Below are 89,786 nucleotides of genomic sequence, written 5' to 3' on the forward strand. Positions count from 1 at the left end.
AAATACTGCAGCAGAGCACCGTCATCGCCTTGTCGAATGGCATCGGCGATCATCTGTACTGGATGAGGATTGACGAGAGCAAATGCTAGCATGCGAACCATAAACAGATAAATTTTTCTATTCGAAGGTGTGTTCTCCGGCATTTCATTGATGAGTTCAGCCATATAGCACTGCATGAACTCGTCCATTGCATCGCTAACCGCTTGCCAGATTTTCTCTTTGCTGCCGAAGTGGTGACGGATCAAACTATGTGAAACACCAGCCTTTTCACTGATATTGCGCAGCGAGACACGCTCGTAACCAAGTTCACAAAACATATCTGCTGCCACTTTAAGGATCAGACACTTAGTTTGTTCTGCTGCTTCAGCACTTCTACGCCCCTGCTTTCTTTCATTCATAGTTCGAATTTTCCCGAATATTAATCACGCGCTTACTTTTACCAGAAACCGAACGCTTTGACTAATTAATTTGCTATCCACCTGGAAAATATGTTGATCAATTTCAAATTCTGCTTATACTGCACGGCTGTGTAATATATAAAACCTACGGAGAAAGCGGGTGCGAAAACAATATTTAAAGCGCACTTTAGTTGGCGCAGTGGTGACATTAAGTCTTTCTGGGATGCTAACTGGGTGTAATAAAGCCATTTCTGAGCCGTCTGAACCTTTAATCAAACCTGTAAAATTACTGGCGGTGAAAGACCTAGAACTTGAAGACTCGCACGCCTTTTTAGCGCGTATTGATGCAACACATCGCGCGCAGCTTTCTTTTCAGGTTGGTGGAGAGGTTGATGAATTACGTGTACGCATGGGTCAAAAAGTCCAAAAAGGTGAAGTGCTCGCAACGTTAGACCCTAAAGATCTTCAGCTTGCGTTAGATGCCGCTCAAGCGCAGTACGCGTTAGCGAAAACACAATGGGACCGCGCGAAAAACCTTTACGGAAAAAAACTCATTAGTACTGATGAGTACGATCAGAAAGAAACTCAATATAAAGCGGCATTGGCGAACTACGAACAAGCTAAAACCGATTTGAGCTATACCAAAATTCACGCACCGTTTGATGGCATTGTGTCATATACCTATGTCAACCCGTTTCAAGTAGTAGCAGAGAAGCAGGAGATCTTGAATCTCATTGATAACACGACGTTGGATGTATCTTTCACCTTGCCAGTAAGTTATGCGGAATCTGTATCACTTGAGTCACTGCAAAACTCCGATATGTGGGTGACGATGGATAGCGAGCCAGGAAAACGTATCCCTGGGCAATTTAAAGAAATTTCGACGCAGCCAAACATCGATACCAATAGTTATGAGGCGATCGTGACCATCACTCGACCAGAAGATCGCAATTTGCTGACAGGTATGACTGGGCAGGTACACATTGCTAAACAACATGTATCGGACGCGATGACGTTACCTCAGTCTGCTTGGGTCAACAAAAATGGGACGCAAGGTGAAGTTTGGGTAATGGACAGAAGCACGCAGCAGGTCAATAAAGTCACTGTGTCACTTGACGCAGCAGGTGGTGTGAAAGCCGGGCTTGATAACAATGATTACGTTGTTATTGCTGGTGTTGAGAGACTGGTTGAAGGACAAGTGGTGAAAGCTTGGGTTCGTGAGGGAGGCATTTAATGAAACGTTCTCTACTTACGATCTCTGCGATTGCACTTGCAGTTTTAACAGGGTGCAAAAATGAAAACCAAGCTATCGTCAAGCAGCCACTTTTTGTGTCGACTATCTCGGTGGATGCACCAGTACAAAGTCAACATCGCGCGTTCAAAGGCATAGTAGTGCCTGCAGAGCAAACGCCAATGGCATTTCGCCGCGCTGGGGAAGTTCAGCACGTATTGGTTAAAGCGGGTGACGTTGTGAAGCAGGGGCAAATGATCGCAAAGCTAGATGATAGCAAAGAGAAGCAAGCCGTGAATGACGCAGAAGCACAATACACACTCGCAATTCGTCAGCTTAAACGCGGTGAAGACTTGCATGCACGTCAAATGATTTCAAAAGCGGAACTTGATGAGCTAACCGCCAATAAAGAGCTAGCTGAGGCTACTTTCTATAACGCGACCAATCAATTGAATTACACCCGTTTATTCGCCCCGTTCGCCGGTAAAGTATCCGATGTTTTCAAAGAACGTTTTGAGCGTGTGGCAATTGGTGAACCCGTGTTAAACCTATACCAAAACGATTTGGTTTACGTGCGTATTGAGCTTTCCGACAATGTTTTAGCGATGGTAGACCCAAACTCAGACAGCATGAGCTACAAGCCTAGAGCAACCTTCTCCGGCATCGATGGCAGATTTACTTTGGACTATTTAGAGCACACAAGTGAACCCAACGCTGAAACTCAAACCTACGAAATGTACTTGACGATGCCACAGCCAAAAACAGAGATATTGCCGGGAACCAGCGTAAGCGTTTTGGTCGATATGGTGAAGGCGGGCATTACCTCTATTGATGGTTACAGTGTTCCTGTTACGGCGCTTCAAGCAGGCAGTGAAGGGAATGAGTTCTTTGTGTGGAAAAAAGAAGGTGACATTGTCACACGAGTGCCTGTCATGATTTCTCAAGTGAATGGCAATGGAGCCATTGTGTCGTCAGGTGTTAGCCAGGGCGATATTCTGATTAATTCAAATCTGCGTAAATTACGCGAAGGTAAACATGTGGATGTTGTGGAGAATAACCAATAATGAACATTGCTGAGTATTCAATAAAAAACAAAGTCATCAGCTGGTTGTTCATTATTATCCTTGCTGTTGGTGGTTTAACGTCATTTTTGGAGCTTGGACGATTAGAAGACCCGGCATTTACGATCAAAGATGCCATGATCATCTCAACATACCCTGGCGCGACGTCAAAAGAAGTTGAAGAAGAGCTGACGTATCCTCTAGAAAAAGAGATTCGAAAACTCCCTTATATCGACAAAATTACCTCTACGTCTTCTAATGGTATGTCTCAAATAACGGTGAGCATGGAAATGGACTATGGTCCTGATGAACTGCCGCAAATTTGGGATGAAATGCGCCGTAAAATTAATGATTTACGACCATCATTGCCTCAAGGTGTTCAGTCTTTACAGATCATTGATGATTTCGGTGACGTTTATGGCGTGATGTTAATGCTCACTGGTGACGATTACGACTATGTAGAGCTGAAACGTTATGCGGATTACCTGACCCGTGAAATCGAGCTTGTTGATGGTGTTGGTAAGGTAGACATCACGGGCGATCAGCAAGAAATGCTATTCGTTGAGATCTCACTTGATCGCCTTGCTGCACTGAACTTAGACATGAATGTGGTTTCGAGCTTGTTGAACCAGCAAAACAATGTGGTTTCAGCAGGTGAAGTGATGGTCAATGGCGAAAGCCTTGTTATTCGCCCAAGCGGCACCTTAAACACTGTAGAAGCACTAGAAAATCTGATCATTCATGGCCGTGACACAGGAAATCTAATTCGTCTAAAAGACGTAGCAACGATTTCTCGCGGTATTCAAGAGAAGCCAAGCAACGTCGTACTCTTTAACGGTCAAAAAGCGATTAATATCGGTATCTCGTTTGCATCGGGTGTGAACGTGGTTGAGGTTGGTGAACGTTTGGATGCGGAGCTCGCGAGCCTTGAGTCTATCAAGCCTGCTGGCATCGATATGAACTACTTTTACAACCAAGCCAATGAGGTGGATGAATCTGTTAAAGCGTTTGTAATTAGTCTAGCGGAGGCAGTGGCGATCGTAATCATTGTGTTGCTGTTTACTATGGGTTTACGCAGTGGTGTCATCATTGGAGTTGTGTTGTTATTGACGGTATTTGGTACCTTCATTTTGATGAATTACAACAACATCGAACTGCATCGTATTTCTCTTGGCGCGTTAATTATTGCCTTAGGTATGCTGGTTGATAACGCGATTGTTGTCGTGGAAGGCATATTGGTTGGCCTAAAGAAAGGGCGTACCAAAGTTCAAGCGGCTGTCGATATTGTAAAGCAAACACAATGGCCTTTGCTGGGCGCAACTGTTATTGCAATTACGGCTTTTGCACCTATCGGTTTGTCGCAAGATGCGACAGGTGAGTTCATGGGCTCTCTATTCTGGGTGCTGTGTTTCTCACTATTTTTAAGCTGGATTACCGCTATTACACTGACGCCTTTCCTTGCCGATCTTTTGTTGAAAGAGGAAAACAAAGAGCAGGGTACTAGTGAAGATGATCCTTATAAAGGCTGGTTGTTTGTCGTATTTGGGGCATCACTGAAATTTGCATTGCGATTCCGCTGGCTTACCGTTGCTGGCATGGTGGCGCTATTAGTGGGTGCTGTCGTGGCATTTGGTAATGTAAAACAGCAGTTCTTCCCACCATCGAATACGCCGATGTTCTACGTGGATATGTGGATGCCAGAGGGTACTGACATCCGTGAAACGATTAAAAAAGCTGAAGAGGTCGAAAGCTACATTCGTCAGCAAGATGATATTGACTTTGTTTCTGCTTCGATTGGGCAGGGCCTACAGCGTTTTGCTTTAACCTATCAACCAGAAAAAAGTTACGAAGCGTACGCGCAGTTCCAAGTTCGCGCGACTGATCGTGAGAAAATGTTTGGTTTACTACATAAGTTAGATGCGAATCTGGCGAAAACATTTGATGCGCCTACGTTCCAGTTTAAATTGATGGAATTTGGTCCATCACCAGCGTCTAAGATCGAAGCGCGTATTACTGGCCCTGAACCACAAGTTTTACGTGACTTGGCGGTGCAAGTTGAAGACATCCTTCATACCGACCCTGGTGCTCGAAACATTCGTCACGATTGGCGAGAGCGCACCAAGGAACTTGTACCCGCTTTCAATGAGTCTAAAGCTCGTCGCTTAGGTATTTCGAAAGAAGATCTTTCAAGCACACTGCAAATGGCGTTTGGTGGTAGCACCTTAGGTTACTTGCGTGATGGTACACATACGTTGCCAATTATGACACGCCTTCCTGAAGAAGAACGCGTAGATTTTGAATCACTACAAAACGTGACCATTTGGAGTCCTTCGTTGCAAACGTATATTCCGGTTGATCAAGTGATTGATGGCGTTCAACTGGATTGGAGTGAGCCGCTAATTCAGCGTCGTGACCGTAAGCGTACGTTAACCGTTCTCGCGGACCATGATGTGTTGAGTGACGACACGGCAGCAAGCTTATTTGCTCGTGTACAGCCTAAAGTGATGGCATTGCATGTTCCAGAAGGATACGAAATCACATGGGGTGGTGAGTACGAATCATCCAAAGATGCACAAGAAGGCCTATTCGGTTCATTGCCGATGGGTTACTTGTTGATGTTCATCATTACTATTTTACTGTTTAACTCAATCAAAAAGCCGTTGGTCATTTGGTTCACCGTTCCGTTAGCGATCATTGGCGTTGCTTTTGGTTTGCTTACCACGAACATGCCGTTCAGTTTTACAGCATTCCTTGGTTTGTTAAGCCTAAGTGGCATGATTTTGAAAAACGGTATTGTGTTGCTTGACCAAATTAACCTTGAGTTGGAGTCAGGTAAAGATCCTTACCTCGCGATTGTCGATAGTGCGATAAGCCGCGTTCGTCCGGTAAGTATGGCTGCCCTAACAACTATCTTGGGGATGATTCCACTGGTCTTCGACGCCTTCTTTGGCTCGATGGCAATAACGATTATGGCAGGTCTTGGTTTTGCTACTGTACTGACACTGATAGTGGTGCCAGTGATGTTTGCAATTCTGTTTAGGGTAAAACCGACCACTGCATAGGGACTCCTGGCTATTTGCCAGCTTCCTGCCTAGCCCTGAAGGTTTTCTTCGGGGCTTTTTTGATCTTACTAATATATACCAAACCATTCATTTGCTTGATTTTAATGATTTTCTTACGATTACAATGCAAATCATGCGTATACTGATGTAACGACACATCAAAGATTGAGATTACATGAATAAGCGCATATTAAACGGACTCTTCTTCGTTGGTTCTTTCACCTTGGTTGGCTGCACCGCGACGGATAGCATGCCGACAGAAACCAAACAACCTGCCCCTAAAGTCAACAGTGTTAGTGCTGAAGTCATTTCCAGTTGGATTGATAGTAAGGTTTTAGCCCCTGAAGGGCTGTCGCTCGAGCAAGACAATCTACGTTATCTATCGGGTAGCGCCGACCTAAACAGCGACGGAAAGGCAGAACACATAGTGTTGCTTCAAGATCGCTATTTCTGTGGTAGTGGTGGCTGCTCTGCATATATGTTTGATAATGAGGGAAACGTTATTAATCGAATGTCGGTAACTCGCACGCCTATTGTACTAGCCGACAGTTACAGTAATGGTTGGCAGGACTTTATCGTTTGGAGTAATGGCTCATATCGACTCATGAGTTACAACGGTGAGTCTTATCCAAGTAACCCGTCACTAGAGCCAAAGGTGGATCGAGACGCTAACCAGCAGGCGGCAATCGCAAATGTAATGGCGACAGAGCTTTATCAGCAAGACGGCTATGACATTCTGCCCGCAGAATCAAAAACCTTGTGGACGCCAGCTAACGTTTACCACTTTACCTTCAAGCACTACGGTGACCCGCATAGCGCTTATCAAGCAACGGTGGATATGAGCAGTGGGGAAGTAGACATTGTAGCCGTTCCGGCTGCGGAATAAAAAGCACCTCCCTTAACCGGAATTAAAGGGAGGTGCTAAATGCCAAATTCGAGGGTGGCATTGTTAACCGGAGTCGCTCTAATTAAGCTGCGACTTCTTGTTTCGCTTCTGCTTTGCTTTTTAAGAATGCGTAAGTAAAGCCAGTTACCGCTGTACCTGCTGCAATAGCCACTAAATACATTAATACTGGTGAAATTGCGTTAGGAATTAGCAGCACGAATAGACCGCCGTGTGGTGCCATTAATTTCGCACCGAATAGCATCGATAGGGCACCAGTAAGCGCGCCACCTGCCATACAAGATGGAATCACGCGCATTGGATCTTTCGCAGCAAATGGAATTGCGCCTTCAGAGATGAAACAAAGGCCCAAGACAAATGATGCTTTACCTGCCTCACGTTCATTTTGTTCAAATTTGTTCTTCGCAATGAAGGTCGCTAAACCCATACCTAGCGCAGGAACCATACCTGCGGCCATGATTGCCGCCATTGGCGCGTAAGTTTGTGAAGCCAAAAGGCCAACACCAAATGCGTAAGCGGCTTTGTTTACCGGGCCTCCTAGGTCGAAACACATCATTGCGCCAAGGATAATACCCAGTAGTACTGCACTGTCAGATCCCATGTTGTTTAGGAAGTCAGTCAGGCCGTTCATGATGCCTGAAACTGGGCCGCCTACGATGTAGATCATGACAAGTCCGGTGAACAATGTTGCCACAAATGGAATAATCAGAATCGGTTTAAGCGCCTCCATCGATTGTGGCAGTTTCACCTTATCTGCGAGGAGTTTCGCTGCGTAACCAGCAATGAAACCAGCCGCGATACCGCCAAGGAAACCTGCGCCAGTAGAACTTGCTAGCATACCACCAACAAGACCAGGAGCCAGACCAGGACGGTCAGCGATTGAAAACGCAATATAGCCAGCAAGTACAGGAATCATCAATGCGAATGCAGAGCCACCACCAATGTTCATCAAGGCTGCTGCTAGTGTGCCTTCTTCTTTAAATGCTTCAATACCGAACACGAAAGATAGTGCGATGATCAAACCACCTGCAACGACAACAGGAAGCATGTGCGAAACACCCGTCATTAGGTGTTTGTAAGCGCCTTTTTTCTCTTCGGTGGTAGATGAAGAGTTAGCTGAACCAGAATGCTGATACACAGTGGCTTGCTCGAATGCTTTGTCCATCTCTTCGGCTGTTTTTTTCAGAGCTGGGCCTGTTTTCGTGCGGTACATCTTTTTGCCGTTAAAGCGATCAAGTGGCACTTCAATATCGGCAGCAATGATCACCAGATCGGCGTCTGCAATTTCTTGCTCAGTCAGTTGGTTTTTAGCGCCAACTGAACCACGAGTTTCCACCTTGATTTGATGGCCACGACGCTTGCCTTCTTCTTCTAAAGCTTCTGCCGCCATAAAGGTATGCGCAACGCCAGTAGGGCAAGCGGTGATTGCAACAATTTTCTTCGCTGCTGATGTTGTATCTGCAGTGATAGGGGCTGCAAGTGTGGTTGCTTTTTCAAGTAAAGTGGCGTTTTCAACCGCTTGCTGGAGAAACGCAGTTGCGTCTTTTGCTATTTCGTTAATTTCCGCTTGGTAAACCTTTTTTCCTACAAAACGAGAAGTGTCGACGCTAGTATTTGCCGCAATGACAATGACTTCTGCTTGTTCAACGTCAGCTTCCGTCAATAGTGTTGGTTCAACCACACTTGATTGACATTCTATTTTGGCATTCCAGTTTAATTTTGCGGCGGCTTGTTCTAGTAATCCTGCCGCAAGGATGCTATTTGCTACACCGCTTGGACAGGCAGTAATAATGGCAATATTCATACAATAACCTTCTGTTCCTTAGTTTTGTTCTAAGTTTGTAATAGGGTAAAGCGCGCTAACTTCAGTTTGTCGCTTGATATTTTCCAGTTCTTCCTGACTGGTTAGCCCTACGCCAACTTGACTAACTGCCAAAGCAGAAAGTGCCGTAGCGAAGCGCAATAAATCGTTTTTAGGCATCAGTTGCATGTGGCCCCAACACAAGCCAGCGACCAGCGTATCGCCTGCGCCAACGGTGCTCACTACATTCATTCGAGGCGGTTTTGCACTAAGCCATTCGCCTTGGTTGAGCCACATAACACCGTCAGGTCCCATAGAAACCACGATGTTTTCTATGCCTTTGTCGCTCAGTGTTTGCGCTGCAGCTTGGCATTGTTCAGGTGTTGCTAGATGTTCGCCAACAAAATCACCAAGTTCTTCATCGTTAGGCTTAATCAACCATGGGTGAGCCTCAATACCTGACTTCAATGCGGCTTTGCTACTGTCGAACAACACCTTTTTGCCTTGTTGATGCAGTGCTTCTATCCATGCAGCGCATTGTTCGGCGGTTACGCCTCCAGGTAAGCTACCTGCAAGTACAAAGTAATCATGCGTCTCCGCTAGACGAAATAGTGTCTCCTCAAAGCGAGTAATTTCGTCGGCCGCTACTTGAACGCCAGGGAAGTTGATATCACTGACGTTGCCATTGGCCTCAACCAGCTTAACGTTGATACGAGTGGCACCCTTTACTTCCACAAATTCATTCTTAACGTTGATGTCATTGAAAAGCTGATGAAATAGCTCAGGGTTATCTTTACCGAGAAAGCCGGTAACCGTGACGTCTGCGCCTAAATCGCTCAATACTTTTGCTACGTTGACACCTTTACCAGCAGCGTGGAGATTGCTTTGCTGTACTAAGCTCACGGAACCAACGTTTAGTTCATTTACTGAACCTGTTAAATCCAATGCTGGGTTGAGCGTAATAGTGACAACCTTATTTGTTTTTTTTGTCATATCGGATCCTTAACCTTCACCAAGGCCAGAAGCGATTGCATTTCCGATAGACTCCAAGGCTTGCGGCGCATCAGGGCCTTCTGCTGTAAATTGAAGTTGGTGACCGTGCTTAACGCCCAGCGCGATGACTTTCATTAGGCTCTTCGCGTTTACTGCTTTTCCATCTCCGTCTAGGTTGGCAACACGTATAGTGGATTCAAACTTTTTCGCTTCTGCGACTAACATTGCCCCCGGACGAGCATGTAGGCCGTGGGAGTTTTTGATTTTAAATACAGCGGTATTGCCTTCTTCTGAAGATGCAGCTGTGACTTCTTCACCTTTGAACAAAGCAAGAATCTGTTCTACTGATGCATCTAAAAGCTTGCCGTGTTCATTGTTAAACACAATATTAGAAAGCGTTTTTAGGATAGATTGGTGAGCATTGTTACATGCTGCGAACGCGACAAGTGCACGCACTTTTTGACCTTCATATTCGCAGTCGTTTGCCGTCGAGACAAATGACACGCCTGTGCGAGTGACATGTTTGTCACTGCCAATTAACCACAGGCCATTACCTAGGTGAGTTGGTTGTTTGGTAACGAGATCAGCAACGAATTCGTTATCAGCACATCCCGTATTTTTTAACAGACCACCAGCAACAGCACTCATCTGTAGCATGTCGCTCGCAGGGAACATGAGTTGAATTAAAGAAGCGTCAAAGTCTGCTTCAAGCTGAACATCACCGTGCAGTAGGGCGATGATCTCGTCTTCGTTTTTTGCATTACGCAGACGCTCTTCTACGCCATCTGCGCCTAACACTTTGGTGAGCTGTTTAAGAATGCCAAGGTGCTCATCAGATTTAGCTGCGATACCGATAGCGACGAACACAGTATTGCCATCACCCCAGTCGACACCTTGTGGGAAGTGGTGCACAGCAACACCCGTTGTTTTCACCATTGAGCGAGTGTCAGTCGTGCCATGTGGGATAGCAATACCGTTCCCCAAAAACGTAGAGTTTTGGTTTTCACGGTTTAGCATGCCTTCAACGTAACCGTGTTCAACTAGGCCTTTATCAGTCAGGCTATGAGCAATACTCTTTATTGCTTCAAACTTATCTGTCGCTGATTGCGAGAGGGTAATGTCGTTCTTATTTAGCTTAAGCATGGTGCTTCTCCAGCCTTAAGGTATCAATTTAAAAATGTATTCTGTGTGAGAATTTGAACGCCGCTTCTTCTGAGCGCTTACTCAATCCTCAAACCTTTTATCTTTCAAGCTAAATCGATTCAGCTTGTTGGTAAATTTTTTAAAAGACTCAGAAAAACTGTTTTAAAAACTGACGTTAACAAACGAGCCTTTGCCGCTGTCCTATAGCCTAGCTCACAAATTGGTTTGTTGCGTGTTCGGGTGATTTACGTCAATTTTTAAGTTTTGCTGAATCCTTTCAGCTTTTATACTGAATCGGTTCAGCTTATAATTCAACTTATCGAAAGATCGTTGATGTATTAATATGATCGCGCGCACAGAATAAGGTTTAGAATATGACACTGGATGAAATAGCCAAATTAGCGGGTGTTTCTAAGACAACTGCAAGCTATGTGATTAACGGAAAAGCGCAGAAATACCGCATCAGCGAGAAGACTCAGAAAAAGGTGATGGCCGTTGTAGAAGAGTACAATTATAAGCCAGATCATGCGGCGTCTTCCTTGCGGGCAGGTAATTCACGCTCATTTGGGCTTATCATCCCAGACTTAGAGAACACCAGTTATGCGCGTCTTGCAAAGCTGATAGAGCAAAACTCTCGGAAAGCGGGGTACCAAATTTTGATTGGCTGCTCTGATGATGATCCTGATACAGAGCAAAAGGTGGCGGAAGCATTAGTCAGTCGTCGTATTGATGCGTTGTTTGTGGCAAGTGGTATGCCCACTGCAAACGAGTATTATCTTAAGTTGCAAAATTCTGGTACGCCAGTTATCGCGCTAGACCGTCCAATGGATGATGAGCACTTTTGTTGTGTCATCAGCGAAGATTTTGATGCCGCACTTGAACTCACTCAGTCAGTACTGTCCGAGGATATAAAGTCCATTGGCTTAATCGGTGCATTGCAAGATCTTCAAGTCTCAAAAGAGCGTGAGCTCGGTTTTCTATCTGCTTCTCAACAAGGTTGTAAAACGGCAACAGTGGGTTATGGACAACACTTCTCCCGGGAAGAAGGCAAGAAAGTCTTAGAGAGGTGGTTAACAGAGAACGCATTGCCAGATGCCATTGTTACAACGTCATATACACTGTTAGAAGGTGTGTTGGATGTAATGCTAGAAAAACCAGAACTGATGGGAAAGGTGCGTTTAGCAACATTTGGTGATAATCGACTGCTGGACTTCTTGCCTGTGAAAATCAACTCTTTGCCTCAACAGTTTGAGTTGATCGCGGACAGCGCAATGGAGTTAGCACTCAACGCTTCCGCCAAGCGTTACAAGCCTGGTGTAGAACTTATCCCGCGTAAAATTGTGAAACGTCACTAAGTAACTAAATAGGTTGCTCAAAGCTTTACTTCAGCAGTCAGCGCCACAAATGCGTGGTCGCTGGCGTTTTTATCTCTGTCATAAATCGGGTTGATCAGATGTTGGTTAGACACCTGATAGTCAACAACCTCGGCAACCGATATATCTGATAAGGTATCAAACTCTTGTGAGAGCAAGATATAGTCGAGTACATTCCCAGTGGAAAAATGATAGTGCGTGGCTGGGCGTTCATCCTTCAGGGTGTCACTTTGCAATAACCAACCATCTTTGAGTTGTAATTCAGTGACGCTGTCACCAGTATTGGATACCAATGCGCTGTTAACGCTGATAGGAGTAATAGGTTGATTCATATCGCCCATTAACACTGTCGGCATTGGTTCTTTTCGATACCTCTTTTGCATCGCGTCTCTTAACATCGCTGCTTCCCAGCCTCTTTGCTGGGTGGATAACCAGCGCCCAATAATCGTGCTAGACGTTTCTGGTTGTTCTGAGTCGGCCGGGCGTTGAGATTTCAGGTGCGTTACGTAAACGGCGATATGACCAAGTACAGGATGTATTACTTGGGCATAGATAGGTTTGCGACTGAACTCTGGAGCAACACTTACTCCAAAAGGCTCAAGCGTTGCTAAGTCAAACTCTACCGCTTGTACTTTTTCTATTGGAAACCGAGAGGCGATTGCCACAACAGGGCTTGAGTAAATGTACTCATCCTCAACATGTGGGGTGTCAACGGTCGCAAAGTAGGGGTAGCCGATGGTTGAAAAGAATGCCTGGGTCTTCTCGATACTGAATACTTCTTGTAAGCCAATCACGTCGCCTTCCAGTTTTTCAACTTGACGTTGCGTCCACGAAAGTTTGTCTCGCCATTGCTCTAACGAGTATATGTTCTCGAAATCATAGTAGGCGTTAGGCGGTGCGACAAAATTAAACAAGTTCGCAGTGACAAAGGTAATTCTACTTGGTTGAGACAAAGTATTCGCTCTTTTCAACAATAACTTAGAGAGTATATACCTTCAGGTTGCGTAATTGCAGCTTCGTTTGAGCTACGCATCGGTATACAAGCTAACAAGCGACAAGTTAAATGGGTTAAGAGGTGCTCAAATGCCAAGGCGAATCGGTGATTGAACATCGGCAGAGGTTTCTATTTTTAAGCATTGCGTTTAAACTTCAGGGCATCAAATAGTAAGAGTAAGTAACATGACCCAAGATTACGACCACGAAGAGTATTTAGAAGGCGAAGAGATTGAGATCGAAGCGATTGGCATCGATGTTGATGCGCATCCAATCGAACTGTACAAGCTTTTTAAAATCGCAAACTTGGTCAGCGGTGGCGGCGAAGCAAAACATATCATCGAGGAAGGCTACGTCGCGGTGAATGGTGAACTAGAAACACGTAAGCGCCGCAAGATGTATGATGGTGACTTTTTTGAGTTTAACCAGGAATATTATGTTGTGGTTTGCGATGCGCCAGTAACCGAACCTGAAACGGCAGAGCAAAAAGCAGAAAAGAAAGCGAAAAAAGAAGCGCAGTCTTCTCGTAAAGATAAGTCTCGTCAAAGTAAGTCACCTAAAGCCTCTGGGCCTAAATCAACAGGCCGTAAAGCGGCACATAAAGAGCGTAAAGCGCAGAAAGAAGCGTTGTCTCAGTCTGCTAAGAAAGGCAAAAAAGAAGACAAACCGCAAGCCACTCGTGATCCGAAGAGTGGACGTAATTCTATTGATTTTTTCTAGGGAAATGAACGCTTAACTAAATAAGTGACATCTGAGTAAAACTAAAAAGCGCCGAGCATATTATATCGGCGCTTTTTTGGTTTCACTGTGCTGTAAGTGGGTAGTGTTAATGCACTGTCGTCTCGATGTTTAGGCTATCTGTCCAGTGATGAATGGCGCAAGGCTTTCCTAAGTAAAAGCCTTGGTAATAATCCAAATTAAGTTGATACATAGCTTGTAGCTGCACGTCTTCTTCAACCCCTTCTATAATGACTTTTGCTCCCATATGATCCGCTAGATCAACGGCGCTATGTATGGAAAAGGTTTCTCCGGCGCAGTAGTCTAGTAAATAGGAACGATCGATTTTGATGATGTCAGGGCAGAGCTGCTGAACACGTGCGATATCAGAATGTTGGGCGCCAAAATCATCGATAGCAAAGATAAAACCATTTGCTTTCATTAACTGTACGGCTTTGATTAATAAATCCGTATCTCCGCATGACTCTTCGACTACTTCAAAAACTACGTCTGATGGGCTCATACCAAGTTCGGAAAGGCGTTTGTAAAGCAGGCCGTTATCTTTAAAGCCCATGTCTTTGGTTAGTGTGAGTAGCGTTTGAGGCATGACGTTAAGAAACAGTTTGATCGGCGTCCCTGCGAAATAGCGTGCGAAATTTCGAATGTGCATTGCTCTGGATAAAAACTCTACACATAAGCGAAAGTAGGGATCAAGACCATTATTGGCCAGAAACACGTCAGGACGAATTAGGGAACCATCAATGCCACGAATACGCAGTAAGGCTTCCATACCAATAATACGTTGGCGTCTATCAAAAATTGGCTGATAAACACTGTGAAAAGTGAATTGATTGAGAACTACGTAATATTCACCAAGATTATCTTGTTTTATGTATCGCTCGTAGTCGGATTGATTCTTTAACTCCATGAAAAACGCCGAAAATTTAGCATCTTGCCAATGTAACAGGGTGCAATTCTGATTTGAAGAATCAAATGTGCCTAATTACATATGCGGTTGAGTTAATTTGAAATGGCTTCCGATTTTGCTTCAATATGGCGGAAAATAAGTGACAGACCAAAACAGATTAAGAAGTAAGCAAGGCCGACAATCAACCAAATTTCAAATATATACCCTGATGAATTTGCCATCTCTGTCCCAACAAACGTTATTTCTTGTATCGAAATCAGTGAAACAATAGAGGTGTCTTTCACCAAAGAGATTGTTTGACCGGCAAGTGCAGGTGTTATTGATTTAAGCACCTGTGGCGCGATAACAAATCGGTATTTCACCCATCGAGACAAGCCCAATGAGTCAGCCGCTTCCCACTGACCTTGGTCGATACTTTGTAAACCACCGCGCACAACTTCTGCAATGTAGGCAGAAGAGAGTAAGCCGACGCATAACACGCCAGAGGCAAGGTTTTCCCAAAGGTTTGAAGGCCCAAACAGAAAGCGCTGTAGTGCATTTGGTTCGCCGTTGTAGTTTCGTAGAAGATCTTCCAAACCGAGTAACGGGATCAATTGGTTAGAAATGAAAAAGTAGAAAATAAAAACAAACACCAACGGAGGGATGTTTCTCACTAACTGGATAAACGCATTGGCAGGTGTGCGCAACCAAACGGAACGAGAGAAGCGTGCTAAGCCTAACAAAGTGCCAAACACTAATGCGAAGCTGATGCCCCAAATACTGAGCCTTAACGTCGAAATCAAACCTTGGAAGAAGTAGGGCAAACCACCACCTGCTCTAGGCGTGAAAAGTAATTCAAGCGCCTCTTTCCACTGCCACAAATAATGCACACCAACAGCGGACCGATGGTACAGCCAAACACCACCGATACCGCACATAACAAGTAGTACCCAGTCTAGTGTGTTTAATTGCGGTAAAAGGTAGCCTGTGCTGGATTTCGCGGGTGCTGTGCGAGTGGTAGTGTGTTCGCCCAAAAATTTGACTCCGATAAGTTATGGAAAAGTAAAATGGATGATTGGAGAGTATAGGCTCGCGGCGTCCACGAGCCATTTAGATTACTGGCCTTGCGCGACTTGATCTTGCCAATCTAATGTCGAGAACCAGTATTCATAACGTTGTTTTAACCATCCATCTTGGGTTCTTGCTTCAATCCATTTATTGAAAAAGGCCTTTTTATCTTCTTCCCCCAAGCGAACTGCAAAGGCTTCGTTGCCTTGTGATAGTCGCTCAGAGAATGGAAGGAATAGTTTGTCGCTGTGTTTCACTGTCTCATGTTCTGGTTTTGGGCTAGAAGCAATGACCGCGTGGGCGTTACCATTCAGTACCTCTTGGAACGCTTGCGCGTCGTCATCAAATTGCAGGATCTTCGCTTTCGGGAAGGTTTCTCTGGCGACTTGAACGGTGAATGCGCCACGACGGGCCGCTATTTTTATGCGTCGTGAGTCAAAGTCCGAAAATTCGCTAAAACCAGAGGCGAGTTCTTTGTTTGCTGCTACTTGAACGCCTGAGTGCGAGTAGGGCGCAGTAAACAAGACGCTTTTGGAACGTTCAGGCGTAACAGACATGCCACCAATGATCACGTCGAACTTTTTCGCCAGTAATGCGGGAATAATGCCATCCCACGCAGTTGGTACGAATTCCACTTTCAAACCTGAATCTTGTGCTAAGCGTTTGGCAACATCGATTTCAAAACCGATTAACTCACCTTGCTTGTTACGCATTGCCCAAGGTACAAATGTTGACATACCAACGCGCAAAGTGCCTCGTTCTTTGATTTGATCTACATTGGGTGTGGCGACATCTTCTTTCGCGATTGTAGGCATAGCGATGGCTAGCCCTAATAATGCAGTAATGGTCGCTTTGAATAACTTCATGTTATCTCCTTATAATTTGCGCCAACTGGCTCCGAGTTTGTGTTCTAGCCATGCAGACAAGCCAGAAAGTGACAGAGTGAGAGCAAGATAAATTGCTGCCACGGTAAACCAAATTTCGAACGGCATCGCCGTCTCTGAGACGATGTTGCGTGCCTGTGTTGTTAGATCAAAAATCGCCATCACGCTTACAATGGAAGAGTTTTTGATCAAAGAAACCACTTCATTGGTTAATGGCGGTAATGTGCGCTGTAAAACCTGAGGCAAAATTACGTCTTTGTAGGTGTAAAGCGTTGATATTCCGAGAGTTTGTGCTGCTTCGAATTGCCCTTTAGGAATACTGTTTAAACCTGCACGGAATATTTCCGCGGTGTAGGCACCTTGGAAAAGGGATAGTGCCAAAACGGCGGTACTGAATCGGTCCAAACCAATCACGGGGCCAAACACGAAGTAGAGTAAATAGATTTGCACCAACAACGGCGTGTTACGTATTACTTCGACATAAGTGGTACCAATAACATTGCCGACTTTCGAATCGCTAAGCCTTAGTAACGCGGTAACCAACCCTAATACTAAGGTAAAAAATAGACTAATAGCCGAGATGTTAAGCGTGACCAATAGCCCATCAATAAGTTCTGCCGGCCACCATTCGCCATCTTCATAAAAAGCGATGTAATCAGGTACGCGCTCCCATTGCCATTGATAGCCCATAGCGTCGGCACCAGAGTCCAACACCCACACAATCGCGATGAAGAGGAGCGTCATTTGCAGTAAAGCTTGAAGGACAGGTTTGATTACGCGAACTATCATCAGTAACTTAAAATTTGGTTCAAAAATGCTTGGGTTCGTGGATGCTGTGGTGTCTCAAATAAGGCGACTGGAGAGTTCATTTCCACGATTTGGCCTTCGTCCATAAATACCACGCGGTTCGCTACTTTTTTGGCAAATCCCATTTCATGTGTGACGCAAATCATCGTCATTCCGCTTTGAGCCAGCTCAACCATGACATCCAACACTTCGTTGATCATTTCCGGATCAAGCGCTGAAGTTGGCTCGTCAAACAGGAGTAAATCCGGTTCCATACACAAGGAGCGGGCAATCGCGACGCGTTGCTGCTGACCGCCAGAAAGCTGGATAGGATACTTACTCGCTTGCTCTTCAATATTGACTCGCTTTAGGTAATGTCTTGCGCGTTTTTCAGCTTCTTGTTTTGATAATTTGTGTGTGCGAATCGGCGCTAAGGTGAGGTTTTCCAGTACAGTCAAATGAGGAAAAAGGTGAAAGTGTTGGAACACCATGCCGATTTTACCGGGCTTGAGAGATTTTGCGTGAGAAGGCTGGTCGAACACATGAAGCTGGCCTTCTTGAATCGATTCAAGATGATTGATGCAACGAATGAGCGTTGATTTTCCGGAACCTGAAGGGCCACACACCACGACGATCTCGCCAGAATGCACGGAGAAGTTGATGTCTTTTAGAGCGTGGTAATCGCCATACCACTTATTTACGTCGCTAAACTCAACGACGGGAGTATTCTCTTTCAAAGGGGCACGCTATAACGGAAAAATATCCTTTTACAATAGCAAGTTGTGCGCGTAATTTCATTAAGAATAAGCTAATGTTTAGGCGATGATTTTAAGACTCTATTCAGATCGCTTACAAGATACATCCATGTTTCTTTAATGTTGGTGTAGTCTAGAGTATGACTAACTCAGTTCAACGAGATACGGATAACGAACAACAATCGCAACAACAGACATAACCATTAGTGTCTGTGCAGAATAGTAGGTCACCATGACAACTTGTCGTGAAAATATTGACCGTCCTCCAAAGCGTTCGAAAGCCAATACGATGCCAGAGATAATAAAGATAAAGCTTCCGAGCACTGCAAAAGAGGAGGATTGTGTTTTCCCACTCAAATAATACTCGATCGAAGCCCAGCACATAGTCATCAGTACCAATATATAACTAGTAACTGGCCGTTTTTCTTTACCGAGATCCGGTCGGAACAACCAGTAGACGCATATACCGAGTCCGAACAAGGCAATTGGGAGCCAAGGTGTAAAATGCCACGCTGACATGATGGCAAAACCATAACTATAGGAGAGATGGGCAGAGCAAAAGAGCACTAATCCTGTAATGAACTTGTCTCTAGGGAGCATTAATAACACGTCACCAAGCAACGAGAGCGATAAGCCAATCAAAATCCAATGCGCATATGGCATTGGGTAAGCCGGAGACTGAATTAAAATACCAAGCATACAGAGCACTGGTAATGGTTTAGAAACGTAAAAGAGCCATTTAGAGCCTTTACGGATACTGATGATATGTATGAATGCTAATACGACAACAACTAGCCACATAAAGTGTTTTCTCGAACAGACAAAATTATGTAGTACATCACTACAACAAATCAAAACTTAATTAACGAGTTAACTCGTTCTTTGATCTCAATTATTTTTATTTGTGCAAAGCTGGACAGTTGTCTCTTTACTAACCAACACGGCCGATTTTTTGTCTGGAGGGAATCGTTGTTTTTAGAAGCCTCCTCGTTTTGAACGTGATGCGGCTTACAAAATAGCATAAAAAAACGGTATTGTGACTGTTAAGTCACAATACCGTTAAACCCTAGGAAGGGCAGTGAAGAATTGTTGCAGTTATGAGACAGCTAACTCTAAGATTTCTCGGCTACGTTCAAGTGTGATCGCCTGGTTTTCACCTAAAACAGTCATGCCGTGTTTGTTTAGTTGATCAATGATGGCATCGATAGCTTGTTCACGGCTCTCACCATAGTTTTCGAGCTTAGTTGCGACATCAAGTTGATGATAAAACGCTTCGATAGATTCGATTGTGCGCTCTGCTAAATCCTCACCTGCTTCAAGACCAAATACGTTGCGACCCATTTGTTCTAACTTAGGGCGCTTAAACTGCATTTGGTTACGAAGTAACGACGGTTGGACAATTGCAAGAGAACGCGCATGATCAACGCCCCATAGAGCGGTTAATTCATGGCCGATCATATGTGTCGCCCAGTCTTGTGGAACGCCACTACCAATTAACCCATTCAATGCTTGGTTAGCAGACCACATTAAGTTTGCGCGCCACATATCGTCGTCTCGTTCCGCAAACTGTTCTCCGAGTGTTTTTAAGGTTTTCAGCAGTGTTTCTGCGTAACCATCTTGAACCATTGCACCGGTAGGAAGCGTCAAGTATTGCTCACATACATGCACCCATGCGTCAACAATGCCGTTGATAAGCTGGCGTTCTGGCAGTGTTTTCATTACATCTGGGTCTAACACGGCAAATTTTGGCTGCACTGCTGGAGACATGAACGGAAGTTTGTCTTGAGTTTCTTTTTTAGTGATAACTGCGCCCATGTTTGACTCTGAGCCTGTTGCTGGCAATGTCAAAATTGCAGCTAGAGGCGTCGCTTCAGTGACTTGGTGCTTACCAATCATGATATCCCAACCATCACCATCATACTTTGATGCCGCTGCTACGTATTTGGAGCCATCGATGACTGAACCACCACCTACCGCTAAAATAAAGTCAACGCCATGCTCTTTTACCATTGCGACTGCTTTATCGAGTGTTTCTTTGGTTGGGTTTGGTTCAACACCTGAAAACTCTAGCCATTCATGTGCCTCAAGAGCTTCTGCTACTTGGTCGTACACGCCATTTTTTTTGATGGAGCCACCACCGTATACCACTAAAACTTTTTGGTCGGATGGGATAGCTTCTTTGATTGCAGCGATTTGTTTTTGACCAAAGAAAATCTTGGTTGGGTTTACATAAGAAAAGTTCATTATTAGCCCTCTTGCTTCCTGTGAAGGAGATTGAATACATGCATATTAGTCCTGATTAACGATCGTTAACAGGTCGATTTCTGCAAATAATTTGCCTATTTCTACAAAATTAATGCTCTTGAGCTAGAAAGTTAAAGTCGAGAGGAAGTATAGTGCTCGAAACGATAATAGAGACCAAACTCGTTGGTCATTGATGGAGCACTCTAATGCACACTCTCGCAGATATCATGCAGCAATATGTTGAAAAGCAGGGGCTGCATGACCTAGAAGGTATGAAGAAAACAGCGATAGATGGCGTATGGTTTTATCGTAGTAGCAAAGGGAATCATCGCCAGCCGTTTGTCTATCAGTCCGGCATCATCGTATTGGGTCAAGGGCATAAGAACATTCATATTGGTGATACACCAGTGCAATATGGGCCCGAAGATTACCTTGTTGTCGGGGTTCCCATGCCATTAGAGTGCGAAGCGTTTGCGACAAACAATGAGCCTTTACTTGGCATTTCGATAGATATTTCGCCAACGCTTCTTCATAAACTCGTTAAAAAATTAGAGGCTGAGAAATTCAGTAATAAGTGTCTGGATGCAACCCGTTGCGGCCTTAAGTCGGTACGTATGAATGAAGGTATGTTGGATGCGTGCAAGCGGTTAATGAAAGCAATGTGTAACGAGCTTGATGTCATCATGCTTGGCGAGCTGCTTCTTGAGGAAATTGTGTATCGTACTTTGGTGAGCAAAGAGGGGTATGTTTTATTTGACCTAGCACATCAAGAAGGTTCTTACGCGAGGGTCGCTAAAGCACTAAATCGCGTGCATCAAGCGTATCATGAACAGTTGAACGTACAAGCATTGGCTGAAGAAGCCAACATGAGTGTGTCTGCTTTCCATCAAGCATTTCGCAATGTCACGCTTGAATCTCCGTTGCAATATATTAAGAAAGTTCGACTTAACAAAGCGCGCGAATTGATCCAGTTAGAGGGGAGACGTGTTAATGATGCAGCGAGAATGGTCGGTTACACGAGCCCATCACAGTTTAGTCGCGAGTACAAGCGGCATTTTAATGAAACGCCAAGGTCAACAAAGGCTTAGTGATCTTTATTTCAAAATGGCGACTTTTTTTACCTTTTTTATTAATTTGCGAGTGACATATTTATTTGAGTTATAAAATTAGTTACTGGTGCCAAATAATAGGTACGTTGTTGCAATCATTTAGTGGATTGTTGCGAGGCGGTGTGGAAAACTCGTAAATAGATAGTGTGAAATCATCAACTTGTACTTAAGTTATTTTACGTCGAAATAAAAGTATAGATGCGCTTCGTTTAGCGCATTTAGTATTGTTTTAACAATAACTTAAGGAAGAGCGATTATGCACCTTAAAAACGGCAACGCAGTGAAAAACGTGTTCACACTAAGCACACTCACCGCTTCTTGTCTTATGGCCTTCAATAGCTACGCAGCAGTTGACTGTGCCCCTCTAGAAACTTGGCAATCATCAAAAGTTTATAACGGTGGCGACCAAGTTCAGCATGAAGGTAATGCTTATAAAGCGCGTTACTGGACGCAAAACAACAATCCAGCGCAATCTGGTGAGTGGGGCGAGTGGGAAACACTTGGCGCTTGTGATGGCACTGGACCGGTTGATCCACCTCAGAATGAAGTCCCGACGGTTACTCTGACATCGCCTTCTGCGTCGGCTTCTGTGACTGCGGGTGATGTTGTTAACCTAGCTGCAGATGCGGCAGATACTGATGGGACTGTTAGCAAAGTAGAGTTCTTTGTTGATGGTGTATTAGTTGGTCAGGCAACGTCTGCGCCGTATGCTGCATCGTGGACAGCAACTGAAGGACAGCACGAGTTCTCTACCAAGGCCTATGACGATGCAGGTGCCGTTAGTACGGCAAGTGTTGTGACGTTAACTGTGGCATCAGCGCAACCTGGTAACGAAGCGCCGACAGTGGATGTCGCGCTTTCTGCGAGCTCTATTGACCTGGGTGGTTCCGTAACACTGACTGCAAATGCTACGGATGCGGATGGTACCGTTGCTAAAGTTGATTTTTATGTTGCAGGTGTGCTTGCTGGCACTGCTACAACAGCGCCATACACGCTGGATGTAACCCCTTCACAAGCTGGCTCATTAAGTGTTTATGCGAGAGCAACCGATGATGCTGGAGCAACAGCAGATTCTGCAATTGCGACGTTAACAGTAAACGGCGGCGCAGTGACATCTAATTGTCGTCCTGATGGTCTTTATCAAACAACGGGTGTAGATGTTCCTTACTGTTCTATTTATGACGAAGAAGGCCGTGAGAAAATGGGGGCTGATCACCCACGTCGTGTAATCGGTTACTTCACCAGTTGGCGATCAGGTGACGACCCACAATCGACTTACCTTGTTAAAGACATTCCTTGGGAACAACTTACTCACATTAACTACGCGTTTGTGAGCATTGGTTCTGACGGCAAAGTAAACGTTGGCGACGTAAATGATCCTAACAACCCTGCTACAGGTAAAACTTGGCCAGGCGTTGAGGTAGATCCTGCTCTTGGTTTTAAAGGTCATTTTGGTGCACTAGCAACTTACAAGCAAAAACATGATGTTAAAACGCTAATCTCGATTGGTGGTTGGGCTGAAACGGGCGGTCACTTCGATACGAACGGCGATCGTGTAGCTGATGGTGGCTTCTACACCATGACGACGAATGCGGACGGTTCTATTAATCATGCTGGTATTGAGAAGTTCGCAACTTCTGCCGTTGAAATGATGCGTCAGTACAAGTTCGATGGTCTGGATATCGACTATGAATACCCGACGTCAATGGCTGGTGCTGGTAACCCTTACGACAAAGACTTCATGGAACCACGTCGTCAGTATTTATGGGCGTCTTACCAAGAGCTGATGAAAGTATTGCGTGAGAAACTTGATGCGGCATCCGCGCAAGATGGTATTCATTATATGCTGACTATCGCAGCACCATCTTCAGGTTACTTGCTACGTGGGATGGAAACCTTCGATGTAACTAAGTACCTAGACTACGTAAACATCATGTCTTACGACTTGCATGGGGCTTGGAATGATCACGTTGGTCATAACGCGGCTTTATTCGATACAGGTAAAGACTCTGAGCTAGCGCAGTGGAACGTATACGGCACTGCTGCATACGGTGGTATCGGTTACTTGAACACAGACTGGGCTTACCATTACTTCCGTGGTTCTATGCCAGCAGGTCGTATTAACATTGGTGTTCCTTACTACACCCGTGGTTGGCAAGGTGTTACTGGTGGTGAAAATGGCCTTTGGGGCCGAGCAGCACTACCAAACCAAGCAGAGTGCCAACCGGGCACAGGTGAAGGTGAGAAGAACAACTGTGGTCACGGCGCTATTGGTATCGACAACATGTGGCATGATACCGACCCTAAAGGAAACGAAATGGGCGCTGGTTCTAACCCAATGTGGCATGCTAAGAACCTAGAAAACGGTATATGGGGCTCTTACGCAGCTGCTTACGGTCTTGACCCAGTTAATGATCCTTCAGATAAGTTTGTTGGTACTTATACTCGTCATTACGATAGCGTTGCTGTAGCACCTTGGTTGTGGAACGCGGAGAAGAGCGTATTCCTATCTACGGAAGATAAAGCTTCTATCGAGGTGAAAGCCGATTACGTTATCGATAAAGAGATCGGCGGTATCATGTTCTGGGAACTAGCCGGTGACTACAACTGTTACGTACTGGATGCAAATGGTAATCGTACGGAAGTAGATGCAACTGAACAAGCTTGTGCGGCGGGTAATGGTGAATACCACATGGGTAACACTATGACCAAAGCTATCTACGACAAGTTTAAGTCTGCGACGCCTTACGGTAACAAAGTAGCGACTGGTCCAACACCAACTGAAGCAGTAGACATTACTGTTAGTGTTGGCGGCTTCAAAGTTGGCGACCAAAACTACCCAATTAACCCAAAAATCACGTTTACAAATAACACTGGTCAAGCGATCCCTGGCGGTACTGAATTCCAATTCGATATCCCAGTATCTGCGCCGGACAACGCGAAAGACCAATCAGGTGGTGGTTTGAAAGTGATTGCTTCTGGACATACTCGAGCAAACAACATTGGTGGCTTAGATGGCGTAATGCACCGTGTGTCGTTCTCTCTACCAGCATGGAAAGACTTGCCGGCGGGCGGCACTTACGAGCTTGATATGGTTTACTACCTACCAATCTCTGGTCCGGCTAACTACTCAGTGATTTCTGGTGGTAAAGAGTTTGCGTTTAAGTTTGAACAGCCAGATCTACCAATTGGTGATCTCAATGCGGGCACGGGTGGTGGTACCACTGAACCAGGTACGTGTGATACGACAGGTTTAGTGACATACCCAGCTCTGCCACAAACGGATTGGGCAGGTAATCCAAGCCACGCTAACCAAGGTGATAAGATCATCCACAACGGTGTGGTTTACCAAGCGAACTGGTGGACAGCGGCTGAACCGGGTACAGATGGTAGCTGGTCAACGGTATGTAACATCTAATTATTATGGATTATTTGTTATAGCCTAATGTTTACGGGCACTTAAACAAAAGCGCATGATGATTATCGTGCGCTTTTTTGTTGTGATAGTTTGTCGTTTAATCAAATTGGTAACTTTCGGGTATGACGACAATACCTTTGTCTGAGATTTTAAATCGCTTCGCATCTTCAAGTTTGTTGATGCCAATTTGAGTATGTGGCGGAATACGAACATGTTTATCAACTATGCAGTTGACCAACTGACTTCCTTCACCGACTTCTACGTCATCAAAAATGATGGAATCGACTACCGTTGCACTATCTTGAATGCGTACATTAGAGGAAATAATGGAGTGCTGTACCGAGCCTCCGGAATTGATGACACCGGTAGCAATGATGGAGTTAATAAAAATGCCTTCATTACCCGTGGCCGACGATACAGTACGAGCTGGTGGAAACTGCGGCTCGTAAGTACGAATCGCCCAATTAGACTGATAAAGGTTCATTGGCGGCACAGGTTCTAGTAGATCCATATTCGCTTCATAGAAGGAATCAATGGTACCCACGTCGCGCCAATAGCAATCTTTATCGACGCGCCCTTTACTGCCACAGAATTGATAAGCGTAAACGGATTCGGTATCAATTAGCTTAGGTATGATGTCTTTTCCGAAGTCATGGCTTGATGAATCGAGTTTTGAGTCTTCTTCAAGCGCTTCTTTCAAAACATCCATATCAAAGATATATATTCCCATAGAAACAAGGCTTCTGGTCGCGCTTCCAGGAAGAGTAGGTGGGGTTTCAGGTTTCTCTATAAACGAAGTAACGAGCCCGTTTTCTGTAGTGCCCATTACACCGAATGCTGAAGCATCCTCTACGGGAACATCCATACAGGCAACGGTGAGCTTAGCACCTTTCTCTTTATGCTCTTCAAGCATTGCGGCGTAGTCCATTCGATAGATATGATCGCCGGATAACACAACCACATACTTTGCATCATTTCGCGATAGCAACCACATGTTGTGATAAATCGCATCGGCGGTTCCTTCATACCATGCACCACCTTTGCGCATTTGTGGTGGAACAGCAGTAATGTACTCGCCTAGCTCTGGATTGAATATCGACCAGCCGTCTCGTAAGTGTTTTTGAAGTGAATGAGATTTATATTGGGTTAAAACAAGGATCTTGCGTAAACCCGAATGTAAACAATTGGTTAGTGTGAAATCTATAATTCTATATTTTCCGCCAAAAGGTACGGCTGGCTTGGTTCTGTCATCGGTGAGTGGGCTGAGTCTAGACCCCATCCCTCCTGCTAAAATTACGGCGAGTGCGTCTTCCATAGTATTCCCTTTCCCTTTTCTGACATGCATCAAAACGGTGCTAACCTGAAGGAGGTGGTATGCAACGCAGAGGTTTTGAAAAGCATGTGCTAATGTGCTTATTAGTGAAAAGTCTACTACAAGAATCGAGCCATAGAATATCTCCTTAAAAATCAAGGAGGTTAAAATTTCACTGTAAGACAACTGCACCATATTAGTGAAGTGCTAAATAACCCGTGCATCAAATTGGCGCAAAATTGTAGAAAGGAGAAGTCAACAAGTATGGATTTACAATGTAAAGTGGCGACAAAACAAGAAGATAAATAGGGTTTTCTAGCTTAATAACTATGGCCAAACAAGGCTTAGGGTTAGCGTCTTAACTCTAAAGGTCTAAAACAGGCGCGTTGATGTAAGGCAGGAGAGCTTTGTATCAACGATTCAAGAGTAGAAGGCCTGAGACAACTCTTTTCACAGTTGTTGAGAGTGAGTGGATAGGTAAGTAGACCACTCACTCAATGAATATGCTCACTTCACTGATAGCGATACGTTATCACTGCACTAAGAGAGACCGACGATATTTCCTTCATCATCAAGATCTAAGTTCATAAATGCGGGTTTATCAGGTAAGCCTGGCATCGTCATCACGGTACCAGATAATGCATAAACGAATCCTGCACCCGCACACAAGCGCAGCTCGCGGATTGGGACGGTAAAACCAGTTGGTGCGCCTTTGACTGCGGAGTCTGTGGTTATCGATAGTGGTGTCTTCGCGATGCAAACCGCTAAGTTGTTAAAGCCTAATTGCTCAAAATGTTTGAGCTGTTCAGTCGCGATAGGAGTCATTTCTATATTGGTTGCTCCATAGCCCGCTTCACATACTGCCATGAGCTTTTCGAGTAATGATTGCTCTTTGTTGTATAACGGACAAAACTCTACAGGCGTGGTACACGCATCAATAACATGTTGAGCTAGTTCCGTTGCGCCTTGTCCGCCTTGCGAAAAAGCGGTGCTGATGGCTACTTTAACTTCGGGATTAAATTGGTGAATCAGATCTTCAAGAGCTTTAAGCTCTTTCACACAATCTTGTGGAAACTGGTTAATGGCAACGACAGCAGGTAAACCGTATTTATGAACGTTATTTATGTGCCATTTTAAATTTTCAAACCCAGCCTCCAATGCTGCTTGGTCCGGATTAAAAATGGAATCTGAAATAGCCATACCTGGTCGTAAATCATAGTGTCCGGAATTCGCTTTGAGGCCGCGTAATGTTGCTACGATCACTACACAGTCCGGGGCTTTGTTGGCGGCAGCAGCTTTAATGTTACACGCTTTCTCAAATCCCATATCCGAACCAAAACCGGCTTCAGTTACCGTGTAACCTGACAGTTTTAGCGCAATATCGTCCGCGATAATGGATGAATTTCCATGGGCGATGTTTGCAAATGGACCTGCATGGATCAACGTAGGAACACCTTCTAGAGTTTGCATCAGTGTTGGTGCAATCGCCTCTTTTAGTGTTACTGCCATTGCTCCTGCAACTTGTAGATCTTCCGTAGTGACGGGGTTTCCGTTCAAATCGTACGCTACGACAATTTTCCCAATACGTTGACGTAAATCTTTTAAATCTTTGGCTAGTGCAATGATAGCCATTAACTCAGAAGCGGCTGAAATATCGAACCCTTCGTCACGCTCGAAACCATTGATGGTTTTTCCTGCATCATTGAGGCCAATTTTGACTTTACGTAGTGCACGATCATTATGGTCCATCACTCGTTTCCAAGTAATACTTGCCGTGTCGATTTTAAGTGCTCTTAACCCGGTGCGTGATTCAAAGGCATCATAACCCTCGCGTTGCTCATGGAACAAGCGAGCGTCAAGAGCGGCTGAAGCAAGGTTGTGCGCCGCTGTCACTGCGTGAATGTCACCAGTAAGGTGTAAGTTTAACTCTTCCATTGGAGCTACTTGAGAATAACCGCCGCCCGCTGCGCCACCTTTAATACCGAAGACGGGTCCCATCGAAGGTTGCCTTATACATGCAATAACAGATTGATTAAGCTTTGCTAAACCTTGCGCCAGTCCTATCGTCGTAACGGTTTTTCCTTCGCCAAGAGGAGTCGGCGTGATCGCAGTGACGAGTACAAGTTTACCGTCATCATTTGCTTTGAGTCGTTCCAAACATTTTGGGTGGACTTTGGCTTTGTGCTTCCCGTGAGTGTCATACTCTTCGGGCAATAGTCCTACTTTTTCCGCGATAACATCAATAGAAGAAAGTGGTGTGTTTCGGCAAATTTCGATATCTGACTGCATGGAGAATCCCCAAAGTGGCACACAGGTAGCGTTGAAAAACTACCTGAGTTATAACGAGTATTATTGTGAGGCAAAGGTCTGCTTGGTGATGGTACTGTTTCGGTTAGGCTTGTAAAGAGTTTACTGCTTCGTATTGTGCGACATACTAACAAAATCTACTCGTTACAGTGCTAGATAAAAACAAAAAGGCCACCAAATGGTGACCTTGATATATTTTCAGCTTTAAAGCTGTCGTTTTAACGATCCCAATAAGTCTCTTCTAAGCTATCTTCTCGTTCAGGAAGCGCTCGCGATAGGCGAGGAGAGTGCTGCGTCAACACTTCATAGCTTACTCGGTTTGCGTATTTACAAATCTGAGAAAGAGAGGAGTAGGTTAAGCATCGTACTTCGTGCTTTTCTGAGTTAGGCACTTCTTTTTGGTGGAAAGAGTTTGCTGCCATGTCATGCAGTAAGGCTGAAAGGGCTGCATCACCTGCACCATTAGTGTTCTTAATCTCTAATGGTCCACCAAGGTAAGGGCCGATGTGAGAGTAGACCTTCATTGGGTTTTGACAGTCTTCTTTACGCATCGCACGACTAAACTCGTACTGGTTAAAGGCTTCGAGGGAGCTTTCAAGGATGTCGTGTGTGGTTTCTCGTTTTACTTTCTCGTCGGTGTAACCAGCCATGTACAGACCATTTGGTCCTGCCGTACAAAGTACGAGATCAACCCATTCAAGTGCTTTATCAGCAGCTGCTAGCGGCTCTGTTTCACCTGTTAGCGCCGCACCTTCTTCTTCATTCATAGCGACAACAGAAATGTTTTCGCGAATGTATTCTTGCCACCACTGTGCGTTACCTTCGATAACGTACTTCGTCCCTAACGTAAGTACAACAGGGACATCGTGCTTCTTAGCAAAGTCGATCGCTCTTTGTACCGCTTTAGGCATTGGATCTTCTTCTTTACCACGCATTAGGTAAGAAGAAACAACCAGGGCTGATGCTTTCTCAAAGATCTCTTCAGGAATGCTTTCCGGAAGTAGTTGATTCATATGACCTTCGTTGATAGCAAATGTACGCTCACCGTCTTGAGAAATTAGGGTGTAGCAGCGACCAATAGGGCCATCTACCGTTTGTAAATGGTTAAGGTTCATGCGTGAAGACGTACGGCAAAGGTAGCGGTAAGCAAAAGAACCGACTTGAATGTTCTTAGACATCACACCGAGCAAAACGGATTTGCTATCGGCTAAAACTGAGTAGTTGTGAAGAGTATTGCCAATCGTGTCACCTGGGTATTGGTGTGTGATCAGGCCTTGCTCAACCAGTTCTTCGTAAAGAGCATCTGCTTTGCTTTCTTCAAGAACGAGCGAATGTCCTTTACTCAGGTTGTATTTCTCTAAAAACGCGTCATCTACACGTGCTTCGATATCTACAATGGTTTGACCGACACCAACAATAGTTGGGCGATATAGCTTAGGTGCCTGTCGGATTTGGTTTACTAATGGATCTCGAGCGTGAGTTGGGAAGTAGTGTTTAGATTTACGCTGACCAGGAAACTTCATGCTTGTTCTTGAGTGAGAAAAAAAAGAGGCGGGATTGTATCACAAAAAAATGAAAATCGTGGCGATTTATTACAAAGAAGTCTGCTCGCTGAAAAAATCAGCGAGCTGAGTAAATAGCAACCAAAGCAGCTGCAATTTATGACGCTTGTCGTATTGCAATGGGTTGTTTTTTAAACTTGTTGCTCAGCAGCGCCCGGAAAGAGCCTGCTCCGCGCTAACTAAATTTACCCGCGTTACTTTTTCACTTCAGTTGGCTCAACGTAAGCCTTGGTACCCCAAAGTGGGACTGTCGAAAGGCTATGTTTAAAACTACCATCGGTCTCTTTTGTTGTATAAGACAAGTAGAGTAAGGTTTGGTTATCGGCATCATAAATACGGCGAACCTTCATTGTTTTGAAGAAAATGCTTTTTGACTTCTTAAATACAATTTCACCGGACTTACTCTTATCTATTTTTGCAATCATTTCCGGTGTGATTTCGCCAGTCTGACGACATGATATTGAGCTATCACTTGGATCTGCTAAGCTGAAATCCGCTTCGATAGAGGCGATGTGACATGTGACACCTGTTACCACCTCGTCTTTCAACTCACCGACTTTGATGTCTTTCAAAGTAAACCAACCGAGCCCCACGTCAGCAACATCGTTATCTGAACAACCAACTAGAGTAGTAGCAAGCAATGCACTTAACAGCATCTTTTTCATTATTTTTGTCCTTAACTAGGAAAGATATTGATGAAATCTATCAGAGGTTTGCACCTAAAACAAAATTTAGCCACGGAAAGGTCTATGTGCGCTAGGTTTGTTGCGGGCTTCATGCTAATGTACTGCTCTAAACGAAGGTATCAAGATGAATGAACAACAGTTAGCCAGTATCGAGCGTAAAAATACATGGCTGTATGATCTGGTCGAAGTTGAATTTCCGACACCAGAGAGTTTGAAAGGGCGCGATGTCTATTTCAAAACGCTAGAAAAAGCAACGTATCAAGTAGTCGACAAAGACACACTACTGGAAAGTGACTCTGAATTTAACCCCGACGACATTTTTCTGGTCGATTTTCATCGACTGACCATTATGTTCTCTATCTTGCAATCTCAGCGCTGGGAACAGCAGCATGATAAAGATATGATCATTGAATATCTGACACAGATTATCCTCACGCCAGATTTTGAATTATATGTTGGTTTTAAATCAGGAGTCCCAATTGGTGCTGCTATTGTTAGCCATCTCGAAGGAAATACACTCATCTCTGATGTTGCTGTTTCTGAATCAAAATACAAAAGCTCGTTTGTGGCTGATCTGGCTAAAAGACTAAGCACCGAGCAAAAACTGTTAGACTCAGTGGTTATCGAAGACTAACTTACACATCAATGTGCATAAAAAGTAAAGCAAGATGACGTTGGGTGATCTTGCTTAGAAAAACTGTAATTGCTCCCTTCTATTTCCATGAAATGCCAAGCTCGTCGTTTCAACAATCCCAAACTCAAATAAGATTAATCCAAACATTCTTAAAATCAGCTTGGGCTTGAGCCTTTAAGACGTCTGGAGATGGCTATGGCAATTACCAATATTAAGTGCGTGATATTTGACTGTGATGGTACGTTGGTCGACAGCGAAAGACTGTGTTGCCAAGCGCTCGTCAACGTATTTAACCAGCATGGGGCTGCGTTAACGATGGAAGAGTGCGTTTCTCACTTTAAAGGAGGAAAGCTCGCTGACATCCTTTTAGATACTAAAGAATTGAAAGATATCAAAGTCCCAATTGATGTTTTAGAGCCGCAATACCGAGAAGAAGTCCAGTCTCTTTTTGTGCGTCACTTACAGCCGATGGATGGCGCAAAACGATTAATTCAGTTTTTGGATTCGCATAATATCGAATATTGTGTGGCGTCTAATGGACCTAAAGATAAAATTGAATACGCTTTGGAGTTAACCGGTTTACTCGATGCTTTCCGAGGGAAAGTGTTCTCGGCATTCGATGCGAATAGTTGGAAGCCTGAGCCCGATTTAATCATGTACAGTGCTATGAGCATGGGCTTTTTACCAAGTGACTGTCTTTATATTGATGACACGCCTAAAGGAGTTGAGGCGGGACTAAACGCCGGTATCAAAACGGTGCAGTTATTTAATGGTGAAGCTATCAATCGTGTTGATGACGAGCGTGTAATTCGCATCCATCATTTAGATGAATTAAAAGAGCAGCTGTGTGGCTGCTCTGTTTGACCTATTAATGGCAAACCGGACTTAAGCTGTGGATGTGCTTAAGTTTAGACTGTAGGTAAGGCGTTTGATGTAGACATTGGATAGATGAGAAGTTTTTTGTATGAAATCCGCAAGCAGCGCATGTGAATTTCTCGCCATCCGATGAAATGAGATATTCATCTCCTTGGCAGAGTGGGCAATTCAGGTTCTCTATGTCTTTTGTGTGTTTGTAATTATTCATATTGTTTTCCAGCAGCAAATTGGAATTGGCAAGATCAAGCATAGCGGAACGCTTTGTTTAAGAACATTATTTCATCCGGTACAGCGAGAACTTGAGATTCACTTCAAATATCCACTTGGATGTCGTAGAAAATATCGAAGGTAATAGTTGAACACGGCTTAAAGAAAAGGGCTCCTTAAGGAGCCCTTGTTGATCATAAGTTCCACAACGTTATGCGGTGCGGTAGCGTTGTAATATCTCACCAAGAGAAACGGAGGCTTGCGTGAGATTAGCGACGCCAGCGGTAGATTGCTCCGCCACTTCTCTGATTGTGCTTGATTGACTACGAATTTCTGAAAGTTCCGATGCAATATCGTTAGCAACTGCGCTTTGTTCTTCAGCAGATGTGGAAATCTGAATGCTCATGTCCATTAATGAGCGTGCTGACTCGGCAATAGAGGTAACATCATGGCCGATTTCATCAATAAGCTGGCTGCTGGTTTGAGCTTGCTGAACGGTTCGGTTGGTGATTGAAGCAATGTTCTGGCTCTCAATTTGAAGCTTCTCAATCATGGCTTGGATCTCTACTGTTGCCTGTTGAGTTCTGCTTGCTAATGTACGTACTTCATCGGCAACCACTGCAAATCCACGACCTTGTTCACCAGCACGGGCTGCTTCGATTGCTGCGTTTAGCGCCAACAGATTAGTTTGTTCTGAAATGGCGTTAATCGTTGTGATCACGTCATTAATCTGCGTCGTATTCTCGTTTAAATTGGTTACTGACGTAGAGGCTTGTTCAATATAGCTAGATAACGTCTCTATCTCGCCAATCACGTTTTGTACACGGCTTCTGCTTAGTTCGATCTTCTGGGCATCTTGGTCTGACTGCGTCGTTGCTTGTTGAGAAATACTTGATACCTCCTTTGCAGAGGCTGTCATTTCTTCCATTGCCGTCGCGACTGAATCAAGCGTTTGATATTGATGAGATATCTGGGTTTCACTCAACTGCATATCTTTTTCGAATGCAGAAGATGTCTCACTCAACATCGTTGCATTATTTTTAACACTATTAACCATTTCACTTAAGGTATCCATAGACTTGTCTAGCGCACAGCCGATGGTACCGAATTCATCTCGACCAGGATGGAAACCAAGACGAGAGGTTAAGTCACCGTCACCAATTTTTTCGGTTGTTGTATATAAAACCCACAGAGCTCCTCCGATAAACGTTGCCACCCAGTAAGAGAATAGGGCAAAAGGAATAACCCATAAGAAGCTGAGTAATAGTGACGATAGAGCTGATGATTTTAACGATTCGTATTGTGTGGACACATTTTGAGTCAGCTTAATCACTTCTCCAGAATGCAACTTGGCATAAGCGGTGACAGACCCATCGACAAAAGAACTCTCGCTTACGCGGTTCGATTTCGATACGCCGTCAATTTCTGTAGCGCGGTTTGATTGAGCATCAACGATACCAGAAAGCTTCGCTTCGCTCGCCGAGATGGCTTGCTGCTCAAATTGTTGTATTTCATTGAAGTAGCGGCTTCCAGCCACTGAAGTGAGGGCTACTAAAAACAGTAGGAATATAACCCACATTTTGTCGTTGATAGACATCTTGATAAACAGCCTGTCTATCGTTCTAAACTCAACTTCTCTCATTTAAAGCTCCATTAGAGATAAAAGATATTGACCAAATCTATTGCTATATCGAAACAAAATATGCGAAGTTAATCAGCAAAATATGTAACGAAGACTAAATTTAGTTTAAGAAATGAGATCTAAGGACGCCTATAACAGTATGTTATATCTTTAAATTGACATGAATGTTGATAAAAGAGTCATTTCTCTAAAGTGTTAAGTGGATATGAAACCTAATTGCAATCGTTTACTTTTGATTATGCTCATAGGTTTTTAAATCTTTACTTCTCGCTGTCATGAATGTGTCATATAAAGACTATAAAAAGGAGTTGCTGATGTGGATATGGCAAGAGCCAGGCCGTCAGCAAGTAAAAGCAAGAGAGCTTAAAATAAAGGAGGTCACAATGAGCGACCAATACCAAAACGATGAGAGCCTAGAGCTGCTAGATGCGCTTGAAATTGGCATTATCTTGTCGGAATACGTTGGCTCAGACAACGAAGCCGAATAGCGGAACACTCTCATCTCGTCGTAATTGACGTTATACTAGGTTCATGTCACACCAAGCCCTAGAGGCCAAAACTGGCGTCGAATGAACTTTCTAGCCCACCTGCATATCGCAGAACACAGTAACAGCCATTTATTGGGAAACTTGCTTGGAGACTTCGTAAAAGGAGAACCAAGCAAGCTGTATGATCGCGATATCTCAAATGGCATCAGATTACATAGATTTGTTGACCGTATTACTGACCATCATCCAATCGTCAACGAATGTAAGCCTCATTTCACTGGTGTTGCGAGACGTTTTGCACCTATCGCTTTAGATATGTTTTGGGATCATTGCCTCGCAAAACACTGGAACGACTTTCACTCCGTGTCTCTCGAACACTTTGTAAAAACGGCATACGAGAGAGTAAACCGAGAGGTTCATGAACATTTGCCGCCACGTTTTTTGGTGCTCCACAGCAGAATGTGGCATGGCCGATGGCTTCAATCCTATCAAGATCTAGACAATATAGAATTTGCACTACATCGGATGTCGCAAAGAAGCCCTAGAATGGCAGACTTAACCACAACATTTAAAGTGATTGAAAGTGATTACACCGAATTAGAGGAGAAGTTCTCGTCACTTTATCGAGATGTTTTGCGCCAGTCGTATGATTTTCAGCAACAGCTTAATGACTCAACTCAATGAGATAGAAAAGTAGTATGGCTTTAGGGGCTCTGGTAAACTCTGCGCTCCAAAAATAATGAGGTTACACATGTCAGTTAATTTTGCTGATTTAGGCATCGAACAAAAGCTAATCGAGACGCTAGGCAATCTAAATATCGTGACGCCAACACCAGTGCAAGAAAAGTCAATTCCACACGTCCTTGCAGGAAAAAACTTACTTGCTGCTGCACAAACTGGTACGGGAAAAACGGCTGCGTTTGGTTTACCTATCATACAAACCGTTCAGCAAAAGAAACTTAACGGCACACCTCAAGCATTGATTTTGGTTCCAACACGCGAGCTTGCACAGCAGGTATTTGATAATTTGAATCAGTACTCGGCAGAAACAGAACTTCGCATTGTGTGTGTTTATGGTGGTACAAGCATTGGCGTACAAAAGAGAAAGTTAGAAGAGGGCGCTGATATTTTGATTGCCACGCCAGGCCGCCTTTTGGATCACCTGTTTAATGGTAACGTAAACATCTCTAAAACCGGTATGCTCGTGTTAGACGAAGCCGACCGTATGTTAGATATGGGATTTTGGCCTGACTTGCAGCGCATCTTCCGACGTTTACCTGCAGAGAAACAGATCCTATTGTTCTCTGCGACATTTGAGAAGCGAATCAAAACTATTGCGTATAAACTCATGGAATCGCCAGTTGAAGTCGAAGTTTCACCAGCAAATACGACTGCTGAAACGGTAACACAAATGGTTTATCCAGTGGATAAAAAACGGAAACGTGAATTGCTAGCGTACTTAATTGGCTCGCGGAATTGGCAGCAAGTGCTGGTATTTACAAAAACGAAGCAAGGCAGTGATGAGTTAGCGAAAGAGCTCAAGTTAGATGGCATCAAAGCGGTTTCTATCAACGGCGATAAATCACAAGGTGCCCGCCAAAGAGCTTTGGATGAATTTAAACAAGGTAAGGTACGTGCTTTGATTGCAACCGATGTGGCAGCACGAGGGTTAGATATTCAAGAGCTAGAACAAGTCGTGAACTTTGATATGCCATTCAAAGCAGAAGATTATGTCCATCGAATTGGCCGCACTGGAAGAGCAGGAAAGTCAGGTTTGGCGGTTTCTCTGATGAGTAGAGATGAGGAGTACTTGTTGCAAGCTATCGAGAATCTGCTTGATCAACGCTTACCCCAAGAATGGCTGGCAGGTTTCGAACCAAGTCTTGTAGAAGAAGTTGAGCCTGAACAAAATGGGGGTGGGCGTCGTCGTAGTCGTTCATCTGAGAAGCGTAAGCTAAAAGCAAAATTGGCGATTCATAAGAATCGTGGTAAATCACGTAGCTCTCGCTAAACCGCGCAAACTTTTGCTCTTACATAGTCAGGCTGTTTTTGCCTCTTCATAGGCGTCTAACGTTTGGGGGATAGCAAGTAGGTACCCTTGATACATATCGAAACCGAGCTTTTTCATTAAGCGAAGTTGATGCTCGGTTTCAATTCCTTCGATAACGGTTTTAGAGCATAACGCTTTTGCGAGTGATAATGCATCGTTAAGCGCTTTAAAATCACCGTTTTCATACCTTAGCAATAAAGAGCGATCCATCTTGATTATATCTGGGCAAACGCTTCTCACTCGCTCAGTTGTCGATGCATTGACGCCATAATCGTCAATCGCTAATTTAAATCCTTCAAGACTTAACTCCCGAGCAGCTTGAGACAAAGAGAGTTCATCCTCCACCTTCAATTCAAGTAACTCCATGACGATTTGTTCATTCATCAAATGCGATTCATAAATGGTTTGTTTTAGCAGTCGGTTATACGTGATGTCTTTGACTAGTATCTCTGCCGCTACCGGTAATACATTGAGAAACAATTGTTTTGTGTGAAAACGAGACTGAGAGAAATTTTTGATATGGATTAGACGACTTAAGCGTTCAACATTGAGCAAATCTTGAGTGGGAGTCGCTTTGGATTGGAAAAACTGATCTGGCCTAACCATGTTGCCATTGGCATTGCTAATTCTTACCAGTGCTTCAAGGCCAACGATGGAAATATCGTTCTTATATATGGGTTGAAAGACACTGCGGAGAGTGAAGTTCGCGTATTTCGCAATATACTGCCCGTCGGCTTGTTTCCGGATGCAACTAAGTAGTTGCGAGATGCTCATCATTGTTACCACAACCTAAATCAATGTCTCAACATCAGCGTTATCGCGCTAATTTTTCTATTTCATTGGCAATGAATCTAAGTGTGCTCATTAACTCAAGCAAGAACGATGGTAATGGATGGGTAGGTTTGTCGAGTGACATCAAACAAATTGATGAAATAATTGATAATCTCAGCACTTCAATTTGATGCTACCATTGCAGTACGGCATACAACTGCAAATATTTTCTGACTAACTGCTGTTTGTTCGAACGCCGTAAAGGATGCCCAAACTTAATGTAACAAGGGCTAATACCGAATCGAGTGTCCAACGATTGCGTGAGTTGCGACTCGCTGGTGTACAGTGTGATTCCTTGTTCTGTGTATTCGTTGATCTGATCGGGTAGTTCACCCATCCACCAATGAAGCAATTCTCGGCTCGTTTTGCTGCGACTTATCCAATGATCGCAAACCAAAAAGAGTAGGTCATTAGGCTGTAAGGCATAGCCATATTCACTCTGCCATTCCGTAATTGATGAGAGTAAGTTTTCCCGGCAAGATTTTCCGGCACTGACCATATGGTGACTCAGAACCCAGACAGTGCCAATGTCGGATGAAATTCGATAGTGATGGGGAAGGTCTGGAGAATCCAACACTTCGATTGGCTTTATCACGCAGTTGTATCCAAAGTGACGAAAAGTATGTTCCATCCTTCTTGAAAACGCGAGACCAAGATGATGCTCACTCATGCCTTGGTTATGCACCGCAGGGTAATGCTTTTCACACAGCTTAAGACAGTCGTCTTGAAAATCATTAACACTTTGAATAACTAGGTCGAGTAGCAAAGAATATCCCTTAATAATTACAAAACGAACTGCAAAAGGTTAGCATAGTCTTTTGAGAATAGACTAATTTACTTCGGCAACTTCTTGATCTAAACACCAAATTTCTCACAAATGACCGTGTCTAATCTTTAATAGAGCAACACGAAAGAAGCAGAAGTTGAACAAAAATTTGAAAGGGAAAAAATGATAAAGCTAGAACGCGCACAAAAAGAGGCGTTGGCCACCGCCATTCAAGATTACATGCAAGACGAGCTAGATGTTGAAATTGGCCAGTTCGATAGTGAGTTTCTAATTGATTTTATTACAGAAAAACTAGGACCAATTTATTATAACAAGGGTGTTGAAGATGCTAAGTTACTGGTTGAACGCAGAATGTTAGAAGTTTCCGAAGAGCTGTATGAGATAGAACAAGAAATTAAGCTGTAAGTTTCAGTTTTACAAACGATTTAAAGTTCCTTCAAAAAATTCGAACAACTTGATAGATACGGCACCATTGGCTGGATGTAAATGATGGTAAATAATCTGTTTCATATGACGTAAATAGGTTAATGTAGTGTTTCTTGCTCAGCATTAACTTAGGAATATATCTAGGAACTTGAGATGGATACACTGGTAAAGAATTACAACCTTACTGCACGCGTGATGCATTGGTTATCAGCGCTGTGCATTATTGGTCTATTTGCAGTGGGTTTGTGGATGGTCGATCTTAGCTATTACAGCGAATGGTATCGAACTGCGCCGCATTACCATCGCTCTGTCGGTATTTTACTCGCTATTTTAACTTTGGCACGCATCGTATGGAAACATGTGACGGCGTCACCAAAGGTAGAAGGCAAACGTTACGAAGTGCTTGCTGCTAAAGCAGCGCATGGTGTCATGTACCTACTATTGGTCACCATCTTTGTTTCAGGTTACCTCATTTCAACGTCTGATGGACGCGGCATCGAAGTGTTTAATTGGTTCACCGTGCCAGGAGCGGGAGAGTTATTCCCAGGCCAATCAGATATTGCAGGTGAGATTCACTTCTATGCAGCTTGGGCAGTCATCCTGATTGCAGGTTTACATGCTATTGCTGCACTAAAACACCACTTTATCGATAAAGACAACACATTAAGAAAAATGTTAGGAGCTTCAAAATGAAAAAGTCACTTTTCGCTACAGGATTAGCTATCGCTATGGCACTGCCATTTGGTGCGCAAGCTGCAGATTATGTCATCGATACCAAAGGTGCTCACGCTTCAATCAACTTTAAAGTTAGCCACTTGGGTTACAGTTTCATCAAAGGTCGTTTCAATACATTTTCTGGTGACTTTTCTTTTGATGAAAACAACATTGCTGACTCAAAAGTAAATGTTGTTGTTGATACAACCAGCCTAGATTCAAACCATGCTGAACGTGACAAACACATTCGTAGTGGTGACTTCATCGATGCTGGTAAATACAGTGAAGCAACCTTTACGAGCACAAAAGTGGTTGATAAAGGCAATGGCAAACTAGATGTAACTGGTGATCTAACGCTACACGGTGTTACTAAGCCTATTACTATTGAGGCTGAATTCGTTGGTGCTGGCAGTGACCCATGGGGCGGCGAGCGCGCTGGCTTTGTTGGCAACACTCGCCTAGAGCTTGCTGACTTTGACATCCCAGTAATGGGTGCTTCAAGCTACGTCGATATGGAACTTCATATCGAAGGTATTAAGAAGTAATTAGTTCCTTTTAGATACACTAAAAGCGCTCTTCACTTGAAGAGCGCTTTTTTATTATCTTAATCACATCACTAACATCGATAAACCCGTCAGTGATAGCGATTGAAAGCCAATAGACGTTGTAAATGTTTAGCGAATTACGCTGTTTCTAACTCGCTTTTTTCCACTAGGTTTAAACGCTCACCAAAAATCGGGCGTAGTGCTTTTAATACTTCAGTACGAGTAACCACCCCGACCATCTGCCCATTTTCAAGCACAGGAAGCACTTGTGGCTTACTTACTTTGATACTTTTAGCGCGTTCTTCGAGAGACAAAGACGTCAAGCGAGTGGCAATACCCATACTGCTCGCTGGGTACAACTGCTCTTTATCGATACATAGGAATTCCACAACATCAACGAGGCGATCACCAGCGTCAATTGCAACCACATCTCGGCTCATGATGTCTACGACTTTTTGGTCTTTCACCGGAATGTAGTCCTCACACCATAGTTCTACCATCACATCGTGAGCAGAGAAGAAGCCAACTAATCGATTTTGTACGTCTACAACAGGTGCGCTAGTTACGTTGTTATCAAGTAACACATCCAGCGCGGCTGCAATTGGCGTTTCTGCACGAATGGTGACTGGTTTTTGGTTCATAATGTCTTTAACAAAAGAAGCATTTTTCATGGTGAAATCCTTAACTGACGACAGTGTTGTAGTTGTAGTGATAGAAGAAATATTCGCTGCTTTTAGTTCTGGTCGGCGAAAAATACACCAGTTTGAAAGGCCAACTAATACCGCTCCGCCGACGATGTTGCCAAGCGTGACAGGAATTAAGTTAGCGGTAATAAAGTGGCTAATGTTTAGGTCTGTGTATTGTGACGCGGGCACACCGACAGATGCCCAAAAAGATTCAGGTGCAAAATTCGCGATAACAATACCAAGTGGAACCATAAACATGTTCGCAACACAGTGCTCAAAACCGCTGCTGACAAACATTGCCACAGGCAAAATTGTCATTGCTGCTTTTGTCATTGCATTTGCAGAACTAAATGTCAGCCAAATCGCTAGGCAGACCAACAGGTTACAGAGAATACCGAGTGCAAACGCTTGAATGAGAGTGTGGTGAAGTTTGTGTTGTGCGATGTTAAGCGCATTTAATCCCCATTGACCGCCATCCATCTGATAAAGACCAGCAGCAGTAACCAGCGCAAGTAGGAACATCGCACCAATAAAGTTACCAACGTAAACTTTGCCCCAGATCGAAAGCATCTTACCGAACGAGATTTGTTTATTGGCCCAAGAAATACTGGATAGGACGGAGCTGGTAAATAATTCACCACCGCAGATCACGATGAGGATCAATCCCATGCTAAATGAGAGTCCACCAGCTAGGCGGCTCAAGCCCCAACCAGCGCCCGTACTGCCGGTGGTCACCGTGATGTAAAACAAGAATGCTAACCCGATGAACGCGCCGGCCATAATCGCGAGGCTTAATGTCATACTGCTGGTTTTGTTTGCCTTACTTAACGCAAATTTTTCCGCTTCAACCATCATCTCTTTTGGAGAAAAATACTGGTGATTTTGAGAACTGGTCACCGCCATATTGACTCCTTAATTTGTAATCGCATAAAAAATCCTTGGTTATTAACTCAAAAATGAAATTGTTGTTTTTATTAAGAGCCTCAACGACTTCGGTTTCAAAACCATTGAGGCTTGCGGTGTTCCCGAACCGCGTAATCAGAATAGGGAGAACGGTTAGTAAGGTAAAATTGATAATATTTAGAAACCTCATCAAATTAATTGATAACTTTACGGGGCCAGGTAAAATGAACTCTATTGCTTATTGGGGCATGCTTTAACAATTGTGGGGATTGGGAAATACCCACTAATAATGGAGGACACTTTGCGCTACTCACTTAAGCAATTAGCGGTTTTCGACGCAGTTGCAGATACCGGCAGTGTAAGCCAAGCCGCAGAAAAATTGGCTTTGACACAATCAGCGACGAGTATGTCGCTTGCGCAATTAGAGAAGATGCTTGGCAGGCCGTTGTTTGAGAGGCAAGGCAAGCAAATGGCGTTAACCCATTGGGGGATGTGGTTACGACCAAAAGCAAAACGCTTGCTACAAGACGCATTGCAGATTGAAATGGGCTTCTATGAGCAACATTTATTGAGTGGTGAGATTCGTATGGGAGCGAGTCAAACACCAGCAGAGCACTTAGTTCCCGACCTTATTAGTATCATTGATAATGACTTTCCAGAAATGCGTATTTCCCTCGGTGTACAAAGTACAAAAGGGGTGATTGATGGGGTATTAGATTACAAGTATGACTTAGGGATTATTGAAGGGCGCTGTGATGATAACCGTTTACACCAAGAAGTATGGTGTCGTGATCATCTTACTGTTGTCGCAGCTTCTCATCATCCTTTTGCGCGTAATCAGTCTGTTAGCCTTGCGCAGTTAGAGCAAGCGAAGTGGGTACTAAGAGAGCATGGCTCTGGCACACGAAAAACATTTGATAGTTCTATTCACCACCTTATTGAAGATTTGGATGTGTGGCGCGAGTACGAACACGTTCCGGTGTTACGTAGTTTAGTTGCTAATGGTCAGTACCTTACTTGCTTACCGTATTTAGATGTAGAGCGATATATAGAAGCAGGTCACCTTGTGGCATTAAATGTACCTGAGTTAAAAATGGAAAGGACGCTTTCATTTATATGGCGTTCAGATATGGCAGAAAACCCATTAGTCGACTGCATTAAAAGAGAGGGGCTGCGAATGATGAAAGGGAAGCCTTCAGTTCTTTAAAGGTTGATTAAATATGCCTACGAGATGAGTTGGTTTATTCCCTAAATCTGTTGATTTATCGGTTGCGTCAAACTTTTAATGTAAATTGTGAAAATAATAATATCTTATTGTGATCAATATCACCGATAAGCTGAGCTGATGTATCTAACATGTGTCCTTGATTTCAATGTATGAAGGCAGTTATTGAACCATATAGGTACGATAATAGCCGAGTAGGTATGACTACCATGACGACACTTTTAGCTATTTCTATTACTACTGGAATTTTATCTGGCGTATGGGGTTGGATCGCCATCTCTTTAGGTTTGCTTTCTTGGGCTGGTTTTTTAGGTTGCACGAGCTACTTTGCAGCGCCAACGAGCGGATTGAAAGGACTAGGCATCAGCTTAATCACCAATATGACAGGCGTATTCTGGGCAATGGTAATTATTCACGGTTCCACTTACGTGGGGTTGGAAATTATTGGCTATGTGATTACCGCTATTGTGGCATTCTTCATGTGTATTCAAGCTAAACAGGCTTGGCTCGCGTACATCCCTGGTACTTTTATTGGTTCATGCGCAACATTTGCGGCTGACGGAAACTGGCAACTTGTCATTCCATCGTTGTTGCTAGGTGGTGTGTTTGGCTATCTAATGAAAGCGACAGGGCTATGGTTGCATACGAAATCAACCGCTACTTCTTCTTCGCTTGCTGAGCAAGCACAGTAGTGAACCCCCGATCTTATTGGTATCCACTGTGTATTGAGTTTTATCCCTCTCAATACCCTTAATCAAAATTAATGATGTTTGATACAAGCACACCAAATTGGTGTGCTTTTTTTGTATTACAAGACAATACGCTGAGTGTGAAATACGCCTAACTCATGTATTGCCGTTGGCCATGGTAACAACGCGTTTAAGTGTCCAGCGCAGAAGAACAGGAATACACTCCATGCCTTTCACTTCACAATGAGAAACAATAGCCAAAGCTAAGTCCGGTTTTGCATGTTTTTTCAAAACACGATTTACGACTTTTTTAGCAGGGATAGGGTGGTCATGAGGAACTTTGATGATGTCCTTAAAGAAAAGTTCAAAACCATTGTTGTACAGAAAGTGCTCGATGTCTCGGTCGGGTAACTCCGTAAGTCGATGCCTTTCCTGATCATGGTCGAGCTGTGCTCGCACTGCATGCGCGTACTTTTTCCCTGCTGGGTCGCCATCAGTAACGACATGCCAATCAATACCAAACTCTTTTGCTACTTTGATGAGTGATTTTAGACCTGATTGAGCAAACTCAACGATTTGAACCCCTTCGGCAGCCAAGTCATACCCGCATTGACGAGCCAGTTCATGAAAAAGCCAAACTTCGGTTTCGCCCTCAACAAGTAACCAGCACCGCGCAAATAATGCTCCTGAACGATGAAAACGAATATGGAAACCAATTCGGCGCAACTCATCTCGACCAAACTTTGTTGAGTTTAAACTCTTAGCGATGGTTCTGTCTGATAGCCGAATTAAACGTCGAATTGAATACAGTGGAACAGAACCGAGTAACGTGCCACTGTTGGTGGTTAATATCTTTTGCATTGGCAACAATTGCAATAAGGACCACGCTCTCGCTAGATGAGTTGGATGCAGTCGACCTTCTGGATCTTCAATGATCAGTATTGGTCTCGCACAGCGCCTTAAATCGGTGGGACCCTTAGCTTGAAGATAGGCATTGAGTAACCCCATTAAAAGCAAACGGCTTTGTTTGTCATTGGTTTCTTTCAAGAACTGACTCAAACCTTTATCAGAGGAAGGGCTTGTATAGAAAAGACCATCACGAGGTTTGCGTGGGTTACCTTTACTGACACTTCTGAACGCAAAATAGTGTTCAACAAGCGTTTGCATTGAGTCGAGGCTACTACGAATCTCACCTTTATTCACATGGCCAGGCATAGCCAATAAGCGTCGACAGGTGTTGTTGATTCGTTTTTCAATCCGAGCATTTTTACCATCGCCGTTGACATGGTTTAAATCTGGGAAGCGTCGGGAGTCACGTAGTCGGATTACAGGATGAAGTGTCATTAACTCAATAGCGAGTTTCTCTGAGTGGTGAAGTTTTTTGGGTTTGCCGTTATGATCCAAAAACGCGTACTCTGTATTAATGCCGTGCTCATCGCGAGACGCACTAATACGATAGTAAATGACTTGCTCACCATCTTCGTTGGTGCACCATGTAGGCTTTATGCGTCTGTAGCGTCCCGCTTTTACTTCGTTTTTATCCTGTGCTTTAAAACAAACAATGATCTGTAAGTGTTGTGTTTGTGGATGAGAAATTGAGTAGTCAACGTGAAAATCTTTCAGTTTGAATTGATACAATGAGCCATTGGCAGGTAATGCGATGGAAAGGGCATCGAGTAATGATGATTTGCCCCACGTGTTTTCACCGATAAGCGTGGTGAGTTCGTCAAAAGAGAGTGAAAGGCGTTTGATGCCTCTAAACCCGGAGATTTCGATGCGTTCTAGTCTCATCTCAATCCTCCTTGCAATTATTTGAATTATCGAGAGTTATTTTGCTACTCCTAAGCATATATGAATTCGGAATTTTTGAGTTAAGCTCAGTTCACAAAATTACGAGAGCCTCTTACTGAATAGAGACCGTTACAAGCGAGGCTTGCTTTCAAAGCCAGGGGACAGCATCGTGATCACTTAAACATGAAATCCTAAATCGCAGTTTCATAAAATTCATGATTCTGTCATGATTCACTTCTTATTATTATAAGGAATGAAAAAAGAGAAGATGAAGATGAATAACAATCATAAGCCAGTGAGAATCAAACTGGCACACATCAATGACACACATTCCTACTTTGAACCAACGTCATTACAGTTAAAGCTTAAGATAAACAATGAACTCACGCTAGAACCCTATGTCAGTGCTGGCGGCTTTTCTCGTATCGCAACCAGAGTCGAGCAGTTAAGAGATGATGCTCAGCGCCAAGGTCATGGGATGTTGTTCCTCCATGCCGGAGATTGCTTCCAAGGCACGCTGTATTTCTCACTATTTAAAGGCAAAGCCAATGCCGACTTATTGAACGCATTAAAGATTGATGCAATGGCGTTAGGTAACCATGAATTAGATATGGGGAATGAGCCAGTTGCATTGTTTTGCCAACGTACTCAGTTCCCATTGCTTGCTGGCAACTGGGATTTATCCAATGAATCACTTAAAAAACCTCACCGTATCAGTGATTGTAAGGATGTATATAGTTACCAACCGGATACACAGAGCGCTCAATACATTGTTAAAGAATTCCATGGTGAGCGGGTCGCGGTTTTCGGATTATCCATAGATAAAATGAGCGACATCGCAAACCCTGATGCAGACACGCCTTTTCACTCAGCAATTGAAACCGCCAAGGCGACCGTAAAACAAATCCATTCATCAGGTATAAAAAATATTATTCTTCTGAGCCACTTAGGTTATGAAGGTGATTTAGAGTTAGCTGAGCAAGTCGCAGGTATTGGTATAATTGTTGGTGGACACAGCCACCGGTTGCAAGGTGATTTTTCATCAATAGGGTTAGGACAAGACGATCCCTACGGTATCAAAATTAATGATACCTATGTGGTGCAAGCGGGTTTCCATGCTTTGACAATGGGGCACTGCGTCATTGAGTTTGATGAACACGGTAAAGCAACGATGTTGAGTGGACAAAATGAACTGTTGCTTGGCCGACGTATTTTTTGGGACTCGACGCTAAACCAACAGCTCGACCAAGGTGTATTCGAAACCGCGTGCGACTTCATCCATGGTCAACCGAATGTCGTGGTTTGTAAGAAACACCCGGAAACTCAAGCTATCCTGAGCGATAAATATATTCCTCAGGTTAGGCAGTTACAGTCACAAGTCATTGCTAGTGTTGACACCAAAAAGCGTCATGTGAGAATTCCCGATGAATTTGGTGAGAGTGAGTTGGCTTCCTCCGTTGCCCGATCATTTCTGCACTGTTTAAACAAACGTGGATATGACGTTCAATTTGCAATTCATAATGCGGGTGGCGTGCGAACCTCTTTGAACCCTGGCAACATCACAGTGGCAGACATTGCCGGACGACTGTTGCCTTTTGCCGTTCCTATCGGCTTTTACGATGTAAAAGGCAGCGCTATTCGCCGTGCACTTGAAGGCGCGATAAATAATGCACTCAACAATGGCGTAGAAGGCACTGGATCTGGCAGTTATCCGTACACTTACAATTTAAACTTCGAGTACCACGCAGATACCCCAAAAGGTGAAAGAGTTCAATCATTAGTGATTTTTGATGGCAAACAATGGGTAGGTGTTCAAGATGATGTTTGGTATCGAGGGACTTCTTCTGCCTATACGATGAAAGGGAAAGAGGGGTACGACGCATTGCAGGAGATGAAAGGAGAAGGGCGTGTGACCAGTTTGTCCATGGCTGATTGTTTTATTGAACTCCTGACCGATGAGCCAAACTGTTTGAATCAAAGTCACAAACTTTACACAAAGCGACGTCGATAATAGATACTGGTATTGATTTTGCTTCTCTCCACTTACTACATGGGTTGATGAGGATGGCAGTATGTGGAATAAAGATTGGGCAGATACGGCAGTCGTGGTTGCCTGGATCGCAATTTGGTCAACACTGGTCTACTTTGTGCCTCTAAGCGGCTTTTGAATTGCTAAGAATGTGGATGTTACAAAAGGGAGCAGTAATGCTCCTTTTTTGTATCTATCTTCCCCGTTAGGGCTCTAACCAATGAAGAGTTTGTCTTGAGCCATTTGCTGCTTTTTGTCTGTTTAATAAAGTTCAGGTGGTTGAATCCATTTCTTTCTTTTTATAGTGCTTCCTGATTTTTAATAAGAATTTTATTTCGATAAGACAAGGTTTTTTTGTTGGAAAGCCTGACGCTCGGCGTTATTATGTCGACGTTTGGGGAGTAGTTAGCGCAAGTTTACTTATCGTCATCTCGTTAAGCATCAGCTTATCCGGTAAGTAAAGGTGTTACGTGGTTTATTCACGTCAACACTTCAACGAGACCAACGCATTCATTGACTAGCAGCACATAATCGTTATGTGGCTGTTGGTTGTTATTGTATGCGGAAGGTCACCAAACGAAGTCCTTCCGCCATGGGAGGAAATATGTCTCTTATCGAAAATACCACCCAATTGAGCCAATCGGTGCCTCTTCAAGAATCATTAGCGATGTATGGTGCTTTTGGTTTATTTACCCTTGTTCTTGTTACGCTTGATATCTATCAAACACGTGGTGGCGTTATCACGATGAAAAAAGCCATCGTTTGGAGTGTTTTTTGGTTCTTGCTTGCCTTTGTTTTTGCAGGTTCTATTTATTTATTCTGGGACTTTTACGCGCCACATAGCGCTTATACGAACGACAAAGCAACGATTTCATTCTTAACTGGTTATTTACTAGAGAAGTCGCTAAGCGTGGATAACTTGTTTGTGTTTGCCATCATCTTTGCACAATACAGTGTGCCGGAGCATTTGCGTCCGAGAGCATTGCTTTGGGGGGTGATAGGTGCGCTAGTTTTACGCGCTGTCATGATTGCGGTTGGTGCTCAGTTACTTTCACAGTATCACTGGGTATTGTACTTATTTGCTGCTTTCCTTATTTGGACGGGTGTTAAGCTAGCTCGCGACAAAGGCGAAGCAGAAGAGGTTAATCCATATCCGGAGCAGTTGATTCGAAAGGTATTGCCAGTTACAGATGACTACCAAGGAAATCGCTTAATCTTAAAGCAAGCTGGTAAGTGGGTGGCAACACCGATGCTGATCGTTGTTGGTGTCATTGCAGTAATGGACGTTATGTTTGCGTTGGATTCTATACCAGCTATATTCGCGGTAACACGAGAGCCATTTTTAGTCTTAGCCGCGAACGTATTTGCATTACTGGGTTTGCGATCGCTGTACTTTGTTCTTCAAGCAATGTTAGACAAGTTTGTATACTTAAAACCAGCATTATCAGTAATCATGATGTTTATCGGGGTAAAAATGCTATTGGTTGGAACAGAATATGAGATTCCGACAGCATGGTCTCTCACATTTTTAGTTGTTGTGATGACATCGGCAGTGGTTGCATCACTCCTAAAAAATAAAGCGAAGCGTCAAACTAGCGTTAATATTACTAATCAAAAAATATAAAGTAAGCACTAAAATCAAAAGAAATAACGAAAAATATTGTTAAATATATGTTGTTGCTTAAGGGGCGATTATGCAGGTAATGTTCAGTTATTCAATGTAATTACAGCAATTGTGATTATTTATGCCGTTATTATTCATTTGTATTTTTGAGTTTTGTAATGAGTTTGTTTTATTAGAAATTCTAATTTGAATGGGTAAAATTTGTCATTTCTTAAACAATAAGAAACTGACTAATATACAACCAACTAAACAGACTACTGCTTTTAAAGAGAGGCAATCATGGCACAAGCAATGCAAATGACAAATGTAGCTTTACCAACCTCTATGGATAAGAAAACCTACGCGGTTAACTTCAAAGGACTGATTGCTCACTTACTGGACATTCTATTTGTAGATAACACTGCGCCACGCAGTTACTACGCAGAAGACTTGTCAGCACATATTCAAAAAGACATCGGTATGTACCGTTAATATTGAAATAGTGTAAGAAATACCGGCCTATGAGCCGGTATTTTTTTATTTGTAAAACATGCCTACTCAACCTACGCCCTAGAAAAGAAACACTCTAGAGGAGGTAGACATGAGAGTAGATTAAGTGTTGTATAGAAAAACGGGGCACCATTGGTGCCCCGTTTTGACATGACTGAAGTGCGATATTACTTCTTGCGGCAGTATTCTGCGATCACGTACATCGACTGACCACCATTTGCCTTACCCGAAACTAGCTTTGGATCATCGCCAAGGCTAATGCCACGAATCACTGTACCTTGTTTGATTACTTGGTTAGTGCCTTTTACTGGTAGGTCTTTAATTACTGTTACATCGTCACCTTTCTTAAGTTCAGTGCCGTTACAGTCAACAGTTTTATCGTCAGCAGACATCCCTTTCATTGCCCAGTTCATTTGCTCTTCTTCCATGTACATCATGTCAAGAGCATCTTGAGCCCAGCTTTCTGTGTTTAGGCGAGTGAGTTGGCGCCATGCAGTCACTTGTACAGCAGGAACCTGGCTCCACATACTTTCGTTTAGACAACGCCAGTGGTTAATGTCTTTTGGCTCATCGATCTCACCCAGACACTTATCACAAACCATAATGGCAGTATCAACCGTCACATTACCGTGAGGTAGGACAGCGTATGCAGTTAGTTGAGATTCAGAAGAACACAGTTCACATTTTGACTCGCAGCGCGCAAGCAGAGTAGCTTCAATAGACATAAGGACTCACCTTAGTAATGTTATTTTGTGGCGGTATTATCCACTTTATCCTGAGAAATAAAAGGGTGTTAGCGAATTAAAGACTAGATTTTACAATACTCCAACCTGATTAAGGTGAAGATGTAAAATATTCGCTAAATAAATAATACGGAAGTATAAAAGACACTATTAATTGTTTTGGCTTATGAATTGGTTGTGTCAATTTCTACAACGATTACAAGCCTAAAAGAGGTAAATGTAGAGAGAGGGTGGCTAGAACATAGCCCTCTAATTTACAGAGGGCCTGTCGTTAACGTTCGACAATCTGGACAATTTGCTCTTTTGAAATGCTCATTTCTTTACCATCCATGTCTTCATACTCGTACATACCCGTTTCCTCGTTCAGGTCTGGTTTACCGTAAGAGGTAATAATTTTCCCTTCATTTGTCGACATCAGATATTGGCTACTTCCGCATGCAGCAAGAAGTAATACAGTGGCAATAACAGTCAATACGCGCATAGAGTTTTCCTTTTAAACAAGTGAGTTAGGCAAAGACATCGATTTAACTATAGCAGAGGAAATATGAGTGGGTTTGAATACAATTGAAATGAAAAAGCCCAGTAGAAACTGGGCTTTGGTAGGAAGGGTGTTGCGATTACTTCAAAACAGAAGTGTTAGTGACACCTGTTAGTGCGTCATCCATTAAGAAGTCAGTGTTTTCCATCTGCATCTCTACATGATGATCAATATCAGACAAAGTGCCATTTGGCGAAGCAAAAGTACTGTGCGATGCAGTAGCATTAAACTGTACAAAGCTCGCAGTTGCATTCACAGTAGTGTCCGTACTGTTCACAGTCTTCAACCCTAGCTTATTAGCAAGCGGTTCAGTACCCGCGAATGGTGCATTTGGAACGCTGTTTGGTACTGTGCTATCGCCATCCACTTCTGTCATAAAGAATGGTGTCGTTAGCGAGCCAGATGCCACTAAATCTGAAGCGTTTGTGAACGGATCGACAGTGTCTAGTGTAGTCTGTGCTGCATAGATAAATTGTGAGAAACCTGCTTCTAGCGCTGCTACTTGAGCTTCCGTTGCCGCAGCCTCAAAAGCTTCGTAACATGTTTTATCTTCTAGATCCGCACATGATGCATCAGCGTAATTCGCATAGTCTTTTGATGCTGCATAAGCGAGGTTATGTTTGATCTGAGGGCCGTAATTGTCTGAACCCAGTAACAAATTACCAATTTGTCCACCAGAGTTCTGTACTGATGCAGAACTAAAGGTGTACAGCGCATCCGCAGAAGGGCTGCCCAATGTATTGTTTGCTGCTGCGACGGCAGATGTAGCTACAATACCGCCAAGTGAATGACCTAGCATTTTGACTTTTGAACCCGTCATTGGGTTGAAGCCTTGCAGAGGACCTCCAGCTAAAAGACCGCCTTGAGCAGATACTACCAAGCTAGCGCGCAAACCTAACACATCCAGAACACTTTGACGTAGGTTGTCACGCGCAACGGCTAAGTTGGAAAGATTTAGATAAGCCAGTACATTCGCATTTGCGGAACGTTGTTCATCTAAGCTGCGCGTACCATGAATAGGTAAGTCAATAGCGATAACTGCCACACCAGCTTTTACCATATTGAACGCGAACGCGTACGCATTCTCTTTCGCTGAGGTGATGCCGTGTTGATAAATCACAACGTCTGTCGCGACGCCAGATTTAGGTGTGAAGACCAGTACTTCGACATCTTCAACCGATTTCACTACGGGAACAGGCGAGTAGCGAGTAATAATACGCTCACTATCAAGCTGGGTACCATCGGTAAGAGTAAGCTTAGCTCCAACAAGTTTTAGCTGCTCTGTAGGATCTGTAGCAAGCTTTGTCACATCAACAGGATCATTTGCAAAAACGCCTGTTGATAGCTGCTGAACCATGTTTGCTTGCTCGTTCGGATCCGCTAATGCTGCGCTTAGCTTCGCTAGGCTTGGCATCGCAGATACCATTGGTTGCATGTTCCAGCTTGCGCCTTTTTCCAAGTAATGAGGCAGTCTTACCACACCTTGTGTCACGCTTACATCGGCACCTGATTGCATGTAAAGGCCTTTAATTGCCGTTTTAGCTGCGTCTAGATCGCTAATGTATTTACTAAAGTCATCGTCAGAGTCTAGCGCAGTGCTAAAGTCTTGGGTTTCACCGAGCGTTATTGTGTAGGCCGTTGATAAGTCTACTGAACCTTCGTTTGAGTCATTTTTGTAAACGGTATTTAGTGTGTTTGCGCCAGTAGAAAAACCAGTAGCGGTTACTCCTTTGACTGCCGCTAACGTATCACCTACAGACTGGGTACTGAACCATGAGGAGTAAACGATGTCGTTAGGATTAACTTGAGCTAGACCAAAAATGCCTTCAACCGCCTGAGTGACTGCTTGAACAGAAGCAAGGTCGCCAGTTTCATAAACGATTTCTTTCGATTTACCAGTCGCATAACTTGCTGATGTACCAATTGGCTCACCATTCACGTCAGTAACATCTTGTGTAACCGCAAAAATGTACTCGCTTGACTCATCAAGTGCAGCCAAGAACTGGATGTATAGAGAGCTACCTTTTGCTTGAACTACGTAGTCCTGATTCTGAACGAGTACCTCTTCGATTGGGTTAGATTTACCGTCCCACTCGGTTAAGCGTTGGTTAATCTTGATGACTTTAACACCAGACGACAGCATGCCCGTTGCAAAACCGTCGCCGTTGAAGTTAAGAACGATTGGCATAGACGTTGACCATCCATCCATCGTGTTCATTGAGGCTCTAGGGTTGGTTAAAGCATCATCGCCATCAGTTGGCAGACCAAGCGTACCATCGCTTGTGTCCATTAATAAGTAAGACGGTGCCGGTACATCTGCGTTCGCTCCTTGAAGCGTAAAACTGATGGATGTTTCGCGATCAAGCAATGCTTGGACTTCATCTTCAAATTGAGCTTTGTCGGAAGTACCAGAGCTGGAGGTATCATCACCACAACCAGCAAGAAGGATTGCAGAACAAAGCATTGATAATTTAAACGTGTGTTTCATTGGTTTACTCCGTAATCCCATTATTTGAAGGTGTAGTTCATCTGTACCGCGCTGATGTAAGCAGTACCTTCTGAGTCAAACTTAATCTCTTCACCCAGAGCATTTGTCTCAGTGAAAGAGCCTGATTTACTCTTAACAAGTGCAAAGCCTGCATCGAAAGTTAAATTCTCACTCATTGCGTAAGTTAGGCCCGCGCTGTACCAAAAACGGTCACTGTCAGGGATACTCAATGTCGCTTCACCTGCTTGTTCGTCGTACGCAAAGCCTGCACGGAATGTCCAGTCTGTATTAAGTATGTAAGTTGCACCAATGGAGTAGCGATTGTTGTCTTCATATTTCTCAGGTTTAAAGAAACATACTCCGTCATTACATTCGTTACTGGTCGCTTTTAGTTCTTTAAATGTGCTCCAGTCGGTTTGTTGCCAGCCGTAATGTACAGCCCATTGTTCATTCAGTTGATGGAAAGCCGATAATTCGATAATTGAAGGGAGAGAGATTTTTAAACGGCCATCAACTTTTGGTGATGAAGCTCGACCAGAGTCGTAACTACTAAACTCACCGTCATCAAAATCTAGATCAACCTTAGAGCGGTAGCCAAAGCCAAAACGGTTGTTTTCATTTAGCTCAAATAAAGCGCCGACATTCCAACCCCAAGCGAAAGTTTCGCCTTCCATGCCGACAAGGTTATCGGACTTATTACCACCTAAAATACCGGCGAGTGCGCCTTTGTGACGAGTCAGCTCTGCTTCAGCGTATACGAGGTTGATACCACCACCGACACTGAAAGACTCGTTGATACGGTAAGCGACATTAGGGTTGATGTTTACTGAAAGTAGGGAAGTGTCACCCGCCATATCACCTGCGGAAATATCATTTGGATAGTCGGTAGCAACACCGTATGTTGTGAACATACCGATACCCCAAGCCCAGTTATCATTGATAGGGCTGATGTAATAACCTGCTGGCACGATCTGTAAAGGAGCGACATCTTTCGCGTGTTCATTGTTTACAGTGTCGTACACATCGACTTCAGGGTCGATGATAGATAACGCGCCCGAAAATTGAGCTTCTTTGAAAAGTGTCATTGCTGCAGGGTTACGGGCAAGGACGCTGGCATTATCTGCGACAGCCCCTTCACCTGAAAATGCTCGACCAAGACCAGATGCCGAATGTTCAGCTACCTGGAAGCCCGCTGAGTGGGCATTACACGCAAACAATATTGAAATTGTAAGCAGAGAGCAGTGCTTCTTGTTCATCCTTGACCCTCCTAGGGTGTCATAATGCTGGACCGAAGTCCTTGTAATTGTTGTGTGGTACTTACACCAATTGTTAATACGCGAAATACAACGGTGATGTAAATGTAATGTTAATTGTATGTTTAATAACTTGTCAAAGTTTGAGCGTATTTTGCGTTTTAAATATGATGCATAGGTCAAACGATGGCTTGTAAGGGCATGTATTATCGTTATATTTTTGAAGAGAATGGTACGACCAGAATTGTTTTGCGAGCTTTATAGTTAAATAACGATCAAATCAAGAGATAGCTCGCTTTGCGGTTTCTTCACTTCACAGGCATAATTCGCGCTCGCTATGTAGTTATTCAATAGACGCAATAGGAACCGCATTGGAATTACTGAATGTTGAATTTTTAGGTCGTTCGCTAAGGCTCGAAGGATCGATGGCTGGGTGGCAGCAGTTATATTGGGATAATACGTTGGTGTCTCAAATCGATGCCAGTGACAATACCGCAGAGACTTGTCTACACCAGTTTAAGCTCTCTGCGGGTGAGGAAATCCTGAACTGTCATTTGGAGTGTTCTTTAACATGGCAACCGTTTGAATTGAGTTACAAGGTCACAATTAACGGTGAGCTCATCAATGAAGGTTGTCGAAATGAAAAAGACATCGAGCGCCAAGTGCCAGAAGTTACGCCACCATCCGAAAAGCGTTTAAGTGTAATAGGCCTCGTATCTCTTGGGATGAAAGCACTTAAAAGTGCGAAAGTTATTAAAGTGGCGTTAGCGTCTGCAAGTCTCGCTGCATATTCTTGGCTATTTTCCATCGAGTTCGCGCTAGCGTTGATCGCTTGTTTGGTTTTCCATGAATATGGTCACATTAGAGCGATGAAGTATTTTGGAATGAAGACCAAAGGAATCTATTTGATTCCATTCCTAGGTGGTTTGGCGCTAAGTGACGAAAAGATAAACACGCGCTGGCAGGATGTGGTTATCTCAATCATGGGACCATTTTTCGGTTTAGTACTTAGTATTGTTTTTACTTTGCTTTATTGGATGACTGGTGAGGTGATCTTCGCTGGGCTTGCTGTGTTTAACGCCTTGCTAAACCTATTTAATCTGCTGCCTATTTTACCATTAGATGGTGGCCATGTGCTCAAAAGTATTACCTTCTCAATGAATACTTGGGTCGGGTTAGTTGGCAGTATTGCGACCGCTTTATTAGGCATTTTTATCAGTTACTATTTCGGTCTGACGTTGCTAGGGTTTTTATTGTTAATGGGAATGTTGGAAGTGGTGATGGAATGGAGAGCTCGACATCAAAGCCATTTATTGCCATTAACCCGTTATGGGCAGCTATTCTCACTGACTTGGTACTTGGTCTCTGTCGGAGGTTTTGTTTCTATCATCTGGTATTTTGCCACTCTCGGAGATAGTTTGTTAAGTTTGCCGCTACAGATATTGGGCACTTGATTAGAATCATTAAAAGCTCCCTAGGGAGCTTTTTTATTTGGCAAGCTTAAGTATAGTAGACGATAGTAGCAATGAATTAGCCACATCTTGGTGCTTTCGCGTTATACGCAGGCAGCTTATTTATGGTTGCTTGTAAATCTTTAATGCGCGTACTGTGCGATGGGTGGGTTGAGAAGAATTCAGGTGGTTGAGAACCACCTGATGCAGCACTCATATTTTTCCATAAATCGACACTTTGACGTGGGTCGAAACCTGCTTTTGCCATGAATTCCAGCCCGACAATATCAGCCTCGGATTCCTGAGTACGACCGTATGGCAAGATAACACCGTATTGAACACCGACACCAAGTGCCGCCATCGTCATTTGTTGATACTGTTTGTACTCGGAAGCTCCAATGGCAACGTTTGCTAGAGACAACCCGGCATTTGCTAACTGACTTTGTGAGAGACGTTCATTACTGTGGTCAGCGAGGACGTGAGCGACTTCGTGACCAATGACTGTTGCCAACTGATCTTGGTTTTTCGCGACATCTAAAAGCCCGGTATACACGCCGATCTTCCCACCTGGTAGAGCAAACGCATTGACTTGTTCACTATCAAAAACAACGACTTCCCAGTCTTTAAATCCAGATTGAGCGGGAATGGTGTCAGTGATGTGTTTGGCAACGCATTGAACGTAGGCATTCGTTTTGCGATCTTTGCTGATTGGGATATCTTTCTTCATTTGTTCGAAAGATTTAGCGCCAAGCGATGACATTTCCTGATCTGAAAACATCAGGATCTGGTTGCGACCCGTCGGTGATGCGCTACACGCCGTTAAACCCGCGATAGTTAAAAGAGCAGAGGCTTTCATCCATACCTTCATAACAGGCTCCATTTAATTTTTTGTTTTGAAGCAATAGTATATACCCAAATAGTAACATGATGCATGGATCAAGTTATTCATCTGATTAATAAAGAAGGTGAGATGTTACGTCTTGAAGTTATGCCCAAGTAGCGTCTATGCTAGCTTCCTAGCACATCGTTACAACCTAACAAACCAGTTTGTGAAACTAAGAGTAAAACAATGAGTATATGGAAAAAGCCCGTAAGCATAGAGATTCTGAATGCCACGTCAAAAAATACCCTGATCGAGCACCTACAAATTAAATATACAGATTTCACTGACGACTCCCTTACAGCAACCATGCCCGTATGCAGCTTTACTCATCAACCTTTAGGAATGCTTCACGGTGGTGCATCAGTCGTGCTCGCAGAAACATTAGGCTCATTAGCTGCAAACTTCTCTGTCGATGAGGGCAGCTACTGCGTCGGTTTAGATATTAACGCGAACCATGTGCGAGCCATGCGAAGTGGTCATGTGATTGGTACGGCAAAACCGCTTCATCTGGGTATTTCAACGCAAGTGTGGCAAATCGATATCACTGATGAGCGAGGCCGTTTAGTGTGTACCAGTCGCTTGACCATCGCTGTGAAACAACACAAAACAAAGTCGGTATAAACTAAGATGGTGATTGAGTTTTCATTAGGAAAAATCATTGCAACCCAGCGTGAAATAGTGATTAAGCTCTCCGGCAGTGCAATGGTAACCTTGCAAGCGCAAACCGATGCAATTCAGTTGCTGGGTAGAGGAGCGAACGTTGTTTTATCTCATGGAGCAGAGTGTAAATGGTCTATCAAGCTAGACAACGAGGAACAACTGGCTGAACTTTCGCGAGAAATTGGTATCGATATTCAATAATTTATAGTGTGATGTTTGCACTTTTTGGTAAAAATGAGGAAACTTAGCTTATCGACAACAAGATAAGAATTTCCTCTTTATGAGTAGCCCTCGTTTACGTGTTCAGTTCGAAACACTGTTTGAAAAATTTTCCGGTCACGATACGGACGTTCAGCTCGAAGACATCACCGAAGCGTTGTTTTGTACACGTCGTAATGCTCGTATTGTTCTAAATAAACTTGAAGAAGAGGGCTGGATTGAGTGGCATCCGGCAGCGGGTCGAGGAAAACTTTCGAAACTCGTTTTTAAACGTAATCGAAGCGATGTCAGCGAAAACCTCGCCAGGCGTTATCTCGATGAAGGGAAAATCGGTCAGGCTCTAGATGCGCTTGATAACGATGCGGCACGATTGACGCAGGTTATCCAAGGTTATTTAGGGCTTCAACATCGGCAGGGCGAGCAGGTCGTGCGTTTGCCTTATTATCGACCATTGTCGATGTTAAACCCGCAGAAACCGATGCGGCGTTCTGAACAGCACATCGCCAGACAAATTTTTAGCGGACTCACTCGCCTTGATGAAAATGAACAACTTCAACCAGATTTAGCCCACACGTGGGAAGCAATTTCTGATACACATTGGCGTTTTTATCTTCGTCGTGGAGTACGCTTTCATAATGGTGAACCGTTAACAACCAGTTGTGTTCTTGAAAGTGTGCTTGCGTTAAATAGCTTGAACTTGTTTTCTCACATAAAGCGGGTGTCTTCGCCACAAGAGTGGACCGTTGATATTGAGCTCGTCCGTCCTGATCGCTACCTTCCTCTGGCTCTGAGTGAGTCGCAAGCAAAAATTTTGCTACCGAGTGCTTTGCGTTCTGAAAGCTTCGATAGACAACCGATAGGGACAGGGCCGTTCCAAGTTAAAATGAATGATGATAAGCGTCTTATTTTGACTGCTTTTGATGGCTACTTTGGTTTTCGCCCTTTACTTGACCAAGTGGAGGTGTGGGTAATCGATGAAGCCTATTCTTCAATGGTTTATCCAAGCCTGTCAAAGCCGAAGATGGATAAACAAGGTTCATCCGATGAAGTCGAGCTGGACCCTGGCTGTACATTCCTATTACTAAACAAAAACACTGGGATTGCAAAAGATCCACGTTGGGCAGAGTTCCTCTCGCAAACCCTCAACAGTCACCAGATTTACGCGCATGTTCCACAAGATAAAGTGATGGAACTGGGAGTATTGCAAGCCTTTGGCCTTAAGCCCGGTTGGATTGATCTCAGGCCAGCGGAAGCGGGCAGCGTACCACAGGCTAATAAGGTAATTTCCGTAGCGTATCAGAAAAAGCATCCGATGTTTCCAGTAGTTGCCAAGGCCATCAAGACACTCTTAAAACCGCACGGTATAGAGGTTGAGTTTATTCGTTATGATTCTCAACCGCCCGCACCGGAGGAAGTGGATATCTGGATGAAAGCTATGGGCATTGCAACGAACCGAAATGACGCGTTGGCGGGCTGGCTCCTGGATTACAGTGATATTGAGAAGTTCAGTTCAGGTTACGATTTTAGTGAATGGGCTAAACTTGTCGATCAATGGCGTGCCGGCATGCACACAGACTTTCCTGCGCGTGAGCTAGGACGACAATTAGTAAAAAGCTGTCAGGTGATTCCTATGTTTCACTGCTGGCTAGGCGTGAATAAAGACCACAGCGGTGCGTTACAAAATGCAAAGTGTAATGCCTTAGGTTGGTTTGATTTTAATAATGTATGGGTCAAACCGGATATAGAAAGTAACCATGGCGAAACCGAATAAAAAACAACCGACGAAAACCGTCGATATCTTTTGCTCTAAATGTAAAACTCAACTATTTAAGTACCGTAAAGGCGGGAAAGGCGCACTGGTTAAATGCTTCAAAGAGCGCATTGTTGACGATTTCACACAAACCCCATGTATTTGCCCCGCTTGCGGACAAGAGTTTGCAAGAGACACTTTAGTAAGAGGAACCCCCGCTTACAAAATGATTGGCGGCAAAGTGACGATGAAATAATAAAGGGCTAGAAAATGAGTATGAAACATGACTATTGCATGGTTTTAAGTACAACCAGTAATGAAAAAAATCGAGATCAGATCATTAAAGGTTTGCTAGATGCTCAATTAGCCGCGTGTATTCAAACGATGCCTATTGAAAGTCACTATGTGTGGAAAGGGGAGATTTGTACTGACAACGAATGGTTGCTGGTGATCAAAACTCGTCGAGAACTTTATGAATTGGTGGAAGAGAAAATAGAAAACCTGCACGAATACGAGGTAGCTCAAATCGTACAGGTTCCAATTGTTGATGGGTTTAACCCTTATTTAGAATGGTTGAGAGAATCGACGTTGAGCCGACATTAAGAATAACGACAACACTGCACCAACGGTATCGCACAACATATCTTTCTGGGCGTCCCATATGTCACCTTGCGAGCCCAGAAAGGCAATTCCCTCATCGCCACCAGCCAACTCCGCATACCACCATTCGATAATCTCATAGCCAGCAGCAAGTGACATGATAGCAAACAAAGCAAACCAGCAAGAGAACGCTTTGTTGAACCGTTTTTTGTTTATCAAGTATTCAGCGATCGGATATGCGTAAAGGCCAATTGAAAAGTGCGCAATGCGGTCAAAATTATTTCGCTCTGAACCAATCATGTCGTTAAACCAGTCAAACGGCACTTCGGAGAACGTATATTTCGCACCGATAGTGTGCAAACAGAGCCAGATGAACATTAAAAAGTAAGCCGTATTACTGAACTGATAGCGAATCGAAATCGCCCAAATAGCAACAAGAATACCAATCGCCGGGATAATCTCCGCAAACCAAACTGCACGTGAGTTAGGTTCCAACGCAGAAAATAAAAACACGATGGCATAAAAAATCGTTAATCCTAAGAGTGTCGAGGTGCTTTTCATAGAGTTATTTGATCCTTCAATTTATCTTACAGTGGGACTCCATAGATTGTGTTAATGATTGCACTTAATTGAACGGTGTGCAATTGATATTTTAATGGGTTTTTTGATCACTGAAAATGTTGATTTATTGGCAAACTGCTCAACATTAAAACGTTTGCGCGTGCACTTTTCATTAAAGTTTGATTTACAACATGCCCATCCATAGAATCCATGATTCAGTCTAATAAAAAAGAAGTAAAGCCATGAAACTGGAAACTGTCGATTATCTTGCTGACGATGCTGCTCAACAGTTCGTTACCTCTCTACGCGAAACGGGGTTCGGTGTGTTGAAAAACCACCCGATTCCACAAGAGCTTGTAGAGTCAATTTACAAAAACTGGCATGAGTTTTTCTGTTCAGAACAAAAGAATGATTTTCACTTTAACGTAGACACCCAAGATGGCTACTTCCCACCTTCTGTGTCTGAAGTGGCGAAAGGGCACAAAGTGAAAGACATCAAAGAGTACTTTCATGTTTACCCTTGGGGTCAGATCCCAGAGCAGCTTAAAGCTGAAATCTTAGAGTACTACGAGCGTGCCAATGCATTTGCTCAAGAGCTATTAGGTTGGGTTGAAGCGTACGCACCTAAGGACGTTCAAGAGAAGTTCTCTATCGCGTTGTCAGAAATGATCAATAACAGTGACAAAACATTACTACGCGTGCTTCACTATCCACCGATGACAGGCGAAGAAGAGCCAGGCGCTATTCGTGCTGCTGCGCATGAAGACATTAACCTGTTAACGGTTTTGCCTGCTGCTAATGAGCCTGGACTGCAAGTAAAGAGTAAAGAGGGTGATTGGATCGATGTACCATGTGACTTCGGAAACTTAATCATCAATATTGGTGATATGCTTCAAGAAGCGTCAGGTGGTTATTTCCCTTCAACGACTCACCGTGTAATCAACCCTACGGGTGGCCGTCAAGAAAAGTCACGTATTTCATTACCGTTGTTCCTGCATCCAAAGCCGGAAGTGGTGTTATCTGAACGCTACACTGCACATAGCTACCTTATGGAACGTTTACGTGAGCTAGGGGTTATTTAACCTTTACGTGATCTCCTTACAAAGGCCGATGGTGAATGACTATCGGCCTTTTTGCATTTATGCTACAAAGTGGAAATTATGTTTTTTGTGCCGTGAATGGGGCCCTAAACTCGTGTCAGAGAGGATGAATGGAAGGACAACGTACTGTCAATAGTATTGAGCCTCATGCAATAGAAAATCCGCTGCTTTGGCCAATGTTAGAAATTCTGAGAAAACAGCCCTCTAATTGGAAAGTGCACACCTTGGCAAGCTCGTTGGGTGAACAAGGTTATATTTCAAAGCTGGACGACTCTCCCGATAAGGATTTATTCAAAAGAAATTTCCTGATCATGAATGCATTATATCAACTGCAAGACACTCTGTATCCGGATAGCTGGCTTCAAGTCGAAGCCATGGATATTCAGCTCATGTCTTCGATGGAAGCTTTGAGGCATAAGATCGATATTCATGATCCTTTGCGTGAGTATTACTTAGATTGGCGCAATTACGAAGCGGACGAAGATGAAGTGCGTCGACTGTTGAATGAATTTTGGACAACTTATCAAAAGTTCATCGGTGGTTCGTCAGTAGCCAGCGTAGATAAGACAAAGGCACTGTCACTATTTGAACTTAACACTGACGCTACGCCTGCGGAAATTAGAAAACAATGGCGAAAACTCGCGCTTCGTTGGCATCCTGATCGAGAAAATGGCGATGCAGAAAGATTTAGAGTTCTTTGTGAAGCGTGGAATGTACTGAGAAACGAATGATTCGCTAAGAATAAAGATAAAGGAAGGCAGCTAACTATAGCTGCCTTTTGATTGAACTGTCTCTGTCAGCGTATCAAAACTAGCATGATGACTTAAACTGAGATTTTCGCATGCGGTTGAGGGCAGCCATAACGTCTAGTGTGCGTGGTTTGGCTAAGTCGCCTTGCTTAGGAAGAGCGGCATGCCACTCACCAGACAGCATTTCTTCAATCTCCTTCGCCGGATGATTACACCAACCTGGAAGTTGAGCAATTTGGAACCATAACCAGCCAATTGTGTTGACTTCATCGGCTGACTCTATCTGTTCCAAAGCGCTAAGATCAGTAAACTCTTTACCAAATCGAAGTGACTCTTTGCCTTTCGCATTCACACGGAACTTGCCGTCAGTAAGAATATTCATCAACGCAACGCGGTTCAGTGCTCGAGGTGGGAAGGTCTGTAAACGTTCTTCTGACTCGTTATGGCGTTGAGTAGGGTGCTGAGCGATAACTTCTTTCGCTTTTTCAGTCACATCAACGGCTTGGTAGTCGTGCATTTGAATGACGGTATCGGCAACGTCTAAGTAGTCGCCCGACCCACCCATAACGATAATGGTAGAGATATCAAGATCATCTCGTAATTGACCAATGCGGTCGACGAGAGGAGTAATTGGCTCATCACCTTTTGCCACCAATGCCTGCATACGCTCATCTCTAATCATGAAGTTGGTAGCAGAAGTATCTTCATCAATCAATAATGTGCTTGCACCCGCTTCAATAGACTCTTGAAGCCAAGCGGCTTGCGACGTTGAGCCTGATGCGTCTTGAGTAGAAAAGTCCGCCGTATCTTTACCCATCGGTAAATGGTTGATGTAGTTTGACAGGTTCAAGTGGTGTACGCATCGGCCATCTTCGGCACGAATCTTCATAGCCTTGTTATCGGCAACAATGTATTCGCGACCATCTCCTGGAATATGATCGTAAATTGAACGCTCTATTGCATTTAATAAGGTAGATTTACCGTGGAAGCCACCACCTACAATCAGTGTGATACCTTTTGGAATTCCTAATCCTGTGACATGGCCCTTGTTTGGCGCATGTAAAGTGACTTGTAGAGATTCAGGGGCTTTAAACTCAACGGCTTCTTTCATTGGAAGGTCGCAATTACCTGCAATTCGAGGAAGAATACTGCCGTTTGCGACAAACGCGACTAAGTTATTGGCCTCTAACTGTTCTCGTAGGGCATCTTGGTCTTCAACAACTTGGCAGTGCTTAATTAAAGCGGCTTTGTCGAGTTCACGCTCTAAAGTTGCTCGACGGATAAACTTAGGCAGGTGGAAAGTCAGTATGTTGTTGGCTTTTTTCCCCAATACTGAACGACCCTCGGCTGGTAAGTTAACTCGAAAACGCAGTTCAATACCTTCTTCAGTAAACAACACCGCGGTGCTATCCAGTACAGTTTGGCCTGTCAGTGAAATTGATACTGAGTTTTCTTGTTTAGCAAACTGTTCAAAACTACGCGCAATAAAATCACGTGCAGCTCTTTGAAATGCAGGAGACTCGTCTCTTAGCCACTCAAGACCAGTCAAAGACCATGCGCGAGTCGCACGAAAACGTGACGCCGATGCATAAGGGTCACCCTGTACATGATCGATAAACAAAGTGAAATCAGTGAAGTCGTATTGACCTTTGATTTGCTGATAAGCTCGGTAGTTCTGCTTTTCAATTTTCTTAAGCGTGGCAGTCAACTGATCCATGAAGATATTGGCCTTTTAATAGAAGCGGGCGGCGATTATAGAAACCACCGCCCTCATAGTAAAGAGAATGCTTAGGAAGAGTAGGCGTATTGCCCGCCAGAAAGGCGCTGATTAAACAAACTTTGCTCAAATTCATTACAAGGCATAGGTTTACCATAAAGAAAACCTTGTCCGATATCACAACCCTCACCAATAAGAAACTGCTCTTGTTGGTGGGATTCAATGCCCTCGATCACTACTTGGAGTTCCAGTTTTTTTGCAATGTGTATGATTGAACAAATGATCTCGCGATCATCATCTGACTTTTCCATTTGCTGGACGAAGCTTTTATCAATTTTGATGGCATCAAACGGATATTTCTTTAAATAGCTGAACGAGGCATATCCTGTACCAAAATCATCAAGTGACAATGTCACACCTAGTTTGTGCAACTTATTTAACGTTGTGCGTGCTACTATTTCATCGGCAATTAGAGCGCTCTCGGTTACTTCGAGTTCGAGAAAGTGTGCTGGCAAATGGAAAGTGTCGAGTAGGTGTTGCACTTGTTCTGCAAAATTTACGTTTTGTAATTGAATGGGAGAAACGTTGACGGCAATTTTGAAGTTATCGATTAACTCAGACCATTGTTTCGCTTTGTCTATCGCGGTACGCAGAACAAAAGAGCCAACTTCAAAGATAAGCCCGTTTTGTTCGGCCATATGTATCAATGCTTCGTTGGAAACGTCGCCAAGTATTGGATGTCTCCAGCGAAGCAAGGCTTCTGCGCCAATCCATTTACGTGTTTTGGAGTCTACTTGAGGTTGAAAGTACAACACTAAATCGTCGTTACGCACTGCTTGTAAAAGGTAACTTTCCAGTTCATTGTGACTATTGAGATCCGCCGAATGATTTTCTCTAAAATAACTAAAAGGTTCGCCGGATTCTTTACATAGAAGCATCGCGTAACATGCATGTTGAAGGATACGCTTAGCATTGCTGCAATCTTTGTAAGCTTGAACTATACCGATATACGTGTGCAAATGTATTTCTGTTTTGTTGAAGACAAATCCATCTACGCTAATTTTAGTGATATCATCTAATAGTTGATTTAACCGAGCTTCAATATCCTCTCCCCAAATCAATAAAACCATGTCATTCGAACTTGGTCTACCAGTGATAAATCCGCTAGCACCGTGTCTGGTTAATCTGGAGTGAAATTCTTTTAAAATGTTGTCAAAGACCTCGAACCCGTGCCTGGTCTGAATACTGCGAGCGTTACTAAAACCAATGTTGATGACCACAAGCGATTGCTGATCACTATCAAGGGACTGTAAGGTGTATTGGACAATGTTCTCAAGTGCAGAGCGATTTAGAAACCCAGTCCCCTGATCATGTGTTTTTTGGTAGCTCACTTGTTTTTCCGCGGCTTTACGGCGATCAATTTCTTGTGTTAAGGAGTAACTTAACTGGGCTAAATCCGTGGTACGATTTTCAATTCGACTCTTTAGCTCGGTGTTAAGTCGCTGAAGTTTATGTTGTTGGTACACAACTGAAAGCTGTGCTTCGATTGAATCTTTGAAAGTTTCAAGCAACTGACGGTAACTATCGTTGTACTCGTTTCTCTCAGAGTCAAGCATACAGATTGTTCCAAATGTCTCCCCATTTGGCCAGAATAGCGGTAAGCCGCAATAAGAAATCATGCCTAGTTTGATGTCTGGGTTATTTTGCCATTCTTCATCTTCAAGCGCATTGGGGATTACAAGCTCGCCTTTCTGTTCTATAACTTGCTCGCAATACAAACCGTTACCAAGCAGCTCTGCATCGCCAGTACGATAAGGATTACCTAGAGTTTCGCTAGATGTATTTACTTCTATGCGATCCGGATGGATACGCATAATTAATGTGGTGGGTACGTGTGTTATTTGAGCCAGTAAGTTGACGATTTCCTGCCAACTTCTTCGCATAGACTCAGGGATTTCGTAGTCTAATGTTTGCAATCTCCCCATATAGGTCATCCTTTACGTGGTTTCACTTCCTGTGAATTAAAAATGCAGACTGCTCTATTTTGTTCTCGCTTTTTAATTAAGTATAGGGTGGCTAGGGCTCGAAACAAAAAAAAGTCCTGAAAAGTGTTCAGGACTAGGAATAGTTGTCACATATCTCATCCTTGAAACAGGTAACAAGTATCAAGGCTTAAGCGACATTAACGATTCAATAGAAATGTCTTGCGAATAGTCGACATCTTCAAAGTTAAAGCCATTGAGCTTCATAAACTCATCTTTAAAACCTTGGTAATCACCAATCTCTTTAAAGTTTTCAGCATTCATCTGTTCTAAAAGAGCGTGGACTTCTTGTTGAACTTGCGGTTCAAGTTCCAAGTCATCTATTCGAATCAAGCGTTCGCCGTCAACTGGCACTTTCTCTTGATCGTATAACTTCGTAGTAAACAGCCGCTGCATTTGTTCAATACAGCGTTCGTGAGTACCTTTTTCCTTCATCACTCTATAAAGCGCTAACAGGTAGGGACTTAGCGCAGGGATGAATACACTGGCTTTCGTCACCAACGCCTTACACACGGTTGCGTAAGCACCGCCGTCAAAGTTGGCGAGTTTGAGGTTTAATGAATGACTGGTTTGGTGTAAATCGATTTTCGCTCGACCTAACGTACCATCGAGATAAATTGGGTGCGTAATGTCAGGGCCCATGTAAGAAAAGGCGATGGTTTTGCAGCCGTTTGCGATAGAGTCGTTATTGATGAGTGTGTCAATCCAGCTTTCCCAGTCTTCGCCTCCCATTACTTTAATGGTGGCATTGGCTTCCTCTTCTGTTGCAGGCGTTAAGGTGGTTTCTATCCACTTATCGTTCTCCAGCATGATAGAAGCGCCAGTGACAGGTTCACCAATAGGTTTAATGACACTGCGCCAAAACTCATCAGATTCAGGTTTAGGTCGAACACCGGTTGCCAAGCTATAGATGACTAAGTCAACTTCACCCTCAAAGTACGTTTCAATGGCTTCAATCACTTGATTGCGCACCGAACCAGAGAATGCATCGCCAACAATATTTATTGCGGTACGCCCGGCTTGATTTGCTTCTTGCTTAAAAAAGACGTTGTTATACCAACCCGCACTCCCAACCCCTTTCTCTGAAGGGCCACGCTCAAATGAGACGCCAATGGTATCGGCGTTAGCGCCACCGAACGTTAGGGCTATTCGTGCCGCTAGGCCGAAACCAGAGGAGGCACCAATAATCAAAACCCGTTTTGGGCCTTTTTTGATCTGTGGGGCGTGCTTTACGTATTCAATTTGCTCTTTAATAGATGCATGACACCCTTTGGGGTGCGCAGAGCGAGCAACAACACCTTGAATTAACGGTTCTATTCGCATGTTGTTATCTATCCTCGATGAGTGGAATTGAAAATAGATTAACGTAAAGTTACGTAAAACTTATTGAGCTAGACCATTAAAATTAGAGATGTTTAATTAATTCTTGAGCAACGAAATCAGCGATCCAAGGTTGTGCATCTGGTTTTGGGTGAAGGCCATCATCCATCATCCATTCTGGTTTGGTGACAACATGCTCTAAGAAGAATGGCATCAAGGCAACTTGTTGATGCTGTGCAAGCTTAGGGTAGATATCGTAAAACATATCGCTATAGCGCTTACCATAATTAGGTGGAACCCGAATTTGCATCATGACAACGTCCGCACCAGAATCTTTTATCATGGTAATCATTTTTGAAAGATTCGACGTAATAAGTTTAGGAGGGAAGCCTCTTAGGCCATCGTTGGCACCTAACTCAATAAGTACCATGTCAGGGCTATGCTGAGTTAGCAACTGAGGTAACCGTGCTAAGCCATTGCCGGTTGTATCGCCAGAAATGCTGGCATTAATAACTGTTACATCTTGACCATGTTCTGACAACGCATCAGGGAGTAAGCTAGGCCAACTCTCTTCGATCGGCATCTGATAGCCTGCACTCAAGCTATCACCCAAGACAAGTAGCTTTTCGCTCGCATGTGAAGTAGCGGAAAAACAAAAAAATAGAACTAAGGAAAGTATACGAATCATGCAAACACCTGTACTTAATGCACCTATTGTTCAAGCCAATTTGGTTTCTAAACAAGTCTCTACTAATCAAGAACAATTAACAATCCTCAAAGACGTAAATGTTGACATCCGAAAAGGAGAAAAAATCGCCATCGTCGGAACTTCCGGTGCAGGTAAGTCAACATTGATGACGTTGCTAGCTGGTCTTGATACGCCGACATCAGGCGAAATTACTTTATTAGGTCATGAATTATCAAAACTGGACGATGAAGCACGTGCGAAAATTCGGGCTGACTCTTTAGGTTTCGTTTTCCAAAGTTTCCTGTTAATCCCGAGTTTGAGTGCATTACGTAATGTCACGCTTCCTTGTCTTTTACGTGGTGAAGCCGAAGATGAAGCAAGAGCAGCGGAATTGTTAGCTGCTGTTGGGTTAGAAAAACGTGTCGACCATCTACCAAGCCAGTTATCTGGTGGTGAACAACAGCGAGTTGCGCTAGCGCGTGCATTTATGACACAGCCTGAGCTGTTGTTCGCAGACGAGCCTACCGGCAATCTTGACCATCAAACCGCAGACAAAGTGATTGAGCTGCTATTCGATCTTAATGAACAGCACGGGACAACTCTGATTTTAGTAACACACGATGGTCATCTAGCAAGCCGATGTGACCGTATCTATCGTATGGAGGCGGGTGAGCTTAAGGAGGAGATATAATGTCTGCAGTATCATCAAGTGAAGCAACATCCACAGAACAAAACAGTACAACACAGCACTCGCCGAATAAAAGTTTGATACGTTGGAGTTTCGGCGAAATAAGGCAGGGGAACCTTTGGCCTATTAGCGTTGCTCTTATTCTCGTGATTGCGAGTATCTTTGCGCTTTCTGCATTAGCAGAACGAATGGAGCAGGTGATCGTCAAGCAAGGGAAGGACGCATTAACGGCAGATGCGGTGTTTGTGTCTGCTAATCCCATTCCGGACACGTTGTTAGCCTCGACTGAAAGCCTTGAACGTTCGATGATGACGCGATTTGCCACTATGGCATTTAGCGATAATGGTATGCAGCTTATTTCGGTAAGGGCGGTGGATGATAATTACCCTTTAATGGGAGAGCTCGTTCTCGAAAATAATCCGGCCGGTCGCGTTAAAGAGAACCAACTCTGGCTTGATGAGCGGATTATGACTCAACTAAACGTAAAGCCAGGTGACAGTGTCACGATAGGCGATGCCGAGTTTACTGTATCAGGCGCAGTATTGATGGAACCTGGCTTGAGCTTTAATCCATTTCGGCAAATGCCTTCTGCATACATTCATCAAAGTGACGTAGATAAAACAGGAGCAATTCAAGTTGGGAGCCGAGTTCAATACCGTCTGTTTTTACAAGCCGATGATAAAATACTAAAGAGCTTACAAGATGATACGCAGCTTTCTCCGAGCGATCGCTGGCGCACGCAAGATACTGCCAGTCGTAGTAATGAGGTTTTTGAACGCACGACGCAGTATCTGTCTTTGACCGTAGCGATTGTCATCATTATGGCGGCGACAACATTGGTTCTTACTTGTCAAAATTACGTGAACAGCCGGACACAAACTATTGCGATGTTGAAAAGTCTTGGTGCGAGCCGCCGATGGATTGAAAAGTGGATATTTATTCAAGTCACAATCCTTCTCATTAGTGCCAGTGTCGTCGGTCTATTGTTAGGGAGCGGGCTGGAATATTTATTACGCATTCCACTCAAAGACTTATTACCCGATCCACTCCCTGGTTACGGTGTCACACCATTTTTGGTGGCATTTATCTCAGCAGTCTTGATTACGGTGCCTGCTCTCGGTATACCATTGTTAGGCTTGATTAAAACTCCCGCGTTAGAAGTGCTACAGCAGGGTAAAGCGCAACGTTCTTGGAAGCGAATGTTACTTGTTCTAGTTCCCGTTGTTCCACTGCTTTTACTGTATGCAGATAACACCTTAGTTTGGATCGTGCTCACTGGTATAGCGGTACTGTTTGTGGTACTCGCAGCAGTTAGCGTCATACTCACAAAGCTGTTTGCACGTGTTTCAACCCATCCTGCAATGAAGCTTGCGTTGAGTCGTATCAACCGGACGCCAGTAACCAGCGGTCTACAGTTTGGTGCTTTGGCATTATCTTTAATGTTGCTGTCTATCATTTGGCTTGTGCGCAGCGATATTCTCGCTGATTGGGAGAGAACCTTACCTGCAGATGCGCCAAATGTGTTCGCATTGAACATTGGTGATTATGAACTCGATAACTACCTAGAAACCCTAGATAAAAATGGAGTTACGCGGTCACAAGCTTATCCAATAATTCGTGGACGACTAACAGAGATCAACGGTCAAAACGTCAAGGAGATTGATTACGAAGGAGAAGGTTCTGACGCGATACGTCGAGAGCTAAACCTGACATGGGGAGATAGCCTACCAGAATATAATGATGTGCTTTCGGGTGAATGGACAAACAAAGGGAGTGTATCTGTAGAAGCGGATGTAGCAAATGACTTAGGCATCAAACTCGGTGATACGCTGCGCTTTGTAATAAACAGTCAGAATTACGATGCAGTAGTAGATACCATCCGTTATGTCGAATGGCGTGACATGAAGCCTAACTTTTATTTTATTTTCTCATCTGACGTGATGGCTAATTTACCTGGTTCTTACCTCATCAGTTATAGGATTGAAGAAGGAAATGAAGCGTTGTTGACGTCAATGTCACGTGCTCACCCAACGGTCTCTGTTTTAGATATCCGAACTATGGGCGAGAAAATTCAGGCTTTGATTCAGCAAATCGTATCAGCAATCACCATCCTTGCTCTTTTAGGCGTTGTTGCTGGTCTGCTGCTCATCTTTACGCTACTGAGGTTAAGCTTGTCCCAACGCCAACAAGAGATTCGTTTGTATCGCACATTAGGTTCAAGTAAGAAACGGATCAACACAACCCTGTGGGCCGAGTACGGAATTATGGCGTTGATTGCTAGTGGTGTTGCGGTATTCGCTGCGGAAGTTTGTGTGGCCGCAGTCATGACATATGGATTCGATCTCAATGCACAAATTCACCCCGAATTGTGGATAGCTTTACCGCTTGCAACATTTGTTACGTTGGCACTTGTAGTGATGAGTTTGTTGAAAAGATTGTTAACGCCAGTAAACACTTAATCGCAGCGAGTGTTATCAAGTTTGGAACACTCCATGACACTTTTATTTTAGTTATCCACAAAAACAGTGGATAACTTTTGGGATAACTAAATGGGGTAAAAAGTGGGGTGTTTCTGCAGGCTTTGCGCCATGGGTCTTACAGTGAAATTCTTATTCACATAGACACAAAAAAGTGTCTTCTTAACCATGTCGTCAAGTACTTTTTCGCAAATTTTTTCTACTTTAATGCACTTTACAGGCGCTGTTGGATATTTCGCAAACCCATGAACTTTTTGTGATTTTAATCAAGTCCAAACACGAGTAGAATCCACCGTTAGTAAAGAATTTTCCTTATAAAATTTTTAGTGAAGCAATGAAGTCTGAGTTTCCAAGTTATAAAGATAAGCATATCGCTGTTGTTGGTGGCGGTGTAGCAGGTGCAACAGCAGCAATTCATTTTGCGGAGCTGGGTTTTAAAGTTTCCGTAATAGAGAAGGGCGTATCACTAGTAAATGGTCCACCCATTTGTCATTTGCATGCTGGTGGTAATTTATATCGAGAGATTTCCGAGCAACAATGCTTAGACTTGTTAGCACAATCTATCGATACTGTTCGCCTGTATCCGCTTTCACTGAATATTCGTCCGACAATCATCGCGGTTCCTCATTCCGATGGTGGAGACCCATCCACACTAGTTCCGCGATTAGAGGTTGTGAAAAGTGCTTATCAGACGCTCGTTGATAAAGATGAGAGTAATAAAGTGCTCGGCGAGCCAAGCGAATACTACAAACTGTATTCAAAAGCGGAGCTAGAAGCTCTCGCGCAACGTACTCAACCAAGTCATCCTACAAACTTCGATGAGTGGTGCATTCCTTTTGCTCAACATGCTGATCTTGAAGCGCTAAAGTATCCTGTTGTCGCAGTTCAAGAATATGGTTGGAGTGTTTTTCGCCTCGCCGCAATTGCCAACTTAACACTAGATACGCTTCCTAATGCTTCGGTCTTCACACAAGCAACGTTTAAGCAAGCCGATTGGATGGGGGAACACTGGCAACTTGGCTATGAACGTGAAGGTATCGATTACCTGATGACATGCGACTACTTGGTTAACGCGTGTGGCTTTGAAACAGGCTCAATTGACAACACAGTTGGTGCCAAGCGTGACAGGTTGGTGGAGTTTAAAGCCGCTTACGTTACGAGGTGGGCAGACTGTCAACAACAATGGCCAGAAGTTATTTTTCATGGCCCGCGTGGAACCGATAAAGGAATGGCTCAATTGACGCCTTATGGCGATGGTTACTTTCAACTTCATGGTATGACAAAAGGAATCACGCTGTTTGAAGATGGTTTAGTGGAGAGCACGAACTCATCTGCTCAACCTGAACTGCCTATGCCTTTACTCTCGAAGATCCGTAACGGCTGGAGAGAAGAAGTGTTAGAAGAGCGAACGAACAATGCCATCAAACACATGGCGCAGTTTATTCCCGACTATCACTCTGCTGTAAAAGGAGGAAAAGCATTGTTTGGCGCTCAGCAAATTCCCGGAACAGACCCAGTACTCAGAGCGGCAGATGTGACTTTTGAAGATAACCACTATGCGAGAATAGAGGTGGTAAAAGCGTCATCGACACTACTCGCAGCGCAAAAAATGCTTCAATTCTGGTTTGACATCGATCCTAACCAAAATGTGGAAACACAGCATCCGGTCGCTGTAAAGTGGTCTGAACAAGAGGTCGAGCAGTACGCGATTAAACTCACTCAAGAGCGAGGCTATCCACAAGCTTTAGCAGTGCGTTATGGTATGCCTACATAATCGGCTGTGTTTGGGCTCAGTGGTTGTATTAGTACCCAAAAAACTGAGCCCATTGGCACCATACTTCTTGCAAGCCTAGCCTATCTCCTTTCACAAAATTGACTTTTTGTCCGGGCTTCGCCTGTGCCAGTCTAGGTAAGTCAATACGGGCTACGCAGCCAAATTTAGGATACCCGCCAATAGTCTGGTGATCGTTGAGCAGCACAATAGGGTTACCATCGCTAGGTACTTGAATTGAACCTAATGCAATTCCCTCTGATAGGACGCCTTCGTAAGGTGGACGAATGTTATTGCCCTCAAGACGGTAGCCCATGCGATTCGAATTGGGGGAGATGATGAATGCTTTGTTGTAAAATACTTGGCGAGCGTCTTCATCAAAGTCCTCGTTCTGATAGCCTTCAATCACTCTCAGCTTAATGGGTAAGTTGTAATCTGGCTTAAAGCGAAACGTCATTTGCCTTGGTTTACGTTTCGGTAAGTTATGAGGGACAAAGGGAAGAATATCGCCAGCTTTCAAAGCGCCACCATTTGAATCATAACCACCTAGAGATTCTCGCAAGACGGTCGATGCGCTTCCTAAGTGCTGAGCAACATTGAATCCACCTTTAACCGCTAGGTAGGAGCGAAGCCCATTCCTTGCGACTCCGAACTGAAGCTTCTGTCCTTTTTTCAACGTAAAGTCAGACCAATTTGAAATAGGTTCACCATCTATTTTTGCATTTAAATCACCGCCACATATAGCAAGGTGGCAGTTATGCAAGGCAATAAAACAAGCGTTACCCAAAGTAATTTCAATCGCAACGCAATTGACTACGTTACCAAGCAAATGGTTGGCCCAACTGTAAGCATAGTCGTCGACCGGGCCACCTTGAGTCACACCGACATGCGCCAAGCCAAAACGACCAAAGTCTTGAACTAAAGAGAGCGGTCCTGGCTTTTCCACCAGTAATCCACCGTAACTCATAGTACGCCTCCTAAATCGATAAACTCTTGTTTTGAAATAGCATTAAAGGTGACCTTGTCACCCACTTCAAACGGTATAAAAGGAGGAGAGTCGGAGAAGAGCGCAAGCGGGCTTTTACCAATAATGTTCCATCCGCCAGGACTATCTGATGGATAGACGGCCGTTTTAGAGTCTGCGATTCCGACACTTCCGGCCGGCACGTGAGTTCTTGGTGTGGCAAGCCTTGCCATGTGCAATTGAGTATCAACGTCAGAGAGAAATGCAAAGCCTGGAGCAAAGCCAATTGCAGAAACCGCGTACTCGGTTTTCGTATGCAGGGTAATAAGATCGTCTAATGACAGACCTCGCTTTTTAAAACGAGATAGATCTAACGCGGTTTCTTCAGAGTAATATACAGGGATAGTAATGTGATTCGGCTGGGAAAGCTTAAGTGATTGAGTATCAAACTGGCTCACGATTTGTTGCAGCTCATTGACTAAGTTCTTTTCGTTGATTCGAAAAGGTAAGTAATCAATGAGAATAGTTTGATAGGAGGGGACAACGTTCATAACAATTGAAGCGAAAGTTTCTCTTATGCTGCGAGCAAGCTCTCCGACTGCATTTTCAGAAATACTCTCATCAAACTTAATGAAAATACTGCACTCGGAGATCAAAGAGATATTAAATTTCTCTTTATGCATTAATTTCCTCCAGCGTATAGGCTTTGGCGGATCTTTTGGAGCAGCGCGATCGACTCTTCATTGTCACCATGAACACAAATTGTATCGGCTTCCAATAATATGTAACCGCCTGAAGCGGTTTTGACACGCCCAGAGTCAGCTAAGGTCCGGACTTGCTCAAGTATCGCGTGCTCGCTTTTTAACACGGCATTGGGCTGTGTTCTAGGAGTCAGTAAGCCGTCATCTTGGTATAAACGATCTGCAAATGCTTCAAATAGCAAGGGAACATCATAATCGTCTGCGATTTCTAAGTATTTTTCGTTTTCCTGTGAAGCTAGGATCATTAACGGTACTTTGAACAGTGCTGCCGCCTTTACTACCGCTCTAAATATCGCATCACTTTTCATCATGTCGTTGTATAGAGCACCATGAGGCTTTATGTAACTGATGTCTGTGTATTGCGCCCGGCATAATGCTTGTAAAGCACCAACCTGATATATAACCATGTTCGTAATTTCATCACCCGTCATGCTTATGCTTCGTCTGCCAAAGCCTTGTAGGTCGGCGTAACCTGGGTGTGCGCCAATATCAACATCGTTGTCATTCGCTAGGGTGATGGTGTCGTGCATGACATTAGGGTCGGAGGCATGAAAACCACACGCGATGTTCGCCATATCAACATGGGGCATCACGTCTTCATCTGCGCCCATACTCCAAGAGCCAAAGCTCTCGCCCATATCACAGTTCAATGTAAGTTGCTGTTTATTCAATGTCATACGTTTTATTTCTACACAAGCAATGGGTTTACGATGCAGGAAAATGCATCTAGGTTCAGTGACTCACTTCATTCTTCTATCATGAAAACGAAGCTTTTTGAGCAGATAGCTGACGAAAAAGATCACGTTAGTCCATAAAGATGTTGCCGTTATTTGAGTTGATCCGAATTTTAAGGTATTTCGTTTCTTTTCCATCCAATTTTTGAGAATTTAAGGTTATTTTGCATTAGCATCGTGTTAATCTTGTTGCCCTTCATGGGTGATAGATTGCATAATGGTTCTTCTGTCATTTTTGTGGTTGTCTGCGACAGGAATATATATGTCATTACGAGCGAAGCTTATTTGGCCTCTTCTGGTCTTTTTAACGGCTATCTTTGTTATCTCAAAAGGTTACACCTCGTATACTGTATACCAATCGTCTAAGCATGAACTGGTCGAGCAGACAAGAAAGTTGATTAACAACGTTTCTTTCTCAATTAAAGATGCGCTGACGACAAAGGACAAGCAAAAAGCTCAAACTATTCTCGCCAACTTTTTAAACCAGCCAAATGTAACGCGGGTCAAACTTTATGACCAAGATGACCAACCATTCGCTGTTATGGAGATAAGTGGGGCACTAGCACCCGTTCCCAGTCAAACCGAAAGAAGTAGGTTGCACGCTCTAGGCTATGCCTTATCAACCAAATTTCTTTATGTTCTAGAGCCGATTATCCATGATGGCTATGTCATTGGTAGCATTAGAGTCACGCTTTCTCATCGTCCAATCGTAGAAGCCATGCAATCTTTACTTCAAGATAGCGCTTTACTTCTTCTGTTTCTGATCGCTGGTGGCACTGTTTTTTACATAAGTATCGAGAGGCTTGTTCTCAAGCCCGTTATGGAGCTTAGCCGCGTAATAGAGAATGTGACACACGGACGAAGCACGGAAAATCAAGCACGCTATTACGCCAACGATGAAATTGGAGAGCTCGCGAGATCTTTCAATCAAATGATGAATAGGTTAACAGTACGTGAGAAGCAGCGGCAACATTCGCTAGACACACTAGAACAAAAGCGCGCATTTTCAGAAGAGGTTATCGAATCTGTTCAGCATGCATTAGTTATTACAGACAATTCCGGACGTGTTATTCATTGTAATACGGCGACCCAGCAAATATTTCAAAAAAAATTAGATGAACTTAAATACGCCAATATTCGTGATCTAATTAAAACCAAAATACCGAATGAGCTGAGTCAGATCCTGAGTCGAGGCCTAGAGTGCGATGATATTCACCTCAAAAATGCAGATAACGAACAGCAGTTGAGCCTAACCAGTCGTCGCCTCTCGACACATGAATACTTACTGTTTTCGATTCAAGATATCACCGAAATTGAAGAAGCCATAAACCGGCAACGTGTTGCGGGACGTGTTTTTGAAAGCAGCCAAGATGGTCTCATTGTTCTTAATCATCGCGGTGTCATTACGATGGCAAACCCTGCCGTCACTAAGTTAGTCGGCTTAGAGGTGGATCAGCTTATTGGGAAGTCATTCATCCAAACGCTAAAGTGGCGCAAGTTACAGGAAATGATGCCTAGTATCATCGAGTCGATAGAAAATTATGGCGTTTGGCAAGGTGAAGTTATCGAGAAGAACCATATTGGTCAGTTTGTACCGATGTTTGCTCGAGTCAATCGTATCGTTAAGTGTGAAGACTATGGTTTCTATGATCTGGTTATTGTTCTTACCGACCTTTCCGGCGCAAAAGAGATGGAACGATTAGAGCATTTAGCTCATCACGATGCTTTAACGGGGTTAGCCAATCGATCTAAGTTCCATTTAGAGTTGGAACAACTAGTACAACGCTCTGGATACTTGCGTGACGAATTTGCAGTTTTGTACCTCGATCTGGATGGATTTAAAGAAGTTAACGATACCTACGGTCATGATGCAGGTGATGAAGTTTTGAAAAAAGTTTCCGAGCGTCTAACATCTGCGACGAGACATAGTGATTTAATCGCAAGACTTTCTGGTGATGAATTTGTCATGTTGGTAAATCCCGCCAATCAAAAAGTGGTCACCCGAATAGCAGAACAGTTGCTCGAGAGCATATGTGCTCCAATTGAGTACAAAGGTCACTTACTCAAAGTTGGCGTTAGTATCGGCGTAAAATTAGTCGGCGTAAATGAGCGCGATGCTACTCGAGTTTTAAAAAGTGCGGATACGGCAATGTATCAAGCAAAGAAAGCCGGAAAAGGCCAAGCAATATTAATGGGATGCGAATTACAAGAGACAGTTTAAATCGTAACGTCAAAGCTTTAAACTAACCCAATTCGCGTCAGAAGGAATAATAAAATGAAAGTACTCGTTACGGGTGGTATGGGCTATATCGGTAGTCATACGTGTATTCAAATGATCGAAGCTGGCATGACGCCAGTGATTCTAGACAACCTGTACAACAGTAAATCTACGGTATTAGATCGAATTGAAAAGGTATGTGGTGTAAAGCCAACCTTCATTAAAGCCGATATCAGAGATAAATTGGCGATGGTAGAAGCACTAAAGTCGCACAATATTGAAGCTGTTATCCATTTTGCAGGTTTAAAGGCCGTCGGTGAGTCTGTAGCAAAACCTTTAGAGTATTACGACAACAACGTTAATGGCACTTTAGTATTGGTTGATGCAATGCGTGAAGCCGGAGTTAAATCGTTGGTATTTAGTTCATCAGCGACTGTATACGGTGATCCTGCATCTGTACCCATCACTGAGGACTTTCCAACTAGCGCAACTAACCCATATGGGCGCAGCAAATTAATGGTAGAAGAGTGTTTAACCGACTTCCAAAATGCGAACCCTGACTGGAGCATTACACTTCTTCGTTACTTTAACCCGGTAGGTTCACATCCAACAGGCGAGCTAGGTGAAGATCCTCAAGGTATTCCCAACAACTTAATGCCGTTTGTTTCTCAAGTTGCGGTAGGGCGCAGAGAGTTCCTTTCTGTGTTTGGTAGTGATTATCCGACCAAAGATGGCACAGGCGTACGTGATTATATTCATGTAATGGACTTATCCGATGGTCACGTTGCTGCATTAGAAAAAGTAGGTAGCAAAGCTGGCCTTCATATCTATAACCTCGGTACTGGTAACGGCTACAGTGTACTGGACATGGTGAAAGCATTTGAAGCCGCAAGTGGTAAAGATGTCCCATACCAACTTGTTGAGCGTCGTCCAGGTGATATTGCAGAGTGTTGGGCGGATCCATCAAAAGCGATGAATGAGTTAGGTTGGAAAGCAACTCGTACTCTAGAAGAAATGACTGGCGATACATGGCGCTGGCAGTCTACTAACCCTCAAGGTTATCCAGATGCCTAATCTTTAATTTACATAATAGTAACAAAAAGGCGCATAATTGCGTCTTTTTTGATCCAAATCGGAAAAAATCGTAAATTACTGGTTAAAAGGTAGCAAGTATATATAGAGCTGTTAAACTATGCCCGACTCTTAATTTGGGTTATAAATTTTCTCGTAGCTATTGGGGTAGTTCATGGAACTCGGTCTGATCATCACTTTCATCATTGCAGCAGCAGTAATGGTGAAAAAAGAGATGGCAAAACAGTAAACTTTCATTTTTCATACTTTTCTTTACATTTTTGAAATGAAAGCCATAAAAAAGCCAGCATTACGCTGGCTTTTGTGTTTTTAAAGTTTAGAACTCGTATTTAACACTAATGTTGTAATTACGCTCAGCTTGCGTTTTGTCTCGACTTAACTCAGTCTTACCGCGAACATCGTTCCAAAGATGGTATTCTTCATTCGTTAGATTCATAACACCAGCACGAATGGTTATATCTTTCATTGGTTTGTAGTACGCCGTTAAGTCAACGACTGTCGCAGACGGCAAAGCAACTTGGTCTTTGATTCCGCCTTTATCACCATCAGAGTTGATATCACTGTTCGATTTCTTAGCCGTGTAGTTTACTTTTAGGCTTGTCCCCCAAAGTGCATTTGGTGAATCGTAATTTACAGCAGCTACGGCATTCCATGGGTTTACACTGTTCAAAGGATTACCATCACCATCTTCACCTTCTGTGTATGCTGCAACAAAGCGAGTTGTCACGCCTGATGGAAGACCAGCAATGGCATGCCAATCAAGACGGTTAGAGAGCTCAACCCCTTTAATGTTTGCTTCACTAATATTGATATTTGTGAATTCAGTTAAACCACCATTGTTTGATGACGTTTGCTCAATAAAGTCACTGTAATCACTGTAGTAGAACGCTACTTCAGTTGCAGACGCTGCAGTGTTATGACGGTAACCAAGTTCATAAGACAAACTCTTTTCAGATCCCAAATTTGGGTTAGGGCGGTTGGTATAGCCATGAGCCGGATTATCGTAGGTGTAGTAAAGCTCGTCGAACGATGGCGCTCGGAACCCTTGGCTCACTTGCGCGAAGATCGTGCCAGGTTGCGATACAGAGTAAGTTGCTCCTAAACGACCAGTTAATGCAGAGTCGCTAAACTTCTCGAATGACTCTTCAGAAGTATTTGAAGGATTAGTAGAGAAGTAATCGTAACGCACACCTGGAGTCAGAATTAGCTTGTCATTAAGAAGCGAAATTTCATCTTGCAAGAATAAACCAAAGCTTTCTTCTTTTGCATCCGGTGTGTAAACGTAAACAGTATCTGGCGTGCCAGGATCGGAATTAAACTCGCGATTGGTATTACTGATGTCACTATGTTTGTACGATATTCCGTAAACAATATAGTGATTTTGAATCTCTTTATCTAACTGAGTTTCGAATTCAAATTTGTCTTCAGTATATTCGTAATCTTTTTTCTGTTGGTTGTCACCACTAGGCGGTACGTAAGGTGGGTAACCTGGGCTGGCTTCGATAAAGCGATTAGACACGCCGTTTTCTTCTTTACCAATCCATGTAAGCTTGGACGTGATCGTATCCGAGATAGCTGCATCTGCAAACCAAATGTGCTTGAGCCCAATGCGATTTTGCTTGGTTGTGTCTTCAGCGTTGAAGTTTTTGTAACTTTTATGTGCGATCTCTGAGTCAGTCTCGTTGTAAATAACTTCTCCCAAGAACTCCAAGCGATGAGCGTCATTCAATTGAGATTGAAGTTTTACCAATAGATCGTTTTTGTAATAATCTTGGTTGTCCACAGAATAGTTATCGTAAGGCGCCTTAGAGAAATTTTGTAGCTCTGCACCATCACGGCGTGTAAAGGCTATAAGTGCTTCTGTATTACCGAAACGCTTTGCTAAAGCTACATGCTCACTAAAAGAGTTATCTTCCGATGAATAAGAGAGTTTAGCTTGACCACCAAAGTCTTTACCATCTTTGAGGAAATCCTTCGGATCTTTTGTTTCGAATGCGACAACACCGCCAATTGCATCACTACCATGTAGGCTAGAAGCTGCTCCTTTAACAATTTCGACACTCTTTAGCATATCGGGGTCGACAGTAACGGCACTAGAATTGATAAACGAATATGGTCCACCGCTGAATACACCTGGTTGAGATGCACCGTCTACTAAGATTTTAACTCGTTTACCTTCCATCCCGCGAATGTTAATACTTTGGACGCCTTGGCGTTGAGTGCCATTAACAGTAACCCCTGGCGTATACTCGAATAGATCATTCAAGTCCTTTACCATGTTTTCTTCGATGTCTTTCTCTGATACAACAGCAACAGAAGCAGCAACAGTGTTTATGGTTTGGTTGGTACGGGTGGCCGACACAACGACTTCTTCAAACTTAGAAGCTTCTTCCGCATAAGCAGTATGGGAAAGGGCAACTAAAATGGAGGCTGACAAAATTGATTTTTTATACATTGGCTTCAATACCTTAGATCCATAATAGGTAACAACACGCGGATATTAATGGATCTAAATGGTAATTACTATCATTACCATTGTCATTTATTGATTTGTATTGAATCTTATTCTTAGGCTATGAGCATTCCTAGTCTTTATTTATCAATATGTTATATTATTTGTCGTTAGTTCTTGATAAGTTCATCCAAATACAACGAATGTGATGAATATCACATTAAGAGAGGCCATGTGCAGAGTCCAATTACGTTAGAAGCACTCCATATTCTAGATGCTATTGATCGAAGAGGGAGCTTTGCTTCTGCTGCGAATGAGTTAGACAGAGCCCCGTCATCGCTGAGCTATCAAGTCCAGAAACTCGAGCAAGACTTAGACATTATTATCTTCGATCGCTCTGGTCACAAAGCCCATTTTACTGAAGCAGGTAAGCTTATTCTTGAAAGAGGAAGAGCCATTTTACAAGCCAGTGAAAAGTTAGTGAACGATGCAACGTTATTGGCGAATGGCTGGGAACTGGATATTACCATTGCCTTCGATGGCATTATTCCTATATCCAACTTTTTCCCGATGGTTGATGCGCTGGCCGAGGTCAGCTCAACTCGAGTCAGGCTGCAAGAGGAGATTCTGGCTGGTAGCTGGGAGTCGTTGAATACGGGGAGAGCTGATTTACTGATTTGCCCATCACTGGATACGCTTCCTCAAGAAGTTAAGTCAGAAAAAATTGGTAAAATGAGTATGTATTGGGTAGCTTCCGCTGATCACTATGTTCACAAGCGTAGTGGTAAGTTTGATGAAGCAGCGCGAGAAAAGTATCGGATCATTGCTATTGCAGATACCGCACGTGAGCAACCCGCGCTCTCAATTAATATTATTCAAAAACAGCCTCGCTTGACCGTCACCAACTTTACGGCAAAAGTAGAAGCGCTCACTGCAGGTTTAGGTATTGGTACATTACCAAGCCAAATTGCACAACCTCTTATTTATAGTGGTGTATTGAAACGAATCGAAGGCACTGAAGAACAGCCGATGAATATTATTTTGGCATGGCGCCGGAACACTATGGGTGAGGCAAAATCCTGGTGTATTCAGTACTTAAAAAAGAATTGGAAACTAAAGTAACAACGTAACTTTTACTTCTTAGATTACCATTGATTACCGAATGTAAGAAGTAAAAGTCATCGCTAATGCTGCGCTTTTCAATTTAAAGGGAGCACCATATCTGCCGTACCGTCTGCAAACTGGATATCGATCTCAAACCCCAAGTTCTGAGCCAACATCAACATCCCTCTGTTTGTTGGCATGGTCATTCCAGACATTTGCTTTGTGCCTTTAACTTTGCAATAGCTGATTATTTTCTGCATCAGCACTTTGCCTAAACCTTTTCCTTTCAAATCTGAACGAACCAAAATAGCAAACTCAGCGTCACTATTGTCTGGTGTAATCAATGCGCGGGCTACCCCTATGATAGACGGTCCGTCAGTATTAAACGCTACCGCAACAAACGCCATTTCGCGGTCGTAGTCGATTTGAGTAAAGTTTGCCAAAGCCTCATGGTTGAACTCTCCAACTTCAGAAAAGAAACGTTTATAGAGATCTTCTTTCGATACGCTATTAATGAATTGAGCATGCAGCGGCTCATCCTCAGGCAAGATAGGGCGAAGCAGGATAGGTTGGCCATCTCGAAGCGTTACAGTTTCGACAAACTCTGCCGGGAAAGGGCGAATCGCTAGCCGTTTTTGGGCGTCTCCTTCGTATTTACACAGTGTGACATCTGCATCAAGGATAGTTAAATCGCTTCCGGACACTAGCACTGGATGGATATCCAGTTTTTGTATTTCTGGTAACTCAACTGCCATTTGGGAGATACGAACCAAGAACTTCGACAACTCAGTAATATCGAGCGCATCTTTGTGTTTCTGCAGGCGAATCTTTCCAGACTTTAGGGCAACAACGACAAGGTAGCGCGCAAGCGTCATGTTCAAAGGAGGAAGTGCAGCGACGGCATCTTGGGCGATATTCCACTCAGAGCCGCCTTGACCAAGCAAGATCACTGGTCCAAAGACTTTATCTACTGCAATACTAATCCGTAGCTCTTCAGCGCTGCCGAGCTTTGCCATCCCTTGTACCAACAGCCCATGTACATTGGCGGAAGGGTAACTGAGCTTTACGGTATCTAAAATGGATAGCGCTGCGTTGGAAACTTCTCGACTGTTTCTTAAATTTAGAGCAACACCGTGAACATCCGATTTATGAGGAATGTCTGGAGAACGCAATTTTACCGCAACAGGATATCCAATATTTTCTGCCATATGAACAGCTTCAATGTCGTCAGATGCAATCCACGTAGGCAAAACGTTAAACCCGAACAGCTTAAATAATGGGCTGGTTTGATGCGTATCTAAGGTGACTGTATTTTTATCCAGTAGTCGTTCATTTGCCCACTCTTTTGCTGAACTCACACTTCCAGAATGTAATGGCTCTGCCGTCGTTGGCGTTTCCATTAGTTGTTTCTGGTTTCGTCTGTATTCGACCAAGTGCATGTATGCTACAACTGCACTTTCAGGTGTTCTATAGGTTGGAATACCTGCTTGAGTAAATGCCAGTCGCGCTTCTCTCGACGTTTGTTCTCCTGACCAGTTGGTCAAGATATTAAAATGCTTATGCCGAGGGTGAGATTTGATTGCATTAATAACGGCTTGAGCAGTTTCAAGAGGATCAGAAACAGCAGAAGGACTATGCATAATCAATATCGCATCTGCACAGTCGTTATTCATCAGTGCGTTAATGGTATCAATATAGCGTTTTTGGGTTGCGTCACCAGACAGATCAATTGGATTTCGAGCACGCCAGTTGGATGGAAGTACTGCTTGTAATTGCTCAATGGAAGCGTCATCAAGCGTTGCGAGTTGGCCACCACGTTCAATCAAAGTATCAACGGACATAACAGCAGGGCCGCCGCCATTGGTGATGATCGCTAAACGCTCTCCACGAAGTGGCACAGAATGCGTGAGTGTTTCAACCGCGGCAAAAAGCTCATGCGTATTGCTGACTCGTAACATACCAGTTCTGCGAATAGCAGAATCGTAAATTACGTCAAGTGTATCTCCGTCTTGCTGCTTAAAAGTATTCATCTCTTTAGAGCGGCCCGCTTTTAGCACCAATATACGTCGGTTACGTGAAGCGGCTCGCGCAGCAGACATAAATCGGCGAGCGTCTTGGATATTATCAACATAAAGCAGAATAGCTTCTGTGTTTCCATCCATACTCAAATAGTCGAGCAAATCTGCAAAATCGATATCCTGTCCACGCCCAATTGAAATGAACGAAGAAAAACCAATGTTCTTATCATTTGCCCAGTCTAAAACCGTGGTACAAACCGCCGCGGATTGTGAGATGAAAGCAATTTTTCCGGGTTTAGCTGCGACAGGGGAAAACGTGCAGTTAAAATTGTGCCAAGGAAGAATGATACCTAAGCTGTTTGGGCCTAAAACTCGAATGTTCAATGATGAGATATCTAAAGGCTTAGGGTCATCAGAGATAACAATCGCAAACGGTGTGCCTCTCTCATCTAGCTCTTTAAGCAATTGCTCGTTACGTGAAACGTTCGTACACAAAATTGCAATATCTGGCGTATAGGGCAGGGAAGCTACATCAGGGTAAGCGATCACGCCAGATACGGCTTTATATCGCGGCGTTACTGGCATAATCGCGCCACCAAATCCACTTTGTAGAAGGTTGCGCATCACAACATGTCCTGCTCGCAATGCTTTTTGAGATGCCCCAATAACGGCCACAGAGTTGGGTTTAAAGAGTTTATTTAGTTTATTCATGCTGACTCCTAGCCGTTTGTAAGTCACGTTGGCTTCTCGGTTTCATATCAATCATAAACGAATAATTTACTGATAAAACATCTTCAGACCAGACATTGCAGAAAATGTGTACGATGCTTATGGAGTTTGTGTTATTCATCACATCAAAATCACAGATTATTGTATTTGATGCTTGATAAACGGCCCTGCTATCGGCATGATTTATCGTAATATTTATCCAGAGCATTTGTTACTTCATGAAAAAAATCGCAATCATCGGCTTGTCAGTTCTGCTTTCTGCTTGTGCATCTGAAACTTACATCACGGATGTGACCTCAGAAAGTTACCGAGAGGACTACAAATCAGATCGTATCTCTAAACCAATTATGGCGTCTGAAAACGCTGTAGTAGAAAAAGACGTACAACCAACTGTTGTGAAAATGACGGCAAAGCCTGAAGAAAAGAAAGTAGTCAAGCTAACGCCAAAAGAGCAGGCGAAGCCAGTTAAGATCGTACCACCAAGTAAAAAGCAAGCTGGCATTCAACGATTCGGCTATACCATTCAAGTCGCAGCTGTGGGTAGCCAAGCTAAAGTCGATCAGTTTGCAAATAAGCTGCCACAGAACGGTCAGCCAATTTGGGAAAACTACAAAGTTGTAAACGGTACTAAGTGGTTCTCAGTTTTATACGGAGACTACGCAACAAGCGCAGAAGCCAAGCAAGCGATTTCGACTTTGCCAGCTCAATTTCAGCAGTTAAGGCCATTTGTTAAAAGCATTGATGCAATCAAAAACTCAGCTTACCCAACGCTTAACAAATTAAATTAACACATAAAATAAGGGAGCGAATAGCTCCCTTATTTATTTGCTCAAATCCTATTCGAACAACATTCCTCACATTAAAATTACTGTACGTCACACTTCAAAGGTTTATCATAATAAATAGTATCTTTTGTAGGTCACGGAAAGATGGATTCATGATTAAAAATATTCTTTTACTATGCGGCGGTGGCTCTTCTGAGCACGAGATTTCATTATTGTCTGCAAACTTTGTCGAACAACAACTAAATCTTATTGAAGACGTTCACGTTACACGCGTAGAAATTAAAAACGAAGGTTGGATGACCAACCAAGGTGAGTTGGTTTACTTGGATCTCAATACCAAGCAGTTGTGCTCAAGTGAATCTAATCAAACCATTGATTTCATCGTGCCTTGTATACATGGTTTTCCTGGCGAAACAGGCGACATTCAATCTCTGTTTGAAATCGCAGGTATTCCTTATCTTGGCTGCGGGCCAGAAGCGAGTAGCAATAGTTTCAATAAAATCACATCTAAGCTTTGGTACGACGCTATTGGCATACCCAATACGCCATACTTATTCTTAACGCGAAACGATGAAGAAGCTCACGTTCAAGCTCATAAAGCCTTTGAAAAGTGGGGAAAAGTTTTTGTTAAAGCCGCTCGCCAAGGTTCTTCCGTTGGCTGTTACAGTGTCACAGAAAAAGACAAGCTTTCTAATGCAGTAAATGATGCTTTTGGGTTTTCTGACCAAGTGTTGGTTGAGAAAGCAGTAAAACCTCGAGAACTTGAAGTTGCTGCATATGAGATGAATGGCCAACTACATATCACTAAGCCAGGCGAGGTCATCGCGCCTGATGGTGCTTTTTACTCGTACGATGAAAAGTACAGCAGTTCAAGTCACTCGCTCACAGAAGTTGAGGCGAAGAATCTAACTCAAATACAATTAGATTCCATCCAACACGCGTCAGAGACGGTGTTTAAACAAATGAATCTTCGTCATTTATCTCGTATCGACTTTTTCCTAACGGAAGATGATGAGATTTACTTAAACGAAGTAAACACATTTCCAGGAATGACTCCGATCTCAATGTTCCCTAAAATGCTTCAAAACAACGGGCACAAATTTCATGAGTTCTTGGAAGATTGTATAAACAGTGCAAAGTGATTAACGTTATCGAGACGCGTTTTATGATACAAGTTGTTTTCTAGAGCAAGGATTATTCAAGCCGTATTTGAATATTGCTCAGTAGCAATTATGATTATATCAACGCATTAAACAGATGACTCAGTGGTATGGCGATTTCAAATTATAGAGGTTTTAACCTGCAGTCAGTCGGATCAGATGGCAGTGTTTGGAAGGTTAAAATCAAGAACCACGTTTTACAGGGCAGTTTGACGGCGGTAAAGAAAAGCATTGATTGGTGGTGTGACACCGCATCGATTATTGATCCCAAAGAGTTTGCTTCACTCGGACAAAGAGTGCAGCAAACTGGTGTTGCAAAATCAGAGGTCTTTAACGGCTATACTATTCAAAACGATACAGGCCAACCTAACTCTTGGTACTGTATGTTTAATGGTAAACTGATTAAGGGCAGTAAAGCCGCTATTCAACGCCATATCGAAGCTTATTTGGTTGCAAAGCAAAAAGCGATGCAAGCTCAACAACAAAAGAAACAATAGAATGACTCTGGTATATTCAACAGAAACCGGTCGAATTAAACCGGAAGAAGAAAAAGTATCTCGCCCTAAAGGCGATGGTGTTGTTCGGATTCAGCGCCAAACGAAAGGCCGTAAAGGTAAAGGCGTATGCATTGTTACAGGTTTAGACTTGGATGATGCACCTTTAAAGTTATTAGCGGCAGAACTCAAAAAAGTCTGTGGCTGTGGTGGCTCTGTAAAAGATGGCAATATCGAGATTCAAGGTGATGCTAGAGACAAGATCAAGGCACATCTTGAAAAGAAAGGCATGACAGTTAAATTAGCCGGTGGCTAATTTAATATTTCCAGTAAACAAAAATGGCGTCTAAAGAAATAGACGCCATTTTTTATAAGTTGCTAATTGAAGAGCAAGCAATCGTAGATTGATAGATCGATATTAGCTATTTTATGGTAAATAACCATTATGTTTAATGCTCACAGTAAGGCCCTTAAATTTAAAATCTGCAGGGGAATAGGAGCATACTCAGACAGCATTTAGCGTACGACGACATACAATTTAACATAACACATATAATGCGCACTGTAATAGTGGTTCCTGTGGACTTGAAATCACTAAGGCTAATCCAGTGCAAGCCATTGAGATTCCTGACAATCCAAGCCCATTAAACTTTTTTGCAATTCCTTCCCATACTGCTTTTATCTGCGGATTATCATTGCGATCAGCGTGACAACCCAACAATGCAATCTCAGGGTCTAAACCTGATTGCTCTGCAAGAAAAATTGCTTGTGTATCAGTCATATAACGCTTTCCTTTGCGGAAATCACTGATTCTCTGCGGCGGTACATTCATATCCGCTGCAATTTGTTTGTCTTGTACGTAACTTTGAGCCTTTTTGTAGGCATCTAATAGTTTGTTCTGATACATACCGCTTCCTCCGTTTCCGTCAGTTTAGCTTATCAATCACCATTTTTGGTGTCTTGCGCTAACCAATTTTGGTGATTACGCTAATAACCAAATTTGGTTACTCACTTCAAAACTGGATTGGTTTTAATGGAATCTCAAGCTCAAATCATCTATTACGACTTGCTGCCTGACTACACGGTTTCTGTGTTGGTCAAAGGTTGCGACGAATGGGATTTGCTTAAATCCATGTCTCACCTTGAGTCTTGGGCTTCCTCTCAGTTCACTTCTTATGAGTTGGTGTCCATCACCAACACGACTGTTGAACAACGTATCAATTTGGGGGTGTTTGATGACTACTGCAACTAACATCCTCAAAAAGTTCGATGAGCAAAGCGTTCATATTGATTACCTGTGTTTTACGTTTGCTGTGAAAGACTTACGCCATTGTCATGATGCGGTTCGTCGATTGCACAAGCATGAGGAATACAAAGGCTTTGCCAAATCAGGGCTGTTACAGCGTCACTGTCGTGCGCCTAAGTTCCCTGCTCCACCTGTGTTTAATCCGACCGTCGCTAAGACGTCTGAAGAAATTGAAGCGTACAACAAAGCCTTTGATATCTGTTACCGCAACTACCTAGAAGATTGCTTGCGCATTTTCACCAATCAAGTGCTTGGTTTGTCGCTGTCAGCACCTCGCGGTTTGGGTTTTCAGTTCTACACCGAATCCATGAAGCTGACTTCGCCAGATGGTGAAGACTTCTGCGGCTTCGTTGGTATCGGCGGTAACAATGACACGGTGCATTTCCAAATCAACGGAACGGGATGCAAGCATGTATTTGCCCGTCGTCCTGCGTGGTCGCTGCATGACTGGCTGACCAATGTACTTGGTGTGCAAACTCTGGCGCGTGTTGACTTGGCCTATGACGATTACGACGGCATTTTTGATTGCGAATACGCTTACAAGGCGTGGCGTGACGACTGTTTCCGCACTGCTGAACGTGGCCGTGGTCCTGTACTTCATGAAGACATGACCATTGCCAGTATCGGCAAAGACGGCAAACCGATTTACACCAAAGAACAATACTCGATTGGTTCGCGTACCTCACGCATTTACTGGCGTATCTACAACAAGGCACTTGAGCAGAAACTCGCGAACACGGGTCTTGTCTGGTATCGCTCTGAAGTCGAGCTGAAAAAATGGAATGTTGATGTATTGCTGAATCCAGCTGGCGCGTATGCCGCGCTCAATGATTTCGCAGCCTCGATTTCTACTGCAAAGAAATTCAATACCAAACCTGTCCCGACGAAACGCGCGGCGTTAGACCTGTTGGCCTCTGCGCA

The 89,786-nt window shown here is 43.5% G+C and carries 78 protein-coding genes (1 of these 78 running past the window's edge); 41 read left to right on the top strand and 37 right to left on the bottom strand.

Going from position 1 to position 89,786, the window contains the following annotated elements; translation table 11 throughout:
* Positions 1–398, bottom strand: the 5' portion of a protein-coding gene (gene vdeR, locus R7M72_RS01880) for an efflux transporter transcriptional repressor VdeR (protein ID WP_005376423.1). 331 nt of this gene lie to the left of the window's left edge; 398 of the gene's 729 nt are visible here — the first part of the coding sequence; its start codon is at positions 396–398; its stop codon lies beyond the left edge, outside the window.
* A gap of 160 nt (positions 399–558) precedes the next feature.
* Here vdeR and R7M72_RS01885 point away from each other — a divergent pair, with 160 nt between their 5' ends.
* The 4 genes from R7M72_RS01885 to R7M72_RS01900 all read left to right on the top strand — a co-directional run bounded on the left by R7M72_RS01885 (position 559) and on the right by R7M72_RS01900 (position 6,638).
* Complete coding sequence (locus tag R7M72_RS01885) at positions 559–1,632, top strand: efflux RND transporter periplasmic adaptor subunit (RefSeq protein WP_017820965.1); 1,074 nt, start codon at positions 559–561, stop codon at positions 1,630–1,632.
* A complete protein-coding gene (locus tag R7M72_RS01890) occupies positions 1,632–2,693 on the top strand; it encodes an efflux RND transporter periplasmic adaptor subunit (protein ID WP_258641991.1) in 1,062 nt (353 codons plus the stop codon). Before R7M72_RS01885 ends, R7M72_RS01890 begins: the two co-directional genes overlap by 1 nt.
* Positions 2,693–5,752, top strand: coding sequence for an efflux RND transporter permease subunit (locus R7M72_RS01895; RefSeq protein WP_064354753.1), 3,060 nt, complete (start codon positions 2,693–2,695; stop codon positions 5,750–5,752). Before R7M72_RS01890 ends, R7M72_RS01895 begins: the two co-directional genes overlap by 1 nt.
* Positions 5,753–5,927: 175 nt before the next feature.
* Complete coding sequence (locus R7M72_RS01900; RefSeq protein ID WP_005376411.1) at positions 5,928–6,638, top strand: hypothetical protein; 711 nt, start codon at positions 5,928–5,930, stop codon at positions 6,636–6,638.
* An 82-nt stretch (positions 6,639–6,720) separates the two neighbouring features.
* On the opposite strand, the gene fruA is transcribed toward R7M72_RS01900, so the two are convergent.
* Genes fruA through fruB form a run of 3 tightly spaced genes read right to left on the bottom strand, consistent with a single transcriptional unit; the run spans position 6,721 to position 10,593 of the window.
* Positions 6,721–8,460, bottom strand: coding sequence for a PTS fructose transporter subunit IIBC (gene fruA, locus R7M72_RS01905; RefSeq protein ID WP_017820962.1), 1,740 nt, complete (start codon positions 8,458–8,460; stop codon positions 6,721–6,723).
* An 18-nt stretch (positions 8,461–8,478) separates the two neighbouring features.
* Positions 8,479–9,450, bottom strand: coding sequence for a 1-phosphofructokinase (gene pfkB, locus R7M72_RS01910; protein WP_065275271.1), 972 nt, complete (start codon positions 9,448–9,450; stop codon positions 8,479–8,481).
* 9 nt (positions 9,451–9,459) lie between these two features.
* On the bottom strand, positions 9,460–10,593 hold the full coding sequence (gene fruB / locus R7M72_RS01915) for a fused PTS fructose transporter subunit IIA/HPr protein (protein WP_025767801.1): 1,134 nt from the start codon (positions 10,591–10,593) through the stop codon (positions 9,460–9,462).
* Positions 10,594–10,967: 374 nt separating this feature from the next.
* On the opposite strand from fruB, the gene cra reads away from it, so the two are divergent.
* Complete coding sequence (gene cra, locus R7M72_RS01920) at positions 10,968–11,948, top strand: catabolite repressor/activator (protein ID WP_065275272.1); 981 nt, start codon at positions 10,968–10,970, stop codon at positions 11,946–11,948.
* A gap of 17 nt (positions 11,949–11,965) precedes the next feature.
* On the opposite strand, the gene R7M72_RS01925 is transcribed toward cra, so the two are convergent.
* On the bottom strand, positions 11,966–12,919 hold the full coding sequence (locus R7M72_RS01925; protein ID WP_025767799.1) for an endonuclease/exonuclease/phosphatase family protein: 954 nt from the start codon (positions 12,917–12,919) through the stop codon (positions 11,966–11,968).
* Positions 12,920–13,145: 226 nt separating this feature from the next.
* On the opposite strand from R7M72_RS01925, the gene R7M72_RS01930 reads away from it, so the two are divergent.
* Positions 13,146–13,679: an RNA-binding S4 domain-containing protein gene (locus R7M72_RS01930; protein ID WP_005376400.1), complete on the top strand. Its 534-nt coding sequence runs from the start codon at positions 13,146–13,148 to the stop codon at positions 13,677–13,679.
* Positions 13,680–13,785: 106 nt separating this feature from the next.
* Here R7M72_RS01930 and R7M72_RS01935 read toward each other — a convergent pair whose 3' ends face one another.
* The 7 genes from R7M72_RS01935 to R7M72_RS01965 all read right to left on the bottom strand — a co-directional run bounded on the left by R7M72_RS01935 (position 13,786) and on the right by R7M72_RS01965 (position 20,320).
* On the bottom strand, positions 13,786–14,604 hold the full coding sequence (locus tag R7M72_RS01935) for an EAL domain-containing protein (RefSeq protein WP_017820958.1): 819 nt from the start codon (positions 14,602–14,604) through the stop codon (positions 13,786–13,788).
* 92 nt (positions 14,605–14,696) lie between these two features.
* Complete coding sequence (locus R7M72_RS01940; protein ID WP_318056007.1) at positions 14,697–15,617, bottom strand: amino acid ABC transporter permease; 921 nt, start codon at positions 15,615–15,617, stop codon at positions 14,697–14,699.
* Positions 15,618–15,698: 81 nt separating this feature from the next.
* Positions 15,699–16,517 carry a transporter substrate-binding domain-containing protein gene (locus R7M72_RS01945; RefSeq protein ID WP_136977124.1) on the bottom strand — a complete coding sequence of 273 codons (819 nt, stop codon included), beginning with the start codon at positions 16,515–16,517 and terminating at the stop codon, positions 15,699–15,701.
* 9 nt (positions 16,518–16,526) lie between these two features.
* Positions 16,527–17,324 (bottom strand): amino acid ABC transporter permease, encoded by a 798-nt coding sequence (locus R7M72_RS01950; protein ID WP_136977122.1) that lies wholly within the window; start codon positions 17,322–17,324, stop codon positions 16,527–16,529.
* A complete protein-coding gene (locus tag R7M72_RS01955) occupies positions 17,324–18,058 on the bottom strand; it encodes an amino acid ABC transporter ATP-binding protein (RefSeq protein WP_017820955.1) in 735 nt (244 codons plus the stop codon). Before R7M72_RS01955 ends, R7M72_RS01950 begins: the two co-directional genes overlap by 1 nt.
* Positions 18,059–18,220: 162 nt before the next feature.
* Positions 18,221–18,877, bottom strand: a complete 657-nt coding sequence (locus R7M72_RS01960; RefSeq protein WP_318056008.1) for a lysoplasmalogenase — start codon at positions 18,875–18,877, stop codon at positions 18,221–18,223.
* Positions 18,878–19,171: 294 nt separating this feature from the next.
* Positions 19,172–20,320 (bottom strand): iron-containing alcohol dehydrogenase, encoded by a 1,149-nt coding sequence (locus R7M72_RS01965; RefSeq protein ID WP_047103556.1) that lies wholly within the window; start codon positions 20,318–20,320, stop codon positions 19,172–19,174.
* Positions 20,321–20,526: 206 nt separating this feature from the next.
* On the opposite strand from R7M72_RS01965, the gene R7M72_RS01970 reads away from it, so the two are divergent.
* Together R7M72_RS01970 and R7M72_RS01975 are read left to right on the top strand one after the other, a co-directional pair.
* Entirely contained in the window at positions 20,527–21,408 is an 882-nt protein-coding gene (locus R7M72_RS01970; protein WP_005386077.1) for an AraC family transcriptional regulator, read from the top strand.
* 277 nt (positions 21,409–21,685) lie between these two features.
* Complete coding sequence (locus R7M72_RS01975; RefSeq protein WP_171342927.1) at positions 21,686–24,847, top strand: chitinase C-terminal domain-containing protein; 3,162 nt, start codon at positions 21,686–21,688, stop codon at positions 24,845–24,847.
* A gap of 97 nt (positions 24,848–24,944) precedes the next feature.
* Here R7M72_RS01975 and glgC read toward each other — a convergent pair whose 3' ends face one another.
* The 4 genes from glgC to R7M72_RS01995 all read right to left on the bottom strand — a co-directional run bounded on the left by glgC (position 24,945) and on the right by R7M72_RS01995 (position 30,693).
* Entirely contained in the window at positions 24,945–26,162 is a 1,218-nt protein-coding gene (glgC, locus tag R7M72_RS01980) for a glucose-1-phosphate adenylyltransferase (RefSeq protein ID WP_025767797.1), read from the bottom strand.
* Between the two features lie 537 nt (positions 26,163–26,699).
* Complete coding sequence (locus R7M72_RS01985; protein ID WP_064369262.1) at positions 26,700–28,448, bottom strand: formate--tetrahydrofolate ligase; 1,749 nt, start codon at positions 28,446–28,448, stop codon at positions 26,700–26,702.
* 236 nt (positions 28,449–28,684) lie between these two features.
* Positions 28,685–29,989 carry an inosine/guanosine kinase gene (locus tag R7M72_RS01990; RefSeq protein WP_005376376.1) on the bottom strand — a complete coding sequence of 435 codons (1,305 nt, stop codon included), beginning with the start codon at positions 29,987–29,989 and terminating at the stop codon, positions 28,685–28,687.
* Positions 29,990–30,222: 233 nt separating this feature from the next.
* Complete coding sequence (locus R7M72_RS01995; RefSeq protein ID WP_005397614.1) at positions 30,223–30,693, bottom strand: CreA family protein; 471 nt, start codon at positions 30,691–30,693, stop codon at positions 30,223–30,225.
* A gap of 145 nt (positions 30,694–30,838) precedes the next feature.
* Between R7M72_RS01995 and R7M72_RS02000 the strand changes: the two genes are divergently transcribed.
* Positions 30,839–31,348 (top strand): hypothetical protein, encoded by a 510-nt coding sequence (locus R7M72_RS02000; RefSeq protein ID WP_017634184.1) that lies wholly within the window; start codon positions 30,839–30,841, stop codon positions 31,346–31,348.
* A gap of 195 nt (positions 31,349–31,543) precedes the next feature.
* On the top strand, positions 31,544–32,212 hold the full coding sequence (locus R7M72_RS02005) for an HAD-IA family hydrolase (RefSeq protein ID WP_017634183.1): 669 nt from the start codon (positions 31,544–31,546) through the stop codon (positions 32,210–32,212).
* A 430-nt stretch (positions 32,213–32,642) separates the two neighbouring features.
* On the opposite strand, the gene R7M72_RS02010 is transcribed toward R7M72_RS02005, so the two are convergent.
* Complete coding sequence (locus tag R7M72_RS02010; RefSeq protein ID WP_258495782.1) at positions 32,643–34,073, bottom strand: methyl-accepting chemotaxis protein; 1,431 nt, start codon at positions 34,071–34,073, stop codon at positions 32,643–32,645.
* A 314-nt stretch (positions 34,074–34,387) separates the two neighbouring features.
* Between R7M72_RS02010 and R7M72_RS02015 the strand changes: the two genes are divergently transcribed.
* From R7M72_RS02015 to R7M72_RS02025, 3 genes are all read left to right on the top strand, one after another.
* Entirely contained in the window at positions 34,388–34,561 is a 174-nt protein-coding gene (locus R7M72_RS02015; protein ID WP_017820948.1) for a hypothetical protein, read from the top strand.
* Between the two features lie 81 nt (positions 34,562–34,642).
* Positions 34,643–35,245 (top strand): ACP phosphodiesterase, encoded by a 603-nt coding sequence (locus R7M72_RS02020; RefSeq protein ID WP_318056009.1) that lies wholly within the window; start codon positions 34,643–34,645, stop codon positions 35,243–35,245.
* Between the two features lie 67 nt (positions 35,246–35,312).
* Positions 35,313–36,572: a DEAD/DEAH box helicase gene (locus R7M72_RS02025; RefSeq protein ID WP_005376383.1), complete on the top strand. Its 1,260-nt coding sequence runs from the start codon at positions 35,313–35,315 to the stop codon at positions 36,570–36,572.
* Between the two features lie 27 nt (positions 36,573–36,599).
* On the opposite strand, the gene R7M72_RS02030 is transcribed toward R7M72_RS02025, so the two are convergent.
* Together R7M72_RS02030 and R7M72_RS02035 are read right to left on the bottom strand one after the other, a co-directional pair.
* Positions 36,600–37,388 carry an EAL domain-containing protein gene (locus tag R7M72_RS02030; RefSeq protein ID WP_017634180.1) on the bottom strand — a complete coding sequence of 263 codons (789 nt, stop codon included), beginning with the start codon at positions 37,386–37,388 and terminating at the stop codon, positions 36,600–36,602.
* 187 nt (positions 37,389–37,575) lie between these two features.
* Entirely contained in the window at positions 37,576–38,208 is a 633-nt protein-coding gene (locus R7M72_RS02035; protein ID WP_005376385.1) for a hypothetical protein, read from the bottom strand.
* A 183-nt stretch (positions 38,209–38,391) separates the two neighbouring features.
* On the opposite strand from R7M72_RS02035, the gene R7M72_RS02040 reads away from it, so the two are divergent.
* From R7M72_RS02040 to R7M72_RS02050, 3 genes are all read left to right on the top strand, one after another.
* Positions 38,392–38,634, top strand: a complete 243-nt coding sequence (locus tag R7M72_RS02040) for a DUF2164 domain-containing protein (RefSeq protein ID WP_042520836.1) — start codon at positions 38,392–38,394, stop codon at positions 38,632–38,634.
* Positions 38,635–38,808: 174 nt separating this feature from the next.
* Entirely contained in the window at positions 38,809–39,348 is a 540-nt protein-coding gene (locus R7M72_RS02045) for a cytochrome b (RefSeq protein ID WP_005390157.1), read from the top strand.
* Positions 39,345–39,914, top strand: coding sequence for a YceI family protein (locus R7M72_RS02050; protein ID WP_017634178.1), 570 nt, complete (start codon positions 39,345–39,347; stop codon positions 39,912–39,914). Before R7M72_RS02045 ends, R7M72_RS02050 begins: the two co-directional genes overlap by 4 nt.
* Positions 39,915–40,051: 137 nt before the next feature.
* Here the strand turns inward: R7M72_RS02050 and focA are convergent, their stop codons facing one another.
* Positions 40,052–41,503: a formate transporter FocA gene (gene focA / locus R7M72_RS02055; RefSeq protein ID WP_171342929.1), complete on the bottom strand. Its 1,452-nt coding sequence runs from the start codon at positions 41,501–41,503 to the stop codon at positions 40,052–40,054.
* A gap of 301 nt (positions 41,504–41,804) precedes the next feature.
* Between focA and R7M72_RS02060 the strand changes: the two genes are divergently transcribed.
* Positions 41,805–42,710 (top strand): LysR substrate-binding domain-containing protein, encoded by a 906-nt coding sequence (locus R7M72_RS02060; RefSeq protein WP_005376369.1) that lies wholly within the window; start codon positions 41,805–41,807, stop codon positions 42,708–42,710.
* 227 nt (positions 42,711–42,937) lie between these two features.
* On the top strand, positions 42,938–43,420 hold the full coding sequence (locus tag R7M72_RS02065; RefSeq protein WP_017634175.1) for a DUF1097 domain-containing protein: 483 nt from the start codon (positions 42,938–42,940) through the stop codon (positions 43,418–43,420).
* A gap of 153 nt (positions 43,421–43,573) precedes the next feature.
* On the opposite strand, the gene R7M72_RS02070 is transcribed toward R7M72_RS02065, so the two are convergent.
* Positions 43,574–45,208 (bottom strand): ATP-dependent endonuclease, encoded by a 1,635-nt coding sequence (locus R7M72_RS02070; protein ID WP_171342930.1) that lies wholly within the window; start codon positions 45,206–45,208, stop codon positions 43,574–43,576.
* Positions 45,209–45,476: 268 nt separating this feature from the next.
* Between R7M72_RS02070 and R7M72_RS02075 the strand changes: the two genes are divergently transcribed.
* The 3 genes from R7M72_RS02075 to R7M72_RS02085 all read left to right on the top strand — a co-directional run bounded on the left by R7M72_RS02075 (position 45,477) and on the right by R7M72_RS02085 (position 49,332).
* On the top strand, positions 45,477–47,219 hold the full coding sequence (locus R7M72_RS02075; RefSeq protein WP_169628839.1) for a bifunctional metallophosphatase/5'-nucleotidase: 1,743 nt from the start codon (positions 45,477–45,479) through the stop codon (positions 47,217–47,219).
* A 622-nt stretch (positions 47,220–47,841) separates the two neighbouring features.
* Positions 47,842–48,861, top strand: coding sequence for a TerC/Alx family metal homeostasis membrane protein (locus R7M72_RS02080; RefSeq protein ID WP_062730983.1), 1,020 nt, complete (start codon positions 47,842–47,844; stop codon positions 48,859–48,861).
* A gap of 279 nt (positions 48,862–49,140) precedes the next feature.
* Positions 49,141–49,332 carry a hypothetical protein gene (locus R7M72_RS02085; RefSeq protein ID WP_005376351.1) on the top strand — a complete coding sequence of 64 codons (192 nt, stop codon included), beginning with the start codon at positions 49,141–49,143 and terminating at the stop codon, positions 49,330–49,332.
* Between the two features lie 185 nt (positions 49,333–49,517).
* Here R7M72_RS02085 and R7M72_RS02090 read toward each other — a convergent pair whose 3' ends face one another.
* The 4 genes from R7M72_RS02090 to R7M72_RS02105 all read right to left on the bottom strand — a co-directional run bounded on the left by R7M72_RS02090 (position 49,518) and on the right by R7M72_RS02105 (position 54,375).
* Positions 49,518–50,075, bottom strand: a complete 558-nt coding sequence (locus tag R7M72_RS02090; protein ID WP_318056010.1) for an alkylphosphonate utilization protein — start codon at positions 50,073–50,075, stop codon at positions 49,518–49,520.
* 289 nt (positions 50,076–50,364) lie between these two features.
* Positions 50,365–50,574 (bottom strand): YgdI/YgdR family lipoprotein, encoded by a 210-nt coding sequence (locus R7M72_RS02095; protein WP_005376349.1) that lies wholly within the window; start codon positions 50,572–50,574, stop codon positions 50,365–50,367.
* A 136-nt stretch (positions 50,575–50,710) separates the two neighbouring features.
* The gene (locus R7M72_RS02100) at positions 50,711–53,119 is read right to left on the bottom strand and encodes a VolA/Pla-1 family phospholipase (protein ID WP_315957139.1); all 2,409 of its coding nucleotides are present in this window, start codon (positions 53,117–53,119) and stop codon (positions 50,711–50,713) included.
* 20 nt (positions 53,120–53,139) lie between these two features.
* Entirely contained in the window at positions 53,140–54,375 is a 1,236-nt protein-coding gene (locus R7M72_RS02105) for an outer membrane protein transport protein (protein ID WP_005376347.1), read from the bottom strand.
* A gap of 422 nt (positions 54,376–54,797) precedes the next feature.
* Between R7M72_RS02105 and R7M72_RS02110 the strand changes: the two genes are divergently transcribed.
* Positions 54,798–55,826 (top strand): site-2 protease family protein, encoded by a 1,029-nt coding sequence (locus R7M72_RS02110; protein ID WP_318056014.1) that lies wholly within the window; start codon positions 54,798–54,800, stop codon positions 55,824–55,826.
* A gap of 76 nt (positions 55,827–55,902) precedes the next feature.
* On the opposite strand, the gene R7M72_RS02115 is transcribed toward R7M72_RS02110, so the two are convergent.
* On the bottom strand, positions 55,903–56,691 hold the full coding sequence (locus R7M72_RS02115; protein ID WP_017634168.1) for a M48 family metallopeptidase: 789 nt from the start codon (positions 56,689–56,691) through the stop codon (positions 55,903–55,905).
* A 201-nt stretch (positions 56,692–56,892) separates the two neighbouring features.
* Here R7M72_RS02115 and R7M72_RS02120 point away from each other — a divergent pair, with 201 nt between their 5' ends.
* From R7M72_RS02120 to cutA, 5 genes are all read left to right on the top strand, one after another.
* A complete protein-coding gene (locus R7M72_RS02120) occupies positions 56,893–57,327 on the top strand; it encodes a hotdog fold thioesterase (RefSeq protein ID WP_005376340.1) in 435 nt (144 codons plus the stop codon).
* Between the two features lie 6 nt (positions 57,328–57,333).
* Positions 57,334–57,567, top strand: a complete 234-nt coding sequence (locus R7M72_RS02125) for a DUF3389 domain-containing protein (protein WP_005376338.1) — start codon at positions 57,334–57,336, stop codon at positions 57,565–57,567.
* Positions 57,568–57,646: 79 nt separating this feature from the next.
* The gene (locus R7M72_RS02130; RefSeq protein ID WP_047101146.1) at positions 57,647–59,356 is read left to right on the top strand and encodes an SgrR family transcriptional regulator; all 1,710 of its coding nucleotides are present in this window, start codon (positions 57,647–57,649) and stop codon (positions 59,354–59,356) included.
* Positions 59,340–59,591 (top strand): hypothetical protein, encoded by a 252-nt coding sequence (locus tag R7M72_RS02135; RefSeq protein ID WP_005376334.1) that lies wholly within the window; start codon positions 59,340–59,342, stop codon positions 59,589–59,591. The genes R7M72_RS02130 and R7M72_RS02135 overlap by 17 nt, the downstream gene beginning before the upstream one ends.
* Before the next feature lie 14 nt (positions 59,592–59,605).
* Positions 59,606–59,938 carry a divalent-cation tolerance protein CutA gene (cutA, locus tag R7M72_RS02140; protein ID WP_005376332.1) on the top strand — a complete coding sequence of 111 codons (333 nt, stop codon included), beginning with the start codon at positions 59,606–59,608 and terminating at the stop codon, positions 59,936–59,938.
* Here the strand turns inward: cutA and R7M72_RS02145 are convergent.
* Positions 59,900–60,496, bottom strand: coding sequence for a DUF2238 domain-containing protein (locus tag R7M72_RS02145; RefSeq protein WP_017821932.1), 597 nt, complete (start codon positions 60,494–60,496; stop codon positions 59,900–59,902). The genes cutA and R7M72_RS02145 overlap by 39 nt on opposite strands.
* Before the next feature lie 242 nt (positions 60,497–60,738).
* Here R7M72_RS02145 and R7M72_RS02150 point away from each other — a divergent pair, with 242 nt between their 5' ends.
* On the top strand, positions 60,739–61,578 hold the full coding sequence (locus R7M72_RS02150) for an isopenicillin N synthase family dioxygenase (RefSeq protein ID WP_005386285.1): 840 nt from the start codon (positions 60,739–60,741) through the stop codon (positions 61,576–61,578).
* Between the two features lie 128 nt (positions 61,579–61,706).
* Complete coding sequence (locus tag R7M72_RS02155) at positions 61,707–62,327, top strand: DNA-J related domain-containing protein (protein ID WP_005376328.1); 621 nt, start codon at positions 61,707–61,709, stop codon at positions 62,325–62,327.
* 79 nt (positions 62,328–62,406) lie between these two features.
* Here the strand turns inward: R7M72_RS02155 and R7M72_RS02160 are convergent, their stop codons facing one another.
* The 4 genes from R7M72_RS02160 to tesA form a co-directional block, all read right to left on the bottom strand.
* Entirely contained in the window at positions 62,407–64,062 is a 1,656-nt protein-coding gene (locus R7M72_RS02160; RefSeq protein ID WP_017821933.1) for an ABC-ATPase domain-containing protein, read from the bottom strand.
* A gap of 71 nt (positions 64,063–64,133) precedes the next feature.
* The gene (locus R7M72_RS02165) at positions 64,134–66,047 is read right to left on the bottom strand and encodes a sensor domain-containing phosphodiesterase (RefSeq protein ID WP_017634164.1); all 1,914 of its coding nucleotides are present in this window, start codon (positions 66,045–66,047) and stop codon (positions 64,134–64,136) included.
* 180 nt (positions 66,048–66,227) lie between these two features.
* Positions 66,228–67,427: an enoyl-ACP reductase FabV gene (gene fabV / locus R7M72_RS02170; protein WP_064354774.1), complete on the bottom strand. Its 1,200-nt coding sequence runs from the start codon at positions 67,425–67,427 to the stop codon at positions 66,228–66,230.
* Between the two features lie 82 nt (positions 67,428–67,509).
* Positions 67,510–68,112, bottom strand: coding sequence for a multifunctional acyl-CoA thioesterase I/protease I/lysophospholipase L1 (tesA, locus tag R7M72_RS02175; RefSeq protein WP_054575991.1), 603 nt, complete (start codon positions 68,110–68,112; stop codon positions 67,510–67,512).
* On the opposite strand from tesA, the gene R7M72_RS02180 reads away from it, so the two are divergent.
* The 3 genes from R7M72_RS02180 (at position 68,111) to R7M72_RS02190 (ending at position 73,051) form a co-directional block, all read left to right on the top strand.
* Positions 68,111–68,803, top strand: coding sequence for an ABC transporter ATP-binding protein (locus R7M72_RS02180; protein ID WP_005376323.1), 693 nt, complete (start codon positions 68,111–68,113; stop codon positions 68,801–68,803). The two genes, tesA and R7M72_RS02180, sit on opposite strands and share 2 nt — an antisense overlap.
* The gene (locus R7M72_RS02185; protein WP_315957141.1) at positions 68,803–71,259 is read left to right on the top strand and encodes an ABC transporter permease; all 2,457 of its coding nucleotides are present in this window, start codon (positions 68,803–68,805) and stop codon (positions 71,257–71,259) included. Before R7M72_RS02180 ends, R7M72_RS02185 begins: the two co-directional genes overlap by 1 nt.
* A 352-nt stretch (positions 71,260–71,611) precedes the next feature.
* Entirely contained in the window at positions 71,612–73,051 is a 1,440-nt protein-coding gene (locus R7M72_RS02190) for an FAD-dependent oxidoreductase (protein WP_064354776.1), read from the top strand.
* 28 nt (positions 73,052–73,079) lie between these two features.
* On the opposite strand, the gene R7M72_RS02195 is transcribed toward R7M72_RS02190, so the two are convergent.
* From R7M72_RS02195 to R7M72_RS02205, 3 genes are read right to left on the bottom strand one after another with little or no spacing between them, the layout of a single operon-like run.
* On the bottom strand, positions 73,080–74,015 hold the full coding sequence (locus tag R7M72_RS02195; protein ID WP_064354777.1) for a biotin-dependent carboxyltransferase family protein: 936 nt from the start codon (positions 74,013–74,015) through the stop codon (positions 73,080–73,082).
* A complete protein-coding gene (locus R7M72_RS02200; protein WP_064354778.1) occupies positions 74,012–74,695 on the bottom strand; it encodes a 5-oxoprolinase subunit B family protein in 684 nt (227 codons plus the stop codon). Before R7M72_RS02200 ends, R7M72_RS02195 begins: the two co-directional genes overlap by 4 nt.
* Positions 74,695–75,450, bottom strand: coding sequence for a 5-oxoprolinase subunit PxpA (locus R7M72_RS02205; RefSeq protein WP_064354779.1), 756 nt, complete (start codon positions 75,448–75,450; stop codon positions 74,695–74,697). The genes R7M72_RS02200 and R7M72_RS02205 overlap by 1 nt, the downstream gene beginning before the upstream one ends.
* A 319-nt stretch (positions 75,451–75,769) precedes the next feature.
* Between R7M72_RS02205 and R7M72_RS02210 the strand changes: the two genes are divergently transcribed.
* Together R7M72_RS02210 and galE are read left to right on the top strand one after the other, a co-directional pair.
* Positions 75,770–77,728: a diguanylate cyclase domain-containing protein gene (locus R7M72_RS02210; RefSeq protein ID WP_064354780.1), complete on the top strand. Its 1,959-nt coding sequence runs from the start codon at positions 75,770–75,772 to the stop codon at positions 77,726–77,728.
* Between the two features lie 54 nt (positions 77,729–77,782).
* Positions 77,783–78,799: a UDP-glucose 4-epimerase GalE gene (gene galE / locus R7M72_RS02215; RefSeq protein WP_005376309.1), complete on the top strand. Its 1,017-nt coding sequence runs from the start codon at positions 77,783–77,785 to the stop codon at positions 78,797–78,799.
* 334 nt (positions 78,800–79,133) lie between these two features.
* Here the strand turns inward: galE and R7M72_RS02220 are convergent, their stop codons facing one another.
* Complete coding sequence (locus R7M72_RS02220) at positions 79,134–81,272, bottom strand: TonB-dependent hemoglobin/transferrin/lactoferrin family receptor (RefSeq protein WP_053303617.1); 2,139 nt, start codon at positions 81,270–81,272, stop codon at positions 79,134–79,136.
* A gap of 231 nt (positions 81,273–81,503) precedes the next feature.
* On the opposite strand from R7M72_RS02220, the gene R7M72_RS02225 reads away from it, so the two are divergent.
* The gene (locus R7M72_RS02225) at positions 81,504–82,391 is read left to right on the top strand and encodes a LysR substrate-binding domain-containing protein (RefSeq protein WP_315957144.1); all 888 of its coding nucleotides are present in this window, start codon (positions 81,504–81,506) and stop codon (positions 82,389–82,391) included.
* A gap of 77 nt (positions 82,392–82,468) precedes the next feature.
* On the opposite strand, the gene R7M72_RS02230 is transcribed toward R7M72_RS02225, so the two are convergent.
* Complete coding sequence (locus tag R7M72_RS02230) at positions 82,469–85,102, bottom strand: bifunctional acetate--CoA ligase family protein/GNAT family N-acetyltransferase (RefSeq protein ID WP_053303618.1); 2,634 nt, start codon at positions 85,100–85,102, stop codon at positions 82,469–82,471.
* Between the two features lie 236 nt (positions 85,103–85,338).
* Between R7M72_RS02230 and R7M72_RS02235 the strand changes: the two genes are divergently transcribed.
* The 4 genes from R7M72_RS02235 (at position 85,339) to yciH (ending at position 87,875) form a co-directional block, all read left to right on the top strand.
* A complete protein-coding gene (locus tag R7M72_RS02235; RefSeq protein ID WP_005390018.1) occupies positions 85,339–85,908 on the top strand; it encodes an SPOR domain-containing protein in 570 nt (189 codons plus the stop codon).
* A gap of 149 nt (positions 85,909–86,057) precedes the next feature.
* On the top strand, positions 86,058–87,047 hold the full coding sequence (locus R7M72_RS02240) for a D-alanine--D-alanine ligase (RefSeq protein WP_033907069.1): 990 nt from the start codon (positions 86,058–86,060) through the stop codon (positions 87,045–87,047).
* Between the two features lie 128 nt (positions 87,048–87,175).
* Entirely contained in the window at positions 87,176–87,562 is a 387-nt protein-coding gene (locus tag R7M72_RS02245) for a DUF3319 domain-containing protein (protein ID WP_005376294.1), read from the top strand.
* Between the two features lies 1 nt (position 87,563).
* A complete protein-coding gene (yciH, locus tag R7M72_RS02250) occupies positions 87,564–87,875 on the top strand; it encodes a stress response translation initiation inhibitor YciH (RefSeq protein WP_005376292.1) in 312 nt (103 codons plus the stop codon).
* Positions 87,876–88,097: 222 nt separating this feature from the next.
* On the opposite strand, the gene R7M72_RS02255 is transcribed toward yciH, so the two are convergent.
* Positions 88,098–88,466, bottom strand: a complete 369-nt coding sequence (locus R7M72_RS02255) for a DUF3693 domain-containing protein (RefSeq protein WP_046875304.1) — start codon at positions 88,464–88,466, stop codon at positions 88,098–88,100.
* Positions 88,467–88,592: 126 nt separating this feature from the next.
* Here R7M72_RS02255 and R7M72_RS02260 point away from each other — a divergent pair, with 126 nt between their 5' ends.
* Together R7M72_RS02260 and R7M72_RS02265 are read left to right on the top strand one after the other, a co-directional pair.
* Positions 88,593–88,811 (top strand): hypothetical protein, encoded by a 219-nt coding sequence (locus R7M72_RS02260; RefSeq protein WP_140146142.1) that lies wholly within the window; start codon positions 88,593–88,595, stop codon positions 88,809–88,811.
* The coding region (locus R7M72_RS02265) for a replication initiation factor domain-containing protein (protein ID WP_318056011.1) at positions 88,795–89,786 on the top strand (992 nt) is incomplete at its 3' end. The genes R7M72_RS02260 and R7M72_RS02265, both read left to right, overlap by 17 nt.

Origin of the sequence: Vibrio sp. YT-18 (assembly GCF_033337345.1) — a bacterium.
Lineage (GTDB): Bacteria > Pseudomonadota > Gammaproteobacteria > Enterobacterales > Vibrionaceae > Vibrio > Vibrio alginolyticus.

What these genes read in the sequence shown, in the direction of transcription:
- R7M72_RS01890 (WP_258641991.1), top strand. Translation starts at nt 1,632, where the DNA reads ATGAAACGTTCTCTACTTACGATCTCTGCGATTGCACTTGCAGTTTTA.
- R7M72_RS01895 (WP_064354753.1), top strand. Translation starts at nt 2,693, where the DNA reads ATGAACATTGCTGAGTATTCAATAAAAAACAAAGTCATCAGCTGGTTG.
- R7M72_RS01900 (WP_005376411.1), top strand. Translation starts at nt 5,928, where the DNA reads ATGAATAAGCGCATATTAAACGGACTCTTCTTCGTTGGTTCTTTCACC.
- fruA (WP_017820962.1), bottom strand. Translation starts at nt 8,460, where the DNA reads ATGAATATTGCCATTATTACTGCCTGTCCAAGCGGTGTAGCAAATAGC.
- pfkB (WP_065275271.1), bottom strand. Translation starts at nt 9,450, where the DNA reads ATGACAAAAAAAACAAATAAGGTTGTCACTATTACGCTCAACCCAGCA.
- fruB (WP_025767801.1), bottom strand. Translation starts at nt 10,593, where the DNA reads ATGCTTAAGCTAAATAAGAACGACATTACCCTCTCGCAATCAGCGACA.
- cra (WP_065275272.1), top strand. Translation starts at nt 10,968, where the DNA reads ATGACACTGGATGAAATAGCCAAATTAGCGGGTGTTTCTAAGACAACT.
- R7M72_RS01930 (WP_005376400.1), top strand. Translation starts at nt 13,146, where the DNA reads ATGACCCAAGATTACGACCACGAAGAGTATTTAGAAGGCGAAGAGATT.
- R7M72_RS01935 (WP_017820958.1), bottom strand. Translation starts at nt 14,604, where the DNA reads ATGGAGTTAAAGAATCAATCCGACTACGAGCGATACATAAAACAAGAT.
- R7M72_RS01945 (WP_136977124.1), bottom strand. Translation starts at nt 16,517, where the DNA reads ATGAAGTTATTCAAAGCGACCATTACTGCATTATTAGGGCTAGCCATC.
- R7M72_RS01950 (WP_136977122.1), bottom strand. Translation starts at nt 17,324, where the DNA reads ATGATAGTTCGCGTAATCAAACCTGTCCTTCAAGCTTTACTGCAAATG.
- R7M72_RS01960 (WP_318056008.1), bottom strand. Translation starts at nt 18,877, where the DNA reads ATGTGGCTAGTTGTTGTCGTATTAGCATTCATACATATCATCAGTATC.
- R7M72_RS01965 (WP_047103556.1), bottom strand. Translation starts at nt 20,320, where the DNA reads ATGAACTTTTCTTATGTAAACCCAACCAAGATTTTCTTTGGTCAAAAA.
- R7M72_RS01970 (WP_005386077.1), top strand. Translation starts at nt 20,527, where the DNA reads ATGCACACTCTCGCAGATATCATGCAGCAATATGTTGAAAAGCAGGGG.
- R7M72_RS01975 (WP_171342927.1), top strand. Translation starts at nt 21,686, where the DNA reads ATGCACCTTAAAAACGGCAACGCAGTGAAAAACGTGTTCACACTAAGC.
- glgC (WP_025767797.1), bottom strand. Translation starts at nt 26,162, where the DNA reads ATGGAAGACGCACTCGCCGTAATTTTAGCAGGAGGGATGGGGTCTAGA.
- R7M72_RS01985 (WP_064369262.1), bottom strand. Translation starts at nt 28,448, where the DNA reads ATGCAGTCAGATATCGAAATTTGCCGAAACACACCACTTTCTTCTATT.
- R7M72_RS01990 (WP_005376376.1), bottom strand. Translation starts at nt 29,989, where the DNA reads ATGAAGTTTCCTGGTCAGCGTAAATCTAAACACTACTTCCCAACTCAC.
- R7M72_RS01995 (WP_005397614.1), bottom strand. Translation starts at nt 30,693, where the DNA reads ATGAAAAAGATGCTGTTAAGTGCATTGCTTGCTACTACTCTAGTTGGT.
- R7M72_RS02000 (WP_017634184.1), top strand. Translation starts at nt 30,839, where the DNA reads ATGAATGAACAACAGTTAGCCAGTATCGAGCGTAAAAATACATGGCTG.
- R7M72_RS02005 (WP_017634183.1), top strand. Translation starts at nt 31,544, where the DNA reads ATGGCAATTACCAATATTAAGTGCGTGATATTTGACTGTGATGGTACG.
- R7M72_RS02010 (WP_258495782.1), bottom strand. Translation starts at nt 34,073, where the DNA reads ATGAGAGAAGTTGAGTTTAGAACGATAGACAGGCTGTTTATCAAGATG.
- R7M72_RS02015 (WP_017820948.1), top strand. Translation starts at nt 34,388, where the DNA reads ATGTGGATATGGCAAGAGCCAGGCCGTCAGCAAGTAAAAGCAAGAGAG.
- R7M72_RS02020 (WP_318056009.1), top strand. Translation starts at nt 34,643, where the DNA reads ATGAACTTTCTAGCCCACCTGCATATCGCAGAACACAGTAACAGCCAT.
- R7M72_RS02025 (WP_005376383.1), top strand. Translation starts at nt 35,313, where the DNA reads ATGTCAGTTAATTTTGCTGATTTAGGCATCGAACAAAAGCTAATCGAG.
- R7M72_RS02030 (WP_017634180.1), bottom strand. Translation starts at nt 37,388, where the DNA reads ATGATGAGCATCTCGCAACTACTTAGTTGCATCCGGAAACAAGCCGAC.
- R7M72_RS02040 (WP_042520836.1), top strand. Translation starts at nt 38,392, where the DNA reads ATGATAAAGCTAGAACGCGCACAAAAAGAGGCGTTGGCCACCGCCATT.
- R7M72_RS02045 (WP_005390157.1), top strand. Translation starts at nt 38,809, where the DNA reads ATGGATACACTGGTAAAGAATTACAACCTTACTGCACGCGTGATGCAT.
- R7M72_RS02050 (WP_017634178.1), top strand. Translation starts at nt 39,345, where the DNA reads ATGAAAAAGTCACTTTTCGCTACAGGATTAGCTATCGCTATGGCACTG.
- focA (WP_171342929.1), bottom strand. Translation starts at nt 41,503, where the DNA reads ATGGCGGTGACCAGTTCTCAAAATCACCAGTATTTTTCTCCAAAAGAG.
- R7M72_RS02065 (WP_017634175.1), top strand. Translation starts at nt 42,938, where the DNA reads ATGACGACACTTTTAGCTATTTCTATTACTACTGGAATTTTATCTGGC.
- R7M72_RS02070 (WP_171342930.1), bottom strand. Translation starts at nt 45,208, where the DNA reads ATGAGACTAGAACGCATCGAAATCTCCGGGTTTAGAGGCATCAAACGC.
- R7M72_RS02075 (WP_169628839.1), top strand. Translation starts at nt 45,477, where the DNA reads ATGAAGATGAATAACAATCATAAGCCAGTGAGAATCAAACTGGCACAC.
- R7M72_RS02080 (WP_062730983.1), top strand. Translation starts at nt 47,842, where the DNA reads ATGTCTCTTATCGAAAATACCACCCAATTGAGCCAATCGGTGCCTCTT.
- R7M72_RS02085 (WP_005376351.1), top strand. Translation starts at nt 49,141, where the DNA reads ATGGCACAAGCAATGCAAATGACAAATGTAGCTTTACCAACCTCTATG.
- R7M72_RS02090 (WP_318056010.1), bottom strand. Translation starts at nt 50,075, where the DNA reads ATGTCTATTGAAGCTACTCTGCTTGCGCGCTGCGAGTCAAAATGTGAA.
- R7M72_RS02095 (WP_005376349.1), bottom strand. Translation starts at nt 50,574, where the DNA reads ATGCGCGTATTGACTGTTATTGCCACTGTATTACTTCTTGCTGCATGC.
- R7M72_RS02100 (WP_315957139.1), bottom strand. Translation starts at nt 53,119, where the DNA reads ATGAAACACACGTTTAAATTATCAATGCTTTGTTCTGCAATCCTTCTT.
- R7M72_RS02105 (WP_005376347.1), bottom strand. Translation starts at nt 54,375, where the DNA reads ATGAACAAGAAGCACTGCTCTCTGCTTACAATTTCAATATTGTTTGCG.
- R7M72_RS02110 (WP_318056014.1), top strand. Translation starts at nt 54,798, where the DNA reads ATGGCTGGGTGGCAGCAGTTATATTGGGATAATACGTTGGTGTCTCAA.
- R7M72_RS02115 (WP_017634168.1), bottom strand. Translation starts at nt 56,691, where the DNA reads ATGAAGGTATGGATGAAAGCCTCTGCTCTTTTAACTATCGCGGGTTTA.
- R7M72_RS02120 (WP_005376340.1), top strand. Translation starts at nt 56,893, where the DNA reads ATGAGTATATGGAAAAAGCCCGTAAGCATAGAGATTCTGAATGCCACG.
- R7M72_RS02125 (WP_005376338.1), top strand. Translation starts at nt 57,334, where the DNA reads ATGGTGATTGAGTTTTCATTAGGAAAAATCATTGCAACCCAGCGTGAA.
- R7M72_RS02130 (WP_047101146.1), top strand. Translation starts at nt 57,647, where the DNA reads ATGAGTAGCCCTCGTTTACGTGTTCAGTTCGAAACACTGTTTGAAAAA.
- R7M72_RS02135 (WP_005376334.1), top strand. Translation starts at nt 59,340, where the DNA reads ATGGCGAAACCGAATAAAAAACAACCGACGAAAACCGTCGATATCTTT.
- cutA (WP_005376332.1), top strand. Translation starts at nt 59,606, where the DNA reads ATGAGTATGAAACATGACTATTGCATGGTTTTAAGTACAACCAGTAAT.
- R7M72_RS02145 (WP_017821932.1), bottom strand. Translation starts at nt 60,496, where the DNA reads ATGAAAAGCACCTCGACACTCTTAGGATTAACGATTTTTTATGCCATC.
- R7M72_RS02150 (WP_005386285.1), top strand. Translation starts at nt 60,739, where the DNA reads ATGAAACTGGAAACTGTCGATTATCTTGCTGACGATGCTGCTCAACAG.
- R7M72_RS02155 (WP_005376328.1), top strand. Translation starts at nt 61,707, where the DNA reads ATGGAAGGACAACGTACTGTCAATAGTATTGAGCCTCATGCAATAGAA.
- R7M72_RS02160 (WP_017821933.1), bottom strand. Translation starts at nt 64,062, where the DNA reads ATGGATCAGTTGACTGCCACGCTTAAGAAAATTGAAAAGCAGAACTAC.
- R7M72_RS02165 (WP_017634164.1), bottom strand. Translation starts at nt 66,047, where the DNA reads ATGGGGAGATTGCAAACATTAGACTACGAAATCCCTGAGTCTATGCGA.
- fabV (WP_064354774.1), bottom strand. Translation starts at nt 67,427, where the DNA reads ATGCGAATAGAACCGTTAATTCAAGGTGTTGTTGCTCGCTCTGCGCAC.
- R7M72_RS02180 (WP_005376323.1), top strand. Translation starts at nt 68,111, where the DNA reads ATGCAAACACCTGTACTTAATGCACCTATTGTTCAAGCCAATTTGGTT.
- tesA (WP_054575991.1), bottom strand. Translation starts at nt 68,112, where the DNA reads ATGATTCGTATACTTTCCTTAGTTCTATTTTTTTGTTTTTCCGCTACT.
- R7M72_RS02185 (WP_315957141.1), top strand. Translation starts at nt 68,803, where the DNA reads ATGTCTGCAGTATCATCAAGTGAAGCAACATCCACAGAACAAAACAGT.
- R7M72_RS02190 (WP_064354776.1), top strand. Translation starts at nt 71,612, where the DNA reads ATGAAGTCTGAGTTTCCAAGTTATAAAGATAAGCATATCGCTGTTGTT.
- R7M72_RS02195 (WP_064354777.1), bottom strand. Translation starts at nt 74,015, where the DNA reads ATGAGTTACGGTGGATTACTGGTGGAAAAGCCAGGACCGCTCTCTTTA.
- R7M72_RS02200 (WP_064354778.1), bottom strand. Translation starts at nt 74,695, where the DNA reads ATGCATAAAGAGAAATTTAATATCTCTTTGATCTCCGAGTGCAGTATT.
- R7M72_RS02205 (WP_064354779.1), bottom strand. Translation starts at nt 75,450, where the DNA reads ATGACATTGAATAAACAGCAACTTACATTGAACTGTGATATGGGCGAG.
- R7M72_RS02210 (WP_064354780.1), top strand. Translation starts at nt 75,770, where the DNA reads ATGTCATTACGAGCGAAGCTTATTTGGCCTCTTCTGGTCTTTTTAACG.
- galE (WP_005376309.1), top strand. Translation starts at nt 77,783, where the DNA reads ATGAAAGTACTCGTTACGGGTGGTATGGGCTATATCGGTAGTCATACG.
- R7M72_RS02220 (WP_053303617.1), bottom strand. Translation starts at nt 81,272, where the DNA reads ATGTATAAAAAATCAATTTTGTCAGCCTCCATTTTAGTTGCCCTTTCC.
- R7M72_RS02230 (WP_053303618.1), bottom strand. Translation starts at nt 85,102, where the DNA reads ATGAATAAACTAAATAAACTCTTTAAACCCAACTCTGTGGCCGTTATT.
- R7M72_RS02235 (WP_005390018.1), top strand. Translation starts at nt 85,339, where the DNA reads ATGAAAAAAATCGCAATCATCGGCTTGTCAGTTCTGCTTTCTGCTTGT.
- R7M72_RS02240 (WP_033907069.1), top strand. Translation starts at nt 86,058, where the DNA reads ATGATTAAAAATATTCTTTTACTATGCGGCGGTGGCTCTTCTGAGCAC.
- R7M72_RS02245 (WP_005376294.1), top strand. Translation starts at nt 87,176, where the DNA reads ATGGCGATTTCAAATTATAGAGGTTTTAACCTGCAGTCAGTCGGATCA.
- yciH (WP_005376292.1), top strand. Translation starts at nt 87,564, where the DNA reads ATGACTCTGGTATATTCAACAGAAACCGGTCGAATTAAACCGGAAGAA.
- R7M72_RS02255 (WP_046875304.1), bottom strand. Translation starts at nt 88,466, where the DNA reads ATGTATCAGAACAAACTATTAGATGCCTACAAAAAGGCTCAAAGTTAC.
- R7M72_RS02260 (WP_140146142.1), top strand. Translation starts at nt 88,593, where the DNA reads ATGGAATCTCAAGCTCAAATCATCTATTACGACTTGCTGCCTGACTAC.